General features: G+C 59.3%; 97 protein-coding genes and 1 other RNA gene (1 of these 98 running past the window's edge). 50 read left to right on the top strand and 48 right to left on the bottom strand.

Annotated elements, in window-relative coordinates; all coding sequences use genetic code 11:
- The 10 genes from ASE98_RS02545 to ASE98_RS02510 form a co-directional block, all read left to right on the top strand.
- Positions 1 to 2,206 carry the 3' portion of a hybrid sensor histidine kinase/response regulator gene (locus ASE98_RS02545; RefSeq protein WP_060539843.1) on the top strand. Its footprint begins 1,040 nt before the window's first position, so the window shows 2,206 of its 3,246 coding nt (coding positions 1,041-3,246); the start codon falls outside the window, past its left edge; the stop codon is at positions 2,204 to 2,206.
- Between the two features lie 274 nt (positions 2,207 to 2,480).
- Positions 2,481 to 3,803, top strand: coding sequence for a DUF1329 domain-containing protein (locus tag ASE98_RS02540; RefSeq protein WP_060539842.1), 1,323 nt, complete (start codon positions 2,481 to 2,483; stop codon positions 3,801 to 3,803).
- 296 nt (positions 3,804 to 4,099) lie between these two features.
- Entirely contained in the window at positions 4,100 to 4,420 is a 321-nt protein-coding gene (locus ASE98_RS02535) for a YbjQ family protein (protein WP_060539841.1), read from the top strand.
- A gap of 145 nt (positions 4,421 to 4,565) precedes the next feature.
- Positions 4,566 to 4,754 (top strand): hypothetical protein, encoded by a 189-nt coding sequence (locus ASE98_RS02530; protein ID WP_060539840.1) that lies wholly within the window; start codon positions 4,566 to 4,568, stop codon positions 4,752 to 4,754.
- A gap of 405 nt (positions 4,755 to 5,159) precedes the next feature.
- A complete protein-coding gene (locus tag ASE98_RS02525; RefSeq protein WP_060539839.1) occupies positions 5,160 to 5,528 on the top strand; it encodes a glycine zipper 2TM domain-containing protein in 369 nt (122 codons plus the stop codon).
- Between the two features lie 112 nt (positions 5,529 to 5,640).
- Positions 5,641 to 6,120, top strand: coding sequence for a glycine zipper domain-containing protein (locus ASE98_RS02520; RefSeq protein ID WP_060539838.1), 480 nt, complete (start codon positions 5,641 to 5,643; stop codon positions 6,118 to 6,120).
- A 47-nt stretch (positions 6,121 to 6,167) separates the two neighbouring features.
- Positions 6,168 to 6,335 (top strand): hypothetical protein, encoded by a 168-nt coding sequence (locus ASE98_RS26875; RefSeq protein ID WP_177336940.1) that lies wholly within the window; start codon positions 6,168 to 6,170, stop codon positions 6,333 to 6,335.
- 129 nt (positions 6,336 to 6,464) lie between these two features.
- Complete coding sequence (locus ASE98_RS02515) at positions 6,465 to 6,677, top strand: hypothetical protein (RefSeq protein ID WP_060539837.1); 213 nt, start codon at positions 6,465 to 6,467, stop codon at positions 6,675 to 6,677.
- Positions 6,678 to 6,777: 100 nt separating this feature from the next.
- Positions 6,778 to 7,143, top strand: coding sequence for a hypothetical protein (locus ASE98_RS25470; protein ID WP_082457455.1), 366 nt, complete (start codon positions 6,778 to 6,780; stop codon positions 7,141 to 7,143).
- A 185-nt stretch (positions 7,144 to 7,328) separates the two neighbouring features.
- The gene (locus ASE98_RS02510) at positions 7,329 to 8,024 is read left to right on the top strand and encodes an HAD-IA family hydrolase (RefSeq protein ID WP_060539836.1); all 696 of its coding nucleotides are present in this window, start codon (positions 7,329 to 7,331) and stop codon (positions 8,022 to 8,024) included.
- Between the two features lie 141 nt (positions 8,025 to 8,165).
- Here ASE98_RS02510 and ASE98_RS02505 read toward each other — a convergent pair whose 3' ends face one another.
- Complete coding sequence (locus ASE98_RS02505) at positions 8,166 to 8,912, bottom strand: 3-oxoacyl-ACP reductase family protein (RefSeq protein WP_060539835.1); 747 nt, start codon at positions 8,910 to 8,912, stop codon at positions 8,166 to 8,168.
- Between the two features lie 125 nt (positions 8,913 to 9,037).
- On the opposite strand from ASE98_RS02505, the gene ASE98_RS02500 reads away from it, so the two are divergent.
- Complete coding sequence (locus ASE98_RS02500) at positions 9,038 to 9,961, top strand: LysR family transcriptional regulator (protein ID WP_060539834.1); 924 nt, start codon at positions 9,038 to 9,040, stop codon at positions 9,959 to 9,961.
- 209 nt (positions 9,962 to 10,170) lie between these two features.
- On the opposite strand, the gene ASE98_RS02495 is transcribed toward ASE98_RS02500, so the two are convergent.
- Positions 10,171 to 10,905, bottom strand: coding sequence for a phosphoadenylyl-sulfate reductase (locus tag ASE98_RS02495; protein ID WP_060539833.1), 735 nt, complete (start codon positions 10,903 to 10,905; stop codon positions 10,171 to 10,173).
- Positions 10,906 to 11,076: 171 nt separating this feature from the next.
- Here ASE98_RS02495 and thrH point away from each other — a divergent pair, with 171 nt between their 5' ends.
- Positions 11,077 to 11,694, top strand: a complete 618-nt coding sequence (gene thrH, locus ASE98_RS02490; protein ID WP_060539832.1) for a bifunctional phosphoserine phosphatase/homoserine phosphotransferase ThrH — start codon at positions 11,077 to 11,079, stop codon at positions 11,692 to 11,694.
- Positions 11,695 to 11,806: 112 nt separating this feature from the next.
- Here the strand turns inward: thrH and pabB are convergent, their stop codons facing one another.
- From pabB to rloA, 4 genes are all read right to left on the bottom strand, one after another.
- The gene (gene pabB, locus ASE98_RS02485; protein WP_060539831.1) at positions 11,807 to 13,150 is read right to left on the bottom strand and encodes an aminodeoxychorismate synthase component I; all 1,344 of its coding nucleotides are present in this window, start codon (positions 13,148 to 13,150) and stop codon (positions 11,807 to 11,809) included.
- 412 nt (positions 13,151 to 13,562) lie between these two features.
- The gene (locus ASE98_RS02480; RefSeq protein WP_060539830.1) at positions 13,563 to 14,549 is read right to left on the bottom strand and encodes an alpha-L-glutamate ligase-like protein; all 987 of its coding nucleotides are present in this window, start codon (positions 14,547 to 14,549) and stop codon (positions 13,563 to 13,565) included.
- Positions 14,549 to 16,084, bottom strand: coding sequence for an osmotic stress tolerance membrane protein RloB (rloB, locus tag ASE98_RS02475; RefSeq protein WP_060539829.1), 1,536 nt, complete (start codon positions 16,082 to 16,084; stop codon positions 14,549 to 14,551). Before rloB ends, ASE98_RS02480 begins: the two co-directional genes overlap by 1 nt.
- A gap of 5 nt (positions 16,085 to 16,089) precedes the next feature.
- The gene (gene rloA, locus ASE98_RS02470; RefSeq protein ID WP_060539828.1) at positions 16,090 to 16,626 is read right to left on the bottom strand and encodes a retropepsin-like aspartic peptidase RloA; all 537 of its coding nucleotides are present in this window, start codon (positions 16,624 to 16,626) and stop codon (positions 16,090 to 16,092) included.
- Between the two features lie 301 nt (positions 16,627 to 16,927).
- Between rloA and ASE98_RS02465 the strand changes: the two genes are divergently transcribed.
- The 5 genes from ASE98_RS02465 (at position 16,928) to prpF (ending at position 23,887) form a co-directional block, all read left to right on the top strand.
- Positions 16,928 to 17,644, top strand: coding sequence for a GntR family transcriptional regulator (locus ASE98_RS02465; RefSeq protein WP_177336941.1), 717 nt, complete (start codon positions 16,928 to 16,930; stop codon positions 17,642 to 17,644).
- A complete protein-coding gene (prpB, locus tag ASE98_RS02460) occupies positions 17,641 to 18,531 on the top strand; it encodes a methylisocitrate lyase (protein ID WP_007944511.1) in 891 nt (296 codons plus the stop codon). The genes ASE98_RS02465 and prpB overlap by 4 nt, the downstream gene beginning before the upstream one ends.
- A gap of 171 nt (positions 18,532 to 18,702) precedes the next feature.
- Positions 18,703 to 19,830: a bifunctional 2-methylcitrate synthase/citrate synthase gene (gene prpC, locus ASE98_RS02455; protein ID WP_060539826.1), complete on the top strand. Its 1,128-nt coding sequence runs from the start codon at positions 18,703 to 18,705 to the stop codon at positions 19,828 to 19,830.
- Positions 19,831 to 20,035: 205 nt separating this feature from the next.
- Positions 20,036 to 22,630: a Fe/S-dependent 2-methylisocitrate dehydratase AcnD gene (acnD, locus tag ASE98_RS02450; RefSeq protein ID WP_060539825.1), complete on the top strand. Its 2,595-nt coding sequence runs from the start codon at positions 20,036 to 20,038 to the stop codon at positions 22,628 to 22,630.
- Positions 22,631 to 22,696: 66 nt separating this feature from the next.
- Positions 22,697 to 23,887 (top strand): 2-methylaconitate cis-trans isomerase PrpF, encoded by a 1,191-nt coding sequence (gene prpF, locus ASE98_RS02445; RefSeq protein WP_060539824.1) that lies wholly within the window; start codon positions 22,697 to 22,699, stop codon positions 23,885 to 23,887.
- Positions 23,888 to 23,949: 62 nt separating this feature from the next.
- Here prpF and ppsR read toward each other — a convergent pair whose 3' ends face one another.
- Positions 23,950 to 24,768: a posphoenolpyruvate synthetase regulatory kinase/phosphorylase PpsR gene (gene ppsR, locus ASE98_RS02440; protein ID WP_060539823.1), complete on the bottom strand. Its 819-nt coding sequence runs from the start codon at positions 24,766 to 24,768 to the stop codon at positions 23,950 to 23,952.
- A 174-nt stretch (positions 24,769 to 24,942) separates the two neighbouring features.
- Between ppsR and ppsA the strand changes: the two genes are divergently transcribed.
- The 8 genes from ppsA (at position 24,943) to ASE98_RS02400 (ending at position 33,012) form a co-directional block, all read left to right on the top strand.
- On the top strand, positions 24,943 to 27,318 hold the full coding sequence (gene ppsA / locus ASE98_RS02435) for a phosphoenolpyruvate synthase (RefSeq protein ID WP_060539822.1): 2,376 nt from the start codon (positions 24,943 to 24,945) through the stop codon (positions 27,316 to 27,318).
- Between the two features lie 96 nt (positions 27,319 to 27,414).
- Positions 27,415 to 28,404 (top strand): alpha/beta fold hydrolase, encoded by a 990-nt coding sequence (locus ASE98_RS02430; RefSeq protein ID WP_060539821.1) that lies wholly within the window; start codon positions 27,415 to 27,417, stop codon positions 28,402 to 28,404.
- 137 nt (positions 28,405 to 28,541) lie between these two features.
- Complete coding sequence (rraA, locus tag ASE98_RS02425; protein WP_060539820.1) at positions 28,542 to 29,033, top strand: ribonuclease E activity regulator RraA; 492 nt, start codon at positions 28,542 to 28,544, stop codon at positions 29,031 to 29,033.
- A gap of 24 nt (positions 29,034 to 29,057) precedes the next feature.
- The gene (locus ASE98_RS02420) at positions 29,058 to 30,053 is read left to right on the top strand and encodes a zinc transporter ZntB (protein WP_060539819.1); all 996 of its coding nucleotides are present in this window, start codon (positions 29,058 to 29,060) and stop codon (positions 30,051 to 30,053) included.
- Between the two features lie 63 nt (positions 30,054 to 30,116).
- Positions 30,117 to 30,365, top strand: a complete 249-nt coding sequence (locus tag ASE98_RS02415) for a hypothetical protein (RefSeq protein ID WP_008048593.1) — start codon at positions 30,117 to 30,119, stop codon at positions 30,363 to 30,365.
- A 2-nt stretch (positions 30,366 to 30,367) separates the two neighbouring features.
- Positions 30,368 to 31,192 carry a mechanosensitive ion channel family protein gene (locus ASE98_RS02410; protein WP_060539818.1) on the top strand — a complete coding sequence of 275 codons (825 nt, stop codon included), beginning with the start codon at positions 30,368 to 30,370 and terminating at the stop codon, positions 31,190 to 31,192.
- A gap of 93 nt (positions 31,193 to 31,285) precedes the next feature.
- Complete coding sequence (sigX, locus tag ASE98_RS02405) at positions 31,286 to 31,876, top strand: RNA polymerase sigma factor SigX (RefSeq protein WP_017337463.1); 591 nt, start codon at positions 31,286 to 31,288, stop codon at positions 31,874 to 31,876.
- 107 nt (positions 31,877 to 31,983) lie between these two features.
- The gene (locus ASE98_RS02400) at positions 31,984 to 33,012 is read left to right on the top strand and encodes an OmpA family protein (protein WP_060539817.1); all 1,029 of its coding nucleotides are present in this window, start codon (positions 31,984 to 31,986) and stop codon (positions 33,010 to 33,012) included.
- 86 nt (positions 33,013 to 33,098) lie between these two features.
- On the opposite strand, the gene cobA is transcribed toward ASE98_RS02400, so the two are convergent.
- The 8 genes from cobA to ASE98_RS02360 all read right to left on the bottom strand — a co-directional run bounded on the left by cobA (position 33,099) and on the right by ASE98_RS02360 (position 44,691).
- On the bottom strand, positions 33,099 to 33,863 hold the full coding sequence (gene cobA, locus ASE98_RS02395; RefSeq protein ID WP_060539816.1) for a uroporphyrinogen-III C-methyltransferase: 765 nt from the start codon (positions 33,861 to 33,863) through the stop codon (positions 33,099 to 33,101).
- Positions 33,864 to 33,874: 11 nt separating this feature from the next.
- On the bottom strand, positions 33,875 to 36,589 hold the full coding sequence (locus ASE98_RS02390; protein WP_060539815.1) for a nitrate reductase: 2,715 nt from the start codon (positions 36,587 to 36,589) through the stop codon (positions 33,875 to 33,877).
- The gene (gene nirD, locus ASE98_RS02385; protein WP_060539814.1) at positions 36,589 to 36,903 is read right to left on the bottom strand and encodes a nitrite reductase small subunit NirD; all 315 of its coding nucleotides are present in this window, start codon (positions 36,901 to 36,903) and stop codon (positions 36,589 to 36,591) included. Before nirD ends, ASE98_RS02390 begins: the two co-directional genes overlap by 1 nt.
- Complete coding sequence (gene nirB, locus ASE98_RS02380) at positions 36,900 to 39,353, bottom strand: nitrite reductase large subunit NirB (RefSeq protein ID WP_060539813.1); 2,454 nt, start codon at positions 39,351 to 39,353, stop codon at positions 36,900 to 36,902. Before nirB ends, nirD begins: the two co-directional genes overlap by 4 nt.
- A 328-nt stretch (positions 39,354 to 39,681) precedes the next feature.
- Complete coding sequence (locus ASE98_RS02375) at positions 39,682 to 41,352, bottom strand: bifunctional protein-serine/threonine kinase/phosphatase (RefSeq protein ID WP_060539812.1); 1,671 nt, start codon at positions 41,350 to 41,352, stop codon at positions 39,682 to 39,684.
- Between the two features lie 7 nt (positions 41,353 to 41,359).
- Complete coding sequence (locus ASE98_RS02370; RefSeq protein ID WP_060539811.1) at positions 41,360 to 42,571, bottom strand: nitrate/nitrite transporter; 1,212 nt, start codon at positions 42,569 to 42,571, stop codon at positions 41,360 to 41,362.
- Between the two features lie 317 nt (positions 42,572 to 42,888).
- Entirely contained in the window at positions 42,889 to 43,464 is a 576-nt protein-coding gene (locus ASE98_RS02365; RefSeq protein ID WP_060539810.1) for an ANTAR domain-containing response regulator, read from the bottom strand.
- Positions 43,465 to 43,479: 15 nt separating this feature from the next.
- Positions 43,480 to 44,691, bottom strand: coding sequence for a CmpA/NrtA family ABC transporter substrate-binding protein (locus ASE98_RS02360; protein WP_060539809.1), 1,212 nt, complete (start codon positions 44,689 to 44,691; stop codon positions 43,480 to 43,482).
- Positions 44,692 to 44,920: 229 nt separating this feature from the next.
- Between ASE98_RS02360 and ASE98_RS02355 the strand changes: the two genes are divergently transcribed.
- Positions 44,921 to 45,940 (top strand): quinone-dependent dihydroorotate dehydrogenase, encoded by a 1,020-nt coding sequence (locus tag ASE98_RS02355; RefSeq protein ID WP_060539808.1) that lies wholly within the window; start codon positions 44,921 to 44,923, stop codon positions 45,938 to 45,940.
- A 189-nt stretch (positions 45,941 to 46,129) separates the two neighbouring features.
- Here ASE98_RS02355 and rmf read toward each other — a convergent pair whose 3' ends face one another.
- Positions 46,130 to 46,345 carry a ribosome modulation factor gene (gene rmf / locus ASE98_RS25465; RefSeq protein ID WP_003223300.1) on the bottom strand — a complete coding sequence of 72 codons (216 nt, stop codon included), beginning with the start codon at positions 46,343 to 46,345 and terminating at the stop codon, positions 46,130 to 46,132.
- Positions 46,346 to 46,874: 529 nt separating this feature from the next.
- On the opposite strand from rmf, the gene rlmKL reads away from it, so the two are divergent.
- A complete protein-coding gene (gene rlmKL / locus ASE98_RS02350) occupies positions 46,875 to 49,145 on the top strand; it encodes a bifunctional 23S rRNA (guanine(2069)-N(7))-methyltransferase RlmK/23S rRNA (guanine(2445)-N(2))-methyltransferase RlmL (protein WP_060539807.1) in 2,271 nt (756 codons plus the stop codon).
- Positions 49,146 to 49,287: 142 nt separating this feature from the next.
- Here the strand turns inward: rlmKL and dacB are convergent, their stop codons facing one another.
- Positions 49,288 to 50,748: a D-alanyl-D-alanine carboxypeptidase/D-alanyl-D-alanine endopeptidase gene (dacB, locus tag ASE98_RS02345; protein WP_060539806.1), complete on the bottom strand. Its 1,461-nt coding sequence runs from the start codon at positions 50,746 to 50,748 to the stop codon at positions 49,288 to 49,290.
- A 233-nt stretch (positions 50,749 to 50,981) separates the two neighbouring features.
- On the opposite strand from dacB, the gene ASE98_RS02340 reads away from it, so the two are divergent.
- Positions 50,982 to 51,326 (top strand): YggL family protein, encoded by a 345-nt coding sequence (locus tag ASE98_RS02340; RefSeq protein ID WP_007971486.1) that lies wholly within the window; start codon positions 50,982 to 50,984, stop codon positions 51,324 to 51,326.
- Between the two features lie 160 nt (positions 51,327 to 51,486).
- On the opposite strand, the gene ASE98_RS02335 is transcribed toward ASE98_RS02340, so the two are convergent.
- A complete protein-coding gene (locus ASE98_RS02335) occupies positions 51,487 to 52,680 on the bottom strand; it encodes a benzoate/H(+) symporter BenE family transporter (protein ID WP_060539805.1) in 1,194 nt (397 codons plus the stop codon).
- A gap of 255 nt (positions 52,681 to 52,935) precedes the next feature.
- Here ASE98_RS02335 and ASE98_RS02330 point away from each other — a divergent pair, with 255 nt between their 5' ends.
- A complete protein-coding gene (locus ASE98_RS02330) occupies positions 52,936 to 53,700 on the top strand; it encodes a GntR family transcriptional regulator (protein WP_060539804.1) in 765 nt (254 codons plus the stop codon).
- A gap of 182 nt (positions 53,701 to 53,882) precedes the next feature.
- Here ASE98_RS02330 and guaD read toward each other — a convergent pair whose 3' ends face one another.
- From guaD to xdhA, 4 genes are all read right to left on the bottom strand, one after another.
- Positions 53,883 to 55,187, bottom strand: coding sequence for a guanine deaminase (gene guaD / locus ASE98_RS02325; protein ID WP_060539803.1), 1,305 nt, complete (start codon positions 55,185 to 55,187; stop codon positions 53,883 to 53,885).
- Positions 55,188 to 55,210: 23 nt separating this feature from the next.
- Complete coding sequence (xdhC, locus tag ASE98_RS02320; protein WP_060539802.1) at positions 55,211 to 56,068, bottom strand: xanthine dehydrogenase accessory protein XdhC; 858 nt, start codon at positions 56,066 to 56,068, stop codon at positions 55,211 to 55,213.
- 146 nt (positions 56,069 to 56,214) lie between these two features.
- Positions 56,215 to 58,614: a xanthine dehydrogenase molybdopterin binding subunit gene (gene xdhB / locus ASE98_RS02315; protein ID WP_060539801.1), complete on the bottom strand. Its 2,400-nt coding sequence runs from the start codon at positions 58,612 to 58,614 to the stop codon at positions 56,215 to 56,217.
- Positions 58,607 to 60,061 (bottom strand): xanthine dehydrogenase small subunit, encoded by a 1,455-nt coding sequence (gene xdhA / locus ASE98_RS02310; RefSeq protein ID WP_060539800.1) that lies wholly within the window; start codon positions 60,059 to 60,061, stop codon positions 58,607 to 58,609. Before xdhA ends, xdhB begins: the two co-directional genes overlap by 8 nt.
- Before the next feature lie 267 nt (positions 60,062 to 60,328).
- Here xdhA and ASE98_RS02305 point away from each other — a divergent pair, with 267 nt between their 5' ends.
- The 9 genes from ASE98_RS02305 to ASE98_RS02265 all read left to right on the top strand — a co-directional run bounded on the left by ASE98_RS02305 (position 60,329) and on the right by ASE98_RS02265 (position 74,245).
- Positions 60,329 to 60,988 (top strand): GntR family transcriptional regulator, encoded by a 660-nt coding sequence (locus ASE98_RS02305; protein ID WP_060539915.1) that lies wholly within the window; start codon positions 60,329 to 60,331, stop codon positions 60,986 to 60,988.
- 2 nt (positions 60,989 to 60,990) lie between these two features.
- On the top strand, positions 60,991 to 64,479 hold the full coding sequence (smc, locus tag ASE98_RS02300; RefSeq protein WP_060539799.1) for a chromosome segregation protein SMC: 3,489 nt from the start codon (positions 60,991 to 60,993) through the stop codon (positions 64,477 to 64,479).
- Between the two features lie 257 nt (positions 64,480 to 64,736).
- Complete coding sequence (gene zipA / locus ASE98_RS02295) at positions 64,737 to 65,591, top strand: cell division protein ZipA (protein ID WP_060539798.1); 855 nt, start codon at positions 64,737 to 64,739, stop codon at positions 65,589 to 65,591.
- A 66-nt stretch (positions 65,592 to 65,657) separates the two neighbouring features.
- A complete protein-coding gene (ligA, locus tag ASE98_RS02290; protein ID WP_060539797.1) occupies positions 65,658 to 68,015 on the top strand; it encodes an NAD-dependent DNA ligase LigA in 2,358 nt (785 codons plus the stop codon).
- A gap of 128 nt (positions 68,016 to 68,143) precedes the next feature.
- The gene (locus tag ASE98_RS02285) at positions 68,144 to 69,310 is read left to right on the top strand and encodes a zinc-binding metallopeptidase family protein (RefSeq protein WP_060539796.1); all 1,167 of its coding nucleotides are present in this window, start codon (positions 68,144 to 68,146) and stop codon (positions 69,308 to 69,310) included.
- A gap of 159 nt (positions 69,311 to 69,469) precedes the next feature.
- Positions 69,470 to 69,566, top strand: an RNA gene (ffs, locus tag ASE98_RS02280) — signal recognition particle sRNA small type.
- A 483-nt stretch (positions 69,567 to 70,049) separates the two neighbouring features.
- The gene (locus ASE98_RS02275; protein ID WP_156465464.1) at positions 70,050 to 71,954 is read left to right on the top strand and encodes a hypothetical protein; all 1,905 of its coding nucleotides are present in this window, start codon (positions 70,050 to 70,052) and stop codon (positions 71,952 to 71,954) included.
- A gap of 606 nt (positions 71,955 to 72,560) precedes the next feature.
- On the top strand, positions 72,561 to 73,262 hold the full coding sequence (locus ASE98_RS02270; RefSeq protein ID WP_060539794.1) for a hypothetical protein: 702 nt from the start codon (positions 72,561 to 72,563) through the stop codon (positions 73,260 to 73,262).
- A 116-nt stretch (positions 73,263 to 73,378) separates the two neighbouring features.
- Positions 73,379 to 74,245: a helix-turn-helix domain-containing protein gene (locus ASE98_RS02265; protein WP_060539793.1), complete on the top strand. Its 867-nt coding sequence runs from the start codon at positions 73,379 to 73,381 to the stop codon at positions 74,243 to 74,245.
- Positions 74,246 to 74,884: 639 nt separating this feature from the next.
- Here ASE98_RS02265 and ASE98_RS02260 read toward each other — a convergent pair.
- A complete protein-coding gene (locus ASE98_RS02260; RefSeq protein ID WP_060539792.1) occupies positions 74,885 to 75,268 on the bottom strand; it encodes a hypothetical protein in 384 nt (127 codons plus the stop codon).
- Positions 75,269 to 75,402: 134 nt separating this feature from the next.
- Between ASE98_RS02260 and ASE98_RS02255 the strand changes: the two genes are divergently transcribed.
- From ASE98_RS02255 to ASE98_RS02240, 3 genes are all read left to right on the top strand, one after another.
- Positions 75,403 to 75,777, top strand: a complete 375-nt coding sequence (locus ASE98_RS02255; RefSeq protein WP_060539791.1) for a hypothetical protein — start codon at positions 75,403 to 75,405, stop codon at positions 75,775 to 75,777.
- A 660-nt stretch (positions 75,778 to 76,437) separates the two neighbouring features.
- Positions 76,438 to 77,058 (top strand): recombinase family protein, encoded by a 621-nt coding sequence (locus tag ASE98_RS02245; protein WP_060539790.1) that lies wholly within the window; start codon positions 76,438 to 76,440, stop codon positions 77,056 to 77,058.
- Between the two features lie 339 nt (positions 77,059 to 77,397).
- Positions 77,398 to 78,090: a hypothetical protein gene (locus ASE98_RS02240; protein ID WP_060539789.1), complete on the top strand. Its 693-nt coding sequence runs from the start codon at positions 77,398 to 77,400 to the stop codon at positions 78,088 to 78,090.
- 292 nt (positions 78,091 to 78,382) lie between these two features.
- Here the strand turns inward: ASE98_RS02240 and ASE98_RS02235 are convergent, their stop codons facing one another.
- The 5 genes from ASE98_RS02235 to ASE98_RS02220 all read right to left on the bottom strand — a co-directional run bounded on the left by ASE98_RS02235 (position 78,383) and on the right by ASE98_RS02220 (position 83,159).
- A complete protein-coding gene (locus ASE98_RS02235) occupies positions 78,383 to 79,021 on the bottom strand; it encodes an SLATT domain-containing protein (protein WP_156465463.1) in 639 nt (212 codons plus the stop codon).
- On the bottom strand, positions 78,942 to 79,823 hold the full coding sequence (locus ASE98_RS27625) for an SMODS domain-containing nucleotidyltransferase (protein WP_082457454.1): 882 nt from the start codon (positions 79,821 to 79,823) through the stop codon (positions 78,942 to 78,944). The genes ASE98_RS02235 and ASE98_RS27625 overlap by 80 nt, the downstream gene beginning before the upstream one ends.
- A 10-nt stretch (positions 79,824 to 79,833) precedes the next feature.
- Positions 79,834 to 80,418 (bottom strand): hypothetical protein, encoded by a 585-nt coding sequence (locus ASE98_RS02230; protein WP_060539788.1) that lies wholly within the window; start codon positions 80,416 to 80,418, stop codon positions 79,834 to 79,836.
- Positions 80,419 to 80,733: 315 nt separating this feature from the next.
- Positions 80,734 to 82,038 carry a site-specific integrase gene (locus ASE98_RS02225; protein WP_060539787.1) on the bottom strand — a complete coding sequence of 435 codons (1,305 nt, stop codon included), beginning with the start codon at positions 82,036 to 82,038 and terminating at the stop codon, positions 80,734 to 80,736.
- 368 nt (positions 82,039 to 82,406) lie between these two features.
- Positions 82,407 to 83,159 carry a substrate-binding periplasmic protein gene (locus ASE98_RS02220; RefSeq protein ID WP_060539786.1) on the bottom strand — a complete coding sequence of 251 codons (753 nt, stop codon included), beginning with the start codon at positions 83,157 to 83,159 and terminating at the stop codon, positions 82,407 to 82,409.
- A gap of 123 nt (positions 83,160 to 83,282) precedes the next feature.
- Between ASE98_RS02220 and dnaX the strand changes: the two genes are divergently transcribed.
- From dnaX to ASE98_RS02195, 5 genes are all read left to right on the top strand, one after another.
- On the top strand, positions 83,283 to 85,385 hold the full coding sequence (gene dnaX, locus ASE98_RS02215) for a DNA polymerase III subunit gamma/tau (protein ID WP_060539785.1): 2,103 nt from the start codon (positions 83,283 to 83,285) through the stop codon (positions 85,383 to 85,385).
- A gap of 66 nt (positions 85,386 to 85,451) precedes the next feature.
- Complete coding sequence (locus ASE98_RS02210; protein ID WP_060539784.1) at positions 85,452 to 85,790, top strand: YbaB/EbfC family nucleoid-associated protein; 339 nt, start codon at positions 85,452 to 85,454, stop codon at positions 85,788 to 85,790.
- A gap of 215 nt (positions 85,791 to 86,005) precedes the next feature.
- Positions 86,006 to 87,040 (top strand): NADP-dependent oxidoreductase, encoded by a 1,035-nt coding sequence (locus ASE98_RS02205; RefSeq protein ID WP_060539783.1) that lies wholly within the window; start codon positions 86,006 to 86,008, stop codon positions 87,038 to 87,040.
- A 78-nt stretch (positions 87,041 to 87,118) separates the two neighbouring features.
- Positions 87,119 to 87,721: a recombination mediator RecR gene (recR, locus tag ASE98_RS02200; protein ID WP_060539782.1), complete on the top strand. Its 603-nt coding sequence runs from the start codon at positions 87,119 to 87,121 to the stop codon at positions 87,719 to 87,721.
- Positions 87,722 to 87,927: 206 nt separating this feature from the next.
- Entirely contained in the window at positions 87,928 to 89,076 is a 1,149-nt protein-coding gene (locus ASE98_RS02195) for an acyl-CoA dehydrogenase family protein (protein WP_060539781.1), read from the top strand.
- Between the two features lie 143 nt (positions 89,077 to 89,219).
- On the opposite strand, the gene ASE98_RS02190 is transcribed toward ASE98_RS02195, so the two are convergent.
- The 9 genes from ASE98_RS02190 to ASE98_RS02150 all read right to left on the bottom strand — a co-directional run bounded on the left by ASE98_RS02190 (position 89,220) and on the right by ASE98_RS02150 (position 98,172).
- Positions 89,220 to 89,768 carry an adenine phosphoribosyltransferase gene (locus ASE98_RS02190; protein ID WP_008057870.1) on the bottom strand — a complete coding sequence of 183 codons (549 nt, stop codon included), beginning with the start codon at positions 89,766 to 89,768 and terminating at the stop codon, positions 89,220 to 89,222.
- An 80-nt stretch (positions 89,769 to 89,848) separates the two neighbouring features.
- Positions 89,849 to 90,583: a fumarate/nitrate reduction transcriptional regulator Fnr gene (fnr, locus tag ASE98_RS02185; RefSeq protein ID WP_060539780.1), complete on the bottom strand. Its 735-nt coding sequence runs from the start codon at positions 90,581 to 90,583 to the stop codon at positions 89,849 to 89,851.
- A 93-nt stretch (positions 90,584 to 90,676) separates the two neighbouring features.
- Positions 90,677 to 92,059: an oxygen-independent coproporphyrinogen III oxidase gene (gene hemN / locus ASE98_RS02180; RefSeq protein WP_060539912.1), complete on the bottom strand. Its 1,383-nt coding sequence runs from the start codon at positions 92,057 to 92,059 to the stop codon at positions 90,677 to 90,679.
- 110 nt (positions 92,060 to 92,169) lie between these two features.
- A complete protein-coding gene (locus tag ASE98_RS02175) occupies positions 92,170 to 92,853 on the bottom strand; it encodes a sulfite exporter TauE/SafE family protein (protein ID WP_060539779.1) in 684 nt (227 codons plus the stop codon).
- Entirely contained in the window at positions 92,846 to 93,064 is a 219-nt protein-coding gene (ccoS, locus tag ASE98_RS02170; protein ID WP_060539778.1) for a cbb3-type cytochrome oxidase assembly protein CcoS, read from the bottom strand. The genes ASE98_RS02175 and ccoS overlap by 8 nt, the downstream gene beginning before the upstream one ends.
- Before the next feature lie 22 nt (positions 93,065 to 93,086).
- The gene (locus ASE98_RS02165) at positions 93,087 to 95,537 is read right to left on the bottom strand and encodes a heavy metal translocating P-type ATPase (protein ID WP_060539777.1); all 2,451 of its coding nucleotides are present in this window, start codon (positions 95,535 to 95,537) and stop codon (positions 93,087 to 93,089) included.
- A gap of 168 nt (positions 95,538 to 95,705) precedes the next feature.
- A complete protein-coding gene (locus ASE98_RS02160) occupies positions 95,706 to 96,245 on the bottom strand; it encodes a FixH family protein (RefSeq protein WP_060539776.1) in 540 nt (179 codons plus the stop codon).
- Between the two features lie 11 nt (positions 96,246 to 96,256).
- Positions 96,257 to 97,672: a cytochrome c oxidase accessory protein CcoG gene (gene ccoG / locus ASE98_RS02155; protein WP_060539775.1), complete on the bottom strand. Its 1,416-nt coding sequence runs from the start codon at positions 97,670 to 97,672 to the stop codon at positions 96,257 to 96,259.
- Between the two features lie 293 nt (positions 97,673 to 97,965).
- Entirely contained in the window at positions 97,966 to 98,172 is a 207-nt protein-coding gene (locus ASE98_RS02150) for a hypothetical protein (RefSeq protein ID WP_060539774.1), read from the bottom strand.
- Between the two features lie 297 nt (positions 98,173 to 98,469).
- On the opposite strand from ASE98_RS02150, the gene ASE98_RS02145 reads away from it, so the two are divergent.
- Positions 98,470 to 99,483, top strand: a complete 1,014-nt coding sequence (locus tag ASE98_RS02145) for a metallophosphoesterase family protein (protein ID WP_060539773.1) — start codon at positions 98,470 to 98,472, stop codon at positions 99,481 to 99,483.
- A gap of 74 nt (positions 99,484 to 99,557) precedes the next feature.
- Here the strand turns inward: ASE98_RS02145 and ccoP (ASE98_RS02140) are convergent, their stop codons facing one another.
- The 8 genes from ccoP (ASE98_RS02140) to ccoN (ASE98_RS02105) form a co-directional block, all read right to left on the bottom strand.
- Positions 99,558 to 100,541 (bottom strand): cytochrome-c oxidase, cbb3-type subunit III, encoded by a 984-nt coding sequence (gene ccoP, locus ASE98_RS02140; protein WP_060539772.1) that lies wholly within the window; start codon positions 100,539 to 100,541, stop codon positions 99,558 to 99,560.
- The gene (locus ASE98_RS02135; protein WP_003175465.1) at positions 100,538 to 100,723 is read right to left on the bottom strand and encodes a CcoQ/FixQ family Cbb3-type cytochrome c oxidase assembly chaperone; all 186 of its coding nucleotides are present in this window, start codon (positions 100,721 to 100,723) and stop codon (positions 100,538 to 100,540) included. The genes ccoP (ASE98_RS02140) and ASE98_RS02135 overlap by 4 nt, the downstream gene beginning before the upstream one ends.
- Before the next feature lie 5 nt (positions 100,724 to 100,728).
- Positions 100,729 to 101,337: a cytochrome-c oxidase, cbb3-type subunit II gene (ccoO, locus tag ASE98_RS02130; RefSeq protein ID WP_024164411.1), complete on the bottom strand. Its 609-nt coding sequence runs from the start codon at positions 101,335 to 101,337 to the stop codon at positions 100,729 to 100,731.
- Positions 101,337 to 102,779 carry a cytochrome-c oxidase, cbb3-type subunit I gene (ccoN, locus tag ASE98_RS02125; RefSeq protein WP_060539771.1) on the bottom strand — a complete coding sequence of 481 codons (1,443 nt, stop codon included), beginning with the start codon at positions 102,777 to 102,779 and terminating at the stop codon, positions 101,337 to 101,339. The genes ccoO (ASE98_RS02130) and ccoN (ASE98_RS02125) overlap by 1 nt, the downstream gene beginning before the upstream one ends.
- Positions 102,780 to 103,277: 498 nt before the next feature.
- Positions 103,278 to 104,234 carry a cytochrome-c oxidase, cbb3-type subunit III gene (gene ccoP / locus ASE98_RS02120; protein ID WP_060539770.1) on the bottom strand — a complete coding sequence of 319 codons (957 nt, stop codon included), beginning with the start codon at positions 104,232 to 104,234 and terminating at the stop codon, positions 103,278 to 103,280.
- Complete coding sequence (locus tag ASE98_RS02115) at positions 104,231 to 104,428, bottom strand: cbb3-type cytochrome oxidase subunit 3 (RefSeq protein WP_060539769.1); 198 nt, start codon at positions 104,426 to 104,428, stop codon at positions 104,231 to 104,233. The genes ccoP (ASE98_RS02120) and ASE98_RS02115 overlap by 4 nt, the downstream gene beginning before the upstream one ends.
- 3 nt (positions 104,429 to 104,431) lie before the next feature.
- Entirely contained in the window at positions 104,432 to 105,040 is a 609-nt protein-coding gene (gene ccoO / locus ASE98_RS02110) for a cytochrome-c oxidase, cbb3-type subunit II (protein ID WP_060539768.1), read from the bottom strand.
- A gap of 10 nt (positions 105,041 to 105,050) precedes the next feature.
- Entirely contained in the window at positions 105,051 to 106,475 is a 1,425-nt protein-coding gene (ccoN, locus tag ASE98_RS02105) for a cytochrome-c oxidase, cbb3-type subunit I (RefSeq protein WP_060539767.1), read from the bottom strand.
- 95 nt (positions 106,476 to 106,570) lie between these two features.
- On the opposite strand from ccoN (ASE98_RS02105), the gene ASE98_RS02100 reads away from it, so the two are divergent.
- The gene (locus ASE98_RS02100) at positions 106,571 to 107,251 is read left to right on the top strand and encodes an alpha/beta family hydrolase (protein WP_060539766.1); all 681 of its coding nucleotides are present in this window, start codon (positions 106,571 to 106,573) and stop codon (positions 107,249 to 107,251) included.
- 833 nt (positions 107,252 to 108,084) lie between these two features.
- Here ASE98_RS02100 and ASE98_RS02095 read toward each other — a convergent pair.
- The 3 genes from ASE98_RS02095 to acnA all read right to left on the bottom strand — a co-directional run bounded on the left by ASE98_RS02095 (position 108,085) and on the right by acnA (position 113,418).
- Positions 108,085 to 109,650, bottom strand: coding sequence for a methyl-accepting chemotaxis protein (locus ASE98_RS02095; RefSeq protein WP_060539765.1), 1,566 nt, complete (start codon positions 109,648 to 109,650; stop codon positions 108,085 to 108,087).
- A gap of 103 nt (positions 109,651 to 109,753) precedes the next feature.
- Entirely contained in the window at positions 109,754 to 110,545 is a 792-nt protein-coding gene (locus tag ASE98_RS02090) for a CPBP family intramembrane glutamic endopeptidase (RefSeq protein ID WP_060539764.1), read from the bottom strand.
- Positions 110,546 to 110,688: 143 nt separating this feature from the next.
- On the bottom strand, positions 110,689 to 113,418 hold the full coding sequence (gene acnA, locus ASE98_RS02085) for an aconitate hydratase AcnA (RefSeq protein WP_060539763.1): 2,730 nt from the start codon (positions 113,416 to 113,418) through the stop codon (positions 110,689 to 110,691).
- Between the two features lie 223 nt (positions 113,419 to 113,641).
- Here acnA and rlmM point away from each other — a divergent pair, with 223 nt between their 5' ends.
- Both rlmM and tusA read left to right on the top strand, forming a co-directional pair.
- On the top strand, positions 113,642 to 114,715 hold the full coding sequence (gene rlmM / locus ASE98_RS02080; RefSeq protein ID WP_060539762.1) for a 23S rRNA (cytidine(2498)-2'-O)-methyltransferase RlmM: 1,074 nt from the start codon (positions 113,642 to 113,644) through the stop codon (positions 114,713 to 114,715).
- A gap of 234 nt (positions 114,716 to 114,949) precedes the next feature.
- Positions 114,950 to 115,201, top strand: a complete 252-nt coding sequence (gene tusA, locus ASE98_RS02075; protein WP_060539761.1) for a sulfurtransferase TusA — start codon at positions 114,950 to 114,952, stop codon at positions 115,199 to 115,201.
- Positions 115,202 to 115,343: the final 142 nt, after the last annotated feature.

Genomic DNA, 115,343 nt, shown 5'->3' with positions numbered 1-115,343 from the left:
GCCAATGAACGCAATCATCGGCATGAGCTACCTGGCGCTGAAAACCGACCTGAATCCTCGTCAGCGCGACTACATCGAGAAGATCCAGCAGTCCGGCAGGCATTTGCTGGGCATCATCAACGACGTGCTCGATTTTTCCAAGATTGAAGCCGGCATGCTTAACGTCGACCAGGGCGAGTTCACTCTTGAGGAACTGCTGGACAATGTGGTGAATCTGGTCGGGACCCGCGCCGCGCAACGCAATCTGGAGTTGATCCTCGATGTAGGCCGCGATGTCCCGCCGGTGATGCTGGGCGACGCGCTGCGCATGGGGCAAATTCTGGTCAACTATGCCAGCAACGCCGTCAAGTTCACTGAGCGCGGCCAGATCACCATCGAGGTCAATCTGCAGGAGCGCGGCGAGTCCGATGCGCTGTTGTACTTTGCGGTCAAGGACACCGGCATCGGTCTGTCTGAAGAGCAGATGCAGCGTCTTTTTCAAAGCTTTCAGCAGGCAGACACCTCGACTACCCGCAAGTACGGCGGCACCGGCCTGGGCCTGGTGATTGCGAAAAAACTCGCTCAGTTGATGGGCGGTGCGGTCGGCATGGACAGCATTGTCGGTCAGGGTTCGACCTTCTGGTTCACGGCCCGTGTCGGCATTGTGGCCACCGCGCGCAGAAAGCTTCAACGCCCGGACCTGCATGGTCGCCGGGTACTGGTAGTGGACGACAATGCCAGCGCCCGACACACCCTCTCGGAAATGTTGACCGAGATGGGCTTCAGGGTACTCAGCACGGAGTCGGGGGTGATGGCCATCGGAGCACTGCGCGACGCCAATGTTGCAGGCACGCCATTTGATGTCGTGTTGCTGGATTGGCAGATGCCAGGCATGGACGGCATCGAGACGGCGAAACTGATCAAGCGTGGGCATGCTGGCAAGGTGCCGCGCATGGCGCTGGTGACGGCTTACGGCCACGACAACTTGCTGGCCGATGCGAGCGACACCGGGCTGGAGGCCGTGTTGGTCAAGCCGGTCAGCCCCTCCACGCTGTTTGACGCCATGGGCAAACTGCTCAGCAACACGCAGGGTGAAGTCGAGTCAATGCCTGACGATGGGGCAGTGGAGGACGCCATGGCAACGATCCGTGGTGCGAGAATCCTGCTGGCCGAAGACAACGAACTGAACCAGCAGGTGGCGACAGAATTGCTGACCGACGCCGGCTTGCTGGTGGATATCGCCGACAATGGACAAATTGCTGTCGCCAGGGTGCAAACGGCTGACTACGACCTGGTGCTCATGGATATGCAGATGCCAGTACTCGACGGCGTGAGCGCGGCGCGGGCCATCAGGGATCTGCCAGGCAAGCGTGATCTGCCGATCGTGGCCATGACCGCCAACGCCATGCAGGTTGATCGGGAGCGTTGTCTGAGCGCGGGCATGGTGGATTTTGTCGCCAAGCCGATCGATCCAGAGGTGCTGTTTCGCACGCTGTTGCGCTGGATCAAACCGACCGGCGTGGCGCCTTGTGCGCTGAGAGCTGGAGCGGTCGGTACGGGGTCCCTGGTTGACGTGCTGCCGGCGGCCATTCCCGGTCTCGATATCCAGGTGGGCCTGCGCACGGTGCAGGGCAAACCCGATCGCTACATCAGCCTGTTGCGCGGATTTTCCACGAGCCAGTCATCCACGATGCAGGACATACGCGACGCGCTGGCGCGAGACGATCGTTCCACCGCCGAGCGCCTGGCGCATACGCTGAAGGGCCTGGCCGGGATGATCGGCGCGTACGAGTTGCAGCGCCACGCCAACAACCTTGAACAGCAGTTGCGCCAAGATGTCGATGGCCGCCATGGCGCGGCCTCCATCGACACTCTGCAGTCGCTGCAGGGCTTGTTGGAGCGACAGATAACCAGCATTGCCCGGGCCTTGCCCGAGCCGGTGGCAACGGTATGCGGTCCGGTTGACTTGTCGCTGGGCGATACGGTGATTGCTCAATTGGATGCCTTGCTGCGTGACGACAATCCGAAAGCGGAACAACTGCTGCAGGAGCACAAAGCACTGTTGGCCACGGTTTTTCCCGAGCATTTCCGTGAGCTGAATCGCGCCATCGAACAGTACGACTTTGAAAACGCGCTGCTGGTCCTGGCGCAAGCCACCACGGGCGCGAGGGCGTCCGCGGGATCGTCGGGTGCTGTCATCAATAGCCAAGCGCCTGTCGTCGAATGAAAAGCCCCCTCGATTCGGGGGCTCTTTAATGTCAGCCATAAAAAAACATCTGGCGATTGAGCCAGTCTGGTCGCTCACAAGGCGACCTAAACCGGGCGAGCAACTGCAAGCCGGCGCAACGCGAAGAGTTTTCCAGTCCTGTTTGAATGCACTGCCAGCCTTGGAAGGCCGATATCTGAGGCAGGGTGTACAGCGAACTGCCGCTTGAGCCGACGGATGCGACTGCTGCGCCTGAGTACAAAGTGCCTGGTCCGCCAGGCCGGAGAATAACAATATGAAATTCGTGAAAAGTCTTCTGGCTGCTTCACTCCTGCTGAGTGTGGCGATTGATGCTCAGGCATTGGTATCGAGTCAGGAAGCGGCCCGGCTGGGCACCAGCCTGACTCTGGTAGGCGCTGAAAAAACCGGTAATGCCGATGGCTCCATCCCACCTTACAGCGGTGGCCTGAAAACGGCCCCGGCCGGCTTCAAGAGCGGCGACAGCATGCGCCCGGACCCCTTTGCGGACGAAAAACCGTTGCTGGTGATCAATGGCAAGAACATTGACCAGTACAAGGGCATGCTCACGGCCACCACCGTCGAGCTGGCCAGGCGCTATCCCGGCTACCGCATTGACGTGTATCCGACCCATCGCACCGCAGCGCTGCCCCAGGCGGTACAGGAAAACAGCCGCAAGAACGCCACCGGTGCCAGGTCCCTCAATGGCGGCATCGCCTTCGAAAATGTACTGCCTGGTGTGCCGTTCCCGATCCCGCAATCGGGCGCCGAGGCGATGTGGAATTTCCTGCTGCGCTACCAGGGCGTCAACATCCATTCCAAGTACGACTCCTGGAGCGTCGACACGTCGGGAGTGCCGAGCCTGGCTGTGACGGGCGAGGCGTTCGTCTCCTTTCCGATTTATGAAAATATGTCGAAGCCCATCGACAACTCTGACATCTACTACCAGTTAAAACTGTCCTATAGCGCACCTGCGCGGCGAGCTGGCGAGTCGATCATGCTCAAGAACGCCACCAACCCGCTGCAGCGCCCTGGCCGTGCCTGGCAGTACATGCCGGCCCAGCGCCGGGTCAAACAGATTTCGATCCTCGCCTACGACACGCCGAACCCCGGCACAGCCCGTGCCCTGGAACTGTACGACTGGACGCTGGTGGGCAAGCAAGAAATGATTGTGCCCTACAACACTTACAAACTGACCTACGCACGGGAAGCCAAGTCGCTGACCACTCCCAATTTCATTTCCCCGGACTTCGTACGCTGGGAAAAGCACCGGGTCTACGTCGTCGAGGGCAACCTCAAGCCCGGTGCAAAGCACATCTACCAGAAGCGCCGCTTTTACCTGGATGAAGATACCTGGGCCGCTGTGGCTTCCGATCAGTACGACACCGGTGGCCAGCTATACCGTGGCTCCTTTGCTTTCCTCAGTCAGAGTTATGACCAGCAGGTTCCGGATGCCACTCCTTTCATGACTTACGATCTGTCCCGTGGCACCTACAACATCAATGGCGTGGTAGGCCCCCATGGTGGTATCCGCTACACCGATCCGCTTTCAACGGCGCAGTGGATTCCAGAGTCCATGGCCGGTGCCGGCATTCGCTAGGCTCGGGGCGTTACGACACCGCAACCTGCAAGGCTGATAAACCGCCAGTTCGACCAGACAAAACCCCCGACTTTGCCAGGAAGTCGGGGGTTTTTCGGTTTCTACCCAGTGATATTTTCCACGCGTTGTACTGCTCTCGCGTGCGAGTCGGCCTTGCCGGGCAGAGTCGGTCTTCAGGCTGTTTGGTTACACCTGTAGACTGGCCGCCACTTTCGAACGCAATCGTCTTCGTGCGATTGGCTGAGGCTGCCGGTTTTTGCTGCGCTGGCTCACTACCCGGACAACAAGGAAATCCGATGATCACAACCACGACCCACGCCGTTGAAGGCCGCTCCATCACCGCCTACCTGGACATCGTCAGCGCCGAGTCGGTACAAGGCATCAACGTTGTCCGAGACATGTTTGCCGGGATGCGCGACATTTTTGGCGGGCGCTCCCAGACCCTGGAGCGGGCATTGCAGGAAGCGCGCATTCAGGCGACTGAAGAGATCAAGGACCGGGCGCGGGCACTGCAGGCGGATGCAGTGGTAGGGCTCGATTATGAAATCAGCATGCCCGCCGGCAAGGGGGGGATGGTGGTGGTTTTTGTAACAGGAACGGCGGTCAAATTGAGATGAGCCACGGTATCGGCCATTCGTCGGGGATCGAGGATTGTGAATTACAAGTCCAGTAGTGACCGGCTAGTCTGAAAAACTTGGTGGTCGATATTTTTCAGGCAAAGGGCTTGCCGGTGTCGATCCCGTTTTTGAGAGGGGTGAAGTGATGGCTGATCCATATATCGAAGACGATGGCGCAGAGTTTCCGATCAACAATTTTGTGCAGTGTGGCCAGACGCACTATGTATCCGGCTTCGGAGAAGACAAGATCGAGGTCGACAAGATCAGGAGCCGAGCCTGCCGGGTACTCAAGGGCAAGTTTTTGCCCAAGGTCGCGGCGCCGATCAGGAAGTGATTGAGCCACCAACAAACCCCGTCATTGAGCGACATTGAGCGTAGCGGGTTACACACATGTGGCGAGGGGGCAAGCCCCCTCGCCACATATGTGTGTGCCCCAGCTTAAGTGAACAGCGTTACGTCATTGAGCGGGGTTTTTCATAGGTGAAGAATTATTTATCGGATGACCAGCGGTACTTTTTTTCACAAACTTTTCACAAGCCCCTAAGTAGTCTGAGCTCATCCGTTAGAAAGCAATACCTGCCCGTTCCCCAGCGGGCTTTTTTTTGCGTGTGATAAAACCTTTCCCGATAATGCTGTCCAACTGTCGCCCGGCGAAGTTGAACCGGCATGCTGGACTTTGTCTGCGCGAAAGCATTCAATCTCGCCCCCTTATGCTTAATCCTATTGTTTGAGGTTTGTCATGCGTTTAACACTGCCCGCTCTGGTTCTGGGGCTTTTGGTTGCTCAAGGTGCAATGGCCAGCGACACCACCGCTGCGCTGGGTGGCGGCCTGGGTGGCGCGTTGGGTAACGTTGTTGGCCACCAAATGGGTGGCAGCACGGGCGCTGCGATTGGTGCGGGTGTCGCGGGTGCAGCAGGCAGTGCCGTTGCCGCCAAAAAAGGCCACCGCACCAGCGCTGCCATAGGCGGCGGCGTGGGCGCGGCCGGTGGTTCGGTCATCGGCAACAGCCTCGGCGGCAAGACCGGTTCGACCATCGGCGCAGGCCTTGGTGGTGCACTGGGCGGCGGCGTGGGCAACAACATGGCCAAAGGTCACAAGCATCACTGATCCCGATGGATCCTGCGAAAAAGCCCGGTTTGATGCCGGGCTTTTTCGTTGATGAACGAAATTCAGTTTAACGGCTCAAAACTACATTCCCCGTAAGAAAGTGAGGCACACCATGAAGCCCGTACCCAACAACAATAAATGCGCAAATGGCAGTCTGAATGCACGACGCTTGACGTTGCCCGCCCTGGTTTTCGCCATGTTGGTTGCACCGGTGGCCCTGGCGTCGGGTGATACCGACGCGGCGGTAGGCGCTGGGCTTGGCGGCGTATTGGGTAATGTTGTGGGTGGACAAGTGGGCGGCAGTACCGGTGCCGCGGTCGGCGCCGGCCTTGGCGGCGCGGCAGGTAGCGCGGTCGCGGCACCCAAAGGCAGTCGCACTGAGGCGGCCGTGGGTGGTGGCCTGGGTTCGGCGGGTGGCTCGATAATCGGCAACAGTCTGGGCGGCTCGACCGGCTCGGCCATCGGTGCCGGTCTGGGTGGCGCAGCTGGTGGTGCCATCGGCAACAACCTGGGCAGCGACAACGACAATTCCCACTCCGGCGGCGGTCATAAGCACAAAAACAAAAACAAGCACCATAACAAGCATCACTGATACGACAGTAACCACGAGCCCTGTCTCTGGCGGGTGTGAGGCATGCCATGACCCCTGAAACCGAAGGCGAAGAAGAAAAAGGCCCAGGCGGACTACCGTTCATCAATGATCCCGGCAACGAAGATCCGGGTTCATTGATGGACGATGCGACCGTACCGCTCAACGATGCGGATGAAGCGGGTGACGTGGGCAATATCGGGTACGAAGAAAATTAAGCCCAGGAAGACGATGACCACTGATCGTTTTCATGTTTGATTGACCGATTGTCTCCCCGGGCGAACGTGCCCATCGCTCCGTCCTCGAAGTATCAAGGCCTGCCTTTCAGGCCCCTTGAGAGGTGCGAGATGAACGCCGATCCAAAAGATACCAACGTTGACGAAACCCCTGAGTACCCGTTGCCTTCCCCGACCGATTCCCTGAGTCGCGATCAACGTCCGCCCGACGATGAGGCAGGCGTCGAGCAAGTCCCTGACGATAATGTGGAGCGCGGTGATGTCGAGGCCATTCCCTCTGACCCGGACGATGCGGGCGAGGACGGCTCGGCTGAACCGCGCTGATGGATTTGCTGTCCTGCATTTGCGCTCCTCGATTGAGCGGTACCCTTGAAAAGTGACAGCTGCCAGAAGTGAGGTAAGCAACCTTTAAAGGAGGTGCACCATGAACCAATCAAAATGGACAGGCATGGCGCTGGCCGGATTGTTATCGGTCAGTTCATGGGCGGTGTTTGCCGGAGACGGCGCCCCCGTCGATAAGGGCGGAATGCCACCATCCACGGAAATGAATGCCGGCCCGGGGCCTGAGAATGCGTTGCCGCCGGGTTCTATCGGTGGCGGTAATGGTGCCGATGCCAATGGCAGCAGCACCAATCCAGGTGCGGGCAGTGAGCCGATGCGTGGGGGAAATACGATGGGCAGTGGTTCCGGAAGCGGGGCTGGCGGTTCAGGCAGTTCCGGGGGCAGTGGTGGCGGCACGGGAAGTGCCGGCGGTGGCACCGGCAGTGGAGGAGGGGGGACGGGAGGTTAGTGCGGCGTGACTTTGCAATGCACAAGCCCGGCTGATGCCGGGCTTCTTGCTATCTGGCTGGCGAACTGCAGGATTTCGCATTGCCCTGGGCCATCTTGGCTCGCTATGCTGCTGAAACCTTTAATCCACCTGGAAGCGCCCCTGTCTGGGCCATCCGGGATGCCTTTGGAAACGGATCAGACGTGATGAATGCACCGCTCAAAGAGTTCGGCCCGATCAAAGCTGTGATCTTCGATATGGACGGCTTGCTGCTGGACACCGAGGGCATTTACACCGAAGTCACGTCCATCATTGCCGCGCGTTATGGCCGGACTTTCGATTGGAGCATCAAACAGAACATCATCGGACGCGGTGCAGGTGATCTGGCGCGCTATGTCGTCGAGGCGCTGGAGCTGCCGATCACCGCTGAAGAATTCCTGGTGATCCGCGAACCCCTGATGCGGCAGCGTTTTCCCGGGGCGCAGGCGATGCCTGGTGCACAGCAGTTGGTCCGGCATCTGAAGGCCAACAACATCCCCATTGCGGTGGGTACCAGTTCCTCGAGTCAGTCGTTCAGCCAGAAAACCACCTTGCATCGCGACTGGTTTGCCATGTTCGACTTCATCGTCACCGCCGATGACCCGGAGGTTGGCGCGGCCAAACCGGCGCCGGATATCTTCCTGACGGCGGCGCGTCGCCTGGGTGTTGCGCCGCAGGACTGCCTGGTGTTCGAAGATTCGCCATTTGGCGTCACGGCGGCGAAAGCGGCGGGGATGACGGCGATCGCGATTCCCGATGCGGCGATGGCCGATGAAAAGTACGCCCATGCCGATGGCATCCTGCGTAGCTTGAAGGCGTTCGAGCCGGGTGTTTGTGGCTTGCCGGCGCTTGAATGGACCTGACGATTATTGGTTATGCAGCAAAATACTGTGGGAGCGGGCTTGCTCGCGAAGGCGGAGTGTCAGTGAACATGGATGTTTCTGACACTCCGCCTTCGCGAGCAAGCCCGCTCCCACAATTGGTTTGGCGTCAGCAGGCCTGAGTCAGGCGCCGAAACCGCCGTCTATGGTCAGGCTGGCCCCGGTGATGTAACCGGCCTCTGGACCGACCAGGTAAGCCACGAAACTGGCAATCTCCTCCGCTTTGCCATAGCGACCCACGGCCATCAGCGGAATCAGGCTTTCAGCGAAATCGCCATGGGCCGGGTTCATGTCGGTGTCGACCGGGCCAGGCTGCACGTTATTGATGGTGATGCCTTGGGGCCCAAGGTCGCGTGCCAGGCCTTTGGTCAGGCCGACCAGCGCCGATTTGCTCATGGCATAGGGGCCGCCACCGGCAAAGGGCATGCGATCGGCGTTGGTGCTGCCGATATTGATGATGCGGCCGCCTTCAGTCATGTATTTTGCCGCCGCCTGAGAGGCAATGAATACGCTGCGCACGTTGATGGCCAGGGTCTGGTCGAAGTCTTCGAGTTTGAACTCCGCCAGCGGCGCGACGGCCAGTACGCCTGCGTTATTGACCAGGATATCCAGGCGGCCGAAGGCTTCTACCGTGGCGGTCACGGCGTTGCGGATAGCCTCGGCGTCTGCACTGTCAGCCTTGATTGCCAGCGCTTTGCCGCCATTGGCGGTGATGCTGTCTTGAAGTTCCCGGGCCTTGGCCGTGGAGCTCACATAAGTGAAGGCAACGGTTGCGCCTTCAGCGGTCAGGCGGTTGACGATGGCCGCGCCGATGCCGCGAGAGCCGCCTTGAATCAAGGCCACTTTGCCGCTGAGATTCTGAGTAGTCATATCGATCTCCAACTTCCCGAGGCGAGATGTCCCGGTTGATGGAGCCTAGTATCGATAAAGGATTACAGGCTGTGTAGACGGTAATTGCTATAGTCTGAGTAAACCAGAAGTTTATAGTGGCTTGTATGGAAACCTTCAGCAGTATCGAATGCTTCGTGCGCAGTGCCGAGGTCGGCAGCTTTGCCGAAGCGGCGCGGCGCTTGAGCCTGACCCCGGCGGCGGTGGGCAAGAGCGTTGCCAAGCTTGAGGCGCGCCTGGGGGTCAGGTTGTTCCAGCGCAGTACCCGCAGCCTGACGCTGACCGAGGCCGGTCAGCTGTTTCTCGGCGAAGTCAGCGCCAGCCTGCAAACCATCCAGAATGCCGTGGCCAACCTGGCCAGCGCCGAAGGGCGTCCGGCGGGAACGTTGAAAGTCAGCATGGGCACGGTGTTCGGGTGCCTGTACGTGGTGCCGCTGCTGGGTGAATTTCTGCGGCGCTATCCGGCGATCAATCCGGACTGGCATTTCGATAACCGCCAGGTGGACCTTATCGCCCAGGGTTTCGACGCGGCCATCGGCGGCGGGTTCGAACTGCCCCAGGGGGTGGTGGCACGCAAGCTGACCCCGGCGCATCGGGTGTTGGTGGCGTCCGCCGATTACCTGGCGAGCCATGCCGCGATTGTTGAGCCTGATGATCTCAAGCTTCACGATGGCATCCTGATCCGCTCGCCGCAGACCGGAAGGGTGCGTTCCTGGCAGTTGACCAGCCGAAGCCAGCAGCATTGTCCGTTGAGTCTCAGAGCGCGGATGACCCTGAGTGATTCGCAAGCCGCTTGTGCCACGGCAGCCCAAGGGTTGGGCATTGCGCTGGTGAGCATGCCGTTCGCGGTGGGGTACCTGGAGGCAGGTGCTTTACAGCGAGTGCTGCCGGACTGGTATGTCGATGACGGCAACATTTCCATCTATTACGCCGAGCACAAGTTGATGCCGGGCAAGACCCGGGCGTTTGTCGATTTCATTATTGAACAGTTTGCCGAGCAGGGGTTGGGGCGGCGATTTAGTGCGGTTTGAGTCAGGCAACAGACCGAGGCGCTGCCATCGTCGGAACGCCGCCCGGACCAAGCCACGCTTGTATGTTTAGACTTGAAGGGGTGGGTGGGACTAAATTATCGAACGTCCGCGGTCCTGTGGGAGCGTGGCTTACCCGCGATGGCAGCGCCTCGGTCTATCTGCCAATCGCTAATTTCTCGCGTCCACACTCGTCCGCAGAACGCGTGGAATCAGGATTTGCCGATGATGTTCCCGGCATGCAGCCCGCATTCTTTCTGGGTGGCTTCTTCCCACCACCAGCGGCCTTCGCGTTCGTGCTGGTTCGGCAGCACCGGGCGGGTGCATGGCTCGCAGCCGATGCTGATGAAGCCGCGCTCATGCAGGCTGTTGTAAGGCAGTTCCAGCATGCGGATGTAGCCCCAGATCTCTTCGCTGGTCATCTGCGCCAGCGGGTTGAACTTGTACAGGGTGCGCTGCGGGGTGGAGAACGCGGAGTCGATTTCCATCACGGCGACGGCGCTGCGGGTTCCCGGGCTCTGGTCCCGACGCTGGCCGGTGGCCCAGGCCTTCACGCCGGACAGCTTGCGCCGCAGCGGCTCGATCTTGCGGATGCCGCAGCATTCGCCGTGACCGTCCTTGTAGAAACTGAACAGGCCTTTTTCCTTCACGAACGGTTCGAGCCTGGTGTAATCCGGGGACACCAGTTCGATTTCGATCTTGTAGTGCTCGCGCACCTGATCGATGAAGCGGTAGGTCTCGGGGTGCAAGCGGCCGGTGTCGAGGCTGAACACTTTGACGTTCTTGTTCAGCTTCCATGCCATGTCCACCAGTACCACGTCCTCGGCACCGCTGAAGGATATCCACAGGTCATCACCGAACTCGGCAAATGCCAGTTTCAGGATGTCCTGGGCGGATTTGTTGGCATAGGTCGTGGCGAGTTCCACGACGTCGAACGTTGGGCTCATCAGGGCGGCTTCCTACAGGTCGGTGGCGCTGGGCGCTCTATATAGGGCCGATGGTAACAAAAAGCCGGGCGGATCGGGGGCCCACTGCGTTGCGCAGGCAGGCCCGAGTCGCTAGAGTTCGGCAGTCTTTTTACACGCTCGACTCAATAATCAATACAAATGGGGTGTCTTGTGGAAATTGCCTGTCTGGATCTTGAAGGTGTGCTGGTCCCGGAAATCTGGATCGCCTTCGCCGAAAAAACCGGGATCGAATCCCTCAGGGCCACCACCCGGGACATTCCCGACTACGACGTGCTGATGAAACAGCGCCTGCGGATTCTCGACGAGCATGGCCTGAAGCTGGCCGACATCCAGGAAGTGATCGCCACGCTCAAGCCGCTGGACGGTGCCATCGAGTTTGTCGACTGGCTGCGCGAGCGCTTCCAGGTGGTGATTCTGTCGGACACCTTTTACGAGTTCTCCCAGCCGCTGATGCGTCAGCTGGGTTTCCCGACCTTGCTTTGCCATCGTCTGATTACTGACGACAGTGGGCGCGTGACGGGTTACCAGTTGCGCCAAAAAGACCCCAAGCGCCAGTCGGTGTTGGCGTTCAAGAGCCTTTACTACCGGGTGATTGCGGCGGGTGATTCCTATAACGACACCACCATGCTGGGCGAGGCGGATGCCGGGATCCTGTTCCATGCGCCGGACAACGTGATTGCCGAGTTCCCGCAGTTCCCGGCAGTGCACACGTTCGAGGAGCTCAAGCAGGAGTTTATCAAGGCTTCGAATCGGACTTTGAGCCTGTAGTCGTCTGAACTGACGCCTTCGCGGGCAAGCCCGCTCCCACAGTGGTTTTGCGTTGATCACAAAATCTGTGAACAACATGTAACCTGTGGGAGCGGGCTTGCCCGCGAAGCTCTTAAAGATTCTGCAGGGTATCGAGCAGCACCTTCACTTTGGTGATCGACTCCTGATATTCGGCCTGCCACTCGGAGTCGGCGACGATCCCGCCACCGCCCCAGCAACACACCTGGCCATCCTTGACCAGCAAGCTGCGAATGGCGATGGAGCTGTCCATCTCGCCGCGTACGTCCAGGTACAGCAATGAACCGCAGTACAGCCCGCGCCGGGTCGGTTCCAGCTCGTCGATGATCTGCATGGCGCGAATCTTCGGCGCTCCGGTGATCGAGCCGCCCGGGAAACTGCCGGCGATCAGGTCCAGGGCATCGCGGCCCTGCTCCAGTTCCCCGGTGACGCTGCTCACCAGGTGATGCACATTCGGATAGCTTTCCAGGCTGAACAATTCAGGCACCCGTACCGAGCCGATACGACAGGTGCGCCCGAGGTCGTTGCGCAGCAGGTCGACAATCATCAGGTTCTCTGCGCGATCTTTTGGGCTTGCCAGTAATTCGGCGGCGTTCGCCGCATCTTCTTCGGCGTTCCGGCCGCGGGGGCGGGTACCCTTGATCGGTCGGGTTTCGACCTGGCGCTCACTGACCTTGACGAAACGCTCGGGCGAAAGGCTCAACACCGCGCCGCCGTCGGGCAGGCTCTGGAAACCGGAAAACGGTGTCGGGCACGCCGCCCGCAGCGCGTTGTACGCGGTCCACGGATCACCCTGGCAGGGCGCGCGGAAACGCTGGGCGAAGTTGACCTGATAGCAGTCGCCAGCCTGGATGTATTGCTGGATGCGCTCGATGGCCTGGCGATATTCATCAACGCTCAAGTCGGCGTGCATCGGCGCCTGCAGGTGGAATGGCTCGAGCGTTTGCGGGGCAGGCTGGCTGAACAGGTCGATCAGGCGCTGGCGCTCGCTGTCCGCCAGCGTCGGGTGGAATACCAGTTGGCTGCTCATGCGCAGGTGATCGCTGATCAGCGCCCAGTCGTAGAGGCCGAAACGCGCATCGGGTAGTTGCAGGTCATCCAGCGCCTGACTCGGCAGGTTTTCCAGATGCCGGCCGAAGTCGTAGCTCAGGTAGCCGATCAAGCCGCCGGCGAAGGGCAGTTCAAATGGCTCGGGGATAGTGGCTTCGCCCAGGCGTGCCAGGTTATCGCGCAGGCGTTGCAGGAAATCGCCGCCATTTTCGTCGGGCGCTATGGCCAGTTGTTCCAGCGGCCAGGCACTGAGCAGGTCATAACGGCCGCGTTCGGCGCTTGGCCGGCCGCTGTCGAGCAGTACGGCGCCAGGGGCATGACGAATTGCCGCGAAAAATCCGGCGGGGTTGGCGTGATAGGGGAGTGGGTGTACGGAGCAGGTCAGCATGGGTGAAGGAGATCGGCCATTGAGGCGGGGTGGGGATTGTAGTCCTCTGGGGGAGTTGCTCCTAGAGGGTTGAATCAAGAGCTACCCTCACCCCAGCCCCCTCCCGGGGGGAGAGGGGGCCGACCGAGGTGTCTGGCGCTATACATCGACCTGAAAAATCGAGTTGATTATGGATTTGGTTCAGCGGCTTCAAGTCGCTGTGTGTCGTTGTGGGTTCAGCGTTTTCAAGTCGCTGTGTGTCGTTGTGAGTTCAGCGTTTTCAAGTCGCTGTGTGTCTATTGTGGGTACAGCTTTTTCCAGCCGCAGTATTTCGATTATGGATTCGGTATAGCACGTTCAGGTCGCCGTATTTCTAGAGAAACCCACGGTCAGTCCCCTCTCCCCCTGGGAGAGGGTTAGGGTGAGGGGCTTTTCAGCCTTGCACCGCAGGAATATGCCCAAACATCTCCTGCACAAACGCCACACGCTCTTCGACGGTTTCACTCACCCCACGAGCCTTCAACTCTTCCAGCCGCGCCTCGACCGCATGGCAACGCAGCGTCAACCCACAGTCATTGGCGATCTGAATGTTCAACCCCGGCCGGGCGTTGAGTTCGAGAATCAGCGGCCCCTTGTCCTGGTCCAGCACCATGTCGACACCGATGTAACCCAGGCCGCACAACTCATAACAGCCGGCGGCGAGTTTCATGAAGCCGTCCCAGTAGGGCAATTGCACGCCGTCCACCGCATTGGTGGTGTCCGGGTGCTTGGTGATGATGTTGTTCAACCAGGTGCCGCGCAAAGTCAGGCCTGTCGCCAGGTCCACGCCGACGCCGATGGCGCCCTGGTGCAGGTTGGCCTTGCCGCTGGACTGGCGGGTCGGCAGGCGCAGCATGGCCATTACCGGATAGCCCATCAGCACGATGATGCGGATGTCCGGCACGCCTTCGTAGCTGATGCTCTTGAAGATCTGGTCGGGGGTGACACGGTACTCGATCAGCGCCCGGTCGCGGTGACCGCCCAGGGAATACAGGCCGGTGAGGATGCTGGAGATGTGGTGCTCGAGCTCTTCGTGGGCAATGATCTTGCCCGACACCGTGCGGTAGCGGCCTTCGAAGCGGTCTGCGACAACAATGATGCCGTCGCCGCCTGCGCCCTGGGCCGGCTTGATCACGAAGTCGTTGCGCCCGCCGATGATCTCGCCGAGCTTGTCGATTTCCTTCTCGGTAGAGATCACGCCATACAGTTCCGGCACATGAATGCCGGCAGCGATGGCGCGCTCCTTGGTGATGATCTTGTCATCGACAATCGGGTACAGGCTGCGCTTGTTGTACTTGAGCACATAGTCTGCGTTGCGCCGATTGATGCCCATGATGCCCCGGGCTTCCAGGGCCTTCCAGGTCTTCCAGAAGCCGAACATCAGGCGTCAGCCTTCTTCAGGAAAGCCTTGAAGCGCACCAGTTCGGTCAGGCGGTAGCCGCGATAACGCCCCATCGCCAGCATGAAACCGACCAGAATCAGCAGGATCGCCGGGAAGGTGAACACGAAGTACACCAGTTCCGGGACGGTCATGATCAGGTGCGCCAGGGAGGCGGCGAACAAGGTGCCGATGGCCACTTTCATGGCATGGCTGGCGCCGCGCTCTTCCCAGGTGATCGACAGGCGTTCGATGGTCATGGTCAGAATCACCATCGGGAACAGTGCCACCGACAAACCGCGCTCCAGGCCCAGTTTGTGGCTGAACAGGCTGATGGCCGCGATCAACACCACCACGAACGTCAACACCACCGACAGCCTCGGCAACATCTGCAGCTTCAGGTGTTCGAGGTAGGAGCGCAGTGACAGCCCCAGCGCGGTGATAACGGTAAACAGCACAATGCCGAAGCCGAGCTGGGTTTCGCGGAAGGCCAGGGCGATCAGCACCGGGGTGAACGTGCCCAGGGTCTGGATGCCGATCAGGTTGCGCAGGATCAGGATCACCAGCACGCCGATCGGGATCATCACCATGATCATGAAGGTCTGCTGGGTTTGCAGCGGCAGGCCGTACAACGAGTATTCGAGGAACTTGGCGTCGGTGTTTTCGTCGGTCAGCTTGGCCAGGCGAATGGCGTTCATTTCGCTGTTGTTCAGGCTGAAGGTCACGGTTGCTTTCTTGCCGCCGTCGACGGTAATCAGGTTTTCATCGCCGCTCCACCACAGCAGGCGGTCGGTCGGCAGCCCCTGTTCGCCGGTTTCCGGGTTGAAGTACAGCCAGTCGGTACCGTTGAAACTGCGCAGCCACAGTTCCGGGACTTGCGGCTGGTCGGCCACCAGGCGAATGGTGTGGACCTTTTCTACTGGCACGTGGGCAATGGACAGCAGCAGTTCGACGATTTTCGCCTTGTGCGCCGTGGTCGGATCGCCGGCCAGCAGCAGTTTCACATTGTCATCGTTGACGTTGTTGACCCGCTTGATGGCTTCGCCGATGAAGGTTTCGACGTCCGCCGAATGCTGGCGAATGGGTGCAAGCAGGGCTTCGGCGGCGACTTTCTCAGGGCCTTCGATGGGCATGCTGTCGCGGAACGTCGCACCTTTGATCTTGGGTTTTTCGCCGGAGTAGCGTTTGGTCAGTACCAGGCGGTAATAGAGCGTCTGGTTGCCCTTGGCGCGGCGCGCCGACCAGGTAACCTTGCGGTTGCCGTCAACGCGGTTCACGGCCACGCCGTAGTTATTGGAGATGAAGCTCTCGTTGAGGCTGACGAAGTCGCGGCTCAAGGGCGGCACGAACATCTGGATCTTGACCGGATCCTTGGCACTGGCGACGAACTCGACCTTGGCGTCGATGTTCCATAAGTCGTCGGTGGCATCTTCGGTCACCGGAATGCCCAGCACGAAGATCTGATAGGCCGTGACTGAAATGCCCAGCACCACCAGGATGGCGATCAGCAGTTTCAGATGAAGGGTAAGAGCGCGCATTTAAATTACTCTGCGATATGAGCGTCGGTGGTGCAGGCGGGTTTGCCTGCAGCATATTTAAGGCTGGGGTCGACCAGCGCATCGAAACGTTTGAGCGCTTCGGAGCCAATCAGCAGCGGATATTGGAATGCGCTGCGGTCAGTCAGGTTCACTTCGATGCTGCGTAAGGCCGAGCCCATGCAGATATCCAGTTCGATCACCGGGCGGGCCGTGTACTTCTTGCCTTCTTCCGGGTCGTAGTCGCCGGCCCGGCGCTTGATCTTGCTGACGCGGGCCAGGGGGCGTTCGATCGGATGCGAATGAGCGGTGTCGATGGCCAGGTAGAAGCGCACCCACGACTCGCCATTGCGTTTAAAGCGCTTGATGTCCCGGGCACTGAGTGAAGCGGTTTTCGCTCCGGTGTCGAGTTTGGCCGCAACTTCCAGGTCGATGCCGCCCAGCGATGCGTACTCATTGAGGCCGTACACGGTCTTTTCACCCGCCGCTGCAAAATCGGGCAGGTAAAGGAGAAAAAGAAGTGCAGGGAAGGGCTTGAGTCTCATAAATCCTGGTGCGCAGCAGTCCGTGTTTCGATTCAAGGCCCTGGCATCGCTGCGCAAGCTCCCTCGTATGCCTGCCAGGGTTTCATGACAGGCAGTGCAGATGTGACACACAAATGCGGGCGGCATTCTAGCACGGTGGTTTTATGGCGCCAGCGTGGCCCTGTGCTCCAGTTGTAGACATCTATACGTGATGGAACTGCCGGTTATCAGAAGATTGTCGACAATATCCAATTATCCTTTGACTCCCATGGCGCTTTTCGCTAATTTTTGCGGCATTGGATTTCAAGGTGTCGACAATATGCTGGATCAACTCGATCCCCCGGTGATTGCGCAGGACGATTCGGAGACTCTCTCCGAGAACGTCTTCCGGCGTATTCAGGCGGCTATCGTCAAAGGCGATATCGCCCCGGGCAGCAAAATCTCCGAGCCGGAACTGGCGCGCACCTACGGTATCAGTCGTGGCCCGCTGCGCGAGGCCATCCATCGCCTGGAAGGCCAGCGTCTGCTGGTGCGTGTGCCGCACGTCGGCGCCCGGGTGGTATCACTGGACCACGCCGAGTTGATCGAGCTCTACGAAATCCGCGAGTCCCTCGAAGGCATGGCCTGCCGTCTGGCCGCCGAACGCATGAGCGTCGAGGAGATCGATGAGCTGCGTCAGGTGCTGGTCACCCACGAGCGCGACGAGGCGTTTCAGGCCGGTCGTGGCTATTACCAGCAGGAAGGCGATTTCGACTTCCATTACCGAATTATCCAGGGCAGCGGCAATCGCACGCTGACCCAAATGCTCTGCGGCGAGCTGTACCAGCTGGTGCGCATGTACCGGATGAAGTTTTCCAGCACGCCCAATCGCCCACACCAGGCGTTCGCCGAGCACCACCGCATTCTCGATGCCATCGCCGACCGTGACGGTGAACTGGCCGAGTTGTTGATGCGCCGCCACATCGGCGCTTCCAAACGCAATATCGCCCGTCATTACCAGGACGGCGCCAACCCGACAGCCAAACGAGGTGAGTCATGAGTTTGAACAAGAGCACTCCAGGTCAGCGTTTCCGCGATGCGGTCGCCAGCGAGCATCCATTGCAAGTGGTCGGTGCAATCAACGCCAACCACGCGTTGCTGGCCAAGCGCGCCGGTTTCAAGGCGATCTACCTGTCGGGTGGCGGGGTGGCTGCCGGCTCCCTCGGCCTGCCGGACCTGGGCATCACCGGCCTGGATGACGTGCTGACCGACGTGCGTCGTATCACCGACGTTTGCGACTTGCCGCTGCTGGTGGACGTGGACACCGGTTTCGGTTCGTCGGCCTTCAACGTTGCCCGTACCGTGAAGTCGATGATCAAGTTCGGCGCCGCGGCGATCCACATCGAAGACCAGGTCGGTGCCAAGCGTTGCGGCCACCGTCCTAACAAAGAAATCGTTACCCAGCAGGAAATGGTCGACCGCATCAAGGCTGCTGTTGATGCGCGTACCGATGACAGCTTCGTGATCATGGCCCGTACCGACGCCCTGGCGGTGGAAGGTCTGGAATCCGCTCTGGATCGCGCTGCTGCCTGCATCGAGGCTGGCGCCGACATGATCTTCCCGGAAGCCATCACCGAGCTGGACATGTACAAGCTGTTCGCCAGCCGCGTGAAAGCGCCGATCCTGGCCAACATCACCGAATTCGGCGCGACGCCGCTGTACACCACCGAGCAGTTGGCTGCGGTCGACGTGTCCCTGGTGCTGTACCCGCTGTCGGCCTTCCGCGCCATGAACAAGGCAGCGGAAAACGTCTACAACGCACTGCGCCGCGATGGCACCCAGGCGAATGTCATCGACACCATGCAGACTCGCATGGAGCTTTACGATCGCATCGACTACCACACCTTCGAGCAGAAGCTCGATGCGTTGTTCGCCGCGAAGAAATAATCAACGCCCTGTCACTGTAGGAGCGAGCAAGCTCGCGATGGACGTCAACGAAAACGCGGGAAGCCGCGGCGTAGCGTCCACCATCGTCGGAGCGCCGCCCGGAGCATGCTCGCTCCTACAGGAAGACGGACGAAGTTTCCCTGACAAATTCAAGAATGCTGGAGACAAAAAATGGCCGAAGCAAAAGTACTCAGTGGCGCCGGGCTCCGTGGCCAGGTAGCCGGGCAAACCGCACTGTCCACCGTGGGCCAGGCGGGTGCCGGTCTGACCTATCGTGGTTATGACGTCCGTGAACTGGCGGCTGACGCACAGTTCGAAGAAGTCGCCTACCTGCTGTTGTACGGCGACCTGCCGAGCAAAGCACAACTGGCTGCCTACGTCGCCAAGCTGAGCAAGCTGCGTGACCTGCCGCAAGCGTTGAAAGAAGTGCTGGAGCGCATCCCTGCCGATGCCCACCCGATGGACGTGATGCGCACTGGCTGCTCGTTCCTGGGTAACCTGGAAGCGGAGAACAACTTCTCCGAGCAGCACGACAAGACCGACCGTCTGCTGGCCGCCTTCCCGGCGATCATGACCTACTGGTATCGCTTCAGCCACGAAGGCAAGCGCATTGACTGCGTGAGCGACGAGCAAAGCATCGGTGGGCACTTCCTGCACCTGCTGCACGGCAAGAAGCCGAGCGAGCTGCACGTCAAGGTAATGAACGTTTCGCTGATCCTCTACGCAGAGCACGAGTTCAACGCATCGACCTTCACTGCACGTGTTTGCGCGTCGACCCTGTCCGACCTGTTCTCCTGCATCACTGCGGCCATCGGTTCGCTGCGCGGCCCGCTGCACGGCGGCGCCAACGAAGCGGCGATGGAAATGATCGAGCGCTTCAGCTCGCCTGAAGAGGCGATCAGCGGCACCCTCGGCATGCTCGAGCGCAAGGACAAGATCATGGGCTTCGGTCACGCGATCTACAAAGACAGCGATCCACGTAACGAAGTGATCAAGGGCTGGTCGAAAAAACTCGCTGAAGAAGTGGGCGACAAGGTGTTGTTCCCGGTTTCCGAAGCCATCGACAAGACCATGTGGGAGCAGAAGAAACTGTTCCCGAACGCGGACTTCTACCATGCCTCGGCGTACCACTTCATGGGTATCCCGACCAAGCTGTTCACGCCGATCTTTGTCTGCTCGCGCCTGACCGGCTGGGCTGCTCACGTATTCGAGCAGCGCGCCAACAACCGCATCATCCGCCCGAGCGCCGAATACACCGGCGTTGAACAGCGCAAGTTCGTGCCAATCGAACAACGCTGAACGGTGGAGGCTTCCACGCGGGTTGCTGATTGAACCGGTGATCATTGTGGGAGCGGGCTTGCTCGCGAAGACGGGCTGACATCCAACATTGATGTTGACTGATACACCGCTTTCGCGAGCAAGCCCGCTCCCACATTTGACCGAGTTCAATTCGGCAGCTGCGCCAGGGCCCCCCTTTGTATTTACCGTGACCGAGTCCCGACTGATGAACACAGAATTCCGTAAAACGCTTCCCGGCAGCCATCTGGATTATTTCGACGTCCGCGCGGCGGTCGAGGCCATCCAGCCCGGCGCCTATGACACCCTGCCGTACACCTCCCGCGTGCTGGCGGAAAACCTGGTGCGTCGCTGCGACCCGGCCACGCTCAACGAATCCCTGAAGCAATTCATCGAGCGCAAACGCGACCTCGACTTCCCTTGGTTCCCGGCCCGTGTGGTGTGCCACGACATTCTCGGCCAGACCGCCCTGGTCGACCTCGCCGGTCTGCGTGATGCGATCGCCCTGCAAGGTGGCGATCCTGCGCAAGTCAACCCGGTGGTGCCGACCCAACTGATCGTCGACCACTCCCTGGCCGTCGAGCGTGGTGGTTTCGATCCGGAGGCGTTCGAGAAGAACCGCGCCATCGAAGACCGCCGCAACGAAGACCGTTTCCACTTCATCAACTGGACCAAGAAGGCGTTCAAGAACGTCGACGTGATCCCGCCAGGCAACGGCATCATGCACCAGATCAACCTGGAGAAAATGTCTCCGGTGATCCAGGTGCGTGACGGCGTGGCCTTCCCTGATACCTGCGTCGGTACCGACAGCCACACCCCGCACGTCGATGCGCTGGGCGTGATCGCCATTGGTGTTGGCGGCCTGGAAGCCGAGAGCGTGATGCTCGGCCGCGCCTCCTGGATGCGTCTGCCTGAGAGCGTCGGCGTAGAACTGACCGGCAAGCTGCAACCGGGCATCACCGCCACCGATATGGTGCTGGCGCTGACCGAGTTCCTGCGCAAGCAAAAAGTCGTTGGCGCATGGCTGGAGTTCTTCGGCGAAGGCGCAGCGGCCCTGACCCTGGGCGACCGCGCGACCATCTCCAACATGGCCCCGGAATACGGCGCCACCGCTGCGATGTTCTACATCGACCAGCAGACCATCGACTACCTCAAGCTCACCGGCCGTGAAGACGACCAGGTGCAGTTGGTGGAAAACTACGCCAAGACCACCGGTCTGTGGGCTGACAGCCTCAAGGGCGCGCAATACGAGCGCGGCCTGACGTTCGATCTGTCCTCGGTAGTGCGCAACATGGCCGGCCCGAGCAACCCGCACGCCCGTGTAGCGGTTTCGGATCTGGCTGCCAAAGGCATCTCCGGCCAGTGGGACGATGTCCCGGGTCAAATGCCGGACGGCGCGGTGATCATCGCCGCCATCACCAGCTGCACCAACACCAGCAACCCGCGCAACGTGATCGCCGCCGGCCTGCTGGCGCGTAATGCCAACAAGCTCGGCCTGGCCCGCAAGCCATGGGTCAAGTCGTCCCTGGCCCCGGGTTCGAAAACCGTGGCGCTGTACCTCGATGAAGCCGGCCTGACCGATGAGCTGGAACAGCTCGGTTTCGGCGTCGTCGCGTTCGCCTGCACCACTTGCAACGGCATGTCCGGTGCACTGGATCCGGTGATCCAGCAAGAGATCATCGACCGCGACCTGTACGCCACTGCCGTATTGTCCGGCAACCGTAACTTCGACGGCCGGATTCACCCGTACGCCAAGCAGGCATTCCTCGCTTCGCCGCCTCTGGTAGTGGCTTACGCCATCGCCGGCACCATCCGTTTCGACATCGAGAAGGACGTGCTGGGCGTAGTAGACGGCAAGGAAATTCGCCTGAAAGACATCTGGCCGAGCGATGAAGAAATCGACGCAGTGGTCAAGGCGTCGGTCAAGCCGGAACAGTTCCGTCAGGTCTACATCCCGATGTTCGCCATCCACGAAGACACCGGCCCGAAAGTCGCGCCGCTGTACGACTGGCGCGAAATGAGCACCTACATCCGTCGTCCGCCGTACTGGGAAGGCGCACTGGCCGGCGCGCGTCCACTCAAGGGCATGCGTCCTCTGGCAGTGCTGCCGGACAACATCACCACTGACCACCTGTCGCCGTCGAACGCAATCATGCTCGACAGCGCCGCCGGCGAATACCTGGCGAAAATGGGCTTGCCGGAAGAGGACTTCAACTCTTACGCGACTCACCGTGGTGACCACCTGACCGCGCAGCGCGCGACCTTCGCCAACCCGAAACTGTTCAACGAAATGGTTCAGGAAGACGGCAAGGTCAAGCAGGGTTCGCTGGCTCGCGTGGAGCCGGAAGGCAAGGTCATGCGCATGTGGGAAGCGATCGAAACCTACATGGATCGCAAGCAGCCGCTGATCATCATCGCCGGTGCCGACTACGGTCAGGGTTCGTCCCGTGACTGGGCCGCCAAGGGCGTGCGCCTGGCCGGCGTGGAAGCGATTGCCGCCGAAGGTTTCGAGCGCATCCACCGCACCAACCTGGTGGGCATGGGCGTGTTGCCGCTGGAGTTCAAGCCGGGCACCAACCGCCACACCCTGGCCATCGACGGTAGTGAAACCTACGACGTCGTCGGTGCTCGCACACCGCGCGCTGATCTGACGCTGGTGATCAATCGCAAGAACGGCGAAGTCGTCGAGGTCCCGGTGACCTGCCGTCTCGACACTGCCGAAGAAGTGTCGATCTACGAAGCCGGCGGCGTGCTGCAACGCTTCGCCCAGGACTTCCTCGAAGAGTCGGCAGTGGCCGTATAACACAGGCTGTACAGACATGGGACCTTGGGTCCCATGTCTGTTTCTGGATTAGGAGAGACGAGCATCATGGCTCATGCACCACAGATCAAAGTCCCTGCCACCTACATGCGTGGCGGCACCAGCAAAGGCGTATTTTTCAGCCTGCAAGACCTGCCTGAAGCAGCTCAGGTTCCCGGCCCGGCCCGCGATGCCCTGTTGCTGCGCGTGATCGGCAGCCCCGATCCTTACGACAAGCAAATCGACGGCATGGGCTGCGCAACTTCCAGCACCAGCAAAACCGTGATCCTGTCCAAAAGCATCAAGGCCGATCACGACGTCGACTACCTGTTCGGTCAGGTTTCCATCGACAAGCCATTCGTGGACTGGAGCGGCAACTGCGGCAACCTGACGGCTGCAGTCGGCTCGTTCGCCGTCAGCAATGGCCTGATCGATGCCAGCCGCGTTCCGCACAACGGCGTGGCCGTGGTTCGCGTGTGGCAGGCCAACATCGGCAAGACCATCATCGCTCACGTGCCGATCACCAACGGTGAAGTGCAGGAAACCGGCGATTTCGAACTCGACGGCGTGACCTTCCCGGCTGCCGAAGTGCAGATCGAATTCCTCGATCCGGCTGCGGAAGAAGAGGGCGGTGGCGGTTCGATGTTCCCTACCGGCAACCTGGTGGATGACCTGGAAGTACCCGGCGTGGGCACCTTCAAGGCCACCATGATCAACGCCGGCATCCCGACGATTTTCGTCAATGCCGAAGATATCGGCTACACCGGTACCGAGCTGCAGGGCGCGATCAACGGCGACCCGAAAGCGTTGCTGATGTTCGAAACCATCCGTGCTTATGGCGCGTTGCGCATGGGGCTGATTGGCAATATCGACGAAGCGGCCAAGCGCCAACATACGCCGAAGGTGGCTTTCGTGGCCAAGCCTGCGGACTACGTGGCATCGAGCGGCAAGGCGATTGCGGCCGGTGATGTCGACCTGCTGGTGCGTGCACTGTCCATGGGCAAGCTGCACCACGCAATGATGGGCACCGCTGCGGTGGCCATCGGTACGGCGGCGGCTATTTCCGGCACCTTGGTCAATCTCGCTGCCGGTGGTATCGAACGCAATGCGGTGCGTTTCGGTCATCCGTCGGGCACCCTGCGTGTCGGCGCCGAGGCCAGCCTGGTGAACGGCGAGTGGACCGTGAACAAAGCCATCATGAGCCGCAGTGCGCGGGTGTTGATGGAAGGTTATGTTCGCGTTCCTGGCGACTCGTTCTAACTGACGCCTATCCCCGTAGGAGCGAGCCTGCTCGCTCCTGCAGGGTGTGCAGTGAAGCTATTTCACTTGAACCGCCGCTCTACACCTTTCTCCACCAGAATTTTCGCCGAAATCTCTTCCACCGAAAAATGTGTGGAGTTGATGTGCGGGATGTTCTCGCGACGGAACAGGTTCTCCACTTCGCGCACTTCGAATTCACACTGGGCGTAGCTCGAATAGCGGCTGTTGGGTTTGCGCTCGTTGCGGATCGCGGTGAGGCGGTCCGGGTCGATGGTCAGGCCGAACAGCTTGTGCTGGTGGGCGCGCAGGGCACTTGGCAGGGTCAGGCGTTCCATGTCGTCTTCGGTCAGCGGGTAGTTGGCGGCGCGGATGCCGAACTGCATGGCCATGTACAGGCAGGTTGGGGTCTTGCCGCACCGCGAAACGCCCACCAGGATCAAGTCGGCCTTGTCGTAATAGTGCGTGCGGGCCCCGTCGTCGTTGTCGAGGGCGAAGTTCACCGCTTCGATGCGCTCCATGTAATTGGAGTTGGTGCCGATGGAGTGGGACTTGCCGACGGTGTAGGAAGAGTGCTCGGTGAGTTCCTGTTCCAGTGGTGCCAGGAAGGTCGAGAAAATGTCGATCATGAAACCATTCGAGGTTGCGAGAATCTCACGAATGTCCTGATTGACGATGGTGTCGAAGATGATCGGGCGAAAGCCATCGTTTTCGGCGGCTTTATTGATTTGCTGGACCATTGCCCGCGCCTTGTCGACGTTGTCGATGTACGGTCGGGTGAATTTGCTGAAGGTGATGTTTTCGAACTGCGCCAGAAGGCTTTGGCCCAGCGTTTCGGCGGTAATGCCGGTGCCATCGGAAATAAAGAAAGCAGATCGTTTCATTTGCACCTTGGGCCTTAAGCTCATGACGATTTTTCGATATGATAGGCGCGATTTGCAGGCCGCCAATGGCCTGCATTCTCACTTATTTTCCAGGTCCAGGCCATACAGCTGGCAAACGCTCCCTTGAGCAGCCGGTTCCTGAGCTTTTCCAACACAGTTAGTGGAGAGATCACCTTGGTAGAGTACGTAGTTTCCCTCGACAAGCTCGGCAAAGACGACGTTGAGCACGTGGGGGGCAAGAACGCATCCCTGGGCGAGATGATCAGCAACCTTGCAGGTGCCGGTGTATCGGTACCCGGTGGCTTCGCCACGACCGCTCAGGCTTATCGTGATTTCCTGGAACTGAGCGGCCTGAACGATCAGATCCATGCCGCCCTCGACGCCCTGGACGTCGACGATGTCAATGCCTTGGCTAAAACCGGTGCCCAGATCCGTCAATGGATCATGGAAGCCGAGTTCCCTGAAAAACTGAATGCCGAAATCCGCACCGCGTTCGCCGCGCTGTCGGCCGGCAACCCTGACATGGCCGTGGCCGTGCGCTCTTCGGCTACCGCCGAAGACTTGCCGGACGCTTCCTTCGCCGGTCAGCAGGAAACCTTCCTGAATATCCGTGGTGTCGAAAACGTCATTCGCGCCGCCAAAGAGGTGTTCGCGTCCCTTTTCAACGACCGCGCGATTTCCTACCGCGTGCACCAGGGTTTCGACCACAAGCTGGTTGCCCTGTCGGCCGGCGTTCAGCGCATGGTCCGTTCCGAAACCGGCACCGCCGGCGTGATGTTCACCCTCGACACCGAGTCGGGCTTCCGTGACGTGGTGTTCATCACCGGCGCCTACGGCCTGGGTGAAACTGTCGTACAAGGCGCGGTGAACCCGGATGAGTTCTATGTCCACAAGGGCACGCTGGAAGCCGGTCGTCCGGCCATCCTGCGCCGCAATCTGGGCAGCAAGGCCATCAAGATGATCTACGGCGACGAAGCCAAGGCCGGTCGTTCGGTCAAGACCGTCGACGTGGACAAGGCCGAGCGCGCACGTTTCTGCCTGTCCGACGCTGAAGTCAGCGAACTGGCCAAACAGGCGATGATCATCGAGAAGCACTACAAGTGCCCGATGGACATCGAATGGGCCAAGGACGGTGACGACGGCAAGCTGTACATCGTGCAGGCCCGTCCGGAAACCGTGAAGAGCCGTACCCAGGCCAACGTCATGGAACGTTACCTGCTGAAAGAAACCGGCACTGTGCTGGTTGAAGGTCGCGCCATCGGCCAGCGCATCGGCGCCGGCAAGGTTCGCATCATCAAGGACGTGTCCGAGATGGACAAAGTCCAGCCTGGCGACGTACTGGTTTCCGACATGACCGACCCGGACTGGGAACCGGTCATGAAGCGCGCCAGCGCCATCGTTACCAACCGTGGCGGTCGTACTTGCCACGCGGCGATCATCGCCCGTGAGCTGGGCATTCCAGCGGTTGTCGGTTGCGGCAACGCCACCCAGCTGTTGAAAGACGGCCAGGGCGTGACCGTTTCCTGCGCTGAAGGCGACACCGGTTTCATCTTCGAAGGCGAACTGGGCTTCGATATCAAGAAGAACTCCGTGGACGCCATGCCTGATCTGCCGTTCAAGATCATGATGAACGTCGGTAACCCGGACCGCGCCTTTGACTTCGCACAGCTGCCGAACGCCGGTGTGGGCCTGGCCCGCCTGGAATTCATCATCAATCGCATGATCGGCGTGCACCCCAAGGCACTGTTGAACTACGACGGTCTGCCGCAAGAAATCAAGGAAAGCGTCGACAAGCGCATTGCCGGTTACAGCGATCCGGTCGACTTCTACGTCGACAAACTGGTCGAAGGCATCAGCACCCTGGCTGCAGCGTTCACGCCGAAAAAGGTCATCGTGCGTCTGTCGGACTTCAAGTCCAACGAATACGCGAACCTGATCGGCGGCAAGCTTTACGAGCCGGAAGAAGAAAACCCGATGCTGGGCTTCCGCGGCGCTTCGCGTTACATCAGCGAATCGTTCCGTGACTGCTTCGAACTCGAGTGCCGCGCCCTCAAGCGCGTGCGCAACGAGATGGGCCTGACCAACGTCGAAATCATGGTGCCGTTCGTCCGTACCTTGGGCGAAGCCAGCCAAGTGATCGATCTGCTCGCCGAAAACGGTCTGGCTCGCGGTGAAAACGGTCTGCGTATCATCATGATGTGCGAACTGCCATCCAACGCGATCCTGGCGGAAGAGTTCCTCGAGTTCTTCGACGGCTTCTCGATTGGTTCCAACGACCTGACCCAGCTGACTCTGGGCCTGGACCGTGACTCCGGGATCATTGCGCACCTGTTCGACGAGCGTAACCCTGCGGTCAAGAAGCTGCTGGCCAATGCCATCGCTGCGTGCAACAAGGCCGGCAAATACATCGGTATCTGCGGTCAGGGTCCTTCGGACCACCCGGACCTGGCCAAGTGGCTGATGGAGCAGGGCATCGAAAGCGTTTCGTTGAACCCTGACTCCGTGCTGGAAACCTGGTTCTTCCTGGCTGAAGGTCAAGCGCAGGCTTGATGTAGTGTGAACGGGCCGCTCCCACATTGAGCGGCCCATTAGAAGTTCAAGCAGGGCGGGCTCCTCCGGATGCCGCCCTTTTTTGTGCAAGAGATTATGCAAAGCAGCAGCAACCTGTTTCCTGTCGCCCTGATCAGCGCCGAACGACGCGGTGATCTGAGCGAAGATGTCTATCGTTTGAAACCCGGTAACAGCCCTGACGGTACCGTCGAACTGGCTGTGACCCGCCTCGGCATGGCTGATGAACCCGCCTGCCGTGGCGTGCCGGTGATCCTGTTGCACGGCAGCTTTTCCAATCGCCGGTTCTGGTTTTCACCCAAGGGGCTTGGGCTCGGCGCTTATCTGGCTCGCCTGGGATTTGACGTGTGGATCGCCGAAATGCGCGGTCACGGCTTGTCTCGGCGTAATCAGGACTACCGCAACAATCGTGTCGCCGACTACGCGCGCTATGATCTGCCCGCCATTGGCGCGTTCGTGCGCGAGCAGAGTGGGCAGGCCCCGCACTGGATCGGTCATTCGCTGGGGGGTACTACCCTGGCAGCTGCATTGGGCGGCGAGTATATCGGTGAGCCAGTGGTGGCCTCGGCGGCGTTTTTTGGTACGCAAGTCAGCCGCAACTACTGGCCGTTGAAGATTCCACCCGTGGAGTGGGGCGGTCGCTTCATTCTCAAGCGTTTTGCCCAACTGTCAGGTTCGCGGCTCAAGCGCGGTCCGGAGGATGAGCCGATCGGCCTGGCCCTGGAAAGCATGCGCTGGTTTGGCCTGTTCGGGCGCTTTGGCGATGCGGACAAGGATTGGTGGGCCGGTCTGGCCAGCGTCCAGGTGCCGGTGCTGGCCATGAGTGCGGCCGGTGACCATCAGGACCCAGCGTGGGCCTGTCGCAAGTTGTTCGATCAGGTCGGTTCTGAGCACAAGCAATTTATCAATCTGGGTCATGAACAGGGTTTTGCTGACAATTTCGGTCACGTCGAAATGCTGGTGAGCAAGGCCGCCCAGAATGAAGTCTGGCCGTTGGTAGCGCGTTGGCTTGCCGATCCCCAGGCACCCTTGATGGCTGAAAAAGCGGATTTTTCCAAGGTGATTTGAGTCTGCCGCTCTAACAAGGGCATTTCGCTCTGTTCGGCTTGCGGCTAAGATATGACGGATTGAGCTGTTCTGGTCACTTTCAGTGACTGAGTCATCACTGATGTTCGTGCTGTCTTCCTCTTTACAGGAGTTTCTCGATGAACCATTACCTCACGCCTGACCTGTGCGACGCTTATCCGGAGCTGGTGCAGGTGCTGGAGCCGATGTTCAGCAATTTTGGCGGCCGTGATTCCTTCGGCGGCGAAATCGTGACCATCAAGTGTTTCGAAGACAACTCGCTGGTCAAGGAGCAGGTTGAACTCAAGGGTAATGGCAAAGTCCTGGTGGTTGATGGTGGCGGCTCTCTGCGTCGCGCGCTGCTGGGCGACATGCTTGCCGAGAAGGCGGCCAAAAATGGCTGGGAAGGCATGGTGATCTACGGCTGCATCCGTGATGTGGACGTGATCGCGCAAACCGACCTGGGGGTTCAGGCGCTGGCCAGCCACCCAATGAAAACCGACAAGCGCGGCATTGGCGATCTCAACGTTGCCGTGACTTTCGCGGGCGTAACCTTCCACCCGGGCCAGTACGTTTATGCGGACAACAACGGCGTGATCATCTCGCCAAGCCCGCTCAAGATGCCTGAATAAAGTCCGATCAACAAAGGAATGCGGATGTTCGAGGAAGACAACGCGCAATGGGGCCTGGTGCATGCCTTGGTGCTGGACGGTAAAGGCGGCGCGCGTTCGATAGCCCGGACTGAACTCGACGACTTGCAGTTGCAGGCCCATGAAAGCCTGTGGCTGCACTGGGATCGCAGTCATCCGCAAACCCATACCTGGTTGCGTAAATCCAGTGGCCTGAGCGAGTTCAATTGCGATCTGTTGCTGGAAGAGAACACTCGGCCGCGATTGTTGCAACTGTCCGACAGCGAACTGCTGCTGTTCTTGCGCGGGGTTAATCTGAACCCTGGCGCCGAGCCGGAAGACATGGTCTCGGTTCGGATCTTCGGCTCGGCCCGGCGCGTCATTTCCCTGCGTTTGCGCCCATTGCGCGCCACCGAAGAGTTGCTGGTGCAGCTGGAGGCTGGCAAGGGGCCGAAAACTGCCTCCGAACTCATTCTTTACCTGGCGCAGTACCTCACCAACAAGGTGCAGGATCTGGTCAGCGATCTCTCCGAAGTGGTCGACGGGGAAGAAGAAAAACTCGATGCCGACGAACGGTATACCCCGGAGCACGGAGCGATTTTGCAGATCCGTCGTCGGGCCGCCGCGTTAAAACGCTTTCTCGCGCCGCAAAGGGATATTTTTGGCCAGCTGACACGGATAAAATTGCCCTGGTTTGTCGAAGACGATGGCGATTACTGGAACGAATTGAACAACAGCCTGACTCGTTATCTCGAGGAGCTGGAATTGACCCGCGAGCGGGTGGGGCTGGTCCTGGAGGCTGAAGACCGACGATTGAGCGTGCGCATGAACCGCACGATGTATCGCTTTGGTGTCATCACCGGGATTTTTTTGCCGATGAGTTTTCTTACCGGTCTTCTGGGGATCAACGTCGGCGGAATTCCATTCTCCGAGAGCCCCTATGGCTTCATGGTTGCGTGCCTGATGATGATCTCGGTAGCGCTGGGGCAGTGGTGGTTATTTCGGCGTTTGCGGTGGGTCTGAAGGTGAGTCATGTGACCCGGGCAAATCTGGCCGCGTCTTTCACAGACATCACGAGAGGTGCGTATGCACGATCCGTTTGAACAGTCTTTACGCGACATGCTCAATGCATCACCCTCCACCCGGGACGACGATGCGTGCCTTGGTCGCGTGCTGAAAACCGCCAACCGCCAGGTCGGCGCCGGTGATTTGTTCAGTCTGCTGGGCCGCTGGTTGCCCGCCCTGATGATCGCCTTGAATAATGGATCGGCCCATGTCGCGCCGGTATCCCGTTTACGTAAACCTGCCGCCCGCACCGCTGATAAGGCTGATTGAATATGGAACTTGATCTCTGGACTCAGAGCCTCGTCACTGCAATGACTGCGTTGTGGACCAAGGTTGCGAACTTCATCCCGAACCTGTTCGGCGCCCTGGTTGTGCTGCTGTTGGGCTTCGTCGTGGCTAAACTACTGGACGCGTTGCTGTCCAAGTTGCTCGCCAAGCTTGGCCTTGATCGCCTGATGGGCGGTACTGGCCTGACCAAGTTGCTGTCCCGTGCGGGTCTTCAGGTACCGATCTCGACGTTGATCGGAAAAATCGTCTATTGGTTCGTTCTGCTTATTTTTCTGGTTTCTGCCGCAGAATCCCTTGGACTTGAGCGAGTTTCAGCTACGCTGGATATGCTAGCGTTGTATTTGCCGAAGGTATTCGGTGCGGCGCTGGTGCTGCTGGTGGGTGTCTTGCTGGCGCAACTGGCCAATGGGCTGGTACGCGGTGCGGCAGAAGGCGTAGGACTGGACTACGCTTCCGGGTTAGGGCGAATTGCTCAGGGCCTGGTGATTATCATCAGCATCTCGGTCGCGATCAGCCAGTTGGAGGTCAAGACTGACCTGCTCAACCATGTGATTGTGATTGTTTTGATCACCGTTGGTCTGGCAGTAGCGCTGGCAATGGGGCTGGGAAGCCGGGAAATAGCTGGACAGATTCTTGCGGGAATCTATGTGCGTGAGTTGTATCAGGTTGGGCAACAAGTACGTGTTGGCGAGGTCGAAGGCCAGATCGAAGAGATCGGCACGGTTAAAACCACATTGCTGACCGATGAGGGTGAGCTAGTCTCTCTTTCCAATCGGATCCTCCTTGAGCAGCATGTGAGTAGCCGCTAACCCGGCAAACCCTGCTAATGTATGCCGCCGCATATTGCCTGCTGACGCTGGCGCTGCGGCGGACATTGACCTGAACTGTCGGCCCGACTTGTTTTGAATAAAGCCCAATCGTTATCCACGCGCTACGACCCCCGCGAGCTCTCTGATGAGGAGTTGGTCGCGCGCTCGCATACCGAGCTGTTTCACGTGACGCGCGCCTACGAAGAACTGATGCGGCGTTACCAGCGAACATTATTTAACGTGTGTGCACGATATCTTGGGAACGATCGCGATGCTGACGATGTCTGTCAGGAGGTCATGTTGAAGGTGCTGTATGGCCTGAAGAACTTCGAAGGTAAATCGAAGTTCAAGACATGGCTCTATAGCATCACGTACAACGAGTGCATCACGCAGTATCGGAAAGAACGGCGAAAGCGTCGCTTGATGGACGCATTAAGTCTTGACCCCCTTGAGGAAGCGTCCGAAGAAAAGGCGCCGAAACCCGAGGAAAAGGGTGGACTTGATCGCTGGTTGGTGTATGTGAATCCGATTGACCGTGAAATTCTGGTGCTACGATTTGTCGCAGAACTGGAATTTCAAGAGATCGCGGATATCATGCATATGGGATTGAGTGCGACAAAAATGCGGTACAAACGTGCTCTAGATAAATTGCGTGAGAAATTTGCAGGCATTGCTGAAACTTAGTTCAGCGCAAATATCTCTTACGTGTAGGCAAGTTCTGTTAGACTTGCCGCCGAGTTGTCCCCCGGTTTGCGGGACTGCTTCACAATCACCAGATGGGGATTTAACGGATGAAACTGAAAAACACCTTGGGCTTGGCCATTGGTTCTCTTATTGCCGCCACTTCCTTCGGCGCTCTGGCACAAGGCCAAGGCGCAGTTGAAATCGAAGGCTACGCGAAGAAGCAATATTTCGATACCGACCGTAACTTCCGGAACGACGGCATCCTGCCGGGTGGTTCCATCGGTTACTTCCTGACTGACGACGTTGAACTGCGTCTGTCCTACGACGAAGTCCACAACGCTGTGACCGACGACGGCCAGGACGTTAAGGGCTCGAACGCAGCTCTGGACGGCCTGTACCACTTCAACAACCCAGGCGACATGCTGCGTCCTTACCTGTCGGGCGGTTTCTCCCACCAGAGCATCGACCAGAACGGCTCGGGCGGTCGTAACCACTCCACCTTCGCCAACGTTGGCGGCGGTGCCAAGCTGTACTTCACCGACAACTTCTACGCCCGTGCCGGCGTTGAAGCTCAGTACAACATCGACCAGGGCAACACCGAGTGGGCTCCTAGCGTCGGTATCGGTGTGAACTTCGGTGGCGGCAACAAGCCTGCTGCTCCGGTTCCAGCTCCAGAAGTTTGCTCCGACAGCGACAACGACGGCGTTTGCGACAACGTTGACAAGTGCCCGGACACCCCAGCCAACGTAACTGTTGACGCTGACGGCTGCCCAGCAGTTGCTGAAGTTGTTCGTGTTGAGCTGGACGTCAAATTTGACTTCGACAAGTCGGTAGTCAAAGAAAACAGCTACGGCGACATCAAGAACCTGGCTGACTTCATGAAGCAGTACCCAGCCACCACCACTACTGTTGAAGGTCACACTGACTCCGTCGGTCCTGACGCTTACAACCAGAAACTGTCTGAGCGTCGTGCAAACGCCGTTAAACAAGTTCTGACCAACCAGTACGGTGTTGAATCGTCCCGCGTTCAGTCTGTTGGCTACGGCGAATCCCGCCCAGTTGCTGACAACAAAACTGACGCTGGCCGCGCTGTAAACCGTCGCGTAGAAGCGCAGGTTGAAGCTCAAGCTAAGTAATTAGCTCGCAGCTCTGAGAAAAGCCCGGCTTAGGCCGGGCTTTTCTTTGCCTGCGATTTGATCAACCGAAGCTGAGTCGGACAGGTTCAGGCTGGCTGGCAGGCCTTCATCGCGGGCACGTCACGCTCCCACAGAGAGGACTCTGCATGGGCCGCCACAGCACCGATCACTAGGATAGCCGGGCTCTTGAGTTGGAAGATGTAGGAATCTTCTTCCATTGCTGTAAGGCTGCTCCGGCATTCCCTTTGATGGGGCAGGGAGGCGTTCTCAATCATCGCCACTGGCGTATCCGCCGCCATTCCACCTGCCAGCAACTGCTCGCGAATCTCGCTCAATTTCGCCACGCCCATGTAAACCACCAGGGTCGTACCGCCCTGGGCCAATGCCTGCCAGTTGAGGCTGCTGTCGTCCTGGGTGTGAGCGGTCACCAGCGTTACCCCGCGGGCAACGCCGCGCAAGGTCAAAGGGATGTCGCATTGCGTCGCGCCAGCAAGCCCGGCGGTGATGCCGTTGACCAGCTCGACTTCCACTCCCTGCTCGCGCAGCCATTGCGCTTCTTCACCACCACGACCAAAGATGCACGGGTCACCCCCCTTGAGCCGCACCACGCATTTGCCTTGGCGGGCATAACGCAGCATCAATCGATGAATGAATGCCTGCGGCGTGGAGCGACAGCCACCGCGCTTGCCCACCGCAATGATCCGCGCTTGAGGGCAATGCTCCAGGATCGCGTTGTTGACCAGGTCGTCGATCAGCACCACTTGCGCTTCTCTCAATGCGCGTACCGCCTTGAGGGTCAGTAATTCCGGATCGCCAGGGCCCGCACCCACCAGCCAGACTTTTGCGCTCATAGTGTTGCTCCTCACGAGTTGACGGCGATCGGCTGGGCAGAGACTGCCAGCAATCGCTTGATTTCCGGAATGCAGGACCCGCACTGCGTACCGCAGCCCAGTTCCTGTTTGAGCCCCTGCAGGTCCAGGCCACGACTGATGCTGGCGCAAATCGCGTTTTGGCTGACGTTCTTGCAGTTGCAAAGGGTTTTGTTGCCGTTTGATGCCAAGGCATTGCCCGGTGGTACGCTCAGCGGCGCGAGCAACCAGCGACGCAGCTGTTCGTCGGCGCTTCCTTCGAGCCAAAGGCCTTGCAGCCAGTGCTGGGCGAGGGTTTCACCGGCCAGGCGAATCGCGGTGATGCGGCCATTCTCGATGCGCACCCGTTTGCCAATGGAGCGTCGCGGGTCGTCGTACGCCAGCACCGGCCCGCTGTTCAATTCCAGGCACTGATCAATGTCTGCCAATAGCTGTGGCGGCGGCGCTGACGTGCTGGCAGCGCGTATGAGCAGTGCTGGGCGTTCACGGCCTGCGAGGCTGAGGCTGGCATAGGAAAACGCCTCACAGAGTGGGCGCAGTGCCTCGAAATGCCGTTGAACGTCACCTTCGATGAGGGCGAACAATTGCCATGGCAGTTGCACAGGCTCCAGGCGTACGCCGCTGTGCTTGAGTTCGGGCTGTTTTGACAACGGATCGAAAGCGGCAAGGGTCAGACTGTTCACGCCGCCCTTGAGAAAACGGTCACCAAAGTGCATCGGCAGAAAAGCCTGGCCGGGGCGTACGCTGTCGTCGCTGCCGACCGGCACGATCACCGCACCGCGACGGCTTTTCAGGCTGACCAGATCTCCGGATTGCAGGCGATGCCGACGCAACTCATCCGGGTGCAGGCTCAAAACGGCTTCGCTGACATGGCCAAATAGTTGTGCAGCTGTGCCAGTGCGGCTCATTCCGTGCCATTGATCGCGCAGGCGGCCGGTGATCAGGGTCAGCGGAAAACGCGCATCGCGCTGTTCTTTGGCGGCGCGATAGGGATCGGCAACAAACTGCGCCCGCCCGCTGGGGGTCGGAAAAATTCCGTCGATATACAGCCGGGCCGTGCCCTCGCTGGCACCCACAGGGAAGGGCCATTGTTGCGGACCAAGACGGTCGATCAGGTCGTGACTGATACCGGACAGGTCCAGGTCGCGGCCATGGGTCAGTTGCTTGAATTCATCGAACACCTGAGTCGGGGTTTCAAACGCGAACAGACCGGGTTGGCCGGGACGCAGATGTTTTTCCAGACGTTGTGCGAAATCTACGGTGATCGCCCAGTCTGGCCGTGCTGCACCCGGTGCGGCGATGGCCCGGCGGACGTGGGAAATGCGCCGTTCGGAGTTGGTCACCATGCCGTCTTTTTCACCCCAGCTGGCGGCGGGCAGCAGCAGATCGGCGAACGCTGCGGTTTCGGTGGTGCGAAAGGCTTCCTGCAACACCACGAATGGGCACGCTTGCAAGGCTTCGCGCACGGCGCTCTGGTCCGGCATCGATTGCGCCGGGTTGGTGCAGGCGATCCACAGGGCTTTGATTTTGCCGTTGCCGACCTGCTCGAACAGTTCGATGGCGCTGAGCCCCGGGTTCTCCGGGAGTTGCTCGACACCCCAGTAAGACGCTACCTGAGCACGGTGTTCAGGATTGGCAACTTCGCGATGACCAGGCAGCAAGTTGGACAAGCTGCCGGTTTCCCTCCCGCCCATGGCGTTTGGCTGACCGGTCAACGAGAAAGGACCTGCACCAGGCCGTCCGATTTGCCCGGTGGCCAGATGCAGGTTGATCAGCGCACTGTTTTTCGCGCTGCCGGCGGTGGATTGATTCAGGCCCATGCACCACAGCGACAGGAAGCTTTTCGAGGTCCCGACCCATTGGGCACATTCCTGCAGTTGTTCGATGCCGATGCCGCACAGTTGCGAAACCATTTGCGGCGTGTAGTCGCGCACCAGGCTTTTGAGTTCGGCCAGACCTTCGGTATGGGCATTGATGAAATCGCGGTCGATCCAGTCTTCCCACAGCAGCAGGTGCAAGATCCCATGGAACAAGGCGACGTCGGTGCCCGGCAGAATCGCCAGATGCAGGTCAGCCAGATCGCAGGTGTCGGTACGCCGTGGGTCGATGACGATGACTTTCATCTGTGGACGGCGGGATTTGGCTTCTTCCAGGCGACGAAACAGTACCGGATGGGCGTAGGCCATATTACTGCCGACGATCATCACGCAGTCGCTCAGTTCGAGGTCTTCGTAGCTGCAAGGTGGTGCGTCTGCGCCCAGGCTGCGCTTGTAGCCGACCACCGCCGAAGACATGCACAGGCGTGAGTTGCTGTCGATATTGTTGGTCCCCACCAACGCTCGCGCCAGCTTGTTGAAGGCGTAGTAATCCTCGGTCAGCAACTGCCCGGAGATATAGAACGCCACGCTATCCGGACCATGTTCGGCGATGGTTTGGGCAAACACGCTGGCGGCATGATCGAGGGCGCTGTCCCAATCGGTGCGAGCGCGGGCCAGGCCTTTGCCCAGACGCAATTCGGGGTACAAGGCCCGGGCCGTGAGGTCGCCCGTCAGGTGCAGGGTTGAGCCTTTGCTGCACAGTTTGCCGAAATTGGCCGGGTGGGCCGGATCGCCGCTGACGCCGAGGATGCGCTCGCCGTCATGCTCGATCAGCACCCCACAACCGACCCCGCAGTAACAGCAGGTGGACGCGGTGATCTGGCGGTTCATCAGCTTGCGTCCAGGGCCAGCATCACCCGGCCATTTTCGACCCGTGCCGGATGATGGTGGGCGCAGCCGATATCCGGCGCCTGGGCTTCGCCGCTTGCCAGGTCGATCTGCCAGTTGTGCAGCGGGCAGGCGACCCGCTTGCCGTAGATCAACCCTTGGGACAATGGCCCGCCCTTGTGCGGGCAGCGGTCATCGAGGGCGAAAACTTCGTCGTCGCTGGTACGGAAAATGGCGATGTCACCTTTCGGGCCGGCGACGATTCGCGAACCCAGGGCGTTGATTTCTTCCAGTGCGCAGATATCCAGCCAGTTCATGCCAGCACCTCCAGGTTCTTCACAGGGATGACGTCGAACTCCTTCTTCAGCAATGGCTGTTGCAGGCGTTCTTTCCACGGGTCTTGCTCGAACGACAGGGAGAACTGCAGACGCTCGTTGAGCGCTTTGCGGCGTTGTGGATCTTCCAGCACGGCTTTCTTGATGTGCTCCATGCCGACCCGTTGCAGGTAGTGCACGGTGCGTTCGAGATAGAAGGCCTCTTCGCGATAGAGCTGCAGGAATGCGCCGTTGTACTCGCGTACTTCTTCGGCGGTTTTGAGCTTGACGAAGAACTCGGCGACCTCGGTCTTGATCCCGCCGTTGCCGCCGATGTACATCTCCCAACCGGAATCCACACCGATAATTCCCACATCCTTGATACCCGCTTCCGAGCAGTTGCGCGGGCAACCGGAGACGGCCAGTTTCACTTTGTGCGGCGACCACATGTTGAACAGGTCATGTTCAAGCTCGATGCCCAGTTGGGTGGAGTTCTGCGTGCCAAAGCGGCAGAACTCGCTGCCGACGCAGGTCTTCACCGTGCGGATGGATTTGCCGTAGGCGTGGCCGGACGGCATGTCGAGATCCTTCCAGACCCCTGGCAGGTCCTGTTTTTTAATACCCAGCAAGTCGATGCGTTGCCCACCGGTAACCTTGACCATGGGCACGTTGTATTTGTCTGCCACGTCGGCAATGCGGCGCAATTCGGAAGGATTGGTCACTCCGCCCCACATCCTTGGCACTACAGAGTAGGTACCGTCTTTCTGAATGTTGGCGTGAGCCCGTTCGTTGATCAGGCGTGATTGCGGATCGTCCTTGGCCTCGCCCGGCCAGGTGGAAATCAGGTAGTAGTTGAGCGCAGGGCGACAGGTTGCACAGCCATTCGGCGTGCGCCAGTTCAAGTAGCCCATGGTGCCGGCAATGGTCAGCAGGTGCTGCTCACGGATGGCCTGGCGGATCTGCCCGTGATTGAGGTCGCTGCAGCCGCAAATGGCTTTTTCGCTTTTCGGCTTGACGTCGGCGGCGCCGCCCACGGTATTGATCAGGATCTGTTCCACCAGGCCCGCGCAGGAGCCGCAGGAGCTGGCGGCCTTGGTGTGTTTCTTGACCTCATCGACACTGAACAGCCCGTGCTCCTGAATCGCCTTGACGATGGTGCCCTTGCATACGCCGTTGCAGCCACAGACCTCGGCACTGTCAGCCATGCTCATGGCCTTGTCCTGGCCCTGATGTCCGACGTCGCCTATAGCGTTTTCACCAAACATCAAGTGATCGCGGATTTCACCGATGCCGTGGTTCTCGCGGATTTGCCGGAAGTACCATCCGCCATCGGCGGTATCGCCGTACAGGCAGGCCCCGACCAGCACGTCATCCTTGATCACCAGTTTTTTGTAGACCCCGCCGATCGGGTCGGAAAGGGTGATGGTCTCCGTGCCTTCACCGCCCATGAAGTCACCGGCGGAGAACAGGTCGATGCCGGTGACTTTCAGTTTGGTCGAGGTCACCGAGCCCTGATAACGGGCGAAACCCAGTTGTGCAAGGTGGTTGGCGCAGACCTTGGCCTGCTCGAACAGCGGTGCTACCAGGCCATAGGCGATGCCGCGGTGGCTGGCGCATTCGCCGATCGCATAGATCCGTGGGTCATAGGTTTGCAGGGTGTCGTTGACCAGAATCCCGCGGTTGCAGGGAATCCCGGATTTTTCCGCGAGTGCGGTGTTGGGGCGAATGCCGGCGGCCATGACCACCAGGTCGGCGGGGATGATCTCGCCGTTCTTGAACTCAACCGAGCCGACCCGGCCATTGCCGGCATCGTGCAGGGCCTTGGTTTGCTCGCACAGGCGAAAATGCAGGCCGCGCGCTTCAAGGGCCGATTGCAGCAGTTGGCCGCTGGTCTTGTCCAGTTGCCGCTCCAGCAGCCATTCACCCAGGTGCACTACGGTGACATGCATGCCCCGCAGCATCAGGCCGTTGGCGGCTTCCAGGCCGAGCAGGCCACCACCGATCACTACTGCGTGCTTGTGGGTTTTTGCGGTGTTGATCATGGCCTGGGTGTCGGCAATATCGCGGTAGCCGATCACACCCTCAAGGGTGTTGCCTGGAATCGGCAGGATGAAAGGGGTCGAACCGGTGGCGATCAGCAGGCGGTCGTACTCGGCCTCGCTGCCGTCTTCAGCGATGACCCGGCGTTTGACCCGGTCTATTTCCACCACTTTGCGGTTGAGCAGCAGCTTGATGTTGTTTTCCAGGTACCAGTCCAGGTCATTGAGCACGATCTCTTCGAAAGTCTGCTCGCCGGCCAGCACCGGTGACAGCAGGATGCGGTTGTAGTTTGTGTGCGGTTCGGCGCCGAAGACCGTGATGTCGTACAGCTCATTGCTCAGCTTGAGCAGTTCTTCCAGGGTGCGAACCCCGGCCATGCCGTTGCCGATCATCACCAGTTTTAGTTTTTTCATCAGGTTCTCCGGGAGCTCAGACTCGCCTCATCAGGGCTGTTCAGGTCTTGCTCGACAAATTTTTGCGCAAACAAAAAAAGGCGTCCCGCTAGTTGCCTAGCGAGGACGCCTTTGTCCTGGTCCCGTTCTCTCGGGAAGCGCAGCATTCGTCGTTGAAGGCTGGGCTTTATGTGTGGTGTAAAAGGTAATGCAGCGGCTGTGCCAAGTGCTGCTGGACCGCGGATTTATTGAGTTAGGGGGGCATTCGTCGAAATGATTGCAGTGTTTTGTGCACTGATTCGAAGCGTGTTGCTCGTTCGTGGAGCGTCAGGTTGATGGTTCAGCGCTATCAGCCGTGAAACAGCAAAACCAGCAGCACCAGATTCACCACCAGCGACACCAGCGCCAACGTCCGCCACACCTTCAGCGGCTCGCGCTCCAGCAGTGGCCTTGGCCGCACGTTCAAGCTGCGCCGCTCGCCCTGTTCCATCAACAGCAGCCATTCTTCCGCCGTTTCAAAGCGCTGATCAGGATCCGCAGCCACGGCCCGCTCCAGGCTTTGGGCAATCCACTCCGGCAGGTCTGGTCTATAGCGCCCGGCGCTGACCGGCTGGCCGAAACGAGGGTGCTGGAATGCCTCGATTTCGCCGTAGGGAAAATGCCCGGTAAGCAGGAAGTAAAGGGTAACGCCGACGGAGTACAGGTCCTGCTGCGCTGTCGCAAGGTTGCCAAGAAACGCTTCCGGGGCGATGTAGCTCGGCGTCCCGGGCAGTTCGGTGGGGCGGTCTTCGCAGAGCCCTGGACAGTAGGCGAGACCGAAATCCAGCAGGCGCAATTCGCCGTCGTCTGCCAACAGCAGGTTTTCCGGTTTGATATCGCGATGCAGAATCTGCCGGCGATGCAGCAAACCGACCGCTCGCAGCAAGCGCTCGGCCAGTTCCTGCCACTGGGCCAGCGGCAGCGGCCCGCCCTGATCGTACAATTGTGCCAGCGTCGACCCGGCATATTCGCGCATCACGTAGTACAAATGCTGACGCTGGCTGGCGGCATGGACTTCAGGGAAATGCCGTCCGGCCACGCGCTTGAGAAACCATTCCTCCGAGAGTAATGCTTGCCCGGCCTGGTGATCGTCGTGCATTCGCCCCGGCAGGGTTTTCAGCAGCCACGGTTGTTGCTGGGCGTCGCGTACCCGATAGAGCAGCGATTGCTGACTTTGCCCGAGTATTGTTTCGACTTGCCAGCCTTCGAAGAGCTGCCCGGGTTTCAGTGCCGGCGGCAGCGGCCATTGCTGCAAATGCATCAACGCGTCGCCGATGCTCGCCTCACCGAGCGCATCGACACGCACCAGCAAGGCGCTGGCGTTATCCTCGCTGCCGGCCAGATGCGCGGCCTTCACCAGGGTTTGCGCGGCGCTGTGCAAATCCGGTTGGTCGCGCAGAATCGCGGCAATTGCGGTATCGCCGAGCACGGCCCAGACGCCGTCGCTGAGCAGCACGAAACTCTCATCTTGGCGCAGTTCGCCATCGAGGAAATCCAGCACCAGATGCTGATCGAGCCCCAGTGCGCGTTTGAGCACGTGCTGCATGCCCGGCTGGTCCCAGACGTGATCCTCGCTGATGCGTTGCAACTGGTCGGCGTGCCAGCGATAAACCCGGCAATCTCCGACATGGGCCAGGGTGAAACGCCTGCCACGCATGACCAGCGCACTGACCGTGGTCAACAGCGGTTGGCCGTTGCCATTGGCCTGCAGCCAGCGGTTCTGCGCCAGCAGCAGGCGATCCAGCGCCTGGGCAATGCCCCAGGTTTCCGGCGTGGCGTAGTAGTCCAGTGCCAAAGCCTGCAAGGTCGAACGGGCGGCGAGGCCGCCATCGGCACACTGGCTGACACCGTCGGCGATGGCGAACAGGTAACCTTTGCTCGCCGCCAGTGCCGGAGCGGGCGTGACCAGGCGCAGGGCGTCCTGGTTTTCATCGCGAGGGCCGATGGCACTGGCTTCGGCGAAACTCAGTTGCAGGCCCATGGCAGCGTCAGACCCGCGCCGCGGTTACGGCGGCCGAGCCCCAAGTGGTTCTCCAGCGCCGTTTTACGCCATGCAGGCCGAACCAGGCGAGGATGCCGAGGCTGGCGAACAACCACAGCGCCAGTTGATAGCTGCCGGTGCTCTGCTTGATCGCGCCCATGCCTGCGGCGAGAGCAAACCCGCCGATGCCGCCGGCCATGCCGATCAGGCCGGTCATTACCCCGATTTCCCGACGAAAGCGTTGCGGTACCAACTGGAACACCGCGCCGTTGCCTGCGCCCAAACCGAGCATGGTGCAGACGAAAAGCGCCAGAGCGGCGTAGGAACTTGGCAGATTGAAACCGACCAAGGCAATGCAAGTCGCCGCCACGGTGTACATCGCCAGCAGCGTGCGGATGCCGCCGAAACGGTCAGCCAGGGCACCGCCCAATGGGCGCATCAGGCTGCCACCGAATACGCAGGCAGCGGTGTAGTAGCCAGCGGTCACCGGGCTCAGGCCATACTGGTCGTTGAAGTAGCCGGGCAGGGCGCTGGCCAGGCCGATGAAACCGCCGAACGTCACGCTGTAGAAAAACATGAACCACCAGCTGTCGCGGTCACCCAGTGCCTTGAAGTAGTCGGCCATGGATTTGGCTTTGGGCCGCTCGGGCGCATTTTTCGCCAGCCAGGCGAAAACGATCAGGGTCAGGATCAGCGGAATCAGGGCAAAGCCGAACACATTGCTCCAACCGAATGCCGCCGCCAGCACCGGGGCGATCAAGGCTGCCAATACGGTGCCCGAATTGCCGGCACCGGCGATACCCAGGGCCTTGCCTTGATGCTGCGGTGGATACCATTGCGACGCCAGGGGCAGGGCGACAGCGAACGACGCACCGGCCATGCCCAGGAACAGGCCCAGCAACAGGGCTTGCTCGTAACTGTGGATGCCGAGTTTCCATGCGACGAACAGGGCGCAGATGACGATCACCTGGCCGATCAGCCCGGCAGTCTTTGGCGACAGGCGATCGGCCAGCATCCCCATGATAAAGCGCAATATGGCACCGGCCAGGATCGGCGTGGCCACCACCAGGCCTCGTTGTTGCGTGGTCAGGTGCAAGTCAGCGGCAATCTGCACCGCCAGTGGGCCGAGCAGATACCAGACCATGAAGCTCAGGTCGAAATAGAGAAAGGCCGCGAACAATGTCGGGGTATGGCCGGATTTCCAGAAGCTTGAATTCATCGCGCACCTCAGCTGTGAAGAGTCTCGAGAAGGAGTCAGGAGCTTGCAGGTGGGGCGCCTGTGGGCTGCACCACCGACCCCGAGCTGTGGGGCCAGAACGAAAAAACGCCGCCACCCGATTCGCCTTGGGCAAACGGGGTGAGCGACGTCTTTGTCGTAGGTGGGGCAACCGCCGTTGGTTACCTGTGGTTATTGCTTAGCCAGATTTGTGCCAACAGGTGGGGCTGAGGTGCGTCCTTCGCGAGCAAGCCCGCTCCCACTGGGAAAAATGTGGGAGTGGGCTTGCTCGCGAGGGGCAGGACATCCACCACAAGGCTTCAGCCCAACAACTCACTCATGGCAATGATCTGCTCCGCGACCTGAATCAGCTTCTGCTGGCGGCTCATGGCCTGGCGGCGCATCAGGGTGTAGGCCTCTTCCTCGTTGCAGTCCTTCATCTTCATCAGCAGGCCCTTGGCCAGTTCGATGCGCTTGCGCTCGGCCAGTTGCTGGTCCCGGGCATGCAATTGAGCGCGCAGGGCCTGATCGCTTTCAAAACGCGCCATGGCTACGTCGAGAATGGGCTGCAAACGCTGTGCGTGAATGCCTTCGACGATGTAGGCACTGACCCCGGACTTGATGGCCTGGCGCATCACGCCGGGGTCGTGCTCGTCGGTGAACATCACAATTGGCCGGGGCTGGTCGCGGGTCACCAGCACCACTTGCTCCATGACATCGCGCCCCGGTGACTCGGTATCGATCAGGATCACGTCCGGACGCACCGTTTCGACGCGTTCGGGCAGGTCGATGGTCAGGCCTGATTCGTCGATCACCTCGAACCCGGCTTCCGTCAGTGCCGCTTTCAGCCGCCCGACTTTCTTCGCCGTGTCGTTGATCAGCAGGATTCGCAACATATTTGCAGTCTCCTGTCAGTGGCTGGCGAGCAGCGGCGTGCTGTCGCTCATCGCGTGCAGCTTGAAACCACGGGCATAACCGGCCGGGTCTGTGCCGTCCCATATTTTGCCGTCAATCAACTGGCTGCGGCGCATTTCCTTGTCCGTGGCGGCAACGCCGACGGCATCGGCGGCCTGCCGATACAGGTCCAGTTGCTGCACCTGTCGGGCTACGGCAAGGTAGTCCGGATCGTCGCGCAATAACCCCCAGCGGCGGAATTGGGTCATGAACCACATGCCATCGGACAGGTACGGCAGATTGACCTCGCCATTGGCGTGGAACCGCAGGGCGTGCGGGTCCTGCCAGCGGTTGCCGAGACCATCGGCATAGTCGCCGAGCAGGCGCGGCTCGATAAACTCCAGTGGCGTGTCGAGGTATTGCGCGGCGCTGAGTAACTGCGCCGTACTGCGGCGATTTTCCTGGCTTTGCTCGATAAACCGACTGGCTTGCAGAATCGCCATCACCAGCGCCCGCGCGGTATTGGGGTATTGCTCGACGAAAGCACGGGTGCAAGCAAGGACTTTTTCCGGGTGATCGGGCCAGATCGCCTGGCTGGTGGTCAGGGTAAAACCGAGATCCTGTTGCACCGCGCTGGCGGACCAGGGCTCGCCGACGCAAAAACCATCAATTCGCCCAGCCTGAAGATGCGCGATCATTTGCGGTGGCGGCACTACCACGCTATCGACATCCTGCAATGGGTGAATGCCTTGGCTGGCGAGCCAGTAATACAGCCACATGGCGTGAGTGCCGGTGGGGAAGGTCTGGGCGAAGGTGAGTTTTGAGCGAGTTTGGTGCACGTGCCGTTCGAGTGCTTCAGGACTGCTCACACCCTGCGTCTGCAATCCGTGGGAGAGATTGATGCTCTGGCCATTCTGGTTGAGGCCCATCAGCACCGCCATGTCCGTCGCCGCCACGCCGCCGATACCCAGGTGCACGGCATACACCAGGCCGTACAGGCTGTGGGCGGCATCCAGTTCGCCGCTGACCAGCTTGTCCCGCAGGCCGGCCCAGGAGGATTGGCGCTTGAGGTTAAGGGTCAGCCCATAGGGTTGGGCAAAGCCCTGGGTGGCGGCGACCACAACCGATGCGCAATCGCTGAGGGCCATGAAACCGAGATTGATTTCGGTCTTTTCCGGAGCGTCGCTGCCGTTGACCCAGGCCAAGGGGGTGGTTGAGGGTTCGTTCATTGCTATGGCACCTTCAAAAAAAAGGCATCGCCCCAGGCCACTGCGTCCGCGAGGCCGGGTGACGACGCCATCGTCCTTGCACCTATCCCGCCATTGGCAAGGGTGCTGATTCCGGTAGAGGTGCAAGGCATATGCCATCGCTGGCTGATTTTCTCGTGCGCCTCGCTTGCAACCCTGATGCGCGGCTATAATCTGCCCCACTTTTCGTAGCCCTGAGTCCGACCTGCCCATGTACACCCTGGCCCGTCAGCTGTTGTTCAAACTTTCCCCGGAAACTTCCCACGATCTGTCCCTGGACCTGATCGGCGCAGGAGGACGCCTGGGGCTCAACAGCTTGTTGTGCAAGGCGCCGGCGAAGGTCCCGGTGAACGTCATGGGCCTGGACTTCCCCAACCCGGTGGGTCTGGCGGCCGGCCTGGACAAGAACGGCGCGGCCATCGACGGCTTCGCGCAACTGGGTTTCGGTTTTGTCGAAATCGGCACCATCACCCCGCGTCCACAGCCGGGCAATCCGAAACCGCGGTTGTTCCGCTTGCCGGAAGCCGAGGCGATCATCAATCGCATGGGCTTCAACAACCTTGGTGTCGATCACCTGCTGGCCCGAGTGGCGGCGGCCAAGTACAAGGGCGTGCTGGGCATCAACATCGGCAAGAACTTCGATACCCCGGTCGAGCGTGCGGTCGACGACTACCTGATCTGCCTGGACAAGGTCTACGCCCACGCCAGCTATGTGACGGTAAACGTCAGCTCGCCGAACACCCCGGGCCTGCGCAGCCTGCAATTTGGCGACTCTCTCAAGCAATTGCTCGCCGACCTGGCCGAGCGCCGCGCGGAGCTGGCGCTGCGCCATGGCAAACATGTACCGCTGGCGATCAAGATCGCGCCGGACATGACCGATGAAGAAACCGCGCAAGTTGCCCAGGCTCTGATCGAAACCGGCATGGACGCGGTCATCGCCACCAACACTACCCTGAGCCGCGTAGGCGTCGAAGGCATGGAGTTTGGTGATGAGGCGGGTGGTTTGTCTGGCGCCCCGGTTCGCGACAAGAGCACCCACACGGTGAAAGTGCTGGCGGCGCAATTGGGTGGGCAGTTGCCGATCATCGCGGCGGGCGGCATTACCGAAGGCCGGCACGCGGCGGAGAAAATCAGCGCGGGTGCGAGCCTGGTGCAGATCTACTCGGGTTTCATCTACAAAGGGCCGGCGTTGATTCGTGAATCCGTGGACGCCATCGCCGCCTTGCGCTGATCGCTTGGAGGAGCGTAATGCTGTTCACTCAAGCCCCCTCGCCACAATAGTTTGCCGCTGAGTTTTTGGCAGGCACAAAAAAGGGCTCCTTTAAGGAGCCCCTGGGCCGAAGCCCGCCGTCCGGATGGGACGTGCGTGGTTAATTCGATACTGATTCAGATTGTCGTGTCGGAGTGTTGTGCCCTGTGTTTAGCCGACGGCGTGAAGTTCGTTGAGTCTATGGATTCCCGCAGTGCCGGTCATACCGTCCCAGTTGTCGCCGCGTCCTTCTCGCCAGCCGTTAATCCAGGCTTGACGTACCGACGGTAGAGTAAATGGGCAAAGCTCACGGGATTTGCCACCAACGCCATATTGATATCCGCGCAAAAATGCTCTTTCCAACGGATCACGCTTAAGTCTTCTCATAGGGTGTAGCCCTCACTTGTTGACTGTTTTCATCGCGTTGACCTCGATCGAGGTCTGGCAGAAATACTCTGCCGTTGGGGCTCGTTGCCGGCGTGACGAGCCAAGGGTGTTGGCGTCGTTGCGGCGCCAACCTGAGATGAGTTCTAACCAATGCGTCACATCGAGGGAATGATCGTTTTGTCATAAGGAAGTAACGATTAATGTGCTATGGCACTAAGCAACTCGATGTTTAACCCGTCGTTGTGAGCCAAACCCCGGTATGATCGGCCCCCTGCAAAAATGATGGGCTTAATCCTTAGTGAGAATGTCTCCCGTTGCCGAGGGCGATTATTCGACGAAGGGTCGAATTATGTCTTTTTGTGGCATCAACTTTTTTATCTGTCTTTGCATCTAAGCTCATTTAACCCGGGCAGCAAGGGTGGAACGGCACACCTTCGTGCCACGCGGGCGTTCTTCTAGAAAAGCGCCTGATACAAAACCGGACCGGCAATGCGTTGCCCGGTCACTCGCTAAAGGTTCTGGAATTCCCATGTCCGATCGTTTCGAACTCTTCCTCACTTGCCCCAAGGGCCTCGAAGGCCTGCTGATCGAGGAAGCCATCGGGCTTGGCCTTGAGGAAGCGCGTGAGCACACTTCTGCCGTGCGCGGCATGGCCACCATGGAAACCGCTTACCGCCTGTGCCTGTGGTCGCGCCTGGCGAACCGGGTGCTGCTGGTGCTCAAGCGTTTCCCGATGAAGGATGCAGAAGACCTCTATCACGGTGTGCTGGATATCGAGTGGCAAGACCACATGCTCAATGACGGCACCCTGGCCGTCGAATTCAGCGGCCATGGCTCGGGCATCGACAACACCCACTTCGGCGCATTGAAGGTCAAGGATGCGATCGTCGACAAACTGCGCACCCCGCAGGGCGATCGCCCGTCCATTGACAAGCTCAACCCGGACCTGCGCATTCACCTGCGCCTGGATCGCGGCGAGGCGATCCTTTCCCTCGATCTGTCCGGCCACAGCCTTCACCAGCGCGGTTATCGCCTGCAGCAGGGCGCGGCACCGCTGAAGGAAAACCTTGCGGCGGCGATCCTGATCCGTTCCGGCTGGCCACGCATCGCGGCCGAAGGCGGCGCCCTGGCCGACCCGATGTGTGGTGTCGGTACGTTCCTGGTGGAGGCGGCGATGATTGCCGCCGATATCGCGCCGAACCTGCGCCGCGAGCAATGGGGCTTCACCGCCTGGCTGGGCCACGTTCCAGCGCTGTGGAAAAAACTCCATGAAGAAGCCTCCGAGCGTGCCGCTGCCGGCCTGGCCAAGCCACCGCTGTGGATTCGTGGCTACGAAGCCGACCCGCGCCTGATTCAGCCAGGGCGTAACAATGTCGAGCGCGCCGGCCTGAGCGAGTGGATCAAGATCTACCAGGGTGAAGTGGCGACGTTCGAGCCGCGCCCGGACCAGAACCAGAAAGGCCTGGTGATCTGCAACCCCCCGTATGGCGAGCGCCTGGGCGACGAGGCGAGCCTGCTCTACCTCTACCAGAACCTTGGCGAACGTCTGCGTCAGGCCTGCCTGAACTGGGAGGCGGCGGTGTTCACCGGCGCACCGGATCTGGGCAAGCGCATGGGCATCCGCAGCCACAAACAGTATTCGTTCTGGAACGGCGCGTTGCCGTGCAAGCTGTTGCTGATCAAGGTGCTGCCGGATCAGTTCGTCACCGGCGAACGTCGTACACCGGAGCAGCGCCAGGTCGAGCGCGAGCAGGCGGCCTACGATCAGGCCCCAAGCGAGCCGCAAGAGCGCAAGTACAACAAAAACGGCAACCCGATCAAACCGACGCCAGCACCGGCACCGGTGATCGAGCAGCCACGCCTGAGCGAAGGCGGGCAGATGTTTGCCAATCGCCTGCAGAAGAACCTCAAGGCCATGGGCAAGTGGGTCAAGCGTGAAGGCATCGACTGCTATCGCGTCTACGATGCCGACATGCCGGAATACTCCATGGCCATCGACCTGTATCACGACTGGGTCCACGTTCAGGAATACGCCGCACCGAAATCCATCGATCCGGAAAAGGCCTCGGCGCGCATGTTCGATGCCCTGGCTGCAATTCCCCAGGCCTTGAACATCGACAAGAGCCGCGTGGTGGTCAAGCGCCGCGAGCGTCAGAGCGGCACCAAACAGTACGAGCGTCAGGCGGCACAGGGCAAATTCGTCGAGGTCAACGAAGGTGGCATCAAGCTGCTGGTCAACCTCACCGATTACCTCGACACCGGCTTGTTCCTCGACCACAGGCCGATGCGCATGCGCATCCAGAAAGAAGCCGCGGGCAAACGCTTCCTCAACCTGTTCTGCTACACCGCGACCGCCAGCGTGCATGCCGCCAAGGGTGGCGCGCGCAGCACCACCAGTGTCGACCTGTCGAAAACCTATCTGGACTGGGCGCGGCGCAACCTGTCGCTGAACGGTTTCTCCGACAAGAACCGCCTGGAGCAGGGCGATGTGATGGCCTGGCTCGAAGCCAGCCGTGACGAGTACGAGCTGATCTTCATCGACCCGCCGACGTTTTCCAACTCCAAGCGTATGGAAGGTGTGTTTGACGTGCAACGCGACCAGGTGCAACTGATCGACCTGGCCATGGCCCGTCTGGCGCCCGGTGGAGTGCTGTATTTCTCCAACAACTTCCGCAAGTTCGAGCTGGAGCCGAACCTCAGCGAGCGCTATGCGGTGGAAGAAATCACTGCCAAGACCATCGACCCGGATTTTGCTCGTAACGCCAAGATCCATCGTGCCTGGAAAATCATGGCGCGTTAATCAGCTGAGCGCGGCCCTCTGACCCACTGTGGGAGCGAGCCTGCTCGCGATGAACTCAAGAACACCGCGGGGAACCAGATTCCCCGCGTTATCGTTAATGACCATCGCGAGCAGGCTCGCTCCTACAGTGGTTCGGGGGTGCTTACAGAGTCGAGGCGGTCTGTGCCAGCTTTGGCTGGCGATACAGGTCCAGCAGCACCTGATCGAGCACTGACGAAGCGCCAAACGGTGCCTTGTCGTTGAGGATCGCTACCACCGCCCAGGTATTGCCGTTGACGTCGCGGCTGAAGCCGGCGATCGCCCGCACGGTATTCAGGGTGCCGGTCTTGACGTGGGCTTCACCGCGCATCGCGGTGGTCTTCAGGCGTTTGCGCATGGTGCCGTCGGTGCCGGCAATCGGCATCGAGCTGATGTACTCGGCGGCATACGGGCTGTGCCAGGCGGCTTCGAGCATCGAGGCCATTTCGCGGGCGCTGACCCGTTCGGCACGGGACAGGCCGGAGCCGTTCTCCATCACCAGGTGCGGCGCGGTGATGCCTTTCTTTGCCAGCCACTGGCGCACGACACGCTGGGCCGCCTTGGCGTCATCGCCGTCGGCGTCGGTGCGGTAGCGTTGGCCAAGGCTCAGGAACAGCTGCTGGGCCATGGTGTTGTTACTGTATTTGTTGATGTCACGGATGATTTCCGCCAGGTCCGGGGAAAACGCACGGGCCAGCAACTTGGCGCTTTTAGGTGTTGGCGCCAGCACATCCTTGCCCTGGATGCTGCCACCCAGTTCCTTCCAGATCGCGCGCACGGCACCGGCGGTGTAAGTCGCGTGGTCGAGCAGCGACAGGTAGGTCTGCGAGCTGCAGCCTTCAGCCAGTTGGCCGCCGACCGTCACGGTCATGGTGCCATCGGCCTGGGGGACCGGGTTGTAACGCACGCCACCGGTGCATTGCTTGCCGTTGATGGCCTTGACCTGGTTGTCGATGCGGATGCTGGCAATCGGCGGTTCCACCGAGATCAGCACCTTGCCCGAGTCATTGCGTGCAACAAACCGCAGGGCCTTGAGGTTGACCAGCAAGGAGTCGGGTTTGACCAGGAACGGTTTGTTGTCGTCATTGCCGTCGTCGTTGAACTCCGGCAGTTGCGGCTGGACGAAGAAGGTTTTATCCAGCACCAGGTCACCGGTGATCTGCGTGACGCCATTGGCGCGCAGATCGCGCATCAGCAGCCAGAGCTTTTCCATGTTCAGCTTCGGGTCACCGCCACCCTTGAGGTAGAGGTTGCCGTTGAGAATGCCGCCGCTGAGGGTGCCGTCGGTGTAGAACTCGGTTTTCCACTGATGATTCGGGCCGAGCATTTCCAGGGCCGCGTAGGTGGTGACCAGTTTCATGGTCGATGCCGGGTTGACCGACACGTCGGCGTTGTACACGGTCGGGGTACCGGGGCCGGTGAGCGGGATCATCACCAGCGACAGGGCGTTGTCCTGCAGCTTGCTGGCCTTGAGGGCCTTTTCGACATTGGGTGTGAGGGCGGTGTTGATACTGGCGGCGCAAACGGGAAGGGCCAGGGGAAGAAGAAGGCTGGCCAGGAACAAGGGACGCAAAGATTTGATCATCTGTAATAAAACCCTACAGCCAGGGGGAAAAAGACGAGGGCATGAAGATAAATTCCCTCAATGGTCATGAAAGTGTCGGCATTATGCCCCAAGGTGTCCTGACTTGTGCCGTGCCTTGGCCCTCTAAACCGCTATTTTTTTACCGGCGGTAGCAGTCCCGGTCCAGAGAGTCGGGCAATCGGCCGCTTAAACTGCTAAAGTGCCGCCCGTTATTACTTAAGAGGATTGTTCCAATGGCGACTAACCGTTCCCAGCGTCTGCGCAAAAAATTGTGCGTCGATGAATTTCAAGAGCTGGGTTTCGAACTGAACCTGGATTTCAAAGAAGATTTGGCTGATGAAGCCATTGATGCTTTCCTCGACGCGTTCCTCAAAGAAGCCATGGAAGCCAACGGTCTGGGTTATGTTGGCGGCGACGACTACGGTCTGGTTTGCCTGCAGAAGCGTGGCTCGGTCAGCGCTGAACAGCGCGCTGCCGTTGAAGCCTGGCTCAAAGGCCGCACCGAGCTGACCAGCGTTGAAGTCAGCCCGCTGCTGGACGTCTGGTACCCGGAAAAGCCGATCAATCCGGTAGCTTGATGTTCTAAAAAAACGGCGACCCGAGGGTCGCCGTTTTTTTTGCTTTTTTCTGTAGGAGCGAGCACGCTCGCGATGGTCGTCAACGATAACGCTGGAAACCTGACACCCCCGCGGCGCTCTCAGGTTCATCGTCGGAACGCCGCCCGGAGCACGCTCGTTCTTACAGGGCCTTGCGCCAATTCAGAATCAACAACGTCAAAACCCCCGCCACAATCCCCCAGAATGCCGAACCGATGGAAAACAGCGTCAACCCCGATGCCGTGACCATGAAGGTAATCAGCGCTGCTTCGCGCTCCTTCACTTCGCTCATCGCAATGCTCAAACCGTTGATGATCGAACCGAACAGTGCCAGCGCGGCGATCGACAGCACCAGTTCCTTGGGCAATGCGGCAAACAACGCCGCCAGCGTTGCGCCGAACACCCCGGCGATCCCGTAGAAAATCCCGCACCAGACCGCAGCCGTGTAGCGTTTGTTGCGATCCTCGTGAGCGTGCGGCCCGGTGCAGATGGCCGCACTGATCGCCGCCAGGTTGATCCCGTGGGAGCCGAATGGCGCCAGTAACAATGAGGCGATACCGGTGCTGGTAATCAGTGGCGAGGCCGGCACGTTGTAGCCGTCGGCGCGCAGTACGGCGATGCCGGGCATGTTCTGCGAGGTCATGGCCACCACGAACAGCGGGATGCCGATGCTGATCGTTGCGGCCAGGGAGAAGTGTGGCGTGGTCCAGACAGGTGTGGCCACTTCCAGATGGAAACCGCTGAAATCCAGCAGCCCCATGAACCCTGACAATGCCGTGCCGATCAGCAGGGCGGCCAGTACGGCGTAGCGAGGCGACAGGCGTTTCACGACCAGGTAAGTGAAGAACATGCCCAACACCAGCGCGGTGCGATGCTGGGCAGCGACGAAAATCTCGCTGCCGATCTTGAACAGAATCCCCGCCAGCAGGGCCGCGGCCAACGAGGCCGGGATCTTCTTGACCAAGCGTTCGAAACTGCCGGTCAGCCCACAAATGATCACTAGCAGCGCACAGGTAATGTAGGCGCCGATGGCTTCGCCGTAGGTCACGCCGCCCAGGCTGGTGATCAGCAGGGCCGCGCCAGGCGTCGACCAGGCGATGGTGATGGGGGTGCGATAGCGCAGGGACAGGCCGATGGAGCACACCGCCATGCCGATGGAAATCGCCCAGATCCACGAGGAAATCTGCCCGCTGGTCAGGCCAGCCGCTTGCCCGGCCTGGAACATCAGCACCAGCGAACTGGTGTAGCCGGTCATCATGGCGATGAAACCGGCGACGATGGCCGAGGGCGATGTGTCGGCCAGGGGGCGCAATTGCGTGTGGGTGGCGTCGTTCATGACGGGGGTGTTCCTATGCAGGTGAAGATTTCCGCAGCAACACTGAACCTTGTGGGAGCGGATTGTGCGATAAAGCCTAAACTCAAAAGTAACCCGACGTTGCAATACAGCCGAGGTGACATTCAGCCGTACAGTCGTGTTGCCACCATTCATTGTGTACAATCGCGGTGTTATTTACGCGATACTTGCCAGCGACCCACTGTGCCGTATTACAGTCACCGTCAATTCGCCGCAGTTCTCCCGACTCGAGTGCCCATGAACGAACAGTTGCAGCCCCTAAAGAAACAACCGCGAGCAGGCAAAGCCGGTCGCAGCGGTACCCAGGACGATATTGTCTACGCACATATCTTCGAGGCCATCCTCGAACAGCGCCTGGCGCCCGGCACCAAGTTGAGCGAAGAAGCGCTGGGGGAAATTTTCGGGGTCAGTCGCACCATCATTCGCCGCGCGCTGTCGCGCCTGGCCCATGAAAGCGTGGTACTGCTGCGACCCAATCGCGGCGCCGTCGTCGCAAGCCCGAGTGTTGAAGAGGCGCGCCAGGTGTTTTTCTCCCGGCGTCTGGTGGAGCGAGCAATCACCGAGCTGGCTGTTTTGCACGCCACCGCCGAGCAGATCGCCGAGTTGCGGCAGATGGTCAACGACGAGCGCGACAGCTTCTCCCGTGGCGATCGTGGTGCCGGTATCCGTCTGTCGGGCGAGTTCCACCTGAAACTGGCCGAAGCGGCGAAAAACGCGCCGTTGATCAGCTTCCAGCGCAGCCTGGTGTCCCAGACTTCGTTGATCATCGCCCAATACGAAAGCGGTAACCGTTCCCACTGCTCTTATGACGAACACACCCAACTGATCGATGCGATTGAGGCCCGGGACGCTGAGCTGGCAGTGAGCCTGATGATGCATCACATGGATCACATCGACAGCAAACTCAACCTCGACGAAGAAAGCGCGTCGGATGATTTGCATGCGGTGTTTTCGCATTTGCTGCAGACCAAGAAGCCAGGGCGGTCGACCGCCAAGTTATAGGTGGGACCGAGTCGCGCCTTTCGCGAGCAAGCCCGCTCCCACATTGGTTCTATGTCGTGCACAAGTATTGTGTTCGGTACAGCTCAATTGTGGGAGCGGGCTTGCTCGCGAAGACGGTCTGACAGGCAATAAAAATCCCCCGGGCTGAAAAGCGGCGGGGGATTTTTTATGCCCGAAAAACCTTAACGCTGATGCACCAGATTCCCCGCTGCATAGGTCTGCAGTACCGTCCGGTCATCCCCCAGGGTCATCAACACAAACAACGTCTCGGCAATGTTTTTGGCTTGCTGCAAGCGATACCCAAGCAGCGGCGTGGCGTTGTAGTCGAGCACCAGGAAATCTGCGTCGGTGCCCGGCAACAGGGTACCGATCTTGTCTTCCAGGCGCAGTGCCCGCGCACCGCCGAGGGTCGCCAGGTACAGGGATTTGAACGGGCTCAGGCGCGCACCTTGCAGCTGCATGACCTTGTAGGCTTCGTTCAACGTCTGCAGCAACGAGAAGCTGGTGCCGCCACCCACGTCGGTGCCCAGGCCGACATTGACTTTGTGCTTCTCGGCCATCGGCAGGTTGAACAGGCCGCTGCCTAGGAAGAAGTTCGAAGTCGGGCAGAACGAGATCGCCGAACCGGTTTCGGCCAATCGCGCGCATTCGGCGTCGCACAGGTGCACGCCATGGGCGAACACCGAGCGTTCACCGAGCAACTGGTAGTGATCGTAGACGTCCAGGTAGCCCTTGCGCTCCGGGAACAGCTCCTTGACCCACTCGATTTCCTTGAGGTTTTCGCTGATGTGGGTCTGCATGTACAGATCCGGGTATTCAGTCAGCAACTGGCCAGCCAGGGTCAACTGTTCCGGCGTGCTGGTGGGCGCGAAGCGCGGGGTGACCGCGTAGTGCAGGCGGCCCTTGCCGTGCCAGCGCTCAATCAGCGTTTTGCTTTCGAGGTAGCTGGATTCGGCGGTGTCGGTCAGGTAGTCCGGGGCGTTGCGGTCCATCATCACCTTGCCGGCGATCATCCGCAGGTCGAGCTGCTCGGCGGCTTCGAAGAACGAGTTCACCGATTGCGGATGCACGCTGCCGAAGACTAGCGCGGTGGTGGTGCCGTTGCGCAACAGTTCCTTGATGAAAATATCCGCGACCTGGTCGGCATGGGCCTTGTCGGCGAACTGGCTTTCGCAGGGGAAGGTGTAGGTGTTCAGCCAGTCCAGCAGTTGTTCGCCGTAGGCGCCGACCATGCCGGTTTGCGGCAGGTGAATGTGGGTGTCGATGAAGCCCGGAGTGATCAGCGCATCCTGGTAATGGGTGATCTCGATGTCCGCCGGCAGGGTCGGCAGCAGTTCGCTGGCGTGGCCCAGGGCGCTGATCTGGCCGTTGTCGACCACCAGCAAGCCGTCTTCAAAGTATTCGTAGGAGGCTTCGATGCCGACTTCGGCAGGGTCGGCGATGCTGTGCAGGATGGCGGCACGGTAGGCTTTGCGAGTCAGAGGCATGGTCATTCTCTAATATGAGGCAGTCAGTTCGACGCTTTCAGGTTGGCGGCCTGGCTGCGGCGTGACACGGGCAACAGTTTGGCAATCGGTTCGGCGCTGGCGCTGTGCTGGCCGAAACTGGCGTTATAGGTGGCGATGATTTCGCCGGCGATGGAGATGGCAATTTCCACGGGCAACTTGCCTTTGACTTCACCGATGCCCATCGGGCAGCGCATGCGTTGCACGACACTGCTGTCGAAACCGCGGTCGCGCAGGCGATGTTCGAACTTCACCCGCTTGGTCTTCGAGCCGATAAGGCCGAAGTAGGCGAAATCGTTGCGCTTGAGGATGGCGGCAGTGAGTTCAAGGTCCAGCTGGTGGTTGTGGGTCATGACGATGCAGTAGCTGCCGACGGGCAGGTCGTCGATTTCGTCTACCGGTTCTTCGCTGACGATCTTGCGCACGCCATGGGGAATCTGCTCGGGGAATTGGTCTTCACGCGAGTCGATCCAGCGCACCCGGCAGGGCAGGCTGGCCAGCAATGGCACCAATGCGCGACCGACATGGCCGGCGCCGAACACGGCAATTTGCGCCTGGACCTGGCCCATCGGTTCGAACAGCAGCACGGTGGCGCCGCCGCAGCACTGGCCCAGGCTCGCACCGAGGCTGAAGCGCTCCAGGTGGGTGTCCTGTTTGCCGCTGGCGAGCATGTCGCGGGCGATCTGCATGGCCTTGTATTCCAGGTGCCCGCCACCGATGGTGTCGAAGGCCTGGCGGGCGCTGATGACCATCTTCGAACCGGCATTGCGCGGCGTCGAGCCGAGCTCTTCGATGATGGTCACCAACACGCAGGGTTCACCGCGATTTTGCAGGTCGGCGAGGGCGTCGATCCAGTTGTACATGTTTCACCTCAACATCTCTGTTGTTTGTACCGGCCTCTTCGCGAGCAAGCCCGCTCCCACATTTTGATCTCTGTCGTTCACAAAATTTGTGCCCACTGGAGATCCATTGTGGGAGCGGGCTTGCTCGCGAAGGCCGCACTTCGGTCTCAGAGTGAAGCCAACTCCGGCTCAGCTTCCGCCGCCTTCGCCACCTTCAACTGGCGCATCTGCTCGCAGCCCCACAACACCCGCTCCGGCGTCGCCGGCGCGTCGATCTTCGGTTGATGCTTGTAGTCACCCAAACTCGCCACGGCATCCTTGATCGCACACCAGGCGGCGATGCCAAGCATGAACGGCGGCTCACCCACAGCCTTGGAATGAAACACCGTGTCTTCCGGATTCTTGCGGTTTTCCACCAGCTTGACCCGCATGTCCAGCGGCATGTCCGCGACCGCTGGGATCTTGTAGCTGGCCGGGCCGTTGGTCATCAGCTTGCCCTTATTGTTCCAGACCAGCTCTTCCATGGTCAGCCAGCCCATGCCCTGGATGAAACCACCCTCGACCTGGCCGATGTCGATGGCCGGGTTCAGCGAGGCGCCGACGTCGTGGAGGATGTCGGTGCGCAGCATCTTGTATTCGCCGGTCAGGGTGTCGACCAGCACTTCGCAGCACGCCGCGCCAAAGGCGAAGTAGTAGAACGGACGACCACGGGCCTGGCTGCGGTCGTAGTGGATTTTCGGGGTCTTGTAGAACCCTGTGCTCGACAGCGACACCTGGGCGAAATACGCCTGCTGGATCAGTGCCTCGAAGGTCAGGATGTGATCGCGGACCCGCACGTGACCGTTGTGGAATTCCACGTCTTCTTCGCTGACCTTGTATTGCCGCGCTGCGAATTCGACCAGACGTTTCTTGATGGTTTCAGCAGCGTTCTGCGCCGCCTTGCCGTTCAGGTCGGCACCGCTGGAAGCGGCAGTCGGCGAGGTGTTTGGCACCTTGTCGGTATTGGTCGCGGTGATCTGCACCCGATCCATTTCCACCTGGAACACTTGCGCCACGACTTGCGCGACCTTGGTGTTCAGGCCCTGGCCCATTTCGGTACCACCGTGGTTCAGGTGGATGCTGCCGTCGGTGTAGACGTGCACCAGGGCGCCGGCCTGGTTGAGGAAGCTGGCAGTGAACGAGATGCCGAATTTCACCGGGGTCAGTGCCAGGCCTTTTTTCAGGATCGGGCTGTTGGCGTTGTAGCGACGGATCGCTTCGCGACGCTCGGCGTACTGGCTGCTTTCTTCCAGTTCAGCGGTCATCTCTTCGAGCATGTTGTGCTCGACGGTCTGATAGTAATGGGTGACGTTGCGCTCGGTCTTGCCGTAGTAGTTGGCCTTGCGCACCGCCAGCGGATCGAGGGCCAGGTGACGGGCGATGGCGTCCATCACTTCTTCGATGGCAACCATGCCTTGCGGGCCACCGAAACCACGGTAGGCGGTGTTGGACGCGGTATTGGTCTTGCAGCGGTGACCGTTGATGGTCGCGTCACCGAGGTAGTAGGAGTTGTCGGAATGGAACATCGCCCGGTCGACAATCGACGCCGACAGGTCCGGCGAACAGCCGCAGTTGCCCGCCAGCTCCAGGTTGATGCCATGCAGGCGCCCGGTGCTGTCGAAGCCCACGTCGTACTCGACATAGAACGGATGGCGCTTGCCGGTCATCAGCATGTCTTCGACCCGTGGCAAACGCATCTTGGTCGGTTGGCCGGTCAGGTGTGCAATCACGGCGCACAGGCAGGCCGGGCTCGCCGCCTGGGTTTCTTTGCCGCCGAAACCACCGCCCATGCGGCGCATGTCGACGACGATCTTGTTCATCGACACGTCCAGCACTTCGGCCACCAGTTTCTGCACTTCGGTGGGGTTCTGGGTCGAGCAGTAGACGATCATGCCGCCGTCTTCGGTGGGCATCACCGAAGAGATCTGGGTTTCCAGGTAGAAGTGTTCCTGGCCGCCGATGTGCAGGGTGCCCTGGATGCGGTGCGCTGCGGTAGAAAGCGCGGTGGCCGAATCGCCACGCTGATGGGTATGGCTGTCGAGCACGAAGTGGCGTTTGCGCAGGGCCTCGACCACGTCCAGCACCGGCTCCAGGTCTTCGTACTCAATGATCGCGGCCATCGCCGCCTTGCGTGCGGTTTCCAGGTCCTTGGCGGCGACGGCAAGTACCGGCTGACCGACAAATTGCACGGTGTCGATCGCCAGCAACGGATCGCCCGGCAGCAATGGGCCGATGTCTTTCAGGCCGGGTACGTCTTCGTGGGTGATGGCAATGCGCACGCCTTCGAAGGCGTAGCACGGCTGGGTATCGATGCTGATGATCCGGGCGTGGGCGCGATCGGACATGCGCGCGTAAACGTGCAGCTGATTGGGAAATTCCAGCCGGTCGTCGATGTACTGCGCTTCACCGGACACGTGCTTGGCGGCGCTGTCGTGCTTGACGCTGCGGCCGACACCAGTGGTCAGGTCCTTGGCGAACAGCTCGGCCAGTTCGGCCTGGGTCTTCTCTACGGCGTGATGATTAGACATAAGCGGTCACCCGGGTCTCGATGTGCGGTGTTTGCAGTTCGATGAAGTATTTGCGCAACAGGTTTTGCGCGCTGAGCAGGCGATATTCCTTGCTGGCGCGGAAGTCCGAGAGTGGTGTGAAGTCTTCGGCAAGGGCTGCGCAGGCGCGTTCCACCGTTGCGTTATTGAATGGTGAACCGAGCAACGCGGTTTCGCAGGCGGCGGCGCGTTTAGGGATGGCTGCCATACCGCCGAACGCTACGCGGGCTTCGGCGACCACACCGTTTTCCAGGCGGATGTTGAAGGCTGCACAGACCGCCGAGATGTCATCGTCCAGACGCTTGGAGACTTTGTAGGCTCGGAACAGTTTTTCAGCACTGGCACGCGGCACGATGATCTTCTCGATGAACTCGCTTTCCTGACGCGCAGTGACGCGGTAATCGATGAAGTAGTCTTCCAGCGCCAGGGTGCGGCGGGTGTCGCCTTTGCACAGCACAATCTGCGCGCCCAGCGCGATCAGCAGCGGTGGCGAGTCACCAATAGGTGAGGCGTTGCCGATGTTGCCGCCCAGGGTGCCCTGATTGCGGATCTGCAGGGACGCGAAGCGTTGCAGCAGTTCACCGAAATCCGGGTACTCGGCCTTCAAGGCCTCGTAGCAATCGGAGAGGGCGGTGGCGGCGCCGATTTCCAGGCGGTCGTCGAAGCGGTCGATGCGCTTCATCTCGGCGACGTTGCCGACGTAGATCATTACCGGCAGGGTGCGGTGGAACTGGGTGACTTCCAGTGCCAGATCGGTCCCGCCGGCCAGCAGACGGGCTTGTGGATAGGCGTCGTAGAGGTCGGCCAGATCGGCCACGGTCAGCGGCACCAGGCAGCGCTTGTCACCACTGTTGAGCTCACCGATATCGGTCGGGGCGATGGCTTTGAGGCGGGCAATGGTTTCGGTTTCGCGGGCGTCGAACTGGTCCGGCTGTTTGCCGCAGCAGGACTGCTCGGCGGCCTCCAGGATCGGCCGGTAGCCGGTGCAGCGGCAGAGGTTGCCGGCCAGGGCTTCGTGGGCTTTGTGCTGATCCGGTGCATCGCTGTTCTTTTGCAGGGCAAACAGCGACATCACGAAGCCGGGGGTGCAGAAGCCGCATTGCGAACCATGGCATTCCACCATGGCCTTCTGCACGCTGTGCAATTGGCCTTGGTGCTTGAGGTCTTCGACGCTGATCAGTTGTTTGCCGTGCAGGGAGGAGACAAACGTCAGGCACGAGTTGAGGCTGCGATAGCGGATGTGCTCACGGCCTTCGTCATCCGTCTGCAACTCACCGACTACCACTGTGCAGGCACCGCAGTCACCGCTGGCGCAGCCTTCTTTGGTACCGGGTTTGCCCACATGGTCGCGCAGATAATTGAGCACGGTCAGGTTCGGGTCCAGGGCGTGCTCGCTACGGAGTTCCTGGTTTAGTAAAAACTGGATCACGGATGGCCTCGCAGACTCATTATTGTTGTTAACCGATTGAACCGAATTTAGCAGGTCTGACTTTCCGGTCAATGATTTTCTGACTGTAAGGTCAGGAAAGATCGTTTTAGCGGTTAACAACCTGTTTGTTCAGTATTGACCCTGGTTCATCTGCCTGCTTTTTTGCTTGAATCGTGCCAAAAACCACCCGACGGGCACTCCGCCATGGCCTGGCAATTGCGCTACACTGCGCCGCTTGTGCAGATCGAAGAGTTTGAAGGGACAACCATGACGTTCAAGGCGCCGGACAGCCTCGCCGAGCAAATTGCTCACCACCTCGCCGAGCGCATCATTCGTGGCGAAATGAAGCCCGGGGAGCGCATCCAGGAACAGAAGGTCACGCTGGCGCTCAATGTCAGTCGCGGTTCGGTCCGTGAGGCGTTGCTGATCCTCGAGCGACGCCACCTGATCGCCATCCTGCCGCGGCGCGGCGCCCATGTGACCGAGCTCAGTGCGCACAAGGTACAGAGCCTGTGCACGCTGATGAGCGAGATGTACATTCTGCTCGCCAACGCCGTGGCCAGTGGCTGGAAAGCCCAGGCGGACCTGGCGCCCTTCGTGCAGATTCAGCAGCACCTCACGGCCAGCTACGAACGCCAGGACATCCATGCCTTCGTCGATGACAGTTTCAGTGTGATGCGCGCCACGTACTCCTTCGCCAATAACCCGTATCTGCAGGAAACCGTGGAAAATCTGCAACCGGCCATGAGCCGCGCGTATTTTCTCGCCCTGGATCAGCGCAAGGCTTCGATGAGCGAATTCCTCGATCTGTTCGATCGCTTGCTCGCCGCCGTGATCGCCCGTGACGTTGCGCAGATTCGCGAAGTGTTGACGGCTTACACCCAGCGCAGCTGCGATTTGGTGATCTGCGCGCTGACGGACGCCTGAGCGTGCGGCTAAAGTGCATCAAGCTGGCGGGGTTCAAGTCCTTCGTCGACCCGACCACGGTGAACTTCCCCAGTAACATGGCGGCGGTGGTCGGACCCAATGGTTGCGGCAAGTCGAACATCATCGACGCCGTGCGCTGGGTGATGGGCGAAAGCTCGGCCAAAAACCTGCGCGGCGAGTCGATGACAGACGTCATCTTCAACGGCTCGACCAGCCGCAAGCCGGTGAGCCAGGCGAGCATCGAACTGGTGTTCGACAACTCCGACGGCACCTTGCTCGGTGAGTACGCCGCCTACGCGGAAATTTCCATCCGCCGCAAAGTGACCCGCGACAGCCAGACCACCTATTACCTCAACGGCACCAAATGCCGGCGTCGCGACATCACCGACATTTTCCTCGGCACTGGCCTGGGCCCGCGCAGCTACTCGATCATCGAGCAGGGGATGATCTCCAAGCTGATCGAGTCCAAGCCTGAAGACCTGCGCAACTTTATCGAAGAAGCCGCAGGCATTTCCAAGTACAAGGAGCGCCGGCGCGAGACGGAAAACCGCATCCGCCGCACCCACGAAAACCTTGAGCGCCTGACCGACCTGCGCGAAGAGCTTGCGCGTCAGCTCGAACGCTTGCACCGCCAGGCGGAGGCCGCCAAGAAGTATCAGGAATTCAAGGGCGAGGAGCGACAGCTCAAAGCCCAGCTGTCAGCCCTGCGCTGGCAGGCGCTGAACGATCAGGTCGGCCAGCGCGAAGCGATCATCGGCAACCAGGAAGTTTCCTTCGAAGCCCTGGTGGCCGAACAGCGCAATGCCGATGCGAGCATCGAACGCTTGCGCGACGGCCACCACGACCTCTCCGAACGCTTCAATCTGGTGCAGGGGCGCTTCTATTCGGTTGGCGGCGACATCGCCCGGGTCGAGCAGAGTATCCAGCATGGTCAGCAACGCCTGCGCCAGTTGCAGGATGATCTGAAAGAGGCCGAGCGTGCCCGCCTGGAAACCGAATCCCACCTGGGCCACGACCGCACGCTGTTGCTGACCCTGGGCGAAGAGCTGGACATGCTCACGCCCGAGCAGGAAGTCACCAGTGCCGCCGCCGAAGAGGCCGCCGCCGCGCTGGAAGAATCCGAAACCACCATGCATGGCTGGCAGGAGCAGTGGGACACCTTCAACCTCACCGCCGCCGAACCCCGGCGTCAGGCCGAAGTGCAGCAGTCGCGGATCCAGCAGCTGGAAACCAGCCTGGAGCGCCTGGCCGATCGTCAGAAACGTCTGGGTGAGGAACGCGCCTTGCTGTCGGCCGACCCGGAAGACGCGGCGATCATGGAGCTCAGCGAGCAGCTTGCTGAATCCGAAGCGACGCTCGAGGATTTGCAGACCAGCGAAGAAGCGCAGGTCGAAAAGCTAGAGCAATTACGACAGGAACTGCAGCAGGCGCTGTCGGCGCAACAGCAGGCCCAAGGCGATTTGCAGCGACTCAACGGTCGCCTGGCGTCCCTCGAAGCTCTGCAGCAAGCCGCGCTCGATCCTGGCACCGGCACCGCCGAATGGCTGCGCGAGCAGAACCTGGCGAATCGTCCGCGCCTGGCCGAAGGCCTGAAGGTTGAGGCGGGCTGGGAGCTGGCGGTGGAAACCGTGCTCGGCGCCGACCTGCAAGCGGTGCTGGTGGATGATTTCAACGATTTCGATCTGTCCGGGTTTGCCCAGGGCGATCTGCGCTTGCTGAGTCCCGCCGGCGATGGTGTGCGGGTGCCGGGCAGCCTGCTTGACAAGGTCGAGGCGCAGATTGATCTGTCGCCCTGGCTGGGGCAGGTCAAGCCAGTCGACAGTCTGGAGCAGGCCCTGGCCTTGCGCGCTCAACTGGCCGCGGGCCAGAGCCTGATCAGTCGCGACGGTTACTGGGTCGGTCGACACTTCCTGCGTGTGCGCCGGGCCAGCGAAGCGGAAAGCGGCGTGCTGGCCCGTGGTCAGGAAATCCAGCAACTGAGCCTTGAGCGCGAAGAGCGCGAGGCCGCAGTGGAAACACTGGAAGCCCAACTGCAAAACCTGCGGGCGCAACAGCGTCAACAGGAAAACGGTCGCGAGCATTTGCGCCGCCTGCTTCAGGACGAGGCGCGTCAGCAGGGCGAACTCAAGGCGCAGTTGTCCGCCGGCAAAGCCAAGGCCGAGCAGTTGACCCTGCGCCGCACCCGCCTCGACGACGAGCTCATCGAGCTGGACGAGCAGCGCGCCCTGGAGCACGAAAACATCGGCGAGGCCCGCCTGCAATTGCAGGAAGCCCTCGACAGCATGGCCCTGGACACCGAGCAGCGCGAGTTGCTGCTGGCCCAGCGCGATAGCTTGCGCGAGCGCCTTGACCGGGTGCGTCAGGAGGCGCGCCAGCACAAGGATCACGCTCATCAACTGGCCGTGCGCCTGGGCTCGCTCAAGGCCCAGCACGACTCGACGCGCCAGGCGCTCGAGCGGCTGGAAATGCAGTCCGAACGCCTGACCGAAAAGCGCGAGCAATTGAGCCTGAATCTGGAGGAGGGCGAGGCGCCGCTGGAAGAGCTGCGCCTGAAACTCGAAGAATTGCTCGACAAGCGCATGAGCGTCGACGAAGAGCTCAAGACCGCACAGATCGCTCTCGAAGACGCCGACCGCGAATTGCGCGACGCCGAGAAACGACGCAACCAGGCCGAGCAGCAATCGCAGCTGATTCGCGGCCAGCTCGAGCAGCAGCGCATGGAATGGCAGGCCCTTACCGTGCGCCGCAAGACTTTGCAGGATCAATTGCTGGAAGACGGTTACGACCTGCATGGCGTGCTCGCCACGCTGACGCCCGAGGCCAGCGAGAAAGACGCCGAAGAAGAGCTTGAGCGCATTGCCGCGCGGATTCAGCGCCTGGGCGCGATCAACCTCGCGGCCATCGACGAATACCAGCAACAATCGGAGCGTAAACGTTATCTGGATGCCCAGGACGCCGATCTGGTCGAAGCCCTCGAGACGCTCGAGAACGTGATTCGCAAGATCGACAAGGAAACCCGCAACCGCTTCAAGGATACCTTTGATCAGATCAACGGCGGTTTACAGGCGCTTTTCCCAAAAGTTTTCGGTGGAGGACGCGCGTATTTGGAACTGACGGGCGAAGATCTACTCGATACAGGGGTGACAATCATGGCGCAACCGCCCGGGAAGAAGAACAGCACCATCCATTTGCTCTCCGGTGGCGAAAAAGCCCTGACCGCATTGGCCCTGGTTTTTGCGATCTTCAAGTTGAACCCGGCGCCGTTCTGCATGCTCGATGAAGTTGACGCACCACTGGATGACGCTAACGTTGGACGCTACGCAAGGCTGGTCAAAGAAATGTCGCAGACGGTGCAATTCATCTACATCACCCACAACAAGATCGCCATGGAAATGGCCGATCAACTGATGGGGGTGACGATGCATGAACCCGGTTGTTCGCGTCTGGTGGCGGTAGATGTCGAGGAGGCGATGGCGATGGTGGACGCCTGAACCGCAGGTTGAAGGACGGGAATTGCGGTCTATCGGACTTTTTTACTGGTTTTGACTTGCTGGCAATTCGACATATTCGCGCAAGCCAAGGTGGTAGACGGTGTAAAGTTGCCTTTGGTCGTGCTAGTTTAATGTCAATTTTTCGTATACGTGGGCAAAACGCCTGTCAGAACATAGAGTTGGCGCCACGTTTTAAAGCGGTTTACAGGTTGTAAACCCCTTATTTTTCAGCATTTTTTATAGAGGCACGGGATTACATGGAAATCGGTCTGCGCGAGTGGCTGATCGTCATCGGCATCATTGTCATTGCCGGTATTCTTTTCGATGGCTGGCGCCGCATGCGCGGTGGCAAGGGAAAACTGAAATTCCGCCTGGATCGAAATCTGTCCAACCTGCCCGACGAGGACACCAGCGCCGAGCTGTTGGGCCCGCCGCGCGTGCTGGATACGCATAAAGAGCCGCAGCTCGACGAGCAGGATCTGCCGTCGGTGAGCATGCCGGCCCGTGAACCTCGCGAGTCGGGTTCCAAGCGTGGCAAGCGTGGGCATGGCGAGCCTTCCCAGGGCGACATGAACCTCAGCCTGGACCTGGACGGCGGCCCGAGCTTCAGCAGCCGTGACGACGATTTCCCGGATGACACCAAGGTGGGTGGTTCGGCCAGCGAAAAAGATCAGGCGCAAGCCGAAGAAGTGCTGGTGATCAGTGTGATCTGCCGTGACGCCGCCGGCTTCAAGGGCCCGGCATTGTTGCAGAACATTCTGGAAAGCGGTCTGCGCTTTGGCGAAATGGACATCTTCCATCGCCACGAAAGCATGGCGGGTAACGGCGAAGTGCTGTTCTCCATGGCCAACGCGGTCAAGCCTGGCGTATTCGATCTGGACGACATCGACCACTTCAGCACGCCGGCGGTGAGCTTCTTCCTCGGTCTGCCTGGCCCGCGTCATCCCAAGCAAGCCTTCGATGTGATGGTGGCAGCGGCACGCAAACTGTCCCAGGAGCTGAACGGCGAACTGAAGGACGACCAGCGCAGCGTACTGACCGCCCAGACGATCGAGCATTACCGTCAGCGCATCGTCGAGTTCGAGCGCCGCGCCTTGACCCAGAAACGATAAAGGCAAGAGATCGCAGATAAGATTAGAGCAGCCTCGGCTGCTCTTTTGCTTTAAGAGAGAACACCCATGACCGCCGCGAAAAACCGCATTCTAGAATTGCGAGCTGAGCTGAATCAGCACAACTATCGCTACCACGTCCTCGACGAACCGAGCATCCCGGACGCCGAGTACGATCGCTTGTTCCATGAGCTCAAAGCCCTTGAAGCGGCCAATCCGGAGCTGGTCACCAGCGATTCGCCGACCCAGCGAGTGGGCAGTGCGGCGTTGTCGGCGTTCACCCAGGTGCGTCACGAAGTACCGATGCTCAGCCTTGGCAACGCCTTCGAAGAAACCGACATGCGCGAGTTCGATCGCCGGGTGACCGAAGGTCTGGATCTGCCGGCCGGTGATCTGTTCGGTGGCGGCGCTGCGGTGGAGTACAGCTGCGAACCGAAGCTCGACGGCCTGGCGGTCAGCCTGTTGTATCAGGATGGCGTGCTGGTACGCGGCGCGACACGTGGCGACGGCACCACGGGTGAAGACATCAGCGTCAACGTGCGCACCGTACGCAATATCCCGCTCAAGCTGCAGGGCACCGGCTGGCCGGCGACCCTTGAAGTGCGCGGTGAAGTATTCATGTCAAAGTCTGGTTTCGAGCGGCTCAACGCCACGCAACTGGAAGTCGGCGGCAAGACTTTCGCCAACCCGCGCAACGCGGCGGCGGGGAGCTTGCGCCAGCTGGATTCGAAGATCACCGCCAACCGCCCGCTGGAATTCTGCTGCTACGGCATCGGCCAGGTATCCGCGGATATCGCCGATACGCACATCGGTAATCTGCAGCAGCTGAAAGACTGGGGCATGCCCATCAGCCATGAACTGAAGCTGGCGCACGGCATCGGCGAGTGCCTGGACTACTACCGCGATATCGGCGAACGTCGCAACGCATTGCCCTATGAAATCGATGGCGTGGTGTTCAAGGTCAACAGCATTGCCTCGCAGCGTGAGTTGGGTTTTCGTGCCCGCGAACCGCGTTGGGCCATCGCGCATAAATTCCCGGCCATGGAAGAGCTCACCGAGCTGCTCGATGTGGAATTCCAGGTCGGCCGCACCGGCGCTGTCACGCCAGTGGCGCGTCTGAAACCGGTCAAGGTCGCGGGCGTCACCGTGGCCAACGCCACGCTGCACAACATGGATGAAGTGGCGCGCCTGGGTCTGATGATCGGCGACACGGTGATCATCCGCCGCGCCGGCGACGTGATCCCGCAAGTGGTGCAAGTGGTCACCGAGCGCCGCCCGGAGAATGCGCGACCGGTGCAGATTCCTGAGCAGTGCCCGGTGTGCGGCTCCCATGTCGAACGCACGCAACTGGTCAAGCGCAGCAAAGGCCGCGAGACCGTCAGCGAAGGTGCGGTGTACCGCTGTGTCGGTCGGCTGGCCTGTGGTGCGCAACTCAAGCAGGCAATCATTCACTTCGTGTCCCGCCGTGCCATGGACATCGAAGGCCTGGGCGACAAGAGCGTCGAGCAGCTCGTGGATGAAGGTCTGGTGAGTTCGCCCGCTGATCTGTATGCCCTGAAGTTCGACGACATTGTCGACCTGGAGGGTTTCGCCGAGGTATCGAGCAACAAGCTGCTGGACGCCATTGAAGACAGCAAGAAGCCAGGTCTGGCTCGATTCATCTACGCCCTCGGGATTCCCGATGTCGGCGAAGAGACGGCCAAGGTCCTGGCGCGCTCGCTGGGCTCGCTGGAGCGAGTGCAGCAAGCCTTGCCTCAAGTGCTGACGTACTTGCCGGATGTCGGTCTGGAAGTTGCTCACGAGATCCACAGCTTCTTCGAGGATGCCCACAACCAGCAAGTGATCGCCGACCTGCTCAAACATGGTTTGCAGATTCAGGATCAGGGCGAGCTGGGCGCCGAGTTCGCCGCCAGCACCACCCTGGGTGGTTTTCTCGACAAGTTGCACATTCCCTCGGTAGGGCCGGGCGGGGCACAGAAACTGGCCGACAGGTTCGGCTCCCTGCAAGGGGTAATCGACGCGGACTGGCTGGACATGCGCCAGGCGCTGCCGGAGAAGCAGGCCAATTCGGTTCGAGAGTTCTTTGCAGTCGAAGAGAATCGCCGATTGGCGCAGGCCGCCGAACAGCAGCTGGCCGCTTTCGGCATGCACTGGCAAAGCGAAAAGAAAGTCGTCGAAGGTTTACCGCTGGCCGGGCAGACCTGGGTCCTGACCGGCTCGCTGGAATTGATGAGCCGCGATGTCGCCAAGGACAAACTCGAAAGCCTGGGAGCCAAGGTCGCAGGCTCGGTGTCGGCCAAGACTCACTGCGTGGTTGCCGGTCCCGGTGCCGGGTCGAAGCTGACCAAGGCCAATGAGCTGGGATTGAAAGTGCTGGACGAAGAAGCGTTTGTCGGTTTTCTGCAGACCCACGGCATTTCTGTGTAATTGATCGTTCCCACGCTCTGCGTCACTGCGGGCGCGGAGCGTCCGAGGCAGTATTCCCACAAAAAAGCGTGGGAACGATCCGCTCACCGCAATGATCTAGTCTTGGCAAGCCCCAGGGAGAGATCGCCATGCACCGTTTTTTCGAACAGCTGACTTCGCGAATCAGCGCCCCCTTCACGGCGCAAAATTCGCGCAACAGCAAGGTCTGGCCCTGTCGTTGCGGGCAGTCGCTGTTTTTCCGCAACAGTCAGTGCCTGGCCTGTTCGGCCGCCCTGGGCTATCAGCCACAACTCGGCCGTCTATCCTCGCTGCAGCCCGGCGTTCAGCCGGACAACTGGTTACTTGATGCCGACCCCGAAGCGGGCTTGTTCCGCCGCTGTGCCAACCTCGATTCGCCCGCTGCGTGCAATTGGTTGCTCCCGGACACCGGTCGCGACCTGCTGTGCATCGCCTGCAGCCTGAACCGCACCATTCCCGACCTGACGATCGCGCAAAATCACGAACGCTGGTGCAAGGTCGAAACCGCGAAACGACGGCTGGTCGCGCAACTGATCAGCCTGGGCCTGCAGGTCATCCCGAAAACCGTGGACGAAACGGCCGGGCTGGCGTTCGATTTTATCGGCGTCGACCTCGACGGCAAACCGCCCACCACCGGGCATGCCAACGGCCTGATCACCCTTGATATCAACGAAGCCGACGACGTTCACCGCGAACAGGTGCGGGTGCAGATGCACGAGCCCTATCGCACGCTGCTCGGGCATTTTCGTCACGAGGTCGGGCATTACTACTGGGATCGACTGATCGGAGGCAGCTATTGGCTGGAGGCGTTTCGCGGGCTGTTCGGCGACGAGCGTACGAGCTACACCGATGCGCTCGAGCGGCATTATCAGCAGGGCGCACCGCCGGACTGGCCACAGCATTACGTCAGCGCCTACGCCACCATGCACCCATGGGAAGACTGGGCGGAAACCTGGGCCCACTACCTGCACATGATGGACGCGGTGGACACGGCACAGGGATTCGGCATGAGTGCCAGGGAGCTGGATCTCGACTTCCAGCCGTTTGCGCCTGGCACCCTTTACGACCCGCAACACCCCGGGGGCGCGGCATTTCTGGCGTTCGTCAACGCATGGATCGAACTGGCCGGAATGCTCAACGAACTGTCCCGCAGCATGGGGCAGCCGGATTTCTATCCATTCGTGCTGCCGCCGGCGGTGATCGCCAAGCTGCACTTCATCCACCTGGTGATCCAGCAGGAAGGCGGCAGGGCGGACGAGGTGCTGCAGGATCTGTAGGCGCAGCCGTCGTGCGGGCCGCGTTCGGACAATCTTTCCACTTCTGCGCATGTCCTTGAAGCGACTCATTTTTTTTAATCCGTCCGAACAGTTGTAACTTCGTCTCAGATAGGTACAATGGCGCGGCTCGCCGACAGGTGAGCGTCGTTATGGTGACCCCATCGGTCCCCCCGCAACGATTACCCGTGAACCTGGTCAGAGCCGGAAGGCAGCAGCCACAGCGGGAACATTGTGTGCCGGGGTGTGGCTGGTGGGGTTACCACCTATCTCTAAGTCCTTGAATCCTCAAGGATTTTTCAGTAAAAAATCTCGAAGTGTGACAGCGTTTAGGTACACCTAAGTGGTGCACTGTGCTGACGATCTTACCTTGATCATTTTTCTCTCGCCCAGTTCTTTAATCGTGCCTACGCCCCTAGTGGGTAATGCTTTTTCTAGCCCTTCATCATTTGCCAGCCTCGACTCCTTACCCTAGGCCGCTAGTTGCATTTGTGTTGACCATAGATTTTCCGTCAGGATGGTCAACATCACTAGATAGGGAGGCGAACAGAACGTTATGGCCGGAAAGCGTCAGCACTATGTCCCACGGTTTCTTCAGCGTGGTTTCCTTTACGACCCACATTGCGACGCTGAGCGTACTTGGCTGCATCGACGTGGTGCCCGGGCGCGTTTAGTCGGGATACGAGATGTCGGGGTAGGCGAGTATTTTTACTCCAAGCTCCGAGCTGATGGCGTAGAGACATTGGACGACGTGATTACGGCGATTGAAGGCGGACTTGATGGTGAGCTTTCGGCATTGAGAAGAGCGCCGGTTGATGAGCCGATTGACCCAAAAGTTGCAGCGCGTCTAACGACCCATCTGATGTTAAGAACCGCTCATGTGCGATCAGTATTCGAGCAAGGTGCGGTGCAGATCTTCAATGCAGCAATTCCAGTGCTCTCCGACCCGAACGTCGTACGGGACCATATCGACTTGGACAAGCTTGGCGGTGCTGCGGCCTTCCAAGGCGGGGTCGACGACGCTTTAAAGTCGCTCCCCCTCGACGCGCTAGCTATTCCGCATCCTCTTGCACGCCGGATGCTCAGCTTCATGTCTCGGGAGCGCTTCGACTCGTTCTTTGCGGGGGCCGGACCTATGATTGTTCAGGCACTTACTGAGATGACGAAGAATATCCCGGTCCAGATCCGCGAGGCCCACAATAAGTCGCTGGAAGCCATTCAGAACAGTCGTTGGGAAGAGAGATTGGCGGAGTTATCGTGGAGCACTCAAGAGGTCGTGGGAGCGGTGCTGCCTGACTGTGTTGTGCTGGCGCGTGAGAAGGGGCAGGATTTCGCGCCGCTGCTGTTAAGTGATCGGGAAAAGGTTGAGCTTGTAATCCTGCCTCTTTCGCATGATCGGATTCTCGTCGGTTGGGCAGGGGTCAAAGCACCCATTGAGGTGAAGTCCCTGAACGCTGGAAGCGTCGCTTGCAGCGACAGCTTTTTTATCTCGCGCTGCGCCGACGATGGTGCAGGCCTTTCCGACTTGATCGGACAAAGACCTGCTAAGGCGATCCGGGCTAGTGTCGACAAGGCGCTGTCGGGTTTTCGGCGACGTACCGGAGGTGTGAAAGTAAGCGGAATCCCAGTGGAGCCTCGAGTCAGTGAAACTGAGGACCTTGCGTCGTTCTCCTTTTCGCTAACCTGCTTGGACTTCGCAGACTCTGAAATCGCCACTAGACTCGGCGAAATAATCAAGGTCATCGTCCACGAGATGGGCAGGGGCATTCCCTTAGCGACCCTTGATGGCATTACGTTCGCGTTCGACTATCCTGCCGCCTTGCTGGGGCTTGATCGTGGCGACGAAGCTATTAGCCCCAGCGAAAGCCAGCCTCGCGATTACGGTCGCCCGGTCGCTAAGTCCGTCCAGGTGTTTCGTGGAGGCGAGTCCAAGTCACATATCGTAATTGACTCCGTGATCGCTGACTGGCTGCTCTCTGATGACGAAGATAATCGGACGTCTGCCATCCACCTGATTTTGAATATGCTAGCTGACCTCGGGCACACCGAGCGTTACGAGGCGCAACTCAAAGGCATCTCGGTGGCAACACCCGACGAGATCACCAGAATGCTCCACTCAAGTGTCTCAGCAGCGCCAGGTAGCTATTTCGGGGCAAGAGAGAGCGCGTTCTGCGATCCTAAGGCTGGTGAGCGCTACGCTACCTTAGTCAGGGATAGTTTAGCAGCAGCGCACGAAGCGATCGCTAAGGCTAGGCTCGCCTACAGAGTCAGCAATAGTTTGGAGAACTTGCTCGGCGAAGCTTTGCCGCATATCTCTTTTGTCCTGACGCATGCGGCGCAGTGGCTAGGACATCGAGATGGCCTGCCCTCTCAAGATGTATTCCCGGGCTCATCTTTACCGGGTGATTTGAAAGCCTATGACTTGAACTTTTGGTTGGAGTTGTTCGCTCGTGATCTCCGTAATTTGTATGATGCCGATGGTCAGTTCACGAGTGAAAACATCTTTGCGCTCAGCAGGCATGTAGAACGCCTACTTTGGACAGTTCAGATCTGTCCTTGGCCGATGGAGGACGGGACCCCATATGTCAGCGTACCTTTAGGCAATGATGCGGCGCTCTTGGAGATCGGCTCTTCTGGCGACGATTGACCAGTAACCTGCCGGAATCGCCTAAAACTCGAATTCCGTGTTTCATCGGTCCGCCGCTCTCCCAAGTTGCGTATCGGCGAATGTCTATTGTTAGTCAGTTGGGCTGCAAACGGATGGTGGAGGTGTTGCAAGATACCTCCATGGGGACTGTAACTCCAAGTAGGGCGATAAGACCGAACAACCCACCGTTACCGAGGCACTGGATGACGAAGAGCGTAGTAGTATGTCAAATAGCTTGACATCAGTGTTGCCTTCAGCATATAGTTCGCCCCGTCGCCAACGAGGCGACCAAACAATCACGAGGCAAAACCAGAGAGCACACAGCGAACGCATCCAATCATGAAAATGATCGATCAAATCGAATGTAACTCTGGCCGCGTAATGCGGTTTTTTTTCGCCCCGACATTGGCTGACCACCACCGACGGTCAAGTAACATTACGGGAATAACCATGAATCGCCCACAAATGATCAAACCCAGAAAAGAGGCCAAGCACCGACGCTAACAGAGTTCATTCCTTTCCGGAAGATCGAACGATGACGACGCTGCCGACCTTGAGTCGGTTTTTTTACGCCCGTAATTCACGATCTACTACTAGGAGGAACTCATGAAACACAGCAATGAACAGTTCAACATCAAAACATTTTACGTACACCCGGAATTCTTCGGCATCCATCTCGACTACTCATTGGGTGAAGAGGCTCCACTCTTCTCACCTCCGCGAAGCGGTAGGTTAGTATGTGGCGTTGGCTACAATTCAGCGGAAAGGCGCAGGGCATTGGGCATGCCGCATTACGAAACGACATGCCGGTCATATCAGCGATGGAAAGACATGCTGAGACGGTGCTACAAGTCTGAAGCTATTACATATGCTGGCTGTACTGTTTGCCCTAAATGGCGCGACTTCCAAGAGTTTGCAGATTGGTTTGTGAGTCAGCCTTATGCGTATGAGAAGGACATGGAACTGGACAAGGATATTCTTGATCCGCTCAATACCGTGTACGCGCCAGAATTCTGCTCGTTAGTTCCGAGGGTGATCAATCAAATCTTCCGAGATACTCGAAGTCAGAGAGGGAGGCTTCCGATTGGTGTAACTCTATCGACCAGAGGGGAGGGTTTTAAATCTCGCCTGTCGATGCATGGCAAACAAGTGTATTTAGGAAAGTTCCGCAACATTATCGAAGCCTTCGAGGTGTACAAGGCCGCTCATCGTATGTATTGCAATGAGTTGGCAGATACGTATGAAGGGCGGATTGATGCCCGTGTTATTCAACGACTCCGCACTTGTACGCACCATATCCACGACTAAAAAGCTCCAATGCTGCCGTCGTAGTCACTTGCTGCGACGGGCGCTATTTGACAACCAAACCCGGCACTACCTGAGAGGAACTGCCTATGACATGAACTTGAACAAGGAGCCCCACCATGCAGCACACACTCGCTTTGAATTCGACTACAAGCACAATCCACAACACCAAGCCCAGCTCCGCGTCCAATCTATTAACCTCGGCAGAACTTGAAGCTCTAGATGCACGTATTGCAGCCAATGCTGACAAGTGGCTGGTCGACAATGCTCCGAAGCTGAAAGAAAAAACCAGGATTGAACAAGCCCCCAAGATGGCCACAGGACGGAAACCCAAGTCCATTGATAATCCGTTCTTCGGGTTTATCGGTTGCACTACATGCTGGGGCCGATACCCTGTCTTTGCACTGGAGACCATTGAAGGAATTGCACGGTTAGACTGGCATGATCGCCCTATTGGCGTGGGCGGAAAATCGATGCCATTGTCTGTGCGTAAACTTGTGGTCGTCTTGGAAAGTCTCTCCGTCGTAACGACAGAAACGGTAATGGAGCTACTGCACCTCGGTGAGAGACATGCCGTACGTTACGTAAAGGCGATTGAGCTGATTATTCCATGGATGATGGATGAGCGGCCTCGCTCACTCTACAGAGAGATGGAGGGCATAGAGTCAGAGCCCAAACCATGTGCATGGGAGGATCAGGATGAGTTGATTGTGCCGAGTGCTGAAGAACTCGCTAAGTTGCATTACGATCTACGCACCCTAACGCAGTTCAAGAGCGCTGAAGAGTACGAGGCCGATGAGGCAATAGGCTTTTCGCCTACTAGCAATGTCGTAGCGATAACGGCGCGACAGCAGCACCCCAGGAAGAGTGAAGTACTGTCGTTGCTGGCAAAGCAAACTCCGATAAAGGCAATCGAACGAGAAACAGGCGTGTCACCGAAGACCATCAGGAAGTGGCGAGATGAAGCGTTCGTTCTGGCAGCATAGGGGGGTACAGTTTCCGCCGCATGTATCATAGAGCAATCTCTCTGCGGAAGCGGAGAGATGGACTGCCTCTCCGAGGGAGTCTTGCCTTTGATTAGATTTACCTTGGGAATGGGTGCACGGTGAAGGGACTTCACGACTGTATACCTCTTAGAGAGGCGATAACCTGATGGTGTAGCTGGGAATATAGATACGTATGTATCCCCAGCAAGTGAGAAAGTAGGCTTCCGCTTGAGTGGTACTATCGTCAGCGTCGCTGACAGGGGGATCACCCTTAATGCTCACGCATTCGTCTTGCACAGTAAAGAAGATCAAGGGCAACAGCGAAGCTGGATTGTGGTTATGTTTTTTTGTGTCTGTGCAAGAGCGGAAGGTCTACGGTGTTCCCTGCGATGAACGGCAGTTCATGAGTGTAGGCGGATTGATGTATATCAATTCATCCGCCAATCTCTTTCGGTTGCAACTTCAAGGCTGCCGCCTACCATGGGATAACGTTTTAAGGGGTATGCTGTTTAGAGCTCCGCTCTGTGCAATTGCTCTATACGGCATCCTACAGTGCAGAAGCGCTGACTAGCCCCACAGCGTGAGCTGTGAACAGTGTTGCCAGTGAACGGAAGTTCACAACAGTGGCGATGGAAAGGGTTAAGCCTTCTTAGGGCGGAAGCCCCGGTAGATCCATCCAACTAGCCAGCCAGCGATGTACAGCCCCACACTCAACGCTAGCCAAATGCCGAATGCAAAAGTTACATGCTCCCTTCGCTCCTTGGGTAATTTTGCAAGTTCTAGTGGGAGGTTTTCTTTTTCTTTACGAATGTCTTCTCTCAAGCTGGCGATGTACTCACCCCGACCGGGATAAGCATTTTCCTGTTCTAAGGATTCCTTCAGGTAGCGTGTCAACTGTTCAACTCTTGAATCGTAGTTGTTCGTGATTCCCCATTCAGTGGGCAGTAGCAGGTACGCATACCAGCCAATGAGTATCGCCAGTATCAGGCTCACCACAACCCACATCCTTTGCCAGTCGTTCATACCTGTTGTCCCTGTTGCTGTAGTTCAGGCCGTTAATGGCGATGTGATCAGCTTAGACAGTGGTCAGTGAAAGTCCCACTGTCACTGCTACGCTGGTGTTGTGCTTACCTATTCCGCAACACAAGGACATCACCATGGATCTCAAGGATTTCATCTCTACCAGCCTGACCCAGATTGCAGAAGGGATCTTGGCTGCAAGTGAGGCACTGAAAGACACAGACGCAGTGGTCAACCCCACTCGGCTTACCACGTACTCGAACGCTGCTCAGGGGTTTGGTCGTACAACGGAGAGGAATGATTCGGAAGGCCGACTTGTAGAGCGAGTGACTTTCGACGTGGCTGTGTCCACAGAAGGAGAGACGCAGGGAAAGGCGGGGTTGAAAGTGGGTGTCGCCTCGTTCGGGGTAAACGTAGGTGGAGATATGAAGGAGAAGGCCGGGAAAGAATCAAGGATTCAATTCACGATCCCTATGGTCTTCCCTTCGGTTCGAACGAAGACGGTTGAATAAGACATCACGGAAACCCCCTCTAAACCCTACCGAAACCCTACGCCAATCACATGTATGACCTGGAGCGAAGAGGGTGCCCACCGCTGGAACCCGCATTTTTTGGGGCTCGTAGATGCTGGAAGCTAGGCAAGGCCTTGTGTGAGCGCTAGTCGCTGGGTTTTCGCAACAGACTGACGATGTCTGGTCTGAATCGTTGGATTCGTGCATGGCGAAAGAAGATCTGCATCCTGTGCCTTGGTCAGACGCCTGATATCCTCAGATGCCCTGAGTTGGTCTAGGCTGCTGGTTCCAGCTCTCAAGGAAGATCGCCATGTCAGACAGAACGAAGCCATTGCCAACGCCCTAGAGTTGTTGACGATCAGTCAGAACGGGATTGGTGCTGCCATTGAAGAACTCGCCAAGTGGGTGGCTGAGCGGGGCTCTGTAGATGTGGCAGACAGCGCAGTGACAGCCCTGCAAGTCCTAGACTCGAACGCTGAAGGCATAGCCAGTGCTATCCGAGTGCTCCGAGGGGAGTAGGGCGCTCGTATCAACAAACGACCGTTAAACGATCCCGGCAAATGGGCCTTGAATCGGTATCATCAAACTAGCCTTGACATAAAGATGATCCCTCGGTATCGTGATCCCACCTTAACCGATACCAGCAAGGAGCCGCCCGCCATGTCCCGCACTTTCCTTTATGCACGCTGCTCCACTGCCAGCCAGTTCACCGAGAACCAGATACAAGAGGTGAAGAATGCTGGCTTCGATGTGCAAGCGGGTAGGGTGGTTGAGGAAACAATCTCGGGCAGCATCGCCGCAACGGAGCGCCCCGGCTTCCAGAAGCTGCTAGATCGTATGGAGAGCGGTGATGTGCTGATCGTCACCAAGCTTGACCGATTGGGTCGTAACGCAATGGATGTACGTCAGACGGTTGAGCATTTGGCCTCGAATGGCATCCGTGTTCACTGCCTGGCTCTGGGTGGGGTAGACCTCACTAGTGCAGCAGGGAAGATGACCATGCAGGTGCTTGGGGCAGTAGCTGAGTTCGAACGTGACCTGTTGATCGAGCGGACACAAGCGGGGCTGGAGCGAGCCAAGAAGGAAGGTAAGAAGCTTGGTAGGCCGGAAGCTCAGTCAACCACTCGTGATGTTCTCGAACTGAGGGAGCAAGGGTGCAGTCAGTCTGAGACAGCAGAGAAGCTAGGCATTGGCATTGCCACGGTGAAGCGTCACTGGAACAGGGTGATGGTGGTGAGCAAGCCCGTAGGGACCTACGTTCTTGGTCAGGTGAAAGCCTAGAGCGTTAGCAGTAGACAAGTGACAAACACATTCATCAACGTAGTGCGAACAGTCCACGAGGGAAGAAAGATGTTCACACAACCACGCTGCATCACCGCTCTTTAACAACTCGGAATGTTATTTTGTATTCATTCGCGATTCTGGATGGGCGGGTAGCGGGCTGCTAAGCGATGCGGCGGTTTCTGTGGATTCTCACGCCCAAGTGCCCATTTATTTTCCAAGCCGGAATCTGGATCGTACCGAGAGTTGCACTTGTTTCGCGGCGGGGCGCCAAGATCCTGTGGAAAGCGGTCTTGGCTGGTAAAATCATCGGCTCTGCAACGACACAAGGGATTGACGATGACAACGCCTCACGCATGGAAGCACGGTTGGGCTGATGCCTACGCCTATAGAAACGGTGACATTGCCGAAGAGTTTTTTACTCTTGTTGTGAAGCCGTCGCTGTCAGCTCTGAGTCAAAAACAACGAGAGCTGGAGAGCAGTGATGATCTGGTGATTTCCGGCTTCATGGCTCATGATCACCGCGACCTGATCAATAAGACGAACATGGCATTCTGTTTGTCAATCCAATCGCTCTGGGAGCAACAGCTTCGCCGCTACCTTGGTAACTGCGTTAGCACCTTGGGAATCGTGGGTGTGACGGCGGCCGAACTGGAGCATTCGCCTTGGGGTGAAAGGACAAACAAGCTGTTTCAGTATATTCGTGGAACTGACCTCACCGCCTTCGATTCGTACGTCACTCTGAACAAGCTTCAGCTCTTGGGTAATGCGTGCCGTCATGGCGATGGTAATTCTTCGAGGAAGCTGTTCAAGCTGCACCCGGAATTGTGTCCTGAGCGATACCCATCAGTTCATTCCGTTCAATGGCGGGTTGAGTTGTTAGCAGAATTTGTCGATGCCATCGTCTTGTTTTGGATTGACATGGACATTATGGGGTTGGAGAGCTTGGTGAATAAACAGCCCACCGTACCCGCAGAGATTGTCCGGCTACAGGCGCGACGGATTCCCTTACTTGCCAACATCACACGGTAGACCTGGAGCCGTGCCCTTAGTGTGATCGCCGCAGGCATAGCCCATCCGTGCCGTTTCCCGTTCACTCTCTCGCCGGCAAGCGTCACTCAGCGTCCATCGTAGGCGCTCATGTTCGACCTTCAGAGTGGCAAGCTCAATGGAGCTATCACGGTGCAGAATGATCAACCGGGCGATGGTCTGATGGGCCCTCCGCAAATCTCGCTGTTTAGTCTCTAATTCGGCTTCCGGAGGTAGCAGTAAGTTAGATGGCCTATATCGCGAGCCATCATGAATAGTAGCCACGCTTCTATTGTTAGCCTCGCTTAAGCTCCTTCGGTAGGAATGCGTCAATCTCCTCATCCGAAAACGTCATGTCTTCGAGTTTCTTAAGCGCCTCTTGTGCCTTTCTGTATGCTTTATACGTTGTGCTTGGAGCTCCAGAGTAAACAGCATGTAGCTGCTCCAATAGGTCATCTCTTACACCTTGTAGGGTTCCGATGGGCTTTTCACCCATGCGTAAATCCGTGATAAGAGAAAGATACTTCTCCCTGATAATCCACAAATCTGCACCCGCTTGCCGATGCTTTTGAGAGAGTTCGCCTAAGTCGTAGTTCTTTGTGTAGGCGTTTAATACGAGCAATATGGTAGATATTAACATGCCGGCAAGTGCAGCAATTTTATCTCCGCCAAACGCCGCAGCGACGAAACCACCTGTTGTTAAGGCTGACAGGATAAGCTGCCATAGCTTAATTCTGGAGAGTCGGGTTAAAAGGATGTCTGCACACTTTTCATGCGTCTTATGAGAGTATACAACTCGCCCATAGCATTCGCGTAGCTGCCCCTCAAGAATCGTTCTTGATTGTGGAGTGTCGTTAGTCTGGGAATGAGGTTCCAAATATTTCTCTCCATTTTTGTTTTGCTGACCACTCTCGTTTTGGGGTGGCCATTTCATGTTCTATCGCTTCGCGTGCTATGTTATAGCACCTTGTGGCCTTCCATTGGAATAATCCTGTAGCGTACACGTGCTGACCGCTGCCAGGTGCTGTCCAGTAAGTTTTGTTGCTGTCCTGGTTTGCTAGGAAGTGGAAAAAATCACGGCACATGTAGTCATAATATAAGTACGATTTGTCTTTGTGTGCCCACGTATCAATAAACTGATATGCCAGTGTGTCAATCAGCAAGCCGCTAATCGGGACGTCCCATTTTTTTCTCCAGGCTCGCATCATTCGACATAGGGGGACTAAATTTCCATTGCTGCTAGTGTTTCGTGCTCGTATTGCAGCGATCTCTGGTTTTGGGTTCGTGACCCTCCATCGCCCACCATTGTTCGCGTCAGGGTACGTATAGCTGTTATCAGTATTAACGAAAGCTGGTAGCACTTCGAAGGTAATTCCATCAGTAAATGGAATGAGTATCACTTGGCCGTCGCCTCTGATGCTCGTATTTGGATATGTTTGCTCGATGCTCCTTTTGACTGCCTGAAGTAAGGAAGATTGGCCGTTTCCGATGTGATTGTTGTACTGTTGGTACACTGCAAAGGGTAACTCAAATAACACGTCTAAATCGCTAAAGCCCTGGGTTGCGGTGTTTCGCCCATAAGAGCCAAGATACAATCCATGAGCTACATCTGATGATGTATTCCAGTAATCATTGTTTAGTCGGCGAGTAATGTTCTTGTATCGACTTGAAATGGTGCCGCCATCTTGTGTTCTGATGTTGTAACAAAACGTACTGAACCACTCTGCTAAGGCCATAGCTCTGCTCCTAATTGACCACCGAGTAATGCGGCTTCTGTGTCGTGAAGGTTTTAATGTGGTGGGCTAGGTTGTAGGCCATCGCGATGTAGGACTTAGCGTCTTCCTCGCTTAGGTGTAGCTCTTCCATGTGAGCTGCTTTATTGCGAAGCTGTTGAAGTTTTTTGTAGATGCTTAGTTGTTTGTTGTCGATGACTTTGCAGTCGTGCAGGTATTCGCCTAGTCTAGGGAAGTTGCGCATTGTTTCATCGGGTGACTGGTTCCAAAAGGAGCTTGCAGTTTCTGTAGCAGCTGTTTCGACATCAATCCATGCCTCCATAATAGCTGCACGAGTTGATAGGGGAACTAAGCTGAGTGCTTTAAGATTGGCGGCGGGCAGCTCATCTTTCTTTGAAGTGCCAATGATGGGCGAGGCTTCCGCCTTCAATGCGTGAACTTCCTGTGAGAATTCAAGTTCAAGTTCTTTGTACTTGAGCTTTCTCATTAGTGGGATGAGGCCCATAATGGGTTTTCTTAGCGTGGTCGCCAATAAAATTGTTGCTGTTGGCCAGGCTAGGACTTTGACAAGTTCTGATGCAAAGGTAAGTTCGTCCATGTTCGCTCGGTATTTTTGTTGTGCTTTGACTGTATTTTAGCTTGTGCTGTTCTAATCTGCGTTTTGGGTATGAAAGCGGCTAATACGCATGAGGGCATACCTTTGTTGCGGTAGTGGCGAGTAGGCATGAAGAAAGAAGCGGGTACGAGGTAAGATAGCTGGGACCACAATGGTGGTCCAGCCGTTTTGAAATAAAGCCCCAATACTCACCGTTGTGAGTCCTCGGTTGTCCACCAAGGTCTGCTGACGATCCAGCGGGAGTATTTCGATTGACAAGGTTCAGGCTGGGGCACACGACACAGCCTGTGCATGAAGTCAGTGACTATCCAGGCTGATGTGTTGAAGGGCTTCTGCCATTGCCTTCAATGGGGTCCGACTTCCGTAGATACTAAACGTGACTGCACTGTCTTCGTGTCCTGCAATGCGCTTGATTAGCGAGTCCTGTACCCCTGCGTTCCGCAGCTCATCGATCAATGTATGCCGGAAGCTGTGGAACGTCTTCTTTGGATCTGTTAGCCCTTGCCTGCTCTTGTAGCGACTGAACCATTTTGACGGTGCATGCCCTAGCTTTCCCCGTACTGCTTCAAGTTCAGGGAACAGACGATCTGCCCCAGTCGCCCGGACTGACTCAACATGCAGGATTATCCCCAGTTCTATCAGGGCAGGGTGCAAGGGGAGAATGCGTCGGCTGCTGGAGTTCTTGAGGTTCTGGCCTTCGCGACTGTCATCGATGCGGATGCACTGGATGCCCTGTTGTTCGATGAAGTCATCCACCCGCAGCTGGCAAAGTTCTTCCAACCGTGCTCCGGTGGCTCGCCCAAGGAGCGGCAACCAGTAACGCCATGGATGCTTGCGGGCTTCGACTTTGAGTGCAGCCTCATCCAGTAGGATGGTCAGATCATGTCGATCAAAGGACAACCGGGCTTCCTTCGCAGACCCGGTCATGACCTTAAGTCCCATCAATGGATTGTCCGCTACGTATCCATTTGTCTTGCACCAGTTCATGAATGCCGAGAGTTTGCGTAAGCGATTGTTTACGGTAACAGCGGTGATGGTCTTGTAAGAGGCCCCAGACTCAACCACCTGTTTCAGGGTCTTACCCTCGTACTCGGGGCGTAAACCGAAGTATTGCGGGCAGCGACTCAGACGATCTTTCAACAGTCGGGCTTGCTGGACGTCGAATGCTTTCACGGGCATGTCGCCCATCAGTTCGAACAAATCCCGTAGTGTGCGTTCGACTTCGTGCGTGCTGACCTCACGCCACGTGCCTCCACGTTTTCCTTCTTCTATATAGAGCTTGGATAAGGTGGCGAGGGTAGGACCGTCACTGGGCTGATTCACGGTAGCCGCTGGTGCCTTCCTTGGGGCAGGCTGGATGGTCTGCGTTGGTGCAGCATCCCGCCATTGCGAGCACAGCTCACGGAGCGTCAGGAGGTCTTCTAGGGGGTGTTCATTTAGATGTATGTGAACCTGCTGAGCCAGTGACGCAGCGAGGAACAGGGCACTCTGCCGCTGCCGAATGTTCAGGCTCAGACGTAAAGTGTGACACCTCGGAAAGAGGTGCTTGGGCAGCTTGAGATTAAGGTAGTAGAGCGCCCCGCGTTTAATCAGGTAGGCCATGGGTGTGACACCAAAGTGTGACAGCAAAGTGTGACAGTGCTGGCTACACCCCGAGTTTTTTACTGCTCGTGCAGGGAGTTCGCACGGTAGATATCTAGCAACCTCATAAGCCTGAAACCCTTACCCCGTAAGGCCCGCAACGATCAGCGAGCATGCTGGCATGCCACCTGGTCAGATCCGGAAGGAAGCAGCCACAGCGGGAACATTGTGTGCCGGGGTGTGGCTGGTGGGGTTACCACCTTAACGCCGCGTGAGGTCCTCTCGCGCGCTGTCGGTATCAAGAATATTTCACGTTTCGCTGCCACGGACTTCGTCCAGGGTGGTTTTTTGTCGTTTCCGATTTATGAAGGCAGGCTCACTCTCAAGGTTTACGGTGTTGCCTTTGGCTCGCCACCGATATAGAGACGGATAATGTCGTCAATCTCCCCGGACGTCTTCATCCGCATCAGTGTGCCCAGAATGCGCTGCACGGGCAATTTTGGGTCGTTGCGCACATAACAGCCCAGTTTCAACTCCTGCAGTTCTGCCACGGCTTTTAACTGCTGTTGCGGCAACAGGCGCTGATTGAACCAGTCCAGGCTCCATTGATTGCTGACGGCATAGCGATTGCGTCCGGCCAAAAGCTTGTCCAGCACCAACTGCTGATTGCGCGCGTCGTCACGCTCCAGGCGCTTGGCGTCGAACAGTGGTTGCAGGGTCGGGTAGCTGTAACGTAGTACGGTGCCAATGGGTTGTGCCGACAAGTCCGCCGGGTTTATCGGGGCAGTCGAGGCTTGTCGGGAGACGAGCAGGTCGGGCTGAGTGAAGAGCGGGATGCTCCAGCTGTAATCGCCTGGCTGGTCGGTCAGCCATGTTTGCACAACGTAGCAGCGCACATCGACTTCGCCATGCTCCATGGCGGTTTGTATGCGGCCGCGAGGCAGTACGTGGAATTCGGCAGGCAAGCCGACCTGAGTCGCGAGGCTGAGCATCAGGTCATGCAGGATGCCCTGGGTCGGGCGATCTTGTTCAAACTGCATCATGGGCATGGCCCAGCTATCGGGCACCACGAAACGCAAGGGTGCGTCCGCGGCCATGCCGTCCAGGCTGATTAACAGCATTGCCCCCAGCACCAGCCGCATAAACACCCCGTTAAATGTCCGCAAAGTGAAGCTTAGCCAGAATTGAGGAGCGCACCGGATGCAATTTGTGCCTTGCTCCGCTAGCATTAGCCGCTTCTGCTTCTTTCGTTGCGACGGTTTTCGATGAGTTATCAGGTTCTTGCACGTAAATGGCGTCCGCGCTCGTTCCGCGAAATGGTCGGCCAGACCCATGTGCTCAAGGCTCTGATCAATGCCTTGGACAGCCAGCGGCTGCACCACGCGTACCTGTTTACCGGGACCCGCGGGGTCGGCAAGACTACCATTGCGCGGATCATTGCCAAATGCCTGAACTGTGAGACAGGTATCACTTCCACGCCCTGCGGCGAGTGCTCGGTGTGCCGGGAGATCGATGAGGGGCGCTTTGTCGACCTGATCGAGATCGACGCCGCGAGCCGCACCAAGGTCGAAGACACCCGCGAGTTGCTCGATAACGTGCAATACGCCCCGAGCCGTGGTCGATTCAAGGTCTACCTGATCGACGAAGTGCACATGCTCTCCAGTCATTCGTTCAATGCACTGCTCAAAACGCTCGAAGAGCCGCCACCCTACGTCAAGTTCATTCTGGCCACCACAGATCCGCAGAAACTTCCTGCAACGATTCTCTCGCGTTGCCTGCAGTTCTCCCTGAAGAACATGACGCCGGAGCGTGTGGTCGAGCATCTGACCCACGTCCTCGGGGTCGAGAACGTGCCATTTGAAGACGACGCGCTGTGGTTGCTCGGCCGCGCTGCCGATGGTTCGATGCGCGATGCCATGAGTCTGACCGACCAGGCGATTGCCTTCGGGGAAGGCAAGGTCATGGCCACCGATGTGCGGGCGATGCTCGGGACTCTCGATCACGGTCAGGTCTATGACGTCCTGCATGCGCTGATCGAAGGTGATGCCAAGGCTTTGCTTGAAGCGGTGCGTCACCTGGCTGAACAAGGTCCGGACTGGAATGGCGTGCTGTCGGAAATTCTCAACGTATTGCATCGTGTCGCCATCGCCCAGGCCCTGCCCGAAGGCGTCGACAACGGTCACGGCGACCGCGACCGGGTGCTGGCCCTGGCCCAGGCTCTGCCGGCCGAAGACGTGCAGTTCTACTACCAGATGGGCCTGATCGGTCGTCGCGACCTGCCACTGGCACCGGATCCGCGAGGTGGCTTCGAAATGGTCCTGCTGCGGATGCTGGCCTTCCGCCCGGCAGACACCGCAGATGCCCCGAGACAGCCACTAAAGCCAGTGGGGATCAGCCAGGCCACAGTTGATTCCGCCAAATCCGTGGCTGCCGCGCAGGTGACTGCGCCGGTAGTCGCCGCGGCGGTCGAACCGGTGGCGGCTGCGCCCGTTGAACCAGTGGTGGCAACGGCTGCCGTGCCTGAACCTGCTGCACCTGCACCTGCACCTGCACCTGCACCGGTCGTGGTGCCCGAGCCCGTGGTTGAAGCGGTCGTGGTCGAGGAAGTTATCGACCTGCCGTGGAACGACCCGGTCGAGTCTGCCCCCGTTCAGCAGCCAGCGGTCGAGCCGGTTCTGGAAACCGCGAGCGAGCAGCCCGAGTTGCCGCCTATGCCGTTACCGACGCCGGACAGCGTGGTGCCGGATGCGCCGGAGTGGGCCGCCACGCCAATTCCTGAGCCAACGGTCGCCCAGGTCGACGCCGCCACGCCAGGCATGGATCTGGATGACGAGCCCCCGCTGGACGAAGACTACATCGAGCCGGACATGGATTCGGCCTACAGTTACCTTGACGAGTTGGCCAGCGAGCATGCCGCTGACCCTGCGCCGGAGCCCGAGCCTGAGCCCGCCGCGAGGCCGGCCACAGGCCTGGCCCTGCAATGGCTGGAGCTGTTCCCGAAACTGCCGATTTCCGGCATGACCGGCAGCATTGCCGCCAACTGCACGCTGATCGCGGTGGATGGCGACAATTGGCTGATGCACCTGGACCCGGCCCACAGCGCCTTGTTCAACGCGACCCAGCAGCGCCGTCTTAACGAAGCATTGAACCAGTATCATCAACGCACGCTGACCCTGAGCATCGAGCTGATCAAGCCCGAGCAGGAAACCCCGGCACAGGCGGCTTCGCGCCGGCGCGCCGACCGTCAGCGCGAGGCCGAAGAATCGATCCACGGTGATCCGTTCATCCAGCAAATGATGCAGCAGTTCGGTGCGGTGATCCGTAACGATACTATTGAACCTGTCGACGCCCTGGTCACTCAGGGCTAATAACTGAAAGCGCTCGGCCGATCGGCCGGGCGCTGTTTTGATCCAAGTACTTTTGAGGTGATTCCCATGATGAAAGGTGGCATGGCCGGCCTGATGAAGCAGGCGCAGCAGATGCAGGAAAAAATGGCCAAGATGCAGGAAGAACTGGCCAACGCCGAAGTCACCGGTAAAGCCGGTGGCGATATGGTCACCGTGGTCATGACCGGTCGTCACGACGTCAAGAGCGTGAGCATCGACCCGAGCCTGGTCGAAGGCCTGAGCGAAGACGACAAGGAAATGCTCGAAGCAGTCGTAGCCGCCGCCGTCAACGACGCCGTGCGCAAGATCGAAGCCAACAGCCAGGAAAAAATGGGCAGCATGACCGCCGGCATGCAATTGCCACCGGGCATGAAACTGCCATTCTGATTCGCCTTCAGGCGACAGATGAGATACAAAAAATGCCAGGCATCGCGCCTGGCATTTTTGTTTCCGGCTGTTGGAGGGTTGCGGTGATCCCTGTGGGAGCGGGCTTGCTCGCGAAGAAGTCGCCCCGGTCTTACTCCAGAAACATCGAACGCGATACCCTTACAAAGGTCTGCTCCCTATATCACCGAATCCCATCGATCAAAGGAGACGCCACCATGTCCGACCCCATGACCCTCAATCAACGCATTGTCCTGGCCTCGCGCCCGACAGGTGCGCCGACGCCGGAGAACTTCCGTCTGGAGCGGGTGGCACTGCCGGACCTGACTGACGGTCAGGTGCTGCTCAAGACCGTCTACCTGTCTCTGGATCCCTACATGCGTGGTCGCATGAGTGACGCGCCGTCCTACGCAGCGCCAGTGGAAATCGGCGAAGTGATGACCGGTGGCGCCGTCAGCCGGGTCGAGCGCTCGCTCAATCCCAAGTTCCAGGAAGGTGATCTGGTGGTCGGTGCCACAGGCTGGCAAAGCCATAGCATCAGCGACGGGCGCAGCATCATCCCGGTGCCGTCGGGATTGCCCAGTCCATCGATGGCTTTGGGCGTGCTCGGCATGCCGGGCATGACTGCCTATATGGGCCTGATGGACATCGGTCAGCCCAAGTCCGGCGAGACCCTGGTCGTCGCGGCCGCATCCGGCGCCGTGGGCTCGGTGGTCGGCCAGGTGGCGAAGATCAAGGGCCTGCGCGTGGTTGGCGTCGCCGGGGGGGCGGACAAGTGTCGTTATGTCGTCGAAGAGCTGGGCTTTGATGCCTGTGTCGACCACAAGAGCCCGGACTTTGCCGATGAGCTGGCCAAGGCCTGCGGTAACGGAATCGACATTTACTATGAAAACGTTGGCGGCAAGGTCTTCGATGCGGTGGTGCCGCTGCTCAATGCCAAGGCGCGGATTCCGCTGTGCGGCCTGATTGCTTCCTACAATGCCCATGAAGCACCGAGCGGACCGGACCGTTTGCCCCTGTTGCAGTGCACGCTGCTAACCAAGCGCGTGCGTATCCAGGGTTTTATCGTGTTCGATGACTACGGCGATCGCCAGCCGGAATTCCTCAGCGCCATGGCATCGTGGGTGCGCGATGGCAAGGTGAAGTTCCGCGAGGACGTGGTCGATGGGCTGGAGCAGGCGCCCGAAGCGTTCATTGGCCTGCTGGAAGGGCGCAACTTCGGCAAGCTGGTGGTGCGAGTCTGCCGGGATTGATATTCAACGCGGTAATTTGACGCAAATCAGAGGCGCGGGTATAAACCGCGTCTCGTTGTTTTGTCGGACTTTTTCACCATGAGCTTCAGCCCTTTGATTCGCCAACTGATCGATGCCCTGCGAACGTTGCCGGGGGTGGGTCAGAAAACCGCCCAGCGCATGGCGTTGCAGTTGCTCGAACGTGATCGCAGCGGCGGCTCGCGGCTGGCGCTGGCCCTCAGCCAGGCCATGGAAGGGGTCGGGCACTGTCGCTTGTGCCGCACGCTGACCGAAGACGACCTGTGCCCGCAATGTGCCGACACCCGGCGTGACGACACTTTACTGTGTGTGGTGGAAGGGCCGATGGATGTATATGCGGTGGAGCAGACCGGTTTCCGTGGTCGTTACTTCGTGCTCAAGGGTCACTTGTCACCTCTCGACGGACTGGGGCCGGAGGCAATCGGGATCCCGCAGTTGATGGTGCGCATCGAAGAGGCTGGCACCTTTGCCGAAGTCATTCTCGCGACCAATCCGACGGTGGAAGGCGAGGCTACGGCGCACTACATTGCCCAACTGCTGAGCAGCAAAGGCCTGATCGCTTCGCGTATCGCCCATGGCGTGCCGCTGGGCGGTGAACTGGAGCTGGTGGATGGCGGGACGCTGGCGCATTCGTTTGCCGGGCGTAAGCCGATCACTCTGTAATTGGTGTTGGCCCGGCCGACGCGATCGCTGGCAGGCCAGCTCCCACAGGTTCTTTGGTGTTCGTACTAGCATGAACTGCCAGAGTCACTGTAGGGGCTGGCTTGCTAGCGATGCAGGCGACTCGGTTGCGCTGTTTCACACAAATCCAGTTGAAAACCAAGCAAGCGCTCGGTTAACTTCACTGAACCCTTCAGTGGAGCTCGCCGATGTCTGCCTTGCAGGAATACTTCGACCCCAGCCACCAATTGGTCCGTGACAGCGTCAGACGTTTCGTCGAGCGCGAGATTCTTCCTGACATCGACCAGTGGGAAGAAGCCGAGAGCTTTCCCCGTGATCTCTACCTCAAGGCCGGCGCGGCGGGAATACTCGGCATCGGCTACCCCGAGGTCCTGGGTGGGAGCCATGAAGGCGATCTGTTCGCCAAGATCGCCGCCAGCGAAGAGTTGATGCGCTGTGGCTCTGGCGGCCTGGTGGCGGGGCTCGGTTCGCTGGATATCGGCCTGCCGCCGATACTCAAATGGGCCCGACCTGAAGTTCGCGACCGAGTGGTGCCGCAGGTGCTGGCCGGGGAGAAAATCAGTGCCCTGGCCGTAACCGAACCCGGTGGTGGCTCCGACGTCGCCAATCTGCAAACCCGCGCCGTGCGTGACGGCGATTGCTACCGCGTCAGTGGCAGCAAAACCTTTATCACCAGCGGCGTGCGCGCCGACTTCTACACAGTCGCCGTGCGCACTGGTGCAGCGGGTTTTGGCGGCATCAGCCTGTTACTGATCGAGAAGGGTACGCCAGGTTTCACTGTGGGCCGCCAGTTGAAGAAAATGGGCTGGTGGGCGTCGGACACCGCTGAGCTGTTCTTCGACGATTGCAGGGTGCCAGCAGGCAATTTGATCGGCGGTGAGAACATGGGCTTCGCCTGCATCATGGGTAACTTCCAGAGCGAGCGACTGGCCTTGGCGCTGATGGCCAACATGACCGCGCAGCTTGCGTTGGAGGAAAGCCTGAAATGGGCGCGTCAACGCGAAGCCTTTGGCAAACCGATTGGCAAGTTCCAGGTGATCAAGCATCGCCTCGCCGAGATGGCTACGGCCCTGGAAGTGTCCCGGGAGTTCACCTATCGCCAGGCGGCGAAAATGGCGGTGGGGCAGAGTGTCATCAAGGAAATATCCATGGCCAAGAATTTTGCCACGGACACGGCGGACCGGATCGTTACCGATGCGGTGCAGATCCTCGGTGGTTCAGGGTATATGCGCGAGAGTCTGGTGGAGCGGCTGTATCGGGATAACCGGATCCTGTCGATTGGCGGCGGGACGCGGGAAGTGATGAACGAGATCATCAGCAAGCAGATGGGGCTTTGATTGATCTTGTAGGTGTGGTGTCTGTACTGCCCTCTTCGCGAGCAAGCCCGCTCCCACAGGGGCTTGGTCGTTCACACTTCTGATGTACACCAGAGAACCTGTGGGAGCGGGCTTGCTCGCGAAGAGGGCAGTCCAGGCGCCGCTTACTTATCGCTCAACGCAAACTGCGTCAGGCAGAAAGTCGGGATGCCCATGTCTTCCAGGCGCTGCGACCCGCCCAGCTCCGGCAGATCGATAATCGCCGCTGCCTCGTGCACCCGTGCGCCCATGCGACGGATCAGGTTTGCCGCCGCAATCAGGGTGCCACCGGTGGCGATCAGGTCATCGAACATCACCACCGAGTCGCCTTCACAGAGGCTGTCGGCGTGCACTTCAAGGAACGCTTCGCCGTACTCGGTGGCATAGCCCTCGGCGAGTACGTCGGCCGGCAGCTTTCCTTGCTTGCGGAACAGCACCAACGGCTTGTTCAGCTGATAAGCCAGCACCGAGCCGATCAGGAAGCCACGGGCATCCATGGCGCCGATGTGGGTGAAGTCGGCCTCGACGTAACGGTGGGCGAAACTGTCCATCACCAGGCGCAGGGCCGTTGGCGACTGGAACAGCGGGGTAATGTCGCGGAAGATCACGCCTGGTTTCGGAAAGTCGATGACCGGGCGGATAAGGGATTTGATGTCGAAAGAGTCGAAGACCATTATCGAAGAGTCCTGGCAGGGCTGCAAACGGCGCAGTATAACGGCGGCTGAACCGTTTCGCTCAGCCGCAATGATTTGTATCAGCTATCCACCGAGCCACCGGCCAGGGCGCAGAGCTCGATAGGATCAAGGATGCGGATCTCCTTGCCTTCGGCGGCGATCAATTCGTTCTGCTGGAAGCGCGTAAAGACGCGGGAAACGGTCTCCACGGCCAGGCCCAGGTAGTTGCCGATTTCGTTGCGCGACATACTCAGGCGGAACTGATTGGCAGAAAAACCCCGGGCACGAAAGCGCGCCGAGAGATTAACGAGGAAAGTGGCGATGCGCTCGTCGGCGGTCTTTTTCGACAGCAGCAGCATCATCTGCTGGTCGTCACGGATCTCGCGGCTCATCACACGCATCAATTGGCGACGCAGTTGTGGCAGTTGCATGGCCAGTTCATCGAGGCGTTCGAACGGAATTTCACAGACCGAGGTCGTCTCCAGGGCTTGTGCCGATACCGGGTGCTTTTCGGTGTCCATGCCTGACAGGCCGACCAATTCGCTTGGCAGATGGAAACCGGTGAGCTGTTCTTCGCCGGAATCACTGAGGCTGAACGTTTTCAGGGCGCCGGAGCGTACCGCGTAGACGGAATCAAAGGTATCGCCCTGGCGGAACAGAAACTCGCCCTTTTTCAGCGGGCGGCCCCGTTTGACAATGTCGTCCAGCGCATCCATGTCTTCCAGATTCAGCGAAAGTGGCAGGCAGAGAGGCGCGAGGCTGCAGTCCTTGCAGTGTGCCTGAGTGTGGGTGCGCAGTTTGACTGGCTCGGACATTTCTTCAATCCTTGTGGGAAATCACACATTAGGTGTAAGGGTAACCCACCCAAGGACATTGAGGCCAGCCTGTGGCGGTTTTGTCACGCCAGTCTAGATGACTCGTGAAAACCGCTGATAGCCGTGTTGTGCAAGGTATGCGTCGAAGACCATACACACTGAGCGCACCAACAGTCGCCCGGCAGGCAATACTGTGATTCGGTCGCTATCGAGTTCGATCAGCCCGTCGTTGGCCATGTCCTGCAGTTGCGGCCAGAGCTCGCCGAAGTAGCCTTGAAAATCGATGTTGAACACCTGCTCGATCTCGCTGAATTCCAGGCTGAATTGGCAGATCAATTGCTGGATGACCGCGCGCCGCAGGCGATCGTCGGCGTCGCACAGCAGGCCGCGGCTGGTTGCCAGTTGCGATGAAGCGAGTGCGTTCTGGTACTCGCTCAGGTCGCTGCTGTTCTGGCAGTAAAGGTCGCCGATCTGACTGATGGCCGATACGCCCAGGCCGATCAAGTCGCAATGACCATGGGTGGTGTAACCCTGGAAGTTGCGTTGCAGGGTTGACTCCTCCTGGGCGATCGCCAGTTCATCGTCGGGCAGGGCGAAGTGGTCCATGCCGATGTAGCGGTAACCGGCAGCGGTCAGCTGTTCGATGGTGCGTTGCAGGATCTCCAGTTTCTGTGTCGGGCTTGGCAGTTCGGCGACGTTGATCCGTCGTTGTGGCATGAAGCGCTCCGGCAGGTGCGCGTAATTGAATACCGACAGGCGATCCGGTTGCAGGCTGATGACTTCTTCGACGGTGCGGGCGAAATTCTCCGGCGTCTGTTTCGGCAGGCCGTAGATCAGGTCAATGTTGATCGAGCGAAACTGCAGGGTGCGGGCTGCGTCGATCACCGCACGGGTTTCTTCCAGGCTTTGCATGCGATTGACCGCGCGCTGTACGGCGGGGTCAAGGTCTTGCAGGCCGATACTGACCCGATTGAAGCCCAACTCGCGCAGCAGGCCCATGGTCGACCAATCGGCCTCGCGAGGGTCGATTTCGATGCCGTAGTCGCCAGAGTCGTCATCGAGCAGGTTGAAGTGTTTGCGCAGATGCGTCATCAGCTGGCGCAGTTCGTCGTGGCTGAGAAAGGTCGGAGTGCCACCGCCGAAATGCAGTTGCTCGACTTTTTGCGTGGGGTCCAGATGGCGGGCGATCAGCTGGATTTCCTGCTCCAGGCGCTGCAAATAGGGGGCCGCACGGCCGCGGTCCTTGGTGATGACTTTGTTGCAGCCGCAGTAGTAGCAGATGTTCGCGCAAAACGGCACGTGTACGTACAGCGACAGAGGTCGCTGGGCCTTGCGGCTCTCACGCAGCGCATGGAACAGGTCGAAGCTGCCCACCTGAGGGTTGAATTGCATGGCGGTCGGGTAGGAGGTGTAGCGCGGTCCCGCAAGGTCATAGCGGTGGATCAGATCGGTGTCCCAACGAATGGCGTCGAGCATCATGCGGGCGTTCCCCCCGGGTGGACTGGCATTTTTCGGCTAGTCTAGTGGGCGGAGCGGTTGGGCATCTTGACTTGCATCAAAGTCTAAACGTCAAAAGATCTTGCCCTTTAATGCCCCATCAACCAATGCTGATGCGGCCCCGGCAAGGTCCAGATACCGAACAGCATCACCAACAACCCGCCGGCCATGCGCACGCTGCGTTTGCGCAACAGCGCCGTGACGCGTTCGGCGGCCAGGCCGGTGGCGAGCAACACCGGCCAGGTACCCAGCCCGAAGGCGAGCATCAACAATGCGCTGTCCAGGGCATTGCCCTGGCTGGCTGACCACAGCAATGTGCTGTAAACCAGGCCGCAAGGCAGCCAGCCCCAGAGAGCGCCCAGCAATAACGCACGGGGTACGCTCGACACCGGCAGCAGTTTGTTCGCCACGGGCTGGATATGTCGCCACAGGCCGCGACCGAGGCTTTCGATGCGGGTCAGGCCGCTCCACCAGCCGGCCAGGTACAGGCCCATGGCGATCAGCAGCAGGCCGGCGAGCACGCGCATTATCAACGCCGCCGGGCTGTTGGCCACCGCCCAGCCGGCCAGGCCGATGAGCAATCCGGCGCAGGCATAACTGAGGATTCGCCCCAGGTTGTAGGCCAGCAACAGGCGAAAGCGGCGGCTGCGCTGTTCCTTGGGAATCGCCAGGGTCAACGCGCCCATCAGGCCGCCACACATACCCAGGCAATGCCCGCCGCCGAGCAGGCCGAGAATTACCGCAGACACCAGCAGTGGCGCCAGTTCAAGCATGGGGTGGCGCCTTGTCGTCCGGTTTGGCCGGATGGCCGCTGGCCTCGTCGACGGCAGCGGTGTGCTTCGGGTCCTGATCGTCGAAGAGGATGCTGTGGGCCGGGCCGTCAAGGTCGTCGTACTGGCCGCTGTCCACCGCCCAGAAGAAAATGTAGACGGCGATGGCTACGAGCAGCAGGGCGGCCGGGATCATCACGTAGAGAGCTGGCATCTGGACTCCATGCTCGCGCGGCTCAGGCCGGCAGCGGGCGGGTTTCTGGCGTGGCGTGGGCATCCGGCGCGCCGGGCAGGCGGGTGAGGCGCAGGGCGTTCAACACCACGGTCAACGAACTGATGGACATGCCGACAGCAGCCCACACCGGGGTGATCCAGCCGAGCGCGGCGAACGGCAACATGAGGCCATTGTACAGCGCAGCCCACAGCAGGTTCTCGATAATCACCCGACGGGTGCGGCGCGCCAGGCTGAAGGCCTGCACCAGTGCGTCGAGTCGATTGGACAGCAACACGGCGTCGGCGCTGGTTTTCGCCAGGTCGGTGGCCGAACCCATGGCGACGCTGATGTCGGCGGCGGCCAGTACTGGCACATCGTTGACTCCGTCCCCCAGCATCAGCACTTTGCGACCTTCTTTATGCAGTTGTTGCAGGACCTGCAGCTTATCGTCAGGGCGCAAGCCGCCCTGTGCTTCATCGATGCCCAGTTGCGCGGCGACACTGGCGACCATCGGCGAGCTGTCGCCGGACAGCAACAGCGTCCGCCAGCCTCGGGCCTTGCAAGCCGCCAGCAGCGCCGGTGCATCAGCGCGCAAGCGGTCGTCGAGCACCAGCCAGGCCAGCGGCCCCTGACTGTCGCCGAGCAGCAGCCATTGCCCGGGTTCATCAGGCATAACGGGTATTTCGGCGCCACTGAGCTGGCAGACAAAACCGGGCTGGCCAATACGCAGGCGTTGCAAGCCGACCACCCCTTCCAGGCCAAGGCCCGGGGTGCTGTGAACCTCGTCGGCGGCCTGAGGCGCGCGTCCGAAGGCTCGGGCGATCGGGTGTTCGGAGCGGTTTTCCAGGGCGGCGGCGAGGCTCAGGCATTGATCGCTGTCCAGCGCACCGAGAGGGCGAATCGAACGTAATGCCAGGCGACCTTCGGTGAGGGTGCCGGTCTTGTCGAAAATCACCGTGTCGATCTGGTTCAAGCCTTCCAGCACATGGCCGCGGGTCAGCAGCAGGCCGAGTTTGTGCAGGGTGCCGGTCGCTGCAGTCAGGGCGGTCGGAGTGGCCAGGGACAAGGCACAGGGGCAGGTCGCCACGAGCATCGCCAGCACTATCCAGAAGGCCCGGGACGGGTCGAGCTGCCACCACAGCAGGCCGATGGCGGCGGCAGCGACCAACGACAGCAACAGGAACCATTGCGCGGCGCGATCGGCAATTTCCGCCAGGCGTGGTTTTTCGGCCTGTGCGCGATCGAGCAGGCGCACGATCGCCGAGAGGCGGGTGTCCTGGCCGAGGGCCTGGACCTCGACCGTCAGTGCGCCTTCGACATTGAGGGTGCCAGCGGTAACGGCATCGCCGAGGGTTCGCGGTTGCGGCAGGTATTCGCCCGTCAGCAGCGATTCGTCGACGCTTGACTGGCCGTCGAGGATCTTGCCGTCAGCGGGAAGAATGGCGCCCGGATGGACCAGCACCTGGTCACCTACGCGCAGTTCGCTGAGCAGAATGCGTTCGCTCTGGCCATCGGGCGCCAGGCGCAGGCACGAGGCGGGCAACAGATTGACCAACTGCGCGGTGGCGGCGGCCGTGCGTTCCCGGGCCCGGCGCTCCAGATAGCGCCCGGCGAGCAGGAACAGGGCAAACATGCCGACGGCGTCGAAATACAGTTCGCCGACCCCGGTGATCGAGGTCCAGATCCCGGCGATGTAGGCGCTGCCGATGGCCAGCGACACCGAGACATCCATGGTCAGGTGGCGGGTACGCAGATCACGCATGGCGCCTTTGAAGAAGGGGGCGCAACTGTAGAAAACGATCGGGGTGGTGAGAAACAGTGCGACCCAGCGCAGGATGGTGTGCAGTTCCGGGCTGAGGTCGATGTTGAATTCCGGCCAGGTCGCCATGGTCGCCATCATCGCCTGGAACCACAGCAACCCGGCAACGCCGAGTTGACGCAGGGCCAGGCGGTTTTCCCTGGCCAGTTGTTCGCTGGCGCGGTCGGCCTGGTAGGGGTGTGCGGCGTAACCGATGTGACGCAGTTCGCTGAGCACCTGGCTCAGGGGCAATTGCGCGTCGGCCCAGCGCACATGCAGGCGATGGTTGGACAGGTTCAGGCGCGCCTCGGCCACCGCCGGCAGGGCGCGCAAGTGTTTTTCGATCAACCAGCCACAGGCGGCGCAACTGATGCCTTCCATCAGCAGCGTGGTTTCGGCCAGTTCGCCTTCGTGGCGGACAAAGGGTTGCTGCACGTCGGCGCGGTCGTACAGCGCCAGTTCGTCCACCAGTTGCACCGGTAACGCTTCGGGATTGGCCGAGGCTTCGCTGCGATGCTGGTAATAGCTTTCCAGCCCACCGGCGACAATGGCTTGGGCCACGGCCTGGCATCCCGGGCAGCAGAATTCGCGGGTGTCCCCGAGCACGACGGCGGTGAAGCGGCTGCCGGACGGGACGGGCAGGGCGCAGTGGTAGCAGGGGAGTGGGGTGGTCATGGGGTTTTCATTAATGCCGCAGGATCTCTGTCGTCAAGTAAGGCCTCTTCGTCGGAACGCCGCCCGGACCAAGCCCGCTCCCACAGGGATCATGGGCGTATGCAAAATCTTTGCACGACATTGATCAACTGTGGGAGCGGGCTTGCTCGCGATGCGCGAAGCGCGGCTTTATTTCTTCAGGTCTTCCGCGCCCTGCAACGGCTCGTCGCCCAGCAACAGATCCTTGTCATGGCTGACCAGCTCTTCTTCGAACATGCGCCAGATGTGGTCGTCCTGGGTGCCGAGCAATTCGACAAAACGTCGACCTTCGATCTTGTCGCTCAGTTGCCCAATGTAGCGGCCCTGCTCGCTGTCGCTGCGGGCCAGGGTGATCTTGCGATCCTTCTCCGGCTGGGTCGGCGAAATCAGGTTCAGTTCCAGGGTCTTGGGCTGGCTGATGCCGCTCAGGCGCAAATCCACTTCGCCGGTGACGTCATCCAGGTGAATGCTGGCGCGCATCTGCAGGGTCTGGGCCAGCAGTTCGCGGTCCAGGGAGCGGTTGATGCCTTTGCCTGCCTCGTAATAGTTGTCGTTGACCAGGTTGTCCGGATTTTTCACCGCAATGGTCACCATGGACAAGGTCAGGGCCACCGAGCAGGCCAGGATCCCGATGATGATCCACGGCCAGAGGTGCTTGTACCAGGGGCTTGCGGCGTTTGCTGCGGGCATGATCAATTCTCTCAACGATTTTGTGGGCCGATGAACCGGCTCTTGGCTTCAACTTGAACACTGTCGTCATCGGCATCCTTGAGGATGAATTTCACCTCGTTGGTGCTCGACGGCAGTTTTTCCGGCGCGACGGACAGCTCCGCCGGCTGGCTGACGATCTCGCCGGCCGCGACCTTGATCTCGCGTCGACCCTGCAGCCTGAGATCCGGCAGGCCGGTGGCTTCCAGCACGTACCTGTGATCGCGCTGGTCCTTGTTCATGATTTTCAGGCTGTAGACGTTTTCGATCCGGCCTTCGGCGTTCTCGCGATACAACACGCGGTCCTTGCTGACGTCGAAACCCACCAGCGAACGCATGAGGAACGCGGTCACCAGCAAGCTGATCATCGCCAGCAGCACCAGGGCATAACCGATCAGGCGCGGGCGCAGTTTATGGGTTTTCTGTCCGGACAGGTTGTGCTCCGTGGTGTAGCTGATCAGCCCGCGCGGGTAGTCCATCTTGTCCATGATGGCGTCGCAGGCATCGATGCAGGCGGCACAGCCGATGCATTCGATTTGCAGGCCATCGCGGATATCGATGCCGGTCGGGCAGACCTGGACGCACATGGTGCAGTCGATGCAATCACCCAGGCCCTGGGCCTTGTAGTCGACGCCTTTCTTGCGCGGCCCACGGCCTTCGCCACGGCGCGGATCGTAGGAAACGATCAGGGTGTCCTTGTCGAACATCACGCTCTGGAAGCGTGCGTACGGACACATGTAGATGCACACTTGTTCGCGCAGCCAGCCGGCATTGCCGTAGGTGGCGAGGGTGAAGAACCCGACCCAGAAATACGACCAGCCATCGGCCTGGCCGGTGAAGAAGTCGATCACCAGTTCACGGATCGGCGAGAAGTAACCGACGAAGGTCATGCCGGTGACGAAGCCGATCAGCAACCAAAGACTGTGTTTGCTGAACTTGCGCAGGAATTTGTTGGCACTCATCGGCGCCTTGTCGAGCTTGATGCGCTGGTTGCGGTCGCCTTCGGTGACCTTTTCGCACCACATGAAAATCCATGTCCATACGCTTTGCGGGCAGGTATAGCCGCACCAGACCCGTCCGGCGTAGACGGTGATGAAGAACAGGCCGAAGGCGGCGATGATCAACATGCCGGACAGAAGTATGAAGTCCTGGGGCCAGAAGGTGGCGCCGAAAATGAAGAACTTGCGTTCCGGTACGTTCCACCAGACGGCCTGGTGTCCGCCCCAATTGATCCATACCGTACCGAAATACAGCAGGAACAGCGCGGCACCGCCAGCCATCCGCAGGTTGCGGAACAGCCCCGTGAAGGCGCGGGTGTAGATTTTTTCTCGAGAGGCGTAAAGGTCGACGCTGTTGTTGGCGTTCCTGGTGGGTGGCGTGACGTCGTGTACCGGAATCTGGTTGCTCATCATTGCATCCCACGGCAGTGGAAAAATGCCTCGGTCGATACGTGCCGACCGCGGTCAAAAAGGGGTATTGCAGTGGCGCAATGATACGCCTGTCGCTCTAGCCTGCGGGTGCGACCTTTGGTCGCGTTGGGGAAAAAACCTGGATGGTGTAGCAAATGTAACAAATCATGATGCAGGTCAATTGACTATAGACGATTGATCTTGCGCCCAAATGGCCTGGCCTTGCCAGGGATTGCAGTACGTGGGTACTGCAATCCGGATGCGCGCGACTCAATCTCCAGGGTTGGAGATGCTCAAGGCAGGCGACCGCCGCCCAGGGAGTCTATTCCACCTGTGTGGTTCCCGCCCTGGCTGGGAGCGCTGTTAGCCCTGTCGATAATGGACCTGGGTTTGCGCGTTGGAGTCGTGGATTTGTCAGCTTGCGCGCAAGGTGGGTTTTCGGTTTCAGTTTGCTGTTCGATATGATCGGATTCGATATCGGTAATGTTTTGCTCGGACATGGTCAAACTTCCTTGTTCAGTTGAATGAGTTTTGGGTCGTAAATTTGGTATGGATTTTTCAGTGACCCATCTTTTAAGTTAGCTTCTACTGTTGATTTCGTCGAATAAGGATTGATTTCAATTTGTAAGTTGTAATAGGCCGTTCATATCGTAATTTGTGCTTATTATTTTGGGCGTCGATGGGTTGGTCGCTGCTGGGTTTTTGCGTTAGTTTTATTACCCTGAGTGCACGTTATTCCAGATGGTCTGGCACCGTAATGGGTAGTTATTTGCTGGTTTGAATGGAAATGGATTTCTATGTGGTCAAATAAAAAAACCAGCCTGCTGCTGGGGGTGCTGCTCTGGATCGTGCCGTTCCTGTCGCACTCTGCGCAAAAGAATGATTCCCCACTGCACATGGTCTTTTCCTCCAACCCGCAATACCCTCGGACCGAGGCCACTGAGAGCGGGCGGGTCGAATCCGACTCGGAGAGAGAAAAGCGCTCAAAGTTTCTGATCGAAGCCCAGTATTCGGATATCGCCGACTTCAGGAGGAATTCTGGTGGCCCTGACCAAGTGCCAGTCATGATCAATGGCGACCTTACAATGTACGGTCGTGGCTGGCAGCGTTCGGTGGTAATGCCGATTCTGCAGGAGAAACTGGAGGGCGTTTATGACTATGGGTTGGGTAAGCGCGACTATGAAAAGAATTTGGCTAATTGCTTTTTGAATAGTTGCGCCGCAACCAGTATCGAGCATTTCAAAGGGCGGTACTGGGGCAAAGTAGACAGCATGGACTTTGGTGTGCGTGTGTCAGGTCGTACCGATGTTTATTACGGCAGTCTGGCGTACTCCAGGACCATAGGTGACGTGCATCTGGTGCAGTTGAATAATGAGCCGACTTACAGCGTGACGTTTTTTTCCGGGACACCTTTGATCAGTCCGTTGGAAGTGCGGATCACAGACGCGCTTGACTGGCTGGAAAGGGACCTGCGAAAAGCCCGGCAACAAGGCCGGATCATCATTCTGAATATGCACAAGGTGCGGGGCTGGATGGGCAGTGAGCAGCAGATCGAACGGTTCAGAACCATGATCCAGGCTTACAAGGTGACAGCGGTGTTTGCCGGACACTACCACTGGCACTCGGGACGGTACTGGAATGCGTCCGACCGGTTCGGCAATGTGCCGGTGTTTCTCAGCGGTTCGGCAATCCGGCAGACATATCTGATCGCATCCATTTCCGCGGACAGGCAAGCACTGACGGTCAATCGTGTCGAGGGCAATTACTGGCCGGGTCGCCAGCTTGAGGCGGTCGTCGAGGTTCAGTATTAGCGTTGTTTGCTGCACAAAAAAACGGCCCCGTCAGTGACTGACGGGGCCGTTTTTTATTGCTTCAAGCGTTTGCCTTACTGGGCATCTTCCGCCGGAGCCTTCTCACCATGAGACAAGCTGTAGACGTAAGCGGCCAGCAGGTGAACCTTGTCGTTACCTTGCATTTGCTCTTGCGCAGGCATCTGGCCCTGACGGCCGTAACGGATGGTCTGTTGCAGTTGCGCGAAGCTCGAGCCATAGATGAACGCACCCGGGTGGGTCAGGTCAGGCGCGCCCATCGCTGGGGTGCCTTTGCCTTGCGGACCGTGGCAAGCCACGCAGTTGGCGGCGAACAGTTTCTGTCCGGCAACCGGATCAGCCTTGGCGTCTTCCGGCAGCTTGCGGCCATCGAGGTTGGTCACGACAAAAGCCGCGACGTCGGCAACGCCTTGCTCGCCGATCACTTCAGCCCACGCCGGCATGACGGCATGACGGCCGCCCATGATGCTGGTCTTGATGACTTCCGGTTCGCCACCCCAGCGCCAGTCGGCGTCGGTCAGGTTAGGGAAGCCGTAAGCGCCCTTGGCGTCGGAGCCGTGGCAAACCGAGCAGTTGGAGGCGAACAGGCGGCCACCCATCTTCAGGGCTTGGGGGTCCTTGGCGACTTCTTCGATCGGCATGGAAGCGAACTTGGCGAAGATAGGACCGAACTTGGCGTCCGATTTGGCCATTTCCTTTTCCCACTCGTGAACGCCGGTCCAGCCGGTCTGGCCGTTGGCGAACGCGGTCTGCTTTTCGTTATCCAGGTAGTTGTAACCTGGCAGCAGGCCTTTCCAGTTGCCCAGGCCCGGGTACAGCGCCAGGTAGCCCAGGGCGAAAATGATGGTGCCCACGAACAGCATGAACCACCATTTCGGCAGCGGGTTGTCGTACTCCTCGATCCCGTCGAAGGAGTGCCCAACCGTCTCGTCCGTCTGCTCGTTGCGCTGGCCCTTGCGGGTCGACAGCAACAGCCAGGTCAGGGCGAAGATCGTACCGAGACTGAGGACTGTGACGTACAGACTCCAGAATGTAGTCATTCTTTGTTACTCCTAGAAGCTTGCTCGACGTGCTTGATGGCTTCGGGATCATCCGCGAAAGGCAGCAAGGTCGCGTCTTCAAACTCCGACTTGCGCTTGGGGCTGAACACCCACAGTGCCAGTCCAATGAAGGCCACCATTACAACAACGGTGCCCAGGCCACGAATCATCCCGATATCCATTTAGATCACCGTTTGCTTTTGATGATGGTGCCCAGGCCTTGCAGATAGGCCACCAGCGCGTCCATTTCGGTTTTGCCCTTCACGGCGTCTTTTGCACCGGCGATGTCTTCGTCGGTGTAAGGGACGCCGAGCGTGCGCAAGACTTCCATTTTCTTCGCGGTGTCCTTGCCGTCGAGCTTGTTTTCCACGAGGAACGGGTAGGCCGGCATTTTCGACTCAGGCACGACGTTGCGCGGGTTGTACAAGTGCGCACGCTGCCAGTCATCGGAGTAACGACCGCCGACACGGGCCAGGTCTGGACCGGTACGTTTGGAGCCCCACAGGAACGGGTGGTCCCAGACGCTTTCACCGGCAACGGAGTAGTGGCCATAGCGTTCGGTTTCAGCACGGAACGGACGGATCATCTGCGAGTGGCAGCCGACACAACCGTTAGCGATGTAAACGTCCCGGCCTTCCAGTTCAAGGGCGGAGCGGGGCTTCATGCCCTCGACCGGCTTGTTGGTGACATCCTGGAAAAACAGCGGAACGATCTGGGTCAGGCCGCCGATGCTGACGGCGATGACCATGAAGAAGGCCAGCAGGCCAATGTTCTTCTCGACTGCTTCATGCTTCATCAGTGAGCTCCAACTACGGCAATCTGTTCGGCGGCTTCGGCTTCTGCCGGGTTCGAGGCACGTACGGTACGGAATACGTTGTAAGCCATGAACAGCATGCCGGCAGCAAAGAACGCACCGCCCAGGGCGCGGACGATGAAGCCCGGGTGGCTGGCTTGCAGCGCTTCGACGAACGAGTAGGTGAGGGTGCCGTCATCGTTGATTGCACGCCACATCAGGCCCTGGGTGATGCCGTTGACCCACATCGAAGCGATGTAGAGCACGGTACCGATGGTCGCGAGCCAGAAGTGGGTGTTGATCAGGCCAGTGCTGTGCATCTGCGCACGACCGAACAGTTTCGGGATCATGTGGTAGACCGCGCCGATCGAGATCATTGCCACCCAGCCCAAGGCACCGGCGTGTACATGGCCGATGGTCCAGTCGGTGTAGTGCGACAGGGAGTTCACGGTCTTGATCGCCATCATCGGACCTTCGAAGGTCGACATGCCGTAGAACGCCAGGGACACCACCAGGAAGCGCAGGATCGGGTCGGTGCGCAGCTTATGCCAGGCACCCGACAGGGTCATCATGCCGTTGATCATGCCGCCCCAGCTTGGCGCCAGCAGGATGATCGACATTGCCATGCCCAGGGACTGAGCCCAGTCCGGCAAAGCGGTGTAGTGCAAGTGGTGGGGACCGGCCCAGATGTACAGGGTGATCAGTGCCCAGAAGTGCACGATCGACAGGCGATAGGAGTAGATCGGACGCTCGGCCTGTTTCGGCACGAAGTAGTACATCATCCCCAGGAAGCCGGTGGTCAGGAAGAAGCCCACGGCGTTGTGGCCGTACCACCACTGGATCATCGCGTCAGTCGCACCGGCGTAGGCCGAGTAGGACTTGAACAGGCTGACCGGCAGCGACATGTGGTTGACGATGTGCAGCATCGCCGTCACCAGGATGAAGGCACCGTAGAACCAGTTACCGACATAGATGTGCTTGGTCTTGCGCTTGACGATGGTGCCGAAGAACACCACAGCGTAGGTGACCCAGACAATGGCCAGCAGAATAGCCAGGGGCCATTCCAGTTCGGCGTATTCCTTGCTGGTGGTCAAACCCAAAGGCAAGGTAATGCCGGCACCGACGATCACCGCTTGCCATCCCCAGAAGGTGAAGGCCGCGAGGCTGTCGGAAATCAGTCGCGTCTGGCAGGTTCGCTGGACGACGTAATAAGAGGTGGCAAACAGTGCACATCCACCGAAGGCGAAAATCACCAGGTTGGTGTGCAACGGGCGCAGGCGTCCAAAGCTCGTCCATGGCAGACCGAAGTTCAACTCCGGCCAGACCAGTTGCGAGGCGATGAAGACACCGAGCCCCATGCCAAGGATCCCCCAGACCACCGTCATGATGGCGAACTGGCGGACTACCTTATAGTTATAAGCAGTCGGACTGATTGCTGTGCTCATTCTAAGGTTCCACGGTTTGGGTGTTTTATTAGGATTAAAAATCGGCCGCAAGTATGGAGAAAGCAGGGGGTCATTGCAACGCGCCATGACCTTGGTCAATGCTTTCAAATGCTGATTCTGCGGCCTTTCCATGCGCCGCGTAAGGACAAAATAGCCCAAGGGCAAAATGTCCCGGTGCAATCAAAAGGCGAGGGGTTCAGGTCGGATGTAACGGGGTGTGTTCAAACGCAACGATCGAGCGACCAAAGGCAATTGGCGCGACAGCCGGTTTTACCGGCCTTTGCGGCCTGTCCTCGGACGAAATCGTCGAACACATCAGTCAAGGTCGACCTGGACCCGCTGCTTGCCGGTCCGCATCGGGCAAGCTTAGACCCGAATCCGGGGAACCGAAAGGAAGACGCTGGGAGGGTGCGACAAAAAGAAGCAGCTTTGCCGTAACGGCGAGCCGCAAGCTACAAGCTCCAGGTTAGAGCCCGTAGTTGCGGCTTTGCTTTGCCTTTACTTGCTGCTGGTAGCTTGAAGCTTTTCGCTCAACTGCTCATCACTTCTCGAAAGGCTATACACGTAGGCTGCAAGCAGTTGCACCTTATCGTTGCCGAGCAATTCGTTCTGCGCCGGCATATGGCCCTGGCGACCATGGCGGATGGTTTGTTGCAGCTGCGCCAGGCTCGTACCGTAGATAAACCCGGCCGGGTGCGTCAGGTTTGGTGCGCCCATGGCTTCGGTGCCCTGGCCGTTTGCCCCGTGGCAAGCCACGCAGGTGCTGTTGAACGCCTGCTGTCCGGCTTGCAGATCCGCTGTGCTGTCGGCCGGCAGTGGCAGGCCGGCCAGATCATGACGGACATAGGCGGCGACGTTCTTCACGCCCTCTTCGCCGAGGATTTCACCCCAGGCCGGCATCGCCGCCACCCGGCCACCCATGATGGTGGTCTTGATAGTTTCCGCGGTGCCGCCCCAGCGCCAGTCGCTGTCCGCCAGGTTGGGAAAGCCGAAGGCACCCTTGGCATCGGAGCCGTGGCACACCGAGCAGTTGGACGCAAACAGGCGACTGCCCATTTTCAGTGCTTGTGGGTCCTTCGCTACTTCTTCCACGGGCATGGCGGCGAATTTGGCGAAGATCGGTCCGAACCTGGCGTCAGCCTTGTCCATCTCCTTTTCCCATTCATGCACGCCGGTCCAGCCGTTTTCGTAGCCGGGCAGGATGCCTTTCCAGTTACCCAGTCCCGGATAGAGGATCAGGTAGCCGACGGCAAACACCAGGGTGGCGACGAACAGCATGAACCACCATTTTGGCAACGGGTTGTCGTACTCCTCGATGCCATCGAAGCTATGGCCCATGGTCTGGTCGACGCTGCCCTTGGTTTCGCTCTTGCGGGTGGCGATCAACAGCCAGGTCAGGCCGATCAGGCTGCCGATGGTCAGTACGCAGATCCAGATACTCCAGAAGGTGGTCATGGCCGGGTACTCCTTGTTGCGCGATCGTGGGTGATGTCGGGTTGTGGCTCATCGGCGAATGGCAGCAGGCGCGCTTCGGCGAACTGCGGATTGCGCTTGCTGTTGAACACCCACAGCGTCAGGCCGACGAAGGCCACGAACACCACGACCGTACCCAGGCCGCGGATCATTCCAATGCTTAACTCAAAGAACATGGCTCACCTCTTGCTCTTGATCGCAGTGCCGAGCACTTGCAGGTAGGCGACCAACGCGTCCATTTCCGACTTGCCCTTGAGCGACTCGGCCGCACCGGCAATGTCCTCGTCGGTGTACGGCACGCCGAGGGTGCGCATGGTTTTGAGCTTGGCTGCGGTCTGACTGCTGTCGACCGGATTGGCCACCAGCCACGGATAGGCCGGCATCTTCGATTCCGGCACCACGTTGCGCGGGTTGTACAAGTGCGCACGGTGCCAGTCATCCGAGTAGCGAGCGCCGACCCGGGCCAGGTCCGGACCGGTACGTTTGGAACCCCACAGGAACGGGTGATCCCACACGCTTTCACCGGCCACTGAGTAATGCCCGTAGCGTTCGGTCTCGGCGCGGAACGGCCGGATCATCTGCGAGTGGCAACCGACGCAGCCTTCGCGGATGTAGATGTCACGCCCTTCCAGTTGCAGCGCGGTATAGGGCTTCATGCCTTCCACCGGTTTATTGGTCACGTCCTGGAAGAACAGCGGGACGATCTGGGTCAGGCCGCCGATGCTCACGGCCAGGATCATCATCAGCAGCATCAGGCCGATGTTTTTCTCGATTGTTTCGTGTTTCATGGCGGACTCCTCAGGCCATCTGCGCGGCAGCGGCGACGTCGGCAGGCTGGGAGGCCCGCACGGTGCGCCAGGTGTTGTAGGCCATCAGGAACATGCCGCTGAGGAAGATCGCGCCGCCCACCAGCCGCACGACGAAGCCTGGGTGGCTGGCCACCAGGGTTTCGACGAAGGAGTAGGTCAGCGTGCCGTCCTCGTTCACCGCACGCCACATCAGGCCCTGGGCAATGCCGTTGACCCACATCGAGGCGATGTACAGCACGGTGCCGATGGTCGCGAGCCAGAAGTGCGCGTTGATCAGGCCGGTGCTGTGCATCTGCGTGCGGCCGAAGACTTTCGGGATCATGTGGTACAGCGCGCCGATGGAAATCATCGCTACCCAGCCGAGGGCGCCGGCGTGTACGTGGCCAATGGTCCAGTCGGTGTAGTGGGAGAGGGCGTTGACGGTCTTGATCGCCATCATCGGACCTTCGAAGGTCGACATGCCGTAGAACGCCAGGGACACCACGAGGAAGCGCAGGATCGGGTCGCTGCGCAACTTATGCCAGGCACCCGACAGGGTCATCATGCCGTTGATCATGCCGCCCCAGCTTGGAGCCAGCAGGATCAGCGACATCACCATGCCCAGCGATTGCGCCCAGTCCGGCAGCGCGGTGTAGTGCAGGTGGTGGGGACCTGCCCAGATGTACAGGGTGATCAGTGCCCAGAAGTGCACGATCGACAGGCGATAGGAATACACCGGGCGTTCGGCCTGTTTCGGCACGAAGTAATACATCATCCCGAGGAAACCGGCAGTGAGGAAAAAGCCCACGGCGTTGTGTCCGTACCACCATTGCACCATGGCGTCGGTGGCACCGGCGTATACCGAGTAAGACTTGGTGAAACTCACCGGCAACTCAATATTGTTGACGATGTGCAGGATTGCCACGGTGACGATGAACGCGCCGAAGAACCAGTTGCCCACATAGATGTGTTTGGTCTTGCGCTGCATGATCGTGCCGAAGAACACGATCGCGTAGGCGACCCAGACAATGGTGATGAGGATATCGATCGGCCATTCCAGCTCGGCGTATTCCTTGGACGTGGTGTAACCGAGCGGCAGGGTGATCGCCGCCAACAGGATGACTAGCTGCCAGCCCCAGAAGCAGAACGCAGCGATTTTTGGCGCGAACAGTTGCGCCTGGCATGTGCGCTGTACCGAATAGAATGAACTGGCGAACAGCGCGCAACCGCCGAACGCGAAGATCACCGCGTTGGTGTGCAGCGGGCGTAAACGGCCGAAGCTGGTCCATGGCAGATTGAAGTTGAGTTCGGGCCAGACCAACTGGGCGGCGAGAAAAACTCCGAGCCCCATGCCGACGATGCCCCACACCACCGTCATAATGGCGAATTGGCGGACCACCTTGTAGTTGTAGGCGGTACTGATAGAAGTGTTCATGGTTCCCCATCCACGGTTCAGCCGAAGTGATCGCGCTCGCGCAATGCAGTGCACCCTTCGCCTGGAGTTATAGGCAGACTAAAAGCGAGGCAAGCATGGACAAAGAGCACAAGGCCAGTATTGACGGGGATCAATGGGCGCAGTGCGTGCGGGATCATGGATGGTTGTGGAATGCCGCTGCAGCGCCGGCCTCGGCTACGCTTATTCTCGCCCATGGCGCCGGCGCACCGATGGACAGTGACTGGATGAGCGACATGGCTGCGCGCCTTGCCGCGCATGGCGTCAACGTGTTGCGCTTCGAGTTTCCCTACATGGCTCAGCGGCGTGTCGATGGCGGTAAACGCCCGCCGAACCCGGCAGCAAAACTGCTGGAGTGCTGGCGCGAGGTGTATGCCCAGGTGCGACGTCATGTCGCCGGGCGTCTGGCCATTGGCGGCAAGTCCATGGGCGGGCGGATGGCCAGTTTGCTGGCGGATGAGTTGGGTGCTGATGCCCTGGTGTGCCTGGGGTATCCGTTTTATGCGGTGGGTAAACCAGAGAAGCCACGGGTCGAGCATTTGCCGGGGCTGAAGACACGAACCCTGATTGTGCAGGGCGAACGGGATGCGCTGGGCAATCGGGAGGCGGTCGGGGGTTATTCGTTATCGCCGAGTATCGAGGTGATGTGGCTGGTGGCGGGGGATCATGATTTGAAGCCGTTGAAGGCTTCGGGGTTTAGTCATGAGCAGCATTTGGCGACTGCGGCGGGGCGGGTTGCTGCGTTCCTTCAGGTGTAGCCCTCACCCTAGCCCTCTCCCAGGGGGAGAGGGGACTGACCGAGGTGATTACTCGGGTTACATCGACCTGAGATATTGAATTGAACTCCGGATTTGAATGGCGTGGAGATCGGCTCCCTTTCCATTCCTGCTGTGGGAGAGGGGACTGACCGAGGTGATTACTCGGGTTACATCGACCTGGGATATTGAATTGAACTCCGGATTTGAATGGCATGGAGATCGGCTCCCTTTCCATTCCTGCTGTGGGAGAGGGGACTGACCGAGGTGATTACTCGGGTTANGATATTGAATTGAACTCCGGATTTGAATGGCATGGAGATCGGCTCCCTTTCCATTCCTGCTGTGGGAGAGGGGACTGACCGAGGTGATTACTCGGGTTACATCGACCTGAGATATTGAATTGAACTCCGGATTTGAATGGCATGGAGATCGGCTCCCTTTCCATTCCTGCTGTGGGAGAGGGGACTGACCGAGGTGATTACTCGGGTTNACTCCGGATTTGAATGGCATGGAGATCGGCTCCCTTTCCATTCCTGCTGTGGGAGAGGGGACTGACCGAGGTGATTACTCGGGTTACATCGACCTGGGATCTCGAGTCGTACTCAAATTTTGAACAGCATGAAGATCGGCTCCCTTTCCCCTCGCCCCCCTTGGGGGAGAGGGTTGGGGTGAGGGGGAGGGATTTTGAATGCGATAGTAGATCGCATTCACACCCCAATATGTGTGGGGCCGGTTTGTCGGCGAAGAGTTCCGTGTTGGCGACACGCCCTTCAGAGCGACAACAAAAAACCCGGAAGCTTGCGCCATCCGGGTTCTTTGTCCCTTCAGACCTATCAGCGGTTAAACCGCTCCACCAGCGAATATTGGGTGTTCGCCGTCTTGGTCAGCTCTTCACTCAACAACGCCGAGTTCTGTGCCTGCTCCGAGGTCTGGTCCGCGAGGTCGGAAATGTTGCTGATGTTGCGGCTGATTTCCTCGGCCACGGCACTTTGCTCTTCGGTCGCGGCGGCAATCTGGGTGGTCATGTCGGTGATGTTGGCCACCGCTTCGCTGATCCCCACCAGTGCCTGGTCCGCTTCGAGCACCCGCGCCACACCTTCTTCCGCCTGGCGATGCCCGGCTTCCATGGTCTGTACGGCGGTGCCGGCGGTTTGCTGGAGCTTGGCGATCAGGGCGTGAATCTGCCCGGTCGACTCGCTGGTGCGTTGCGCCAGCTGGCGGACTTCATCGGCCACCACGGCAAAACCGCGTCCCATCTCGCCGGCACGGGCCGCTTCGATGGCGGCGTTGAGGGCCAGCAGGTTGGTTTGGTCGGCGATGCCCTTGATCACGTCGACCACGCCGCCGATTTCATTGCTGTCCTTGGCCAACTGGGTCACGGTCACGCCAGTTTCACCGACCACCACCGACAGGCGCTGGATGGCTTCGCGGGTTTCCCCGGCAATTTCGCGACCTCGACCGGTCAGGCGATTGGCTTCCTGCGTTGCATCGGCCGTGCGTTGCACGTGGCTGGCGACTTCCTGGGTGGTCGCGGCCATCTGGTTGACGGCGGTGGCCACTTGCTCGGTCTCCACCCGTTGACGCTCAAGGCCGGTGGAACTGTTGTGCGCCAGGGCGTCGGACTGTCTGGCCTGGTCGTTCAGGTGTTCGGCGGTGTCCTGCAGGCGGGTCAGGCAAGTTTTCAGACGGGCTTCCTGACTGAGGATCGACATCTCCAGGCGCGCCTGGGCGCCACGGCTGTCGGTGTACATCCGGGCGATCAGCGGGTCGGAGGTGGTTTGTTCGGCCAGGTGCAGCAAGCGCTTGAGACCACGCTGTTGCCAGCTCAAGCCCAGCAAACCCAATGGCACCGAGAGGCCGGCAGCCAGGGCAAAGCCCCAATGGGAATTGAGTGACGCACCGATCATGAAGCTCAGTTGGCTGACCAGAATGAACGGCAGCCAGTCTTGCAGGATCGGCAGCCATTTATCGCTGGAAGGAATGGCCGACTTGCCCTGGTTGATGCGTTGGTAGAGCGCTTCGGCACGGCGGATCTGTTCGGCGGTGGGCTTGACCCGCACCGACTCGTAACCGATCACCTGATTGCCTTCGAAGATCGGTGTGACGTAGGCGTTAACCCAGTAGTGGTCACCGTTCTTGCAGCGATTCTTGACAATGCCCATCCATGGCAAGCCTTGTTTGAGTGTGCCCCACATGTGCGTGAAGACTGCGGCCGGCACGTCGGGATGACGAACAAGGTTGTGCGGTGCACGCATCAGTTCTTCCCGGGAGAAGCCGCTGATTTCGACAAAGGCGTCGTTGCAGTAGCTGATCACGCCCTTGGCATCAGTGGTGGAAATCAACCGTTGCTGAGCCGGGAAAGTCCGCTCGCGCTGGGTAATGGGCTGGTTGTTACGCATGGTTTATTAGTCCGCAAGGCTTTCAAGTGCTGTATCGGCAACCTCGGCGATTTAATGAGATTTTTTTCGAAAATCAGCGGTGCGTCGCAAAACGACCCTTGCGTCAGCTCGCGAGCATCGGATAGGTGAGCAGTGCGAAGTGCAACACATTCAAGCCGAAATGAGTGGCGATGGCCGCCGCCAGGCCGCCAAAACGGTAGGCCAGGCCATAGCCGACTCCCGCCAGACTCGCCAACAGCACCCAATGCCAGCCCGCTCCCGCATGCACCAGGCCGAACAGCAGGGATGCAAGAAACAGGGCGAGGTTCTCGCCGTAGGCCAAATCTTTAAAGCATCGAGTCAGGCCGCCCTGGATATAGCCACGAAACAGAGCCTCTTCAACCAGGGTCACCAGCAACAGATTGTTGAGCAGCCACAACCAGGCGTGCTCCGGCCATTTTGGTGCCCATTCGATGACGCCCAGCAGCAGCGCGCCACCCAGAGCCAGCACGGCGCTCAAGGTCAGGGCCAGCGCACTGGCATACAAGCTGCGTCGTAGCGAGCGGCGACTGATAATCCATGGGCAGGCCAGCAACAGCCAGAACCCGATCAGGGGTTTGTCCAGGTTCAGGTACATGGAAAACGGCACGGCATTGTCGGTGAAGCGCTGGGCAGGAATGACGCGACCATTGTAGAAACCGGGCAGCCAGTGCATCGCCAGGGCCAAGGCCAGAAAGATGAACAGGCCATGGCCGAGCCAGCGGCCGAACTGAAGTTGTTGTTGGCGCACGGCAAAGCCTGCGACCAACAGCAAAACCACGGAAATCGCCGCCAGCCAGCCGAGATGGCCGTACGCCAGGGCCATGCCATAGCCGAGGGAGAGCAGGGTCAGGCAGGTCCATGGCAGGGCAATCATTCAAAGTCCTTGGGTCAAAAACTGCGGTCGAGTTGATCTCACCGGGTTTGGTGAATCTTCGCTTGCCGAGCAAAGGCGCGATTATAGAGCGGCCCACCCCAACAAAAACACCGCCCGAAGGCGGTGTTTGTGTCAGTGCAGGGTCAGGACGCAATCAACTGACGCAACACGTAGTGCAAAATCCCTCCCGCCTTGAAGTACTCCACTTCATTAAGCGTATCGATCCGGCAAAGCACCTCGATTTTCTCGCGGCTGCCATCTGCACGGGTGATGACCAGGTTCAGGTTCATCCGTGGTGTCAGCTCGACGCCGGTCAGTCCCAGGATATCCAGGGACTCCTTGCCGGTCAGGTTCAGGCTCTTGCGATTCTGATCCAGCTTGAACTGCAACGGCAGAACGCCCATGCCCACCAGATTGGAGCGGTGGATACGTTCAAAACTCTCGGCAATGACTGCCTTTACACCGAGCAGGTTAGTGCCTTTGGCGGCCCAGTCGCGGCTCGATCCGGTGCCGTATTCCTGCCCGGCGATCACCACCAGCGGTGTGCCTGCCGCCTGATAACGCATGGCGGCATCGTAGATCGGCATTTTTTCCATGGTGGGAATATAAAAGGTGTTGCCGCCTTCCTCGCCACCGAGCATTTCGTTACGAATGCGGATGTTGGCAAAGGTACCGCGCATCATCACTTCATGGTTGCCGCGCCGGGAGCCGTAGGAGTTGAAGTCCCGTGGTTCCACGCCTTTGTCGCGCAGATAGTGGCCCGCCGGGCTGTCGGCCTTGATGTTGCCGGCCGGAGAGATATGGTCAGTGGTCACCGAATCTCCCAGCAGGGCGAGGACGCGGGCACCGGCTACATCCTTGACCACTGGTGGCGGGCCACCGATGTCATCGAAGAAGGGCGGATGCTGGATGTAAGTCGAATCCGCCTGCCAGACGTAAGTGGCGGCTTGCGGCACTACGATCGCCTGCCACTGCTCGTCACCGGCAAACACTTCGGCGTACTCCTTGTGGAACATCGCTGTGTTGACGCGTGCCACCGCCTCGGCGATTTCCTGGCTGCTCGGCCATATGTCGCGCAAATAAACCAGCTTGCCGTTCTGGTCGGTACCCAGCGGCTCGCTGCTGAGGTCGATGCGCACAGTGCCCGCCAACGCATAGGCAACCACCAGTGGCGGGGAAGCCAGCCAGTTGGTTTTTACCAGGGGATGCACCCGGCCTTCGAAGTTGCGGTTTCCCGACAGCACTGAGGCCACTGTCAGGTCGGCTTGCTGGATGGCTTTTTCGATCGGTTCCGACAGGGGGCCGGAGTTGCCGATGCAGGTGGTACAGCCGTAACCCACCAGCGCGAAACCGAGTTGATCGAGGTATTGCGTCAGCCCGGCCGCCTTGTAGTAGTCGGTGACCACTTTCGAGCCCGGGGCCAGGGAGCTTTTCACCCAGGGTTTGCGTTGCAGGCCTTTTTCCACTGCTTTTTTGGCCACCAGCCCGGCCGCCATCATCACGCTCGGGTTGGACGTGTTGGTGCAGGAGGTGATCGCGGCAATCACCACGGCGCCGTTTTTCAGCCGGTGGGTCTGGCCTTCAAATTCGTAGTCCGCCTCGCCCGCCATGTCCGCATTGCCCACTGCCACGCCGCCACCGCCTTCGCTTTCCAGGCGACCTTCTTCCTTGCTGGTGGGTTTGAGCTGGACGCCGAGGAAGTCGCTGAACGCTTGTGCGACATTCGGTAGCGCCACACGGTCCTGCGGGCGTTTCGGTCCGGCGAGGCTGGCCTCTACGCTGCCCATGTCCAGTTCCAGGCTGTCGGTGAACACCGGTTCCTTGCCCGGCAGGCGCCACAGGCCCTGAGCCTTACTGTAGGCCTCGACCAGTTTCACGGTCTCGATTGGGCGGCCGGACAGACGCAGGTACTCCAGTGTGATGTCGTCCACCGGGAAGAAACCGCAGGTTGCACCGTATTCCGGCGCCATGTTGGCGATGGTCGCGCGGTCGGCCAGCGGCAGGTCGGCAAGGCCGTCGCCGTAGAATTCGACGAATTTGCCCACCACACCTTTCTTGCGCAACATCTGGGTAACAGTCAGCACCAGGTCGGTGGCCGTGATGCCTTCCCTGAGTTTGAAGCCGATGACTTCCGGAATCAGCATCGATACCGGTTGCCCGAGCATGGCCGCTTCCGCTTCGATGCCGCCGACGCCCCAGCCGAGTACGCCGAGGCCGTTGATCATGGTGGTGTGGGAGTCGGTGCCGACCAGGGTGTCGGGGAAGGCATAGGTGCGGCCGTCCTCGTCCTTGGTCCAGACCGTGCGGCCGAGGTATTCCAGATTGACCTGGTGGCAGATCCCGGTGCCTGGTGGCACCACGCTGAAGTTGTCGAAGGCGCTCTGGCCCCAGCGCAGAAAGGCATAACGTTCGCCATTGCGCTGCATCTCAATGTCAACGTTCTGCTCGAAGGCGCTGCTGCTGGCGAACTTGTCGACCATCACCGAGTGGTCGATCACCAGGTCCACCGGCGACAGCGGGTTGATGCGCTGCGGATCACCGCCGGCCTTGGCCATTGCTGCACGCATGGCGGCCAGATCGACCACGGCCGGGACGCCGGTAAAGTCTTGCATCAGGACCCGCGCCGGGCGGTACTGGATCTCGCGGTCGGAGCGACGCTCCTTGAGCCATGCGGCGATGGCTTTGAGGTCGGCGCCGGTGACGGTTTTTTCGTCCTCCCAGCGCAGCAGGTTTTCCAGCAGCACTTTCAAGGACATCGGCAGCTTGTCCAGGTCACCAAGGCTCCTGGCAGCTTGCGGCAGGCTGAAATAGTGGTAAGTCTTGTCATCGACTTGCAGGGTTTCAAGGGTGTTCAGGCTATCGAGGGACGGCATTACGATCACTCCTTTGAGTCCGCACGGCTACGGACTGAGGGGACGGACAGAGCATTAAACCTAGCCCTGTTTTCATTAGCTGGCTAATAACTGGACTCTATCGACAAGTCCGGGGTTGCGAAGTCGGCTATCATGCGCGGGTTTTCGTGACAGGCTTTGCTTCAACGCAACGTCTGGGCATCGCGCAGCGGCGTAATTTATCGCCATCTGCCCAGGAGTAAGAATGAACACCCTCTTTATGCATTGCCGGCCGGGCTTCGAAGGCGAAGTCTGTTCCGAGATTTCCGACCTTGCCGCACGGCTGAATGTGGCCGGGTATGCCAAGGCCAAGACTGCCAGCGCCTGCGCCGAATTTGTCTGCACCGAAGTAGACGGCGCCGAGCGCCTGATGCGCGGTCAGCGTTTCGCCGAGCTGATCTTCCCGCGCCAATGGGCCCGGGGGATTTTCATCGATTTGCCGGAAACCGACCGTATCAGTGTAATCCTTGCGCACATGGCGGACTTCCCGCTGTGCGGCAGCCTGTGGCTGGAAATGGTCGATACCAACGACGGCAAGGAACTGTCGAACTTCTGCAAGAAGTTCGAAGTTCACCTGCGCAAGGCGCTGATGGCCGCCGGCAAACTGGTGGAAGATGCGCACAAACCGCGGCTGCTGCTGACCTTCAAGAGCGGCCGGGAAGTATTCATGGGCCTGGCCGAGTCGAACAACTCGGCGATGTGGCCGATGGGCATCCCGCGCCTGAAGTTTCCCCGCGAGGCACCGAGCCGCTCAACCTTGAAGCTGGAGGAGGCCTGGCACCACTTCATTCCACGGGATCAGTGGGACGAGCGCCTGCACGGCGACATGACCGGCGTCGACCTGGGTGCCGCCCCCGGTGGCTGGACCTGGCAACTGGTCAATCGCGGCATGCTGGTGACCGCCATCGACAACGGCCCGATGGCCGAAAGCCTGATGGACACCGGGCTGGTGCAACACTTGATGGCTGATGGTTTTACCTTCAAGCCCAAGCAGCCGGTGGACTGGATGGTTTGTGACATCGTCGAAAAACCTGCGCGTAACGCGGCGATGCTGGAAGAGTGGATTGGCGATGGGCATTGCCGCGAGGCAGTGGTCAACCTGAAGCTGCCGATGAAGCAGCGCTATGCCGAAGTGAAACGCTTGCTGGAACGGATTGCCGACGGCTTCAAGGCACGGGGCATCCGGGTCGAGATCGGCTGCAAGCAGCTGTATCACGACCGTGAAGAAGTGACCTGCCACTTGCGCCGCCTGGACGTGAAGAAGCCCAAATCCCGCTGATTCACACGGCCCCCTGTGGGAGAGCCTTTGTGGCGAGGGGGCTTGCCCCCGTTGGGCCACGAAGCGGCCCCAAAACTGTTATGGGTCCAAAACTGTTATGGGTCCAAAACTGTTATGGGACTACTGCGTAGTCCAACGGGGCGATGTGGCGTTCCGACAAGCCCCCTAGCCACGATACAGATGACCGAACACCCGGCTATGCGCGACAATGCCGGCAAGTTTCAGGAGTAAATCATGAGTGAAATGCTTGATACGCCGGTAGACGGCACCCTCGACGCCACCGGCCTCAACTGCCCGGAGCCGGTGATGATGCTGCACCAGCACATCCGTGACCTGGTGCCCGGCGGCCTGCTCAAGGTGATCGCCACCGATCCGTCGACCCGTCGCGATATCCCCAAGTTCTGCGTTTTTCTCGACCACGAGCTGATCGCGCAGCACGAAGAGGCAGGCACCTACCTCTACTGGATTCGCAAGAAATCTGGGTAACGAAGCCAAAAAAAGGCCTGCATTTGCAGGCTTTTTTTGTGCGCTCTGTCCCGTCCTGAATAAGGTTTACACCTTCTGACCTATTTTCAGGAGGGAGCAATGGATTCGGGGAAAAGGCGCAGTCAGCGCGATTACACGCTGG

Source organism: Pseudomonas sp. Leaf48, from assembly GCF_001421885.1.
Taxonomy (GTDB): Bacteria; Pseudomonadota; Gammaproteobacteria; order Pseudomonadales; family Pseudomonadaceae; genus Aquipseudomonas.
The sequence above is the reverse complement of the archived record's forward strand: the minus strand, read 5'-3'. Positions and strand labels throughout refer to the sequence as shown.

Bases quoted from the DNA above. Each gene is read 5' to 3' on its own strand.
- ASE98_RS02540 (WP_060539842.1), top strand. From the start codon at position 2,481: ATGAAATTCGTGAAAAGTCTTCTGGCTGCTTCACTCCTGCTGAGTGTG.
- ASE98_RS02535 (WP_060539841.1), top strand. From the start codon at position 4,100: ATGATCACAACCACGACCCACGCCGTTGAAGGCCGCTCCATCACCGCC.
- ASE98_RS02530 (WP_060539840.1), top strand. From the start codon at position 4,566: ATGGCTGATCCATATATCGAAGACGATGGCGCAGAGTTTCCGATCAAC.
- ASE98_RS02525 (WP_060539839.1), top strand. From the start codon at position 5,160: ATGCGTTTAACACTGCCCGCTCTGGTTCTGGGGCTTTTGGTTGCTCAA.
- ASE98_RS02520 (WP_060539838.1), top strand. From the start codon at position 5,641: ATGAAGCCCGTACCCAACAACAATAAATGCGCAAATGGCAGTCTGAAT.
- ASE98_RS26875 (WP_177336940.1), top strand. From the start codon at position 6,168: ATGACCCCTGAAACCGAAGGCGAAGAAGAAAAAGGCCCAGGCGGACTA.
- ASE98_RS02515 (WP_060539837.1), top strand. From the start codon at position 6,465: ATGAACGCCGATCCAAAAGATACCAACGTTGACGAAACCCCTGAGTAC.
- ASE98_RS25470 (WP_082457455.1), top strand. From the start codon at position 6,778: ATGAACCAATCAAAATGGACAGGCATGGCGCTGGCCGGATTGTTATCG.
- ASE98_RS02510 (WP_060539836.1), top strand. From the start codon at position 7,329: ATGAATGCACCGCTCAAAGAGTTCGGCCCGATCAAAGCTGTGATCTTC.
- ASE98_RS02505 (WP_060539835.1), bottom strand. From the start codon at position 8,912: ATGACTACTCAGAATCTCAGCGGCAAAGTGGCCTTGATTCAAGGCGGC.
- ASE98_RS02500 (WP_060539834.1), top strand. From the start codon at position 9,038: ATGGAAACCTTCAGCAGTATCGAATGCTTCGTGCGCAGTGCCGAGGTC.
- ASE98_RS02495 (WP_060539833.1), bottom strand. From the start codon at position 10,905: ATGAGCCCAACGTTCGACGTCGTGGAACTCGCCACGACCTATGCCAAC.
- pabB (WP_060539831.1), bottom strand. From the start codon at position 13,150: ATGCTGACCTGCTCCGTACACCCACTCCCCTATCACGCCAACCCCGCC.
- ASE98_RS02480 (WP_060539830.1), bottom strand. From the start codon at position 14,549: ATGTTCGGCTTCTGGAAGACCTGGAAGGCCCTGGAAGCCCGGGGCATC.
- rloB (WP_060539829.1), bottom strand. From the start codon at position 16,084: ATGCGCGCTCTTACCCTTCATCTGAAACTGCTGATCGCCATCCTGGTG.
- rloA (WP_060539828.1), bottom strand. From the start codon at position 16,626: ATGAGACTCAAGCCCTTCCCTGCACTTCTTTTTCTCCTTTACCTGCCC.
- prpB (WP_007944511.1), top strand. From the start codon at position 17,641: ATGAGTTTGAACAAGAGCACTCCAGGTCAGCGTTTCCGCGATGCGGTC.
- prpC (WP_060539826.1), top strand. From the start codon at position 18,703: ATGGCCGAAGCAAAAGTACTCAGTGGCGCCGGGCTCCGTGGCCAGGTA.
- acnD (WP_060539825.1), top strand. From the start codon at position 20,036: ATGAACACAGAATTCCGTAAAACGCTTCCCGGCAGCCATCTGGATTAT.
- prpF (WP_060539824.1), top strand. From the start codon at position 22,697: ATGGCTCATGCACCACAGATCAAAGTCCCTGCCACCTACATGCGTGGC.
- ppsR (WP_060539823.1), bottom strand. From the start codon at position 24,768: ATGAAACGATCTGCTTTCTTTATTTCCGATGGCACCGGCATTACCGCC.
- ASE98_RS02430 (WP_060539821.1), top strand. From the start codon at position 27,415: ATGCAAAGCAGCAGCAACCTGTTTCCTGTCGCCCTGATCAGCGCCGAA.
- rraA (WP_060539820.1), top strand. From the start codon at position 28,542: ATGAACCATTACCTCACGCCTGACCTGTGCGACGCTTATCCGGAGCTG.
- ASE98_RS02420 (WP_060539819.1), top strand. From the start codon at position 29,058: ATGTTCGAGGAAGACAACGCGCAATGGGGCCTGGTGCATGCCTTGGTG.
- ASE98_RS02415 (WP_008048593.1), top strand. From the start codon at position 30,117: ATGCACGATCCGTTTGAACAGTCTTTACGCGACATGCTCAATGCATCA.
- ASE98_RS02410 (WP_060539818.1), top strand. From the start codon at position 30,368: ATGGAACTTGATCTCTGGACTCAGAGCCTCGTCACTGCAATGACTGCG.
- ASE98_RS02400 (WP_060539817.1), top strand. From the start codon at position 31,984: ATGAAACTGAAAAACACCTTGGGCTTGGCCATTGGTTCTCTTATTGCC.
- cobA (WP_060539816.1), bottom strand. From the start codon at position 33,863: ATGAGCGCAAAAGTCTGGCTGGTGGGTGCGGGCCCTGGCGATCCGGAA.
- ASE98_RS02390 (WP_060539815.1), bottom strand. From the start codon at position 36,589: ATGAACCGCCAGATCACCGCGTCCACCTGCTGTTACTGCGGGGTCGGT.
- nirD (WP_060539814.1), bottom strand. From the start codon at position 36,903: ATGAACTGGCTGGATATCTGCGCACTGGAAGAAATCAACGCCCTGGGT.
- nirB (WP_060539813.1), bottom strand. From the start codon at position 39,353: ATGAAAAAACTAAAACTGGTGATGATCGGCAACGGCATGGCCGGGGTT.
- ASE98_RS02375 (WP_060539812.1), bottom strand. From the start codon at position 41,352: ATGGGCCTGCAACTGAGTTTCGCCGAAGCCAGTGCCATCGGCCCTCGC.
- ASE98_RS02370 (WP_060539811.1), bottom strand. From the start codon at position 42,571: ATGAATTCAAGCTTCTGGAAATCCGGCCATACCCCGACATTGTTCGCG.
- ASE98_RS02365 (WP_060539810.1), bottom strand. From the start codon at position 43,464: ATGTTGCGAATCCTGCTGATCAACGACACGGCGAAGAAAGTCGGGCGG.
- ASE98_RS02360 (WP_060539809.1), bottom strand. From the start codon at position 44,691: ATGAACGAACCCTCAACCACCCCCTTGGCCTGGGTCAACGGCAGCGAC.
- ASE98_RS02355 (WP_060539808.1), top strand. From the start codon at position 44,921: ATGTACACCCTGGCCCGTCAGCTGTTGTTCAAACTTTCCCCGGAAACT.
- rmf (WP_003223300.1), bottom strand. From the start codon at position 46,345: ATGAGAAGACTTAAGCGTGATCCGTTGGAAAGAGCATTTTTGCGCGGA.
- rlmKL (WP_060539807.1), top strand. From the start codon at position 46,875: ATGTCCGATCGTTTCGAACTCTTCCTCACTTGCCCCAAGGGCCTCGAA.
- dacB (WP_060539806.1), bottom strand. From the start codon at position 50,748: ATGATCAAATCTTTGCGTCCCTTGTTCCTGGCCAGCCTTCTTCTTCCC.
- ASE98_RS02340 (WP_007971486.1), top strand. From the start codon at position 50,982: ATGGCGACTAACCGTTCCCAGCGTCTGCGCAAAAAATTGTGCGTCGAT.
- ASE98_RS02335 (WP_060539805.1), bottom strand. From the start codon at position 52,680: ATGAACGACGCCACCCACACGCAATTGCGCCCCCTGGCCGACACATCG.
- ASE98_RS02330 (WP_060539804.1), top strand. From the start codon at position 52,936: ATGAACGAACAGTTGCAGCCCCTAAAGAAACAACCGCGAGCAGGCAAA.
- guaD (WP_060539803.1), bottom strand. From the start codon at position 55,187: ATGCCTCTGACTCGCAAAGCCTACCGTGCCGCCATCCTGCACAGCATC.
- xdhC (WP_060539802.1), bottom strand. From the start codon at position 56,068: ATGTACAACTGGATCGACGCCCTCGCCGACCTGCAAAATCGCGGTGAA.
- xdhB (WP_060539801.1), bottom strand. From the start codon at position 58,614: ATGTCTAATCATCACGCCGTAGAGAAGACCCAGGCCGAACTGGCCGAG.
- ASE98_RS02305 (WP_060539915.1), top strand. From the start codon at position 60,329: ATGACGTTCAAGGCGCCGGACAGCCTCGCCGAGCAAATTGCTCACCAC.
- zipA (WP_060539798.1), top strand. From the start codon at position 64,737: ATGGAAATCGGTCTGCGCGAGTGGCTGATCGTCATCGGCATCATTGTC.
- ligA (WP_060539797.1), top strand. From the start codon at position 65,658: ATGACCGCCGCGAAAAACCGCATTCTAGAATTGCGAGCTGAGCTGAAT.
- ASE98_RS02285 (WP_060539796.1), top strand. From the start codon at position 68,144: ATGCACCGTTTTTTCGAACAGCTGACTTCGCGAATCAGCGCCCCCTTC.
- ASE98_RS02270 (WP_060539794.1), top strand. From the start codon at position 72,561: ATGAAACACAGCAATGAACAGTTCAACATCAAAACATTTTACGTACAC.
- ASE98_RS02265 (WP_060539793.1), top strand. From the start codon at position 73,379: ATGCAGCACACACTCGCTTTGAATTCGACTACAAGCACAATCCACAAC.
- ASE98_RS02260 (WP_060539792.1), bottom strand. From the start codon at position 75,268: ATGAACGACTGGCAAAGGATGTGGGTTGTGGTGAGCCTGATACTGGCG.
- ASE98_RS02255 (WP_060539791.1), top strand. From the start codon at position 75,403: ATGGATCTCAAGGATTTCATCTCTACCAGCCTGACCCAGATTGCAGAA.
- ASE98_RS02245 (WP_060539790.1), top strand. From the start codon at position 76,438: ATGTCCCGCACTTTCCTTTATGCACGCTGCTCCACTGCCAGCCAGTTC.
- ASE98_RS02240 (WP_060539789.1), top strand. From the start codon at position 77,398: ATGACAACGCCTCACGCATGGAAGCACGGTTGGGCTGATGCCTACGCC.
- ASE98_RS02235 (WP_156465463.1), bottom strand. From the start codon at position 79,021: ATGAAATGGCCACCCCAAAACGAGAGTGGTCAGCAAAACAAAAATGGA.
- ASE98_RS27625 (WP_082457454.1), bottom strand. From the start codon at position 79,823: ATGGCCTTAGCAGAGTGGTTCAGTACGTTTTGTTACAACATCAGAACA.
- ASE98_RS02230 (WP_060539788.1), bottom strand. From the start codon at position 80,418: ATGGACGAACTTACCTTTGCATCAGAACTTGTCAAAGTCCTAGCCTGG.
- ASE98_RS02225 (WP_060539787.1), bottom strand. From the start codon at position 82,038: ATGGCCTACCTGATTAAACGCGGGGCGCTCTACTACCTTAATCTCAAG.
- ASE98_RS02220 (WP_060539786.1), bottom strand. From the start codon at position 83,159: ATGCGGCTGGTGCTGGGGGCAATGCTGTTAATCAGCCTGGACGGCATG.
- dnaX (WP_060539785.1), top strand. From the start codon at position 83,283: ATGAGTTATCAGGTTCTTGCACGTAAATGGCGTCCGCGCTCGTTCCGC.
- ASE98_RS02210 (WP_060539784.1), top strand. From the start codon at position 85,452: ATGATGAAAGGTGGCATGGCCGGCCTGATGAAGCAGGCGCAGCAGATG.
- ASE98_RS02205 (WP_060539783.1), top strand. From the start codon at position 86,006: ATGTCCGACCCCATGACCCTCAATCAACGCATTGTCCTGGCCTCGCGC.
- recR (WP_060539782.1), top strand. From the start codon at position 87,119: ATGAGCTTCAGCCCTTTGATTCGCCAACTGATCGATGCCCTGCGAACG.
- ASE98_RS02195 (WP_060539781.1), top strand. From the start codon at position 87,928: ATGTCTGCCTTGCAGGAATACTTCGACCCCAGCCACCAATTGGTCCGT.
- ASE98_RS02190 (WP_008057870.1), bottom strand. From the start codon at position 89,768: ATGGTCTTCGACTCTTTCGACATCAAATCCCTTATCCGCCCGGTCATC.
- fnr (WP_060539780.1), bottom strand. From the start codon at position 90,583: ATGTCCGAGCCAGTCAAACTGCGCACCCACACTCAGGCACACTGCAAG.
- hemN (WP_060539912.1), bottom strand. From the start codon at position 92,059: ATGCTCGACGCCATTCGTTGGGACACCGATCTGATCCACCGCTATGAC.
- ASE98_RS02175 (WP_060539779.1), bottom strand. From the start codon at position 92,853: ATGCTTGAACTGGCGCCACTGCTGGTGTCTGCGGTAATTCTCGGCCTG.
- ccoS (WP_060539778.1), bottom strand. From the start codon at position 93,064: ATGCCAGCTCTCTACGTGATGATCCCGGCCGCCCTGCTGCTCGTAGCC.
- ASE98_RS02165 (WP_060539777.1), bottom strand. From the start codon at position 95,537: ATGACCACCCCACTCCCCTGCTACCACTGCGCCCTGCCCGTCCCGTCC.
- ASE98_RS02160 (WP_060539776.1), bottom strand. From the start codon at position 96,245: ATGCCCGCAGCAAACGCCGCAAGCCCCTGGTACAAGCACCTCTGGCCG.
- ccoG (WP_060539775.1), bottom strand. From the start codon at position 97,672: ATGAGCAACCAGATTCCGGTACACGACGTCACGCCACCCACCAGGAAC.
- ASE98_RS02150 (WP_060539774.1), bottom strand. From the start codon at position 98,172: ATGTCCGAGCAAAACATTACCGATATCGAATCCGATCATATCGAACAG.
- ASE98_RS02145 (WP_060539773.1), top strand. From the start codon at position 98,470: ATGTGGTCAAATAAAAAAACCAGCCTGCTGCTGGGGGTGCTGCTCTGG.
- ccoP (WP_060539772.1), bottom strand. From the start codon at position 100,541: ATGACTACATTCTGGAGTCTGTACGTCACAGTCCTCAGTCTCGGTACG.
- ASE98_RS02135 (WP_003175465.1), bottom strand. From the start codon at position 100,723: ATGGATATCGGGATGATTCGTGGCCTGGGCACCGTTGTTGTAATGGTG.
- ccoO (WP_024164411.1), bottom strand. From the start codon at position 101,337: ATGAAGCATGAAGCAGTCGAGAAGAACATTGGCCTGCTGGCCTTCTTC.
- ccoN (WP_060539771.1), bottom strand. From the start codon at position 102,779: ATGAGCACAGCAATCAGTCCGACTGCTTATAACTATAAGGTAGTCCGC.
- ccoP (WP_060539770.1), bottom strand. From the start codon at position 104,234: ATGACCACCTTCTGGAGTATCTGGATCTGCGTACTGACCATCGGCAGC.
- ASE98_RS02115 (WP_060539769.1), bottom strand. From the start codon at position 104,428: ATGTTCTTTGAGTTAAGCATTGGAATGATCCGCGGCCTGGGTACGGTC.
- ccoO (WP_060539768.1), bottom strand. From the start codon at position 105,040: ATGAAACACGAAACAATCGAGAAAAACATCGGCCTGATGCTGCTGATG.
- ccoN (WP_060539767.1), bottom strand. From the start codon at position 106,475: ATGAACACTTCTATCAGTACCGCCTACAACTACAAGGTGGTCCGCCAA.
- ASE98_RS02100 (WP_060539766.1), top strand. From the start codon at position 106,571: ATGGACAAAGAGCACAAGGCCAGTATTGACGGGGATCAATGGGCGCAG.
- ASE98_RS02095 (WP_060539765.1), bottom strand. From the start codon at position 109,650: ATGCGTAACAACCAGCCCATTACCCAGCGCGAGCGGACTTTCCCGGCT.
- ASE98_RS02090 (WP_060539764.1), bottom strand. From the start codon at position 110,545: ATGATTGCCCTGCCATGGACCTGCCTGACCCTGCTCTCCCTCGGCTAT.
- acnA (WP_060539763.1), bottom strand. From the start codon at position 113,418: ATGCCGTCCCTCGATAGCCTGAACACCCTTGAAACCCTGCAAGTCGAT.
- rlmM (WP_060539762.1), top strand. From the start codon at position 113,642: ATGAACACCCTCTTTATGCATTGCCGGCCGGGCTTCGAAGGCGAAGTC.
- tusA (WP_060539761.1), top strand. From the start codon at position 114,950: ATGAGTGAAATGCTTGATACGCCGGTAGACGGCACCCTCGACGCCACC.